This is a genomic window from Streptomyces sp. NPDC088812 (assembly GCF_044750285.1).
In the GTDB taxonomy this organism is placed as follows: Bacteria; Actinomycetota; Actinomycetes; order Streptomycetales; family Streptomycetaceae; genus Streptomyces.
The window spans coordinates 115,081-228,784 of record NZ_JBIVJP010000015.1; the positions used below are offsets into that span (position 1 = coordinate 115,081).

The window sequence follows — 113,704 nt, forward strand, 5'->3', positions numbered from 1 at the left end:
CTGTCTCCAACGGTCTCCCCGCGCGTCAACCGCGCGCTGGGCGGTGCCGACAGCCTATGCGGTACGACGACACCGGTCACCGGCCCTCCACTTCCGTGACCAGCCGTCACCCCGCCGTGACAGCCCGCCCCCGCACGGGCGTGTCGCACCGCCCCAGCTTCCACACCGCCCACGCCATTTGGCACCCTGTGTCCTCCGGGGGGATGCAAGGGAGGGGAAAGACGATCATGAACGCCACGCAAACGGGACCGCACACCAGCCACTCCGGTGACCCCCGCATCGGCTGGAGCCACGACGAGACTCCCCACGCCCCCACCCTCCGCCACCGCCGCGACGGCATACTCCCCGCCATCGCCGCCGCCCTCTCCGTCCGCGGCGCCACCCTCACCGGCACCGCCGCCCGAGGCGACCACCCCCCGGCACTCCACCCCCTCGTCCAGGACTTCCTCGACACCCTCACCAGCAACCAACGCGACCGCTTCACCGGCCGCTGCGCCGAGGCACTCCTCATCTCCCGCCACATCACCGCCGCCGACTCCGCCCGCAGCAGACGCGCGGCCCGCAGACCCATGACCAACGGCGAAGCCCGCAAAACACTCAAACACGCCAAACTCACCGCCCGACGCATCCGCGAGGACGGCGACCCCCTCCACGGCAGCTTCGCCACCCCCTGCCGCGCCTGCACCGCCCTCAGCGCCCACTTCGGCGTCCGCATCGTCGACCCCACCGCAACCGACGCCTGACCCCCACCCCACACCCCCCACACCCCCCACACACACCCACATCACGGCGGCCCCCACGACCCCGACCCCGACCCCAACCCCGACCCCGACCCACGACAGGCTGATGCACCCCGACCGCACCTCCACCACCCGCTTCCCCGTACCCGTCGACGCAGCCCTCCGCGCCGCCGGCTGGCAACCCGGACGCTGGGACATCAAACAAGCCGAGATCTGGGCCGACACCCTCCGCGACCACACCTCCCCCGCCGGCCACCGCCACGCCGTCTTCCCCGCCGCCGTCGAAGCCTGGGCCGAATTCGGCGGCCTCCACATCACCCCCACCGGCCCCGGCCGCCAGCTCGCCCCCGTCAACCTCGACCTCGACCCCCTCCACGGCCTCCACCTCGCCCGCACCCTCGGCGACCTCGGCCGCGCCCTCCACACCGACGTCAGCCCCCTCGGCGCCGAAACCGACAGCCAAGCCCTCCTCGCCATCGACGCCCAAGGCCGCGTCTACGCCCTCGACCACACCGGCGACTGGTACCTCGGCCCCGACATCGACCAAGCCCTCGGCACCCTCGTCTCCGGCATCGAACCCGTCCGCCTCACCGCCGGCTGACCACCCCACCCCCCACCCCACCGCTCTACGCCGCCGGAATCACCGCCGACACCCGAAAACCCCCCGCCTCCGTCGGCCCCGACACAAACACCCCACCCAACCCCACCACCCGCTCCCTCATCCCCACCAACCCGTTCCCCCCCGACGGCAACCCCGCCGACGACGCCGACCCCACCTCCGACGGCGGCTCGTTCTCCACCTGCATCGCGATCTCCGCCACCCGATGCGCCAACCGCACATGCGTCTTCGCCCCCGCCGCATGCTTGTGCACATTCGTCAACGCCTCCTGCACCACCCGGAACGCCGTCTGCTCCACCTCCGGCGCATACGCCCGCACCTCACCCTCCACCGACAACTCCACCACCATCCCCGCAGCCGCCGACTGCCCCACCAACTCCTCCAACTCCGACAGACACGGCCCCTCACCCTCCTCCCCACCCCGCGACACCACCGGCGCCACCACCGCCACCACCCGCCGCGCCCCCTCACCGCTGCGCAACACCCCCAACATCTCCCGCAACTCCGTCAACGCCTGCCGCCCCATGTCCCCCACCAACGCGGCGTTGCGCACCGCCTTCTCCGGATCCTTCCGCGCCACCGCCTGCAACGCCGCCGCATGCACCACCATCAGGCTCACCCGGTGCGCCACCACGTCATGCATCTCCCGAGCGATCCGCGTCCGCTCCTCACTCCGCGCCCACTCGGCCCGCTCCTCCGCCCGCTCGGCCAACAGCTGCAACTCCCGCTCCAGACTGTCCGCCCGCTCCCGCAGACTCTCCATCAACCGCCGCCGCGCCCCCACGTACAACCCCAGCAGCACCGGCGGCGCCGTCAGCCCCAACGACGTCGTGATCGAGGCGAACGGCACGAACCAGTCCCCCAGATCCAGATCCCCCCGCACCATGTCCTGCCGCACCCGCACCAACGTCACGATCAACGTCCCCACCAGCTGCATCCCCGCCAGCGACCCGATGATCCGCCGCGGCAGCTCCGACGCGGCCAGCGTGTACAGCCCCACGATCCCCATCAGGAAGCCCATCTGGGCAGGGGTGATCGCGATCGACACCAGCACCACCGCGACGGGCCACTGCCGGCGCACCAGCAACACGGACCCCGTGAGCAGCCCGAAGACCACCCCCGCCGCCACCGGGATCCCCGCGTCCCGCGCGAACGGAATCCCCTCCACCGCACACTCCGCGGCCGACACCGCCGCCAGCCCGCAGTCGAACACCGCACTGCGCCGCCTGGCCCACCACCACGGCCCTCCCCGAGCCGCCGCGCCCTCTTCCCCCGTCGTGGTCATGCCCCCAGCCTACGGGCGCCGGCCCCGGCTTTTCCGGCGACTTTCCCCGACCCGCCCACACCACACCCCACAACCGAACAACCCCGAAACCCACCGGTATCCCTCGAACAGCTGAACCACGACCGTTCGACCCCGGAACCCCTCATTCCGCCCGGACGCTATGCCCATGGCACATCCCACAGGCAAGTACGCGGACGTCGAAGGGTTACGGGAGCGGGCGGTCGCCCTGCGACGGGCGGGCTACAGCCTTCGGCAGATCCGCGACGAGCTCAAGATCTTCAACAACGACATCCTCAACCAACTGGTGAAGGGGGAGCCGCCACCGGAGTGGACGAAGCGACCGCGCGCAAAGGACGACCTTCGCGCCAAGGCCAGGGAACTGCGCATCCAGGGCTGGACCTACGACCAGATCGAGGCCGAGCTGGGGTGCTCCAGGAGTTCGGTGTCACTGTGGGTGCGGGACCTGCCGCGCCCTGAGCGCCGACGCAGCCGCGACGAGGCGGCGGCGATCGCCAGAAAGGGATGGGAGGCGAAGCTCCGCGTCCGCGACGAGGAACGACAGCGAACCAAGACTGGGGCCGCCGCCAGGATCGGCGCGCTGTCCGACCGGGAGCTGTTCCTCTTGGGCGTCGGTTTGTACTGGGCCGAGGGCAGCAAGGACAAGCCGTACGAACGGCGCGAGGTCGTCACGTTCGTCAACAGCGACCCGGGCATGATCGAGGTCTTTTTGGCCTGGCTGGATCTCCTGGGAGTGGAGCGGGACCGGCTGCGCTTCACCGTCATGATTCACGAGAACGCGGATGTTCCGGCCGCCGAGCGGTACTGGGCCGACCTGGTCGGCGCCGACCGCACAGCGTTCAACAAGACGACACTCAAGAAGCACAACCCCAAGACAGTTCGGAAGAACACCGGAGACTCCTACCGAGGCTGCCTGGTCATCAAAGTCCTGAGAGGAGCCGACTTGTACCGTCGCATTGAGGGCTCCTGGTACGGCATAGTGGTGTCCGTGCGTGAAGCCGATCAACGAAATCGGACATAGCGCGCAATCTTCCCGGATCGTCTAAAGGTAGGACAAACGGTTTTGGTCCGTTGAATGAGGGTTCGAGTCCTTCTCCGGGAGCCCTAGCGCAAGTGGGCCCTGACAGCAACGTCAGGGCCCACTCACATGTCCCCCAAGAAACGCCCCGGTATCCTTCGGATGTCTCCACCCCTACACAGCCGAAGGGCAACTCCGTGAGCGCCATTCGCCCGGCAGCCGTCGTCGTTCTCGCAGCGGGTGAGGGCACCCGCATGAAGTCGGCCACACCGAAGGTCCTGCACGAGATCTGTGGCCGCAGCCTCGTGGGTCATGTGATGGCGGCCGCCCGTGAGTTGAAGCCGGAGAACCTGGTCGTCGTGGTCGGGCACGCGCGGGAGCAGGTCACCGAGCACCTGACCGGGATCGACCCGCAGGTGCGGACCGCGATCCAGGCGGAGCAGCACGGTACCGGGCACGCCGTCCGGATGGGGCTGGAGCAGCTCGGTGGGGGTGTCGAGGGGACGGTCGTGGTCGTCTGCGGTGACACTCCGTTGCTGACGGGTGCGACGCTGGCGGAGCTGGCGGCGACGCACGAGGCGGACGGTAATGCCGTGACGGTGCTGACGGCGGAGGTGCCGGATGCGACGGGGTACGGCCGGATCGTGCGGGACGAGGTGTCCGGTGCGGTGACCGCGATCGTGGAGCACAAGGACGCGACGCCGGCGCAGCGGGCGGTCCGTGAGATCAATTCGGGTGTGTTCGCGTTCGACGGTGTGCTGCTGGCGGAGGCGTTGAAGCAGGTGCGGACGGACAACAGTCAGGGTGAGGAGTATCTGACGGACGTGTTGTCGATCCTGCGTGAGGCGGGTCATCGGGTGGGTGCGTCGTTGGCGGGTGATCATCGTGAGATCGCGGGGATCAACAACCGGGTGCAGTTGGCGGAGGCGCGGCGGATCCTCAATGACCGTCTGTTGACGGCTGCGATGTTGGCCGGTGTGACGGTGGTGGATCCGGCGTCGACGTGGGTTGATGTGACGGTGACGTTCGAGCAGGACGCGGTGGTGCATCCGGGGACGCAGTTGTTGGGGTCGACGCATGTCGGTGAGGGTGCCGAGGTGGGTCCGAACAGCCGGCTGAGGGACACGTCGGTGGGTGCGGGGGCGCGGGTGGACAACACGGTGGCCGATGGTGCGCGGGTGGGGGCGCAGGCGTCGGTGGGTCCGTATGCGTATCTGCGTCCGGGGACGCGTCTGGGGTCGAAGGCGAAGGTGGGGACGTACGTCGAGACGAAGAACGCGTCGATCGGGGAGGGGACGAAGGTTCCGCACCTGTCGTACGTCGGGGACGCGACGATCGGTGAGTACACGAACATCGGTGCGGCGAGTGTGTTCGTGAATTATGACGGGCAGGACAAGCACCACACGACGGTGGGGTCGCACTGTCGTACGGGTTCGGACAACATGTTTGTGGCTCCTGTCACGGTCGGGGATGGTGCGTACACCGCTGCGGGGTCCGTGATCACGAAGGATGTGCCGGCCGGTTCGCTGGCTGTGGCCCGTGGTCAGCAGCGGAATATCGAGGGTTGGGTGGCGCGTAAGCGTCCGGGCAGTGCGGCGGCGAAGGCGGCCGAGGCGGTGTCCGGGCAGGGTGGTGGCGAGGAGTGAGGGGAAACGGTCACGCCGATCTCGGCGTACCGTGATAGGTGCAACCCGCACCCCACCAGCCGAGACGGCCGCGTCGCGCCCAGTGGCGAGGTCTCTCGGCAGCCGGCTGAGAAACCTCTGAGGAGACTGTGCTGTGACCGGGATCAAGACGACCGGCGAGAAGAAGTTGATGTTCTTCTCCGGCCGCGCCCACCCCGAGCTTGCCGAGGAGGTCGCCCACCAGCTGGGTGTCGGGGTCGTCCCGACGAAGGCCTTCGATTTCGCCAATGGTGAGATCTATGTTCGTTATCAGGAGTCCGCTCGTGGTGCGGACTGTTTCCTGATCCAGAGCCACACGGCTCCGATCAACAAGTGGATCATGGAACAGTTGATCATGATCGACGCTCTGAAGCGTGCGTCGGCGCGTTCGATCACGGTGATCGTGCCGTTCTACGGTTATGCGCGGCAGGACAAGAAGCACCGTGGTCGTGAGCCGATCTCGGCACGTCTGATCGCGGACATGATGAAGACGGCGGGTGCGGACCGGATCCTCACCGTCGATCTGCACACGGACCAGATCCAGGGCTTCTTCGACGGTCCGGTGGATCACCTGTTCGCGCTGCCGCTGCTGGCGGACTACGTGGGCAGCAAGGTGGACAAGACCAAGCTGACGGTGGTCTCGCCGGACGCCGGCCGTGTGCGGGTGGCGGACCGCTGGTGCGACCGTCTGGGGGCGCCGCTGGCGATCGTGCACAAGCGGCGTGACAAGGACGTGGCGAACCAGGTGACGGTCCACGAGGTCGTGGGCGAGGTCGAGGGTCGTGTGTGTGTCCTGGTGGACGACATGATCGACACGGGTGGCACGATCTGTGCGGCCGCGGACGCGTTGTTCGCGCACGGTGCGGAGGACGTGATCGTGACGGCGACGCACGGTGTGCTGTCGGGTCCGGCGGCCGATCGTCTGAAGAACTCGAAGGTGAGTGAGTTCGTGTTCACGAACACGCTGCCGACGCCGGGTGAGCTGGAGCTGGACAAGATCACGGTGCTGTCGATCGCGCCGACGATCGCGAGTGCGGTGCGTGAGGTGTTCGAGGACGGTTCGGTGACGAGCCTGTTCGACGAGCAGTGAGCTGACGAGCAGCGAGCTGCCGAACGCTGCGCATGATCGATTCTGCTGACGGTTCCCGCTGATCGATGGATCGATTTCTCTGCGGCCTTCCGCGCCGAGTAGACTGTTCCAGTTGCTCGGCGAGGGAGGCCGTACGTCGTCTTCGGACGGTGGTACGGCGGTCCGTTATCGACGCGCTCTTCGTAGCAGGCCGTTCGTGGCCGGGTGACCACGTCCGTTCCCGAGTTCTACGAGGAGTGATCCATATGTCCGAGGTGAAGATCGCCGCCGAGACGCGCACCGAGTTCGGCAAGGGTGCCGCGCGCCGCGTCCGCCGCGACAACAAGGTCCCGGGTGTTCTGTACGGTCACGGCTCCGAGCCGCTGCACCTGACCCTGCCGGGCCACGACCTGCTGCTGGCGCTGCGTACGCCGAACGTCCTGATCTCCCTGGACATCGACGGCAAGTCCAACGAGCTGGCGATCCCGAAGGCCGTGCAGCGCGACCCGCTGAAGGGCTTCCTGGAGCACGTCGACCTGCTGCTGGTCAAGCGGGGCGAGAAGGTCACGGTCGAGATCCCGGTCCAGACCGAGGGTGAGCTGGCCGCGGGCGGCAACCTGCTCGAGCACGTGCTGAACGCGCTGCCGGTCGAGGCCGAGGCCACGCACATCCCGGAGGCGGTCACCGTGTCCGTGGAGGGGCTGGCGGCCGGTGCCTCGGTCCACGCCAAGGACATCGCGCTGCCGAACGGCGTGACGCTGGCGGTCGACGAGGACGCGGTCGTTCTCCAGGTGCTGGCCGCGCAGGCCGAGGAGGCCACGGAGGGCGAGGCGGCCGAGGGCGCCGAGGTCGCCGAGGCCTGATCCGCACCTTCGTCGTTCTTTCGTCAGCCGCTGTTCCCGTGCGTCGTGTACGGGGGCAGCGGCTGGCGCGTATCAAGGAGGCATGGACGTGACGAGCGACCCCAACGCCCCCTGGCTGATCGTGGGGCTGGGCAATCCGGGGCCGGAGTACGCGATGAACCGGCACAACGTGGGGTTCATGGTGGCCGATCTGCTGGCCGAGCGGGTCGGGGGGAGGTTCAAGCGGGCGAGCAAGGCGCAGGCGCAGGTCGTCGAGGGGCGGATCGGTCCGCCGGGGCCGGCGAACCGGCGGGTGGTCCTGGCGAAGCCGATGTCGTACATGAATCTCTCCGGTGGTCCGGTGAACGCGCTGCGGGACTTCTACAAGGTGCCGGTGGCGAACGTGGTGGCGGTCCATGACGAGCTGGACATCGACTACGGGACGCTGCGGCTGAAGCTGGGGGGCGGGGACAACGGGCACAACGGGCTGAAGTCGATGACGAAGGCGTTCGGTGCGGACTATCACCGGGTGCGGTTCGGGATCGGGCGGCCGCCGGGGCGGATGCAGGTGGCGGACTTCGTGCTGAAGGACTTCGCGTCGGCGGAGCGCAAGGAGCTGGACTGGTTCGTGGACCGGGCGGCGGACGCGGTGGAGTGTCTGGTGATCGAGGGGTTGGAGCGGGCGCAGGGCACGTACAACTCCTGAGGCCGGTTCGTACGGTGGAGGTTGACGGGCCGTTCAGGCATGGCCAATGATCCTCGCCATGCCTGTCACAGCCGCATCGTCCCGTCGGGCGCGGTCGCACCGGGGGTCGTCGCCCAAGGGCCGGGCGCCGTCCCGTAAGGGCCGGGGGCCGGCCCGTCCGGCGTCCCGTCCGGTCTCCCGTCCGGCTTCGCTCGTCGCGCTGCGGTTCGGCCGGCTGGCGGCGATGGGCGCGGTCGCCGTGCTCATCCTGGTCGCGGGGGTGTGGGGGTCGTGGGGGACGGCGCAGCACGTGATGCTGACGAAGGGGCGGGAGCAGGGCACGATCGTGGTGGCCCGGTGCGGTGAGGAGTCGTGTTCGGGGCCGTACACGCCGTTGTCGGCGGGGTCGACGGCGCGGGCGCGGGTGGTGATCGAGAAGTCGGTGGCCGTGCGGAAGGGCCGGACGTACACGGTGGTGGTCAAGCCGGACAGTGACGAGGTGGTGCGGTCGGGTCCGGCGGGGGTGCTGTACGCGTGGGTGCCGCTGGGGGGTGCGCTGCTGCTGGCGTCGGTGGTGGTGGCGGGCGGGCTGGGGCGTTCGCGGGTGGGGTGGGTGCTGGCGGGGTCGGGGGTGGCGTTGTTGTCGGCGGCGTTCCTGGCGGTCTGAGCGCGCGGGGGCGTGGGTGTCCCGGGGTGTGGGGGTGCGGGTACGGCGAAGGGCGCCTCCGGGGTCGTACGGCCTCGGGGGCGCCCTTCGTGCGGGTGGTGCGGGTCAGCCGGTGTTGCGCAGGCCGGCGGCGACGCCGTTGACGGTGAGGAGGAGGGCGCGGGCGAGGAGGGGGTCGGGTTCCTCGCCGGCGGCCGCGGCGTCGCGCTGGCGCTTGAGCAGGGCGACCTGGAGGTAGGAGATGGGGTCCAGGTAGGCGTCGCGGATGGCGAAGGTCTGCTGGAGGACGGGCTGGGCGTCCAGCAGTTCCCGTTCGCCGGTGATCTTCATGACCTCGGCGACGGTGAGCTCGTGTTCGGCCTCGATGGTGTCGAAGACGTGCTTGAGCTCGTCGGGGACGAGGGTGTCGACGTAGTGGCGGGCGATGCGCAGGTCGGTCTTGGCGAGGGTCATCTCGACGTTGGAGATGAAGTTGCGGAAGAAGTGCCACTGTTCGTGCATCTCGTCGAGCACGGTGTCCAGGCCCGCCTCGCGCAGGGCCTTGAGGCCGGAGCCGACGCCGAACCAGCCGGGGACGATCTGGCGGGACTGGGTCCAGCCGAACACCCACGGGATGGCGCGCAGGCCGTCGAGCGAGACGCCGGAGCCGGGGCGGCGGGAGGGCCGGGAGCCCAGGTGCAGGTCGGCGAGCTGGTCCACCGGCGTCGACGCGAGGAAGTACGTCGGCAGGTCCGGGTCCTCGACGAGCCTGCGGTAGGCGGCGTGGGCGGCGTCGCTGGCGACGTCCATGGCGGCGTCCCAGCGGGCGAGGGCTTCGTCGGACTGGCGGGGGGCGGTGTGCAGGGCGGAGGCCTGGAGGGTGGCCGCGACGGTCAGTTCCAGGTTTTCCCTGGCCAGGGACGGGATGAGGTACTTGTCGGAGATGACCTCGCCCTGTTCGGTGACCTTGATCTCGCCTTCGAGGGTGCCCCAGGGCTGGGCGAGGATGGCGTCGTGGGAGGGGCCGCCGCCGCGGCCGACGGTGCCGCCGCGGCCGTGGAAGAGGCGGAGGCGGACGCCGTAGCGGTGGGCGACGTCGCGCAGGCGGCGCTGGGCGCGGTGGATCTCCCACTGGCTGGTGGTGATGCCGCCGAACTTGGAGGAGTCGGAGTAGCCGAGCATGACCTCCTGGACGTCGCCGCGCAGCGCCACCAGGCGGCGGTACGACGGGTCGGAGAGCATGTCCTCCAGGATGGTGTCGGCGGCCTTGAGTTCGTCGGTGGTCTCCAGCAGCGGGACGATGCCGATCTTGGCCCAGCCGGCGTGCAGGTCGACCAGGCCGGCCTCGCGGGCGAGGACGGCGGCGGCGAAGACGTCGTCGGCGCCCTGGCACATGGAGATGATGTAGGACTCGATGACCTCGGGTCCGAAGACCTCCAGGGCGCGCTTGACGGTGAGGAAGACGCCGAGGGTCTTCTCGCCGGCGGCGTCGACGGGGGCCGGGGTGCCGGCCAGCGGCCGTCGTGAGCGCAGTTCCTTGGCGAGGAGCTTGGTGCGGTATTCGCGGGGCATGTCCGCGTACCGCCAGGATTCCTCGCCGAGGCGGTCGAAGAGCTGGCCGAGGGCGTGGTGGTGGGCGTCGGCGTGTTCGCGGACGTCCATGGTGGCGAGCTGGAGGCCGAAGGCGGCGAGGGTGCGGATGGTGCGGTTCATGCGGCCGTCGGCGAAGAGGGCGCCGCGGTGCTCGCGCAGGGAGCTCTGGACGAGGGTGAGGTCCGCCAGGAGTTCGCTGGTGCCGAGGTAGTCGTGGCCGGGCTCGTGGGGGGTGCCGGTGGCGAGGCGCTGCTTGGTGTTCTCGAGCTTCTGCCGGATGCAGGTGGCCTTGAGGCGGTAGGGCTCTTCGGCGTTGAGTCGCTTGTAGCGGGGGCTGATCTCGGGCAGGCGTTCGAGGTCGGCCTTCAGTGACTCCAGGAGTTCCTCCGTCGCGCCGGTGTAGCGGATGGAGTTGGAGAGGAAGCCGCGGAGTTCGTCGATCATCTCCAGGGCGTCGTTGATGCCGTGTTCGTGCTGGAGGATGAGGACGTCCCAGGTGACCTGGGGGGTGACGTTGGGGTTGCCGTCGCGGTCGCCGCCGATCCAGGTGCCGAACGTCAGCGGGCGGGTGTCGTCCGGGAGGGTGACGCCGACGCGTTCGAGTTCGGCGGTGAGGTCCTCCAGGACGTCGCCGACGGCGCCCGCGTGGAGTTCGTCGAGGTAGTAGATGGCGTTGCGGGCCTCGTCGGCGGGTTCGGGGCGGACGACGCGCAGTTCGTCGGTCTGCCAGACGAGGTCGATGTTCTCGGCCAGCCGGGTGTCGTGGCGGCGGCGGTCGGACTCGATGACCGGGGTCTCCAGGAGCGCGGCGATGCGCCGGAGCTTGTTGAGCACCGACCGGCGGGCGGCCTCGGTGGGGTGGGCCGTGAAGACGGGGCGGACGTTGAGGTGGCGGACCGTCTCGCGGATGTGCTCGGGGTCGGCGTCCTTGAGGCGGTCGGCGGTGCGGGCGAGCAGGCCGCCCTCGGCGGCGCGCTTGGCGCGCAGTTCGCGGCCGCGGTGGACCTGCTCGGTGACGTTGGCCAGGTGGAAGTAGGTGGAGAAGGCGCGGACCAGCTTGGCCGCGGTCTCCAGTTCGGTGCCGCGCAGCAGCTCGGCGGCGGCCTCGCCGTCCTCTCGGGTGAGGCGGCGGACCTTCTCTACCAGCTCGAGGAGCTCTGGGCCCTCCTGCCGGACGAGGGTCTCACCGAGGAGGTCACCCAGTCGGCGGATGTCGGCGCGCAGCTCGGTGCTGGTCGTCGTCTGGTCGTCGGCACTGCTCACAGGTGCGGCTCCTTGCAGTGTTGAAGCTCGTCCGGGAGGGAACCCGTCAGGCCGGACCGGGCGGTGCTGCCGCTTACGGTCCGGGCATCGGGGAAGTAAGTCAGAGCGGACCGCGCTGTCCGACCGTCTCCAAGGATAGGTGTCCGTGCGGACGCGCAGGCTGGCGGGCTCTTGCCGCCGGGTTGCGCACTGCGATACTTACGATGCCGTAGGTTACGGAACCGTAGGAAGTTCGGCGCGGTTGCCGTCTCGGCTTCTGCCTCACCGTCCACGACTCCACAGGGGACGCGCATGACCACAAGCTCCGACGTGATCGAAGACCCTTCCACGACGCCCGGCGGCTCCTCCGCGCTCTCCGCCACGCTGGGTGGCGAGCAGAAGCGTTCGATCGAGCAGATCACGCTGCTGCTCTTCATCACCGTCCCGTTCCTGGCCCTGCTGGCGGCGGTGCCGCTGGCGTGGGGGTGGGGGGTGAGCTGGCTGGACCTCGGTCTGCTGGTCTTCTTCTACTTCCTTGGATGCCACGGCATCACGATCGGCTTCCACCGGTATTTCACGCACGGCTCCTTCAAGGCCAGGCGGCCCCTGCGGATCGCGTTGGCGATCATGGGATCGATGGCGGTGGAGGGTCCGGTGGTGCGGTGGGTGGCCGACCACCGCAAGCACCACAGGTTCTCCGACGCGGAGGGCGACCCGCATTCGCCGTGGCGGTTCGGGGAGACGGTGCCGGCGCTGATGAAGGGCCTGTGGTGGGCGCACATCGGCTGGATGTTCGACGAGGAGCAGACGCCGCAGGACAAGTACGCGCCGGATCTGATCAAGGACGGGGCGATCCGGGCGATCTCCCGCCAGTTCGTGCTGTGGACGGCGGTGTCGCTCTCGCTGCCGGCGCTGATCGGCGGGCTGGTGACGATGTCCTGGTGGGGCGCGTTCACCGGGTTCTTCTGGGGCTCGCTGGTGCGGGTGGCGCTGCTGCATCACGTGACGTGGTCGATCAACTCGATCTGTCACGCGGTGGGCAAGCGGCCGTTCAGGTCGCGCGACCGGTCGGGCAACGTGTGGTGGCTGGCGGTCCTGTCGTGCGGTGAGTCCTGGCACAACCTGCACCACGCCGATCCGACGTCGGCGCGGCACGGGGTGGAGCGCTGGCAGCTGGACTCGTCGGCGCGGTTCATCCGCTGGTTCGAGGCGCTCGGCTGGGCCTACGACGTGCGCTGGCCGTCACGCTCGCGTATCGATTCCCGCCGGAACACGGGCGGGGGCGGCTCCCGGCGCCGGAAGGTGACCGCCGACGCGGCATGATGGACGCCGTGGCGACCGACTCCAGCAGTACCCCGAGCAATGAGAAGCCGCGGCGAGCGCGTCGCACCCGGATGACCGGTGCCGAGCGCCGCCAGCAGCTGCTGGAGATCGGTCGCACCCTCTTCGCGGCGAAGGGTTTCGAGGGCACGTCGGTGGAGGAGATCGCGGCGAAGGCCGGGGTGTCCAAGCCGGTGGTGTACGAGCACTTCGGCGGCAAGGAGGGCCTGTACGCGGTGGTCGTGGACCGCGAGATGCGGCGGCTGCTGGACATGGTGACCGGCTCCCTGACCGCCGGGCACCCGCGTGAGCTGTGCGAGCAGGCCGCCTTCGCGCTCCTGGACTACATCGAGGAGTACACGGACGGTTTCCGCATCCTGGTCCGGGACTCCCCGATCCCCCAGTCCACGGGTTCCTTCGCCTCGCTCATCTCGGACATCGCCACACAGGTGGAGGACATCCTGGGGCGCGAGTTCAAGAGCCGCGGCTTCGACCCGAAGCTGGCGCCGCTGTACGCGCAGGCGCTGGTGGGGATGGTGGCCCTGACCGGCCAGTGGTGGCTGGACGTGCGCCGTCCGAAGAAGGCGGAGGTCGCGGCGCACCTGGTGAACCTGGCGTGGCACGGGCTGGACGGCCTGGAGCAGAAGCCTCGGCTGATAGGGCATCGCAAGAGCTGACCCGCGGGAGCTGACACGTGTGAGGGGCCCCGTCCGCTGGACGGGGCCCCTCGCGCATGCGTGCACCCTGTGTGGGTCGCGGTCGCCGCGGATCAGCGCTTGAAGACGTCCTTCGCCTTCTCCTTGGACTGGCGGGCGTCGCCCTTCGCCTGCTCGGCGCGGCCCTCGGCCTCCATCCGCTCGTTGCCCACGGCACGGCCGACCGTTTCCTTGGCCTTGCCCTTGGCCTGCTCCATCTTCGCCTTGGACTTCTGCTCGCCTGCCACTGTCCATCACTCCCAGTCAGGTCTGCGGTCTGTCTCATCACTGCGGGTGACCCGTGGGCCGGGGTTCAAACACCGGGCGGAGACATGGAGGGCGGAGAGGGGGTCATACCGCCTTGCGGGCGACGGCGAACAGGCGGCGGAAGGGCAGGACCGTGCCGTAGGGGTGGCGGGGGTAGGCCGTGCGCAGCAGGTCGCGGTAGTCGGTGACGAAGGCGTCGCGGGCGTCGGGGTCGTCGGCGAGGGCGTCGAGGGCGGGGCGCAGGCCGGTGCCCTTGACCCAGTCGAGGACGGGGTCCTCGCCGGTCAGGACGTGGTGGTACGTCGTCGTCCAGACGTCGGTGGCGCAGCCGAGGCGGGCGAGCCGGTCGAGGTAGACGCCGGGGGCGTGGACGGAGTCCACGGGGCGCAGGGCGTGGCCGACGCGGGCTTTCCAGCGGGGGGAGTCGCCGAGTTCACGCATGAGGGCGTGCAGGGGCGCGTCGAGGTTGTGGGGGACCTGGAAGGCGAAGGTGCCGCCGGGGGCGATGCCGTCGAGCCAGGTGGGGAAGGCGTCGAGGTGGCCGGGGACCCACTGGAGGGCCGCGTTGGAGACGATCAGGTCGTACGTCTCGGACGGTGTCCAGGTGGTGAGGTCGGCGTGCGCGAAGTCGAGGCGTGCGCCCGCGTGGGTCCGGGCGCGGTCGAGCATGCGGGGGGAGTTGTCGTAGCCGGTGACGCGGGCGGTGGACCAGCGGTCGGCGAGGACGGCGGTGAGGTGACCGGGGCCGCAGCCGAGGTCGGCGATGCGGGGCGGGTCGCCGGGCAGGTCGGGGACGTGGGCGAGGAGGTCGGTGAAGGGGCGGGCGCGGTGGCCGGCGTGGCGCAGGTACTGGGCGGGGTCCCAGGAGGGGTTGGGGGTCATGTCCGTCACTTTCCCCCACCAGTTAGCTTGATATCAAGATACTCGACACCAAGAGACTTCATGTCGACACAACCACTACACTGATCGTCATGGAGGACGAGGTCGATCGGCTGGTCGCAGCGTGGCGCCGGGAGCGCCCGGACCTCGACGTGGAGCCGCTGGAAGTGCTCAGCCGGGTGAGCAGGCTGGCCCGGCATCTGGACCGGGCACGCCGTCTGGCGTTCTCCGAGCACCAGTTGGAGCCGTGGGAGTTCGACGTGCTGACGGCCCTCCGCCGGGCGGGGGAGCCGTATCAGCTGTCGCCGGGGCAGTTGCTGACCCAGACGCTGGTCACGTCGGGCACGATGACGAACCGCATCGACCGCCTGGCGAAGAAGGGCCTGGTCGAGCGGCTGCCCGATCCGAGCGACCGGCGCGGTGTGCTGGTGCGCCTCACGGACGACGGCAAGGACCGCGCCGACCAGGCGCTGGCCGGGCTCCTCGACCAGGAGCGGGCGATCCTGGCCGAGCTGTCCCACGCCCAGCGCGGCGAACTGGCCGGGCTGCTGCGCCAGCTGACCGCCCCGTTCGACAACATCCCCGGCTGAAGGTCCGGCGCACGCACTGAGGAACCGGCGCACGGACTGAGGGCCTGGCGCACGGGCTGAGGAACCGGCGCACGGCTGAGGGCCTGACGCACGGGCTGAGGAACCGGCGCACGGCTGAGGGCCTGACGCACGGGCTGAGGAACCGGCGCACGGCTGAGGGCCTGACGCACGGATCACGGCCGGAGACGGGCCCCGGGGACCGCGTGAGATGACCGGAGACCGACCCGGCGGCTCACGCGAGATGACCGGAGAAAGTTCCTGTGGTCCTGCGGCTGTGGCGAGGTGAGCGGGGACGGGCCGACGGCTGTTCGTGAGGTGACCGGGGACCGACCCGGCGGCTCCTGCGAGCCGATCAGGCGCTGTTGGTCTCCTCCTGCCGGATGCGCCCGGCCGGTCCCAGGTCCACGGGACCGACTCCCGCCCGGCGGGCGAGGGCGACGGCGGCCAGGGTGGAGTGCACGCCCAGTTTGCCGAGGACGTTCTGCATGTGGGTGCGGACGGTGTGCGGGGAGAGGAACAGCCGCTCGGCGACGGCCTTCCGTCCCAGGCCCGCGACCATGCAGCGCAGCACCTCCCGCTCGCGCGGGGTGAGGGACTCCACGAGCCGCTCGCTCTCGGTGCGGTGCTTGCGGGCGGCGGTCAGCTCCTTGAGCACGCCCGTGAGCAGGGCGGGCGGCAGGTGCGTCTCCTCGCGCAGCACCCCGCGGATGACGGTGAGCAGCCGCGACAGCGAGCAGTCCTTCGCGACCCAGCCGGACGCCCCGGCCTGTAGGGCGAGGGCGGCGCGGCGCGGGTCGTCCTTCTCGGCGAGGACGACGACCCGGACGTGCGGCTGGGCGCCGCGGACCCCCGCCACGAGCGTGATCCCGTCGACGAGCCCGTCCTCCCCCACCTCCTGCACGGGCACCGCGGACCGTACGCCCGGCAGGTGGCCGCCCAGATCGGCATCGACGAGCAGCACGTCGTAGCGGCGTCCCTCGGCGGCCGCGCGCTCCAGGCTGCGCAGGGCCGCCGGGCCGCTGCCGGCCGCGGAGACGTCGACGTCGGGCTCGGCGGCCAGGGCGGCGGCGAGCGACTCGGCGAAGATACGGTGGTCGTCGACGACCAGAACACGGATGCGAACCACGAAACCCCCTTCCCCAGGCTCCTTCACGGAGCAGGGGATACCCCAGGTCCGGAGAACGACGACCGGCGCGGGCACGACGCCCGCGGGGTGGTGCGATGGCACGGCCGCCGCCGTGCAGACATCGATACCCCCACCGCGGGCGCCGTACCCGACTGTCTCGCCCCCTGATCAGCACCGGCCCCCACCGGTGCTGCTCACAGCGTAGGGCTGTGGGCGACGAGCGGAAGGCAATTCACAGAACTGGCCGCCCTGCGCGTTTATGGTGTGCCGCATGTTTCGTCTTGAGACAGAAGTCGACAGGGCTCGGCGCGATCTTCTCCGTTCACGGCTCCGCGACAGCAACACGGTGGCCTCCCCCGTCCTGCGCGCCCTGCGCGGCACTCCCGCCGAGCGGGAGGTCCCCCTCCACGTCTGGGCGTCGGACCGGTCCGGCGAGCTGGCCGGCGGGCTCGTCGGCCACACCTGGACCGCCTGGCTGCACGTCACCTACCTCTGGGTCGACGAACGCCACCGCGGCACGGGCCTGGGCACCCGCCTGCTCACGGAGGCCGAACGCGTCGCCCGGGACCAGCGGGGCTGCCGCCGGGCACGGCTGGAGACCTGGGACTTCCAGGCCCCGGAGTTCTACCGGCGGCAGGGCTACGAGGTGGTGTGCGTGATCGAGGACTACCCGCCGGGGCACACGGAGTTCACGCTGACGAAGCGGCTGGGGTGAACCGGCCGGACACAGGTTGCCATGGCAAACTTCACTGCCGTCGGACACCGAACGTCCAGGTAACGGGGGAAATACGGTATGGCTTGGGATGAATGGGAAGAGCTGAAGTCGCAGACGGGCAGCGGTGACGCGACGCACATGCGTCTCAACCAGTACCCCGCCGACTCGGGTGGCGGTACGGCCGGGGGCCAGGGCGACCTCGTCGCGTACCAGGACGACCTCGGCGCGGTCGGGCACGAGGCGTTCGTCCTCCACGGCCGGCTGCACGATGACGTGGACATCGCCGGGGCCGGCGCCGACGGCAAGGGCGACGGGTCGACCGCCCAGGCGGCGAGCGCCCTGAAGAGCAGCAACTTCGTGATGGGCGCCGCGCTGGCGACGACCGTGGAGGTCTGGACGACCCAGGTGAAGTCGGTGCTGACGGCCTGCGCGCACATCTCCAACCACCTCGACTACAGCAAGAAGCTGCACGCCCAGAACGACACGACCATCGCGGCCGATCTCTCGGGCCTGTCCGTGTCCCGTCTCAACGAGTACTTCAAGTAACGGGGGGCTGACATGGCTCTGGCTTACACGGACCTGAAGACGGTCGATCTCGGCAAACTCGGGACCGCCGTGTCGGACTGGAAGAACGCCGTCGACAAGCTGACGACCCTGGAGGAGGCCGCCAGGAAGGGCCTCCAGGCCAAGTCGGACACCGCGCGCTGGGCCGGGGCGAACGCCACGGTGACACGCGGCTTCGTCACGAAGACCGTCAAGGAGTTCGCGGATCTCCTGTCGGAGGCGGACAGCATCTACCAGGTGCTCGACGACGCCCACCGGGAACTGGTGGCGCTCCAGAAGAAGGTGAACTCCCTGGAGGACGAGGCGGGCAAGAAGGGCTTCACCGTCCACGACAACGGTGACTGCACGGTCTCGGTCTCCCTGTACATCCCGCCCGGGACCCCGCCCGAGAAGGAGGACGACCCGGCGGCGCGCCAGGAGTACGCGGACGAGATCAGTACGAGTCTCGGCCGCGCGAACGACATCGACCAGTCGGTCAAGCTGGCGCTCAAGCGCAGCCACGGCGACGATCCGTACAACGCGGGCCACGCCTCGTACGAGTCGCTGAACGACGCCCAGGTCGACCGTGCGCTGGAGCTCGCCAAGAAGGGCGAGGACATGACGAACAGCGAGCTCGCGGAGCTGAACCGGCTGGTGAAGTTCAACGGCCAGGACAAGGACGGCGAGTTCGCGACCGAGTTCTACCAGGGACTGGGCGGCCCGGAGAAGGCGCTGGAGTTCTACGGGACCATGGCCCTGGACGGCACCGCGGGCAGCGACAAGGCCCGGCTCGCGCTGACCAAGGACTTCCAACAGAGCATGGGCATGGCCCTGGCCACGGCCACCGACCCGGACAACAAGACGCACCTGTCGTCCAGCTGGGGCGACCAGTTCCGCAAGCTGGGCGCCGAGCGGCTGAACATACCGCGGGCAGGGCTGAACCAGCCGTACGGCTATCAGGTGCTCGGCGGACTCCTGCGCTACGGCGACTACGACACCCGGTTCATCAAACCCATCGCCGAGCACATCGTCCAGCTCCACCACACGCAGCCCAACCTCTTCACGCTGGCCAAGCCCGCCACCGGAGGCATCGACCTCGACTACGGCTACAACCCGTCGGGCAAGGTCGGCGCCGGATACGATCCGCTGACCAGCGTCCTGGAGGCGCTGGGACACAGCCCGGAGGCGTCCAAGGCGTTCTTCTCCGACGAGGACCCGGACGTCTACCGCACCGACGGCACGGTCGACAAGGACGCCACCCTCGGCTACACCTACTTCGACGAACTGACCGACAAGAAGTTCCAGTGGCCGGCCGACAGCCTCGGCGCCGTGAGCAAGCCCCACGGGGTGGACGCGCTCGGGCACGCCCTGGAGTCGGCGACCCTCGGGCACGCCTGGGACGACCCCAACCCGACCCTGCACCGGGACGCCGCCTCGGCCCGCATCATGGAGCAGGTGGTCAGCACCTACGGCACCGATCCCGAGCTCACCAAGCAGCAGGAGATCCTGTCGGACAGCCTGGGCCGCATGGGCTCCGGGTACATCGACGACATCAGCTGGGGCCTGGACAAGAACCGGTCGGACAGCCTGTACGCGCCCCAGGGCGACGCGGACGACCACGCCCGGTTCGGCCGCGACGACACCCGTGGCTTCCTGAGCATCATCGGCGAGTACCCCGACGCCTACGCCGATGTCTCCGCCGCGGACAAGATCTACACCAGCAGCATGCTGGAGGCCCAGGTCGGCGCCGACGGTTCCATCAACGAGGGGCACGCGCGGGAAGCCGTCCGCACCGGTGCCGAGATCCAGGGAATGCTGGACCAGTCCCGGGCCGACCAGGTGGAGGCGGAGGGCCTCAAGGCGGACAAGGAGTACAACGAAGCCCTGGAGAAGCGCAACGGCTGGGTGGAGTTCGGCACCGGTGCCGCGGTGGCGGCGGGCGTCGCCCTGCTGCCCGAGGTGGCGGCGGTCGGCCTGGTCGCCACGGCCGTGCCGATCGTGATGGACACCGGGCAGGGAGCCCTGGAGCAGACCATCGGCGATGTCGTCGGGGACTGGACGGAGTCGAACCAGAAGGACAGCGGCGACGACATCCAGGAGCAGCGCCAGGCGATCTACCGGGCGGGTGAGGCGAACGCCGAGGTCCCCATGGACCACTTCGTCCAGCAGCACCGCATCGACCGGACCGGGGATTTCGGCCAGGACCTCGAGGAGGCGTGGCTGAGCGGTTACGGCACGGGCACGGACCGCGAGAACCAGCAGGGCTACCGGCCCCAGACGGACGACTGAGCGGAACGGCGTGGACACGATGCACAAGCAGAAGCCGGCACTGACCGCACTCGCGGTGTGCGTGCTGGGCGTCGCGCTGACCGGTTGCGGCGGCGGCGAACCGACGGACGGGGCCACCGGCGCGACGGCGTCCGCCACGACGGCGTCCGGGACGTTGTGCGGTGCCGCTCTCACCGAGGCCGCGCGTGATTCCCTGCGCGACCTCGTCGGAGCGGACGGCTACGAGACGCTGGGCTCCGAGGACGGGCCGCAGGAGGCGGCGGACGCCCTCGCGGCGGACGCCACGGCGACCGGCGCCTCCACGGACGACCACGAACTCTGCCGCGCCTACGACGCGTCGGACGGATCGTCCAACGGCACCTCGGTCGCCTACGGCCTGGTCGACGCGGAGCCCGAGAACCCCGCCTCCGTCTTCACCCGGTACCGGATGGGATCGGCGACGGCACTGGCGCGGGCGCGGAACGCCGTGGTGTTCCTCAAGTGCTCCAGCGACCTCTTCAAGGACGGCGAGGAACATCTGATCCAGGGCGAACTCATCAACCGGAGCACCTCGCTCGAGGACACCGAGGCCACCCGCCAGGAGAACCTCACCGTCCTGCACGCGGCATCCCTCGCCGTGGCCCGCGCGCTCGGCTGCGCCGACACCGCCGGCCTCCCGGCGGCGTTCACGGTGACGCGCCAGGACAGCTGACGGCGTTCGGACCGACGACACCGGCCCCGCACGTGTCGTTCGCGTGCGGGGCCGGGGCGGGCCGTGGCCGGCGGGGGGCGTCAGCTCAGGCGTCGTGCGCCCGCCGAAGGGACCGCCTCGAAGACGCGCGGGGCCGTGTGGCCGGCCGTGGCGAAGGCCTCCTGGACGGTTTTGGTGAGCGTGTCGACGTCGGTGGCCTCGGCGAGGACGATGGCCGAGCCGCCGAAGCCGCCGCCGGTCATGCGGGCGCCGAGGGCGCCGGTGGCGAGGGCGGTGTCGACGACGAGGTCGAGTTCCGGGCAGGAGATGCGGAAGTCGTCGCGGAGGGAGGCGTGGCCCTCGGTGAGGACCGGGCCGATCGCCCGGGGGTCGCCCGACTCCAGGAGGGAGACGACCCGCTCGACGCGCTCGTCCTCGGTCACCACGTGGCGGACCAGGCGGCGGACCTCCTCCTCGTCCCCGAGGCGGGCCAGGGCCTGGTCCAGGCCGGCGTAGGGGATGTCCCGGAGGGCGTCGACGCCGAGGAGGGCGGCGCCCTTCTCGCAGCCGGCGCGGCGCTTGCCGTACTCGCCGTCGCTGTGGGCGTGCTTGACCTGGGTGTCGACGACGAGCAGCCGCAGTCCCAGGGCGGCCAGGTCGAGGGGGATCTGCTTCTGGGAGAGGTCGCGGGTGTCGAGGAACAGGGCGTGGCCGGCCTCGCAGCAGGCGGACGCCGTCTGGTCCATGATCCCGGTGGGGGCGCCGACGTAGACGTTCTCGGCGCGCTGGCACAGGCGGGCGAGCTGCCAGCGCTGGAGGCCGAGGTCGTACAGGTCGTTGAGGGCCAGGGCGACGACGACCTCCAGGGCCGCCGACGAGGACAGGCCCGCGCCGGAGGGGACCGTCGAGGTGAGGTGGATGTCGGCGCCGGTGACGGGGTGGCCGGCCTCGCGCAGGGCCCAGACCACGCCCGCCGGGTACGCCGTCCAGTTCCGGTCGGACTCGGGGGTGAGGTCGTCGAGCACCAGCTCGACGACGCCGCCCTCGACGTCCGCCGAGTGCAGGCGCAGCCGGCCGTCGTCGCGGCGGGAGACCGCGGCGGTCGCGGTGTGCGGCAGCGCGAAGGGCATCACGAAGCCGTCGTTGTAGTCGGTGTGCTCGCCGATGAGGTTGACGCGGCCGGGCGCCGACCAGACCCCCTCGGGCTCGGTCCCGTACAGCGCGGCGAAGCCGTCCCGCACGTCCTGCGTCTGCTGTGCCCCCACTACTGCTCCCTTGCGGTCTTCTGCGTGAACTCCCACGCGTCGGCGACGATACCCGCGAGGTCCGCGCGGGACGGGTTCCAGCCGAGGCGCTCGCGGGCGGTGGCCGCCGAGGCGACCAGGACCGCCGGGTCGCCGCCGCGGCGCGGGGCCACGACCTCGGGGATCGGGTGGCCGGTGACCTGGCGGACGGTCTCGATGACCTCGCGGACGGAGAAGCCGTTGCCGTTGCCGAGGTTGCAGATGAGGTGCTCGCCGGGGGTGGCCGCGTCGACGGCGAGCAGGTGGGCCTCGGCGAGGTCGGCGACGTGAATGTAGTCGCGGATGCAGGTGCCGTCGGGGGTCGGGTAGTCGTCACCGAAGACGGAGATGGCCTCGCGGCGGCCCTGCGCGACCTGGAGGACCAGGGGGATGAGGTGCGACTCGGGGTCGTGGCGCTCGCCGTACGCTCCGTAGGCGCCGGCCACGTTGAAGTAGCGCAGGGAGACGGCGCCGAGCCCGTGAGCGGCGGCCTCGCCGGTGATCATGTGGTCGACGGCGAGCTTGGAGGCGCCGTAGGGGGAGGTCGGCGCGGTGGGGTCGGTCTCGGTGATCGGGGTGCTGACGGGCTCGCCGTAGGTGGCGGCGGTCGACGAGAAGACCAGCTTGCGCACGCCCGCCTCGCGCAGGGCGCCGAGGAGGGCCATGGTGCCGCCGACGTTGTTGTCCCAGTACTTCTCCGGCTTCACGACCGACTCGCCGACCTGCGAGAACGCGGCGAAGTGGAGGACGGCGTCGAAGGAGGGGTCGAGCCACTTGGCGGCGTCGCGGATGTCGCCCTCGACGAAGGAGGCGCCGGCCGGGACGCCCGCGCGGAAGCCGGTGGACAGGTTGTCGAGGACGACGACCTCGTGCCCCGCCTCCAGCAGGTGCTGGGCGACCACGCTGCCGACGTACCCCGCGCCGCCCGTGACCAAGTACTTGCCGCTCATGAACTCGCTACCTCTCGCAGTCGCTCGGCCGCGCGCTCCGGCGGCACGTCGTTGATGAACACGCTCATGCCGGATTCGGAACCCGCGAGGAACTTCAGCTTGCCGGAGGTGCGGCGGATGGTGAAAAGCTCGAGGTGCAGCGCGAAGTCGTCACGGTTGACGCCGTCGAACTCCTCCAGCTGGCCGAACGGCGCCTGGTGCCAGGCGGCGATGTACGGCGTCGGAGGCTCCCCCTCGCCGAAGATCCGGTCGAAGCGCTTCAAGAGTTCCAGGTAGACCTGGGGGAACTCTGTGCGCGCCGCCTCGTCGAGGCCGAGCAGGTCGGGGACGCGGCGCTTGGGGTAGAGGTGCACCTCGTACGGCCAGTGCGCGGCGTACGGCACGAAGGCCACCCAGTGTTCACCCTCCAGGACGACCCGCTCGTCGGCGAGCTCACGCTCCAGGACGGCGTCGAAGAGGTTCTCCCCGCCGGTGGCGTCCTTGTGGGCGGCCACCTGGCGCAGCATCAGGGCGGTGCGGGGCGTGGTGAAGGGGTAGGCGTAGACCTGCCCGTGAGGATGACCCAGCGTGACGCCGATCTCGGCGCCGCGGTTCTCGAAGCAGAAGATCTGATCCACGGAGGGCAGATGCGACAGCTCGGACGTCCGGTCCGTCCACGCGTCGAGCACCAGCCGTGCCTGCTCCTCGGTGAGGTCGGCGAAGGAGGCGTTGTGGTCGGAGGTGAAGCAGACGACCTCGCAGCGCCCGGAGTCGCCGGCCAGGGAGGGGAAACGGTTCTCGAAGACGACCACGTCGTACGTGGAGTCCGGGATCTCGCTGAGCCGCTCGCCCTGGGAGGGGCACAGGGGGCACTCGTCGGCCGGCGGGTGGTAGGTGCGCCCCTGCCGGTGCGAGGCGATCGCCACCGAGTCGCCGAGGAGCGGGTCCCGGCGTACCTCCGAAGTGGTGACCGTGCGCTCCAGCGGGCGGCGGTCCACCGCGTCGCGCACCGCGTCGTCGCGCAGGTCGTAGTAGATGAGCTCACGACCGTCGGCCAAGCGGGTCGAGGTCTTCTTCACCGCGACTCTCCATCCCTGCCGCAAGCAGCAGTACCAGCAAATCATCAAACAGAACCAAACACATAAAACCATAAACCCCCACGCGCGTCACCACCACAACCAAACAGAGACCCCAAGCGAAGTGAGCAGCGCATGCGAACCCCCACGTACCTCGCGGCTGAGCTACGGCTTCCGACCAACTGGCTCGACTACACGATCCTCGGCATCTACTTCGTGGTCGTCCTGGGCATCGGCTTCGCCGCCCGCCGCTCGGTGAAGACCAGCCTCGATTTCTTCCTCTCCGGCCGCTCCCTGCCCGCGTGGATCACGGGCCTCGCCTTCGTCTCGGCGAACCTGGCGGCGACGGAGATCCTCGGCATGGCGGCGAACAGCGCGCAGTACGGCGCGTACACCGTCCACTGGTACTGGATCGGCGCCATCCCGGCCATGGTGTTCCTGGGGCTGGTGATGATGCCGTTCTACTACGGCTCGAAGGTCCGTTCGGTGCCCGAGTTCCTGCTGCTGCGCTTCGACCGGGGGGCGCACCTGCTGAGTTCGCTTCTGTTCGCCTTCGCCGCGGTCCTGATCTCGGGTGTGAACCTGTACGCGCTCGCGATCGTCGTGGAGGCGCTGCTGGGCTGGCCGCAGTGGGTGGCGATCGTGGTCGCGGGCTTCTTCGTCCTGGCGTACATCACGCTGGGCGGCCTGTCCTCGGCGATCTACAACGAGGTGCTCCAGTTCTTCGTGATCCTGGCGGCCCTGATCCCGCTGTCGGTGCTGGGCCTGAAGAGGGTGGGCGGCTGGGACGGCCTGTCGGACGCGCTGACGAAGGCCCACGGCGACAACTTCGTCACCGCCTGGGGCGGCACCGGCATCGGCAGTGACAACCCGCTGGGCGCGAACTGGCTGACGATCGTGCTGGGCCTCGGCTTCGTGCTGTCGTTCGGCTACTGGACGACGAACTTCGCCGAGGTGCAGCGCGCACTGTCCGCCCGCAACCTCTCGGCGGCCCAGCGCACCCCGCTGATCGCCGCGTTCCCGAAGATCTTCATCGTCTTCCTGGTGATGATCCCGGGCCTGGTGGCGGCGGTCCTGGTCCCGTCGATCGGCACGGCCGACTCGGACCTCCAGTACAACGACGCGATCCCGTACCTGATGGAGCAGCTGCTGCCGAACGGCGTGCTCGGCATCGCCGTGACGGGTCTGCTGGCGGCGTTCATGGCGGGCATGGCGGCGAACGTGTCGTCCTTCAACACCGTCTTCACCACCGACATCTGGGCGAAGTACGTGGTGATCGGCCGGGAGGACGACTACTACGTCCGCTTCGGCCGGCTGATCACGGCGATCGGCGTGGTGGCGTCGATCGGCACGGCGTTCCTGGCGTCGTCGTTCTCGAACATCATGAGCTACCTCCAGACGCTGTTCTCCTTCTTCAACGTGCCGATGTTCGTCGTCTTCATCGTCGGCATGTTCTGGAAGCGGGCGTCGATGAAATCCGGCTTCTGGGGGCTGCTGGCGGGCACCACGGCCGCGATGGTCAACTACTTCGTCTTCTACAAGCAGGGCATCCTCTCCCTCCCCACCGACCAGGGCGCCAACTTCGTCTCGGCGATCGCCGGCTTCGCGGCGGGCGCGGTGGTCATGTTCGCGGTGTCCCTGTTCACCGCCCCCAAGCCGGAGGAGGAGCTCCGGGGCCTGGTCTACGGCACCGTCTCCCCCGGCATGGCCGAGCCGCCCGCGCCGGGCGACGAGGCCTGGTACCGCAAACCGGCCCTGCTGGGCTGGGGCGCGATCGTCCTGGCCGCCGCCTGCTACATCCCGTTCTCGCTCTGAGCCCGCACGCGACACCGATCGCGGGAGGATGGAAAGACCATGTCTGAGCACTTCGAACCCGACGAGCACGCGGCGGCGGCCGAGCGGCTGCGGCACGCGGGCTACTCCGATGCGGACGTCCAGCGCGAGGTCATCGAGCTGGAGGAGAAGTCCGCGACCGCGGCCCGCATCTTCGACCTGCGCCGCATCATCGGCGGCCTGTTCGTCGTCTACGGCGTCATCGTCACGATCGTGGGCCTGACGGACGACGACGAGGCCATCGCCAAGGCCCAGGGCATCAACATCAACCTGTGGACGGGCCTGGGCATGCTGCTGCTGGGCCTGTTCTTCCTGGCGTGGCTGAAACTGCGCCCGGCGGCCCATCCGACGCCGTCGCTGCCGCCGGAGGCGGTGTCGCCGGAGGGTGAGCCGCGGCGGGGCGTTTAGCGGGGCGTCGGGGGGCGTACGGGGACGGGGGCGTACGGGGCCGGATCCGCCGGGGGTGGCGGGTCGGGCCCCGTACCGCTGTCCCCTACGGGTGTCCGGTGCGACTGCCCCTTACCGCAACGGGGGACAGCCCCGGGATCCGTGCTTCCGGATCCCGGGGCTGTGTTGGAACTCAGTGCTTAGAGCAGGTCCAGCAGGCTGTCGCCGCCGTTGGCGTTCAGGTTGCCGCTGGTGGAGTTGTCGCCGATGCTGCAGGACTGCTGCAGGGTCGGCTTCTCCGAGCTGAAGCCGAGGATGTTGACGTTCACGTTGTTCAGCGCGTTCACGAGGCCGCTCGAGCTGGTGTCGTTGTTGACCTCAGCGTAGTTGACGCACTGCTTGGTGGCGCCGTCCGACTTCGTGTCCTTCGTGTCCGAGCGGTAGCCGCTGTCCGTGGTGGAGCGGTGACCGTCGGCGGCGGAGGCGACTCCCGCGCCGACCATGGTGAGGCTGCCGATCATGGCGGCCGCGAGAGCAGCCTTGCCAAGCTTGCGCATTGCATCCCTTTCTTCGACTGAGTGTTCCGTATCGTCCCGTAACGAAGCGTTACAGGGCGTTACGAATATGCACCGTATGTTACGATTGCACCTTTTGCACCTCACCACGCCGACTCATTCCCGGCAACCACGGACGCGCCACCCGGGGGGACCCGCGCACGGGAAACCCAAGAGGCGCGGCAGGACGTGGGCACACCGGAAGAGGCCGCTGCGCGGAGTGCCCCGCAGCCGCTCTGAACTGCGACGACGACAGAGAAGTGGGGGACGGGCGGGGCCGTCGGCGAGGCCGGCGTCGGCGACGGGATCGAACGTGCGCTCGACAGCGCACTCGCCGCCGAAGGTGTGAAACACGCTGAGGGCCATCCGGGAAATGGGCGGGGCGCGTCGCCGGTGAGACCGGGAGGTCGCGACGGACCGGGCCGGATGTGGGGGGCCGCGAGCGGCGAGAGCCAGGGGACCAGAGGAGGCGAGAGTCCCCGGCGGGATGGGCTACGGGGGGAAGGCCCCGGCGGCATGGAACACGGGGCGAAGGCCCCGGGGGATGCGGGCCGTAGACGGCGAAGGTGCGGAGCAAGGGGCTCGGCGCCGCCTACGGAGCGGGCGTCAGGGCCGGGCGGGGATCAGGCGGCAGGCCCTTCGTCGAACAGCTCCCGCGCGTCGGCGACCTGGTAGGAGCGGTCGAGCCAGGTACCCAGCTCGTCGACGTCGGTGGAGGACAGGACGCGCTCCCTGACGGAGTCGGGGACATCGATCTGCCGCCACTGGAGGTTGCGCAGGATGATCTCTGCCCGTTCGTGGGCTCGGCCTTCCTCGCGACCCTCCTCTCGGCCTTCCTCGCGGACTTCCTCCGCGAGCGGGTGCCGCCAGAAGTACTGCACCGCCGTCATGAAATCCCTCCACATCTGCCGGGCCTGGGGATCCGCCAGGCACGAGTCGACGAACTGTACGAAGACCGCGGCGCTGTCCGCGTCAACGGGCTACGCGGTGGCCAGGGTGAGGTGGGCCGCCGGGCGAGGTGGCAGCGGAGCTGCCCCTTTTCCCAGCGGCCTCCTCCCGGACCCGTCGTGCGACGTTAATCGCAACGGGCTCTCCAGTGACTGCCGTGAGCTGCGGTTTCGCGTCCAACGTGGATGCCGTCGTGGCAGGTTGAGCAGACCACGAGTGTCTTGCGTCGTTTCCTGGCCATGAGGGCTGCCCAGTTGGGTTGTTCCTGCCCGAGCCGGTCGAGGTCTGCGAGCTTGCGGATCTGGTGGACCTGGATCTTTTCGGTCCGTCCGCAGAGTTCGCAGAAGCCTGCCAGCAGCCGCCTGGTCAACTCGCGTTGACGAGGGAGGCTTTGGGCGGGGTCGCGGTCCTTCAGGACTGCGGACTTCTGCCGTTTGAGTGGAATGCCACCGAACTGTGCGGTCAGCGGTTTCCTGCTCGGGGCACGGGTGATGCTGGCCTGGAGACACTTGCGAGGCCCGGCCGGGGTGTCGATGGTGACCTTGTACTTGCGGGCCATCTTCGACATGGTCGAGCGATGCTTGTTCGCCAGGGAGCACAGCAGCGAGGGACTGCATTACCCAGTGCAACCGGCTCAGTCGGAAGACGTCACCGGCGAGCAGGTAGTACTGAACGATTCCGCGGTACCTGGCACCGTAGATGCTGACGATGGTGTAGTCGTCGTAGTTGAGCATCGAGGTCTGCCGTGCGGGTTTTCCGCGTTTCAGGTACGGGGCGCATTTGGCCTTGATCACATCCTTCGGAACGCACAGTGCAACGGTGCCGTTGACCGACCGGCGTTGGCGCCTACGGCCTGAGCGTCGTTCTGCCCTGCTGTCGTTCTTGTGGATCGTGATCTCGTATCCGAGGAATCTCGCCCTGCCGGTTCCAGCGTGAGTGATCAGCGTTTTCTCCTGTGACAGTTCCAGCTTGAGATCGTCTCGCAGGAACTGAGTCAGGCGCTGTTTGATTTCCTCGGCTTCGGCCTTCGGTCCGGTGAACCCGATGAGGGTGTCGTCGGCGTATCTCACATAGCGTAGGCGGCGGTATCCCGGGTCGGACATGTCCTGGCTCGGGAGGCTGTGCTGCCGCTTGCGCAGAGCGCGCACTTCGGCGCGGTCTCCGCGCCTGCGTGCCCGCTGGATAGCCGCTTCAACCTCGCGGTACTCAGGGTTCCTCGCCCTTGGCTTTCCACGAGTGTATTCCGGCATGAGGACTGTTTCGACGAAGGTGTCCAGCTTGTGCAGGTAGATATTGGACAGGATGGGCGAGAGTACCCCGCCCTGTGGTGTGCCACTGAGTGTGGCGTTCCAGGTCCAGTCCTCCAGGTATCCGGCTCGGAGCATGTTCTGCACGAGTCGCAGGAACCGGTTGTCGTGGATTCTTTCACCCAGGATTCCGAGCATCACCTGATGGTCAAGCGAGTCGAAACACTGGGAGATGTCACCCTCGATGAACCAGGTTGTCCCTGTCCACACCACTGCCACTTGGCGTAGTGCCGAGTGGCAGCCCCGGTCGGGACGGAAGCCGTGGGAGTGGTCGGAGAACTGCGGCTCGTAGTACGCCTCCAGCAGGAGGCGCATCACTTCGCCAACCAGTTTGTCCGTCCATGACGGCAGGCCCAGCGGTCTCCTCTTCCCGTTCTTTTTCGGGATGTAGGTCCGCTGCACCGGCTCGAATCGAAAACGCTCGTGACGTAGCGCATCAATGATGCGTTCAATCTTGTCCTACCCTTGCAACCGGCTCGCGTAATCTGACGCCCGAACGAGTAGTTCCAGAGAGGCAGTTACGCGGATGACCATGCGGAACCAGCCCACCGCGCGACAGGTTCGCCTGGGTGCCGAGCTGCGCAAACTACGGGAGGCTGCGGGCAAGCCGGCCAAAGAGGTGGCCTCGCTCCTCGGATCGAGTTCGGCGCACATGAGCCAGATCGAGGCAGGAAGTTCCGCAATCAGCGAGGAACGACTACGGAGGCTGGCGGCTCACTGCGCTTGCACGAACGAGGCGTTGATCGCGGCGCTCGTGGCCATGGCGACCGAGCGCACGCGGGGCTGGTGGGACGAGTACCGAGGTGTGCTGCCCCAGGTGAACTTGGACGTGGCCGAGGCGGAACACCATGCGACATCGCTGCGCGAGATCGTCATCAATTACGTTCCTGGACTACTTCAGACCCCTGACTATGCCCGGGCGGTCTTCAGTTACATGCGTCCGGAACTTCCCGAGAGTGAACTGGCGCCACGGGTGGAACACCGAATGCGTCGGCGCGCGATCATCGATCGCGACGATCCCACGCCGTACGAAACGATCGTCCACGAGTTCGCCCTGCGCGTCCGCGTGGCCGACCGCAACACCGCACTCACTCAACTCAAGCGCGTCCTGGAGGAGATCGAACGGGGCCACGCCACAGTTCGCGTCATCCCCATCGACCAGGACGGGTTCGCGGGCGCCGACGCTTCCATGATGTTCATGGGTGGTCCGCTACCCCAACTGGACACAGCGCTTCGTGATGATCCCACCGGAACCGTGTTCATTGACGCAGAGGCACAGTTGCATCAGCTCCGAACACTCTTCCGTAGAGTAGAGAAGGCATCGCTGCAACCGGCGGCGTCCCGGGACTTCATCCACCGCATGACCAAGGAGCTGTGAGCCGCGCCATGAATCACGCCTTGCAGTGGCAGAAGTCGACGTTCTCCGGTGGAGGCGAAGGCAACACCTGCGTCGAACTCGCCGCTTCCACCGGCACGCTCCACCTCCGCGAGAGCGACACCGCCGCCACCCACCTCTCCACCACACCGACCGCCCTCGCCCACCTCCTCGCGGGCATACGCGCGGGCAGCACCCATCGCCCCTTCTCAGCGGGTTGATTCAACTGCCCTGCCCCAGGCTGGAGAGAGCTGTGGAGCAGCCCATGAACCGCACCCTGCACTGGCAGAAGTCGACGTTCTCCGGCGGCGGCGAAGGCAACGACTGCGTCGAACTCGCCACCTCCCCCACCACAATCCACCTCCGCGAGAGCGACACCCCCACCACCCACCTCACCACCACCCCGACCACCCTCGCCCACCTCCTCGCGGGCATACACGCGGACAGCACCCGGCGTCAGGACTGAAGGCCGGCGCGGCACCGTCTCCTCACACGGAGACCCGTACGGGCAACGCCTCTTTCCTTCCGTACGCCAGGACCTTCGCCAGCACTTCACGGAAGCGGGCTACACCCTCCGCCGGGGCGTCGAGCACCACCTCGATCTCGGAGTCCTCCAGGCGGGGGCCGGGGGCTCCTCTGGCGGCTTCAGGCACATCCGGGCCTCACCGGAGGCGTACTCGGCGAGGGCCACCGTGGCGGTGACACCCTCGCCGGACGCCTCCCGTACAACCGTGAACGCCGACCTCTCCCACCACCGAGCCGCTCAAGGCTGCCACCACTGCCGGCGGGGGACATCCGAACCGACTTCACTCATGGCCGGAGTGCTACGACTCCGGCCCCGCGGCCGTGTGGTGGGTGCTGTGCGGGAGTGGGCCCGCGCGGTCCAGGAGGCCTGTGCGGGCCGCCAGGGCCGCCGCTTCCAGCCGGGAGCCGACGCCCAGCTTCATCAGGACGCGTTGGACGTGGGTGCGGGCGGTGGAGGGGGCGATGCCCATGCCGGCCGCGATCAGGCGGGTGTCCTCGCCGTCGGCGACCCGGACGAGGACCTCCACCTCGCGCGGGGTGAGCATCTGGAGCAGGCGCTGGCCCTCGTCGTCGGGCTGGGCGGCCGGGTTCAGCAGTTCGCCGAAGGCTCCCTGGAGGAGTTGGGGTGCGACGGCCGCCTCACCCGCCCGCGCCTTCATGATGGCCCGCTCCACGCCCTCGATGCGCTCGTCGTGCCGGACGTATCCCGAGGCGCCGGCCGCGAAGGCCGCCGCGATGCCGCGCGGGTTGGGGACCGGGCCCAGCACCAGGACGGCGACCTGGGGCCGGTCCCGCTTGATCCGGACGACCGGGTCGAACATCCCCGGCTCGGCCGGGGTCGCCGTCCCGAGCAGGCACACCTCCGGTGCACGGGCGATCACCAGGTCCGCTGCGCCCGCGGCGGGCGCGGCGGCGGCGAGCACCCGGTGCCCGCGCAGTTTCAGCGCCGAGGCGAGCGCCTCGGCGAGCAGTCGGTGGTCGTCGACCACCATGAGTCGCACTCCCATCGAGCAACCCCCCAGTCCCCCCTTGGATGCCCACACGGACAGTCAGGCACGGCCGGTCACGAGCACGTGCGCGCGCTGCGGCACACGTGCAGACAGACAAAAGGTGCCCCCCGGCACCTCGTCCTTCATGCCCCCGGAAGCTACACGCTTGTTCGACGTCGCGCTCCCCCTACCGGCGAGAAGTGCCCCGGATCGCCGAAATTCCTCTCATTCGAGGGTGTTGAGCGGTACGTGCACGGCCCCGTCCCTGAGCAGGGACGGGGCCGTGGGGGGTGCCGGTGCGATGATCAGCCGATCAGCTGTCGGTGCCGTACGCCAGCGCCAGGTACTCCTCCTCGTCCGAGGAGGTGTCGTCCGCGTACACGTTGGACATGTACAGGCGCCCCTGGGAGTAGATGAACTCGGTGTACTCGGGCAGCATGCCGGCCTCGGCCTCCCGCTCGGCCTCCGTCGACGGGTTCTGCATCAGCTTCGTCTGCTGGAACGAGCTGCCGTCGATGCTGATGACCTGCCCGCCCTCGTCGTACGGCTGCCGCTTGTACGCGATGAGGTTGGTGCCGTCCATGCGCAGCGGGAACAGTTCGTAGTCGTCGCCGGCGTCGGCGCGCTGGCCGGTCTGCTTGCCGGTGGTCAGGTCGAAGGCGACGATCTCGTTGGTCTGGCTGTAGTCGCCGGAGCCGTCGTGCTCCTCGGTCGGCAGGTAGAGGCGGTCGGTGCCGACCGCGATGCCCGTGCAGTGCTCGATCCTGGTGATGCCGTCGCAGCGGGCGGCGAACTGGTCGCCGGGGGCGGAGATGCGGGTGATCAGCTTGCCGGTCTTGTTGTCGACGGAGAAGAAGTCCGAGATGCCGCTGCCGTCCTGGGCGCTGTCGCCGACGTCGGCGGCGATGACCAGCGGGTCGGTGGAGACGACGCTCGCGTACTCGATGCCGGTCGACATCTTGTACTCGGAGAGCACCTTCCCGGAGGTCGGGTCGATGGTCTGGATGTGCAGGGTCCGCGCGTCGTAGTCACCGCACTTGCGGACCGCGACCAGCTTGGGGCCACCGCCGTAGCCGGCGTCGTAGCAGGTGTCGGCCGACTTGGGCGCCCACAGGGCCTTGCCGGTGTCGATGTCGAAGGCCGCGCCGCCCTCGGTCGCGCCGAGCGCCACCGTGTGCGCGCTGACCGTGACGTTGTCGAACGTGACCGGGTAGTCGCCGGACGAGACCGTCTTCGTCCACAGCTGCTTGCCCGCGGCGAGGTCGATCGCCGCGACCTGCGTGCAGCCGGCCGAGGAGTCCTTGGCGGGCATCTTCGGCTGGAAGACGACCGCCGTCCTGTCGTCCTCGGTGGCGTACTTGCTGGCCTCGCACACCGGGCCGGGCAGCTTGATCGTCCACAGCTTGGTGCCCTTGTCCGGGTCGTAGCCGACGATCTCGGCGACGCCCGACTTCACGTACGCCTTGTCGGTCAGCCAGGAGCCGGACACGACGACGCTGTCGTCCTCGGCGACCGTGGGCGACGGGATCTTGAAGAGGAGCTGGGCGTCGGGGTCGGTGGGCGCCTTCTCGGTGCCTCCCTCGGACGTGCCGCCGGTGCCGCCCTTGTCGTCGCCGCCGGTCGTGCCGCCGGAGCTGGCGGTGTCGTCCTTCTTGCCGCTGTCCCCCGACGTGGAGTACCAGACGCCGCCGCCGACGATCAGCGCTATCGCGACGACCGCGGCGACGATGATGGCCAGCTGGGCGTTGACCTTGCGGCCGCCCGGCTGGGGGTGCATCGGCATCGTGGGCGGCTGCCCGGCGTAACCGCCCGGGTAGCCCGGCTGGCCCGGCTGCGGGTAGCCCGCCTGCGGCTGCATGGGCACGGTGGGCTGACCGGGGTAGCCGTAGCCGGGCTGCTGGCCGTACGCCGCCTGCTGGCCGTACGGGTTCGGCTGGCCCTGCGGAGCCGGCTGGCCCGGGTAGCCGTAGCCCGGCCCGGTGGGGGGCTGCGGCGGTCCCGCGGGCGGGGCCGTCTGCGGGTAGCCGTAGCCGGGGCCGGTGGGGGGCTGGGGCGGTCCGGCGGGCGGGGCCGTCTGCGGGTAGCCGTAGCCGGGGCCGGTGGGGGGCTGCGGCGGTCCCGCGGGCGGGGCCGACTGCGGATAGCCGTAGCCCGGGCCGGTGGGGGGCTGCGGCGGTCCCGCGGGCGGGGCCGACTGCGGATAGCCGTAGCCGGGGCCCGTCGGCGGCTGGGGCGGGGTCGGGATCGGGGGCTGGGGTGCCTGCGGCGCCTGGGCGTTCGGCGGGGCCGGGGAGGCCGGAGGCATCTGGGCGGCCATGGCGGCCTGGTGCGGCATCGGGCCGCCCGGCGCCTTGTCGAGCTGCGGGCCCTCGGGCGGGGCCGGGGGCGCCGGCGGTGGCGGGGTCTGCGGTGCGCCGAAACCGGGCGGCGGGGCGTCCTGCGGAGCGGCCGACGGCTGCGGCGGGGACTGCGGCGGCTGCTGCTGCGGGGGCCGGTCCTGGGGTGTGCCCTGCGGGGGCTGGTGCGGCGGCGGGGGCGGCGGCTGGGTCATGGTGTGGGTACCTCGGAAAGAACGCTCGGGACGACGGGGCGCGGGGCACGGGGCCCGCGACGGCGGCCGACGGGAGGACGGGAAAAACGGGGGTGGGACGGGGAGTCAGCCTTACTTGCCGTAGGCGAGCATCAGCTTCTCCTTCGTGTCGTCACTGCCCGTCAGCCGGGTGGCGGAGAGGTAGAACCGCCCGTCGACCCAGGCGACGTCCCGCTGGGAGAAGCCGTCCTCGAGGTCGATCGTGCTCTCGGGCATCTGGAGCAGCGTCGTCGGTGTGTGCGCGGAGCCGGCCGTCGGGATCGACACGACCCGCCCGGCCGCGTCCCACGACGGCTGGACGTAGGCGACGAGGTTGCCGCCCTCGATCCGCACCGGCAGCATCGACTCCTCCAGCGGGGACTTCACCCGCCACTTCTCCTTGCCGGTGGCGAGGTCGATGGCGACGATCTCGTTGGCGCCGCTGGTCGCGTCCGTCGGCAGGTAGAGGGTGTTCGCGTCGGCCGCCGTGCCCTTGCAGCCGGTCAGGTCGCGCTGGAGGATGGACCAGCCGCAGTCCGGCTGGAAGTCCTCGTCGAAGGTGATCTGCGACCGGAACGTGCCGTCCGCCTTGAGCACCGCGATGTTCCAGGCGTTGTCGTCCGAGTTGGTGCTGTAGACGACCAGCGGGTCGACGGAGTACGTCCGCTCGACCTGCCAGCCCTTGTCGAAGGCCTGGGTCCACTTGACCTTGCCGGTCGCCGGGTCCAGTTCCTGCACCTCGTCGTGCTCATCGGTGCCGGACGCGTCGCAGGACGCCACCGAGATCAGCTTGGCGCCGCCCGCGAAGGCGCTGGGGAAGCAGGCGTCGCCGTACTTCTTCTTCTCCCACGTCGGCTTCCCGGTGCGCACGTCGTACGCCTGGCCGGACTGGGAGCGTCCCACCATCAGGGTGTTGCCGGTGAGCGACAGTTCGATGGTGAGGGCGCTGTCGAACAGGTCGCCGTCCTCGACGACGGCCGTCCAGCCCTTGGCGCCGGTGGTGAGGTCGATCTGCTGGAGCTGGTTGCACTTGGCGCGGTCGCTGGTGCCGCTCATGTACGCCACGACGACCTTGTCGTCGGCCGTCTTCTCGGGGGTGACCGCGCAGATCTGCTGGGGGAGCGTGACGGTGTCCCAGGTGGGCCTGCCGTCACCGACGTTGTAGGCGACGACCTCCTTGTAGGCGGCCTTCACCGCCGCCTTGGAGGTGATCCACATGCCCGGGGCGTCGGCACCGTCGGAGGGCGCGTCGGGCGCCTCCTTGTACCAGAGCACCTCGGCCTCGCCGGACTTGCGGTCGGCGTTGAAGTCCTGTGTGTCCTCGCCGCCGTCGCCGCTGCCGTCGCCGGGGTTGACCGGGCTGCCGCTCGCCGTGGCCTTGCCGTCGTCGCTCTGCTGGGCGACCGGCTTCTTGTCCTCGTCGTCACCGCCGCTCGTGACCGCGAACACCGTCCCGCCGATCACCAGCAGCGCCGCGACCGCCGCGCCGACGACCAGGGCGGGCCTGCCCTTGAAGGGGCCGCGCGGGCCGGACGGCGGCGTGCCGGGGCCGGGGGCGCCGGGGAACTGGGTTCCGGGCGGGGGCGGGTAGCCGTAGCCGGGCTGCTGTCCGTAGGGCGCGGTGGGCTGTCCGTACGGGCCCGGCTGCGAGGGCTGTCCGTAGGGACCGGGCTGCGACGGCTGTCCGTACGGACCGGGCTGCGAAGGCTGTCCGTACGGTCCCGGTGCGGGCGGGGGCGCGGCCGGGGCGCCGTAGGGGCCGGGCTGCGGGTGGCCGTACCCCGGCTGCGGGCCCTGCGGGGGCTGCGGCGGCTGGGGCGGCGGTTGCTGCGGTGCTCCGAAACCGCCCGGCTGCGGCGGCTGGTCGGGCGGCTGAGTCATCAGCGTGTTCCCCCTCGTTCACTGATTTTTAGCCACGCCCTGAGGTTCGTGTCGGACCCAGAGTCGTTCTCAAAAAGTTCTCAGACGGCTCTTTCTATCACCCGGTACCGACAGCGCAGGGGGCCGTATCGGCGCCTGTTCCCAAGGGAGCACCGGCCCGTGATGCCGTCGTTATGCGCCTTCACGCCCTCTTCACGCGGCGCACGCGCTGCCCTCGTGCGCGGGGTGGGGGAACGGACGAGGGCGCACGGGGGAGACGATCGCGCCGGGGACAGGGGCGCGCAAGGGAACGGTTCACGCCGGGGACGAAGGCGCGCGGGTGAGCGATTCGCGCCAGGGGAGCGTGAGGGGGGCGGGTTGAGGTGCGGGCGGCCGCAGGTGCACACGGCCGCCGGTGCGGGCGGCCGCCGGTGCGGGCGGCCGCCGGTGCGGGCGGCCGCCCGTGGGGGTTACACGTCCTCGGCCAGCTCCAGCCAGCGCAGCTCCAGTTCCTCGCGCTCGCCCGCCAGCTCGCGCAGTCGGGCGTCGAGTTCGGCGACCTTCGCGAAGTCGGTGGCGTTGTCGGCGATCTGGGCGTGGAGCTTGGTCTCCCTCTCGGAGATCTTGTCCAACTGCCGTTCGATCTTCTGGAGTTCCTTCTTGGCGGCGCGCTGGTCGGCGGCGCTCTTCTCGGCGGCGGGCTTCTGGGCGGCGGCCGGGACGGGGGCCGCGGCGGCGGCCGCCTCCTCCATGCGGTGGCGCCGTTCCAGGTACTCGTCGATGCCGCGCGGCAGCATCCGCAGGGTGGCGTCGCCGAGGAGGGCGAAGACGCGGTCCGTGGTGCGCTCGACGAAGAACCGGTCGTGGGAGATGACGATCATCGAGCCGGGCCAGCCGTCGAGGACGTCCTCGAGCTGGGTGAGGGTCTCGATGTCGAGGTCGTTGGTGGGCTCGTCGAGGAAGAGGACGTTGGGCTCGTCCATCAGCAGGCGCAGCAGCTGGAGGCGGCGGCGCTCACCGCCGGACAGGTCGCCGACCGGCGTCCACTGCTTCTCCTTGCCGAAGCCGAACGTCTCGCACAGCTGCCCGGCGGTCATCTCGCGCCCCTTGCCGAGGTCGACGCGCTCACGGACCCGCTGGACGGCCTCCAGAACCCGCCAGGTCGGGTCGAGTTCGGCGACCTCCTGGGAGAGGTAGGCGAGCTTGACGGTCCGGCCCACGGCGATCCGCCCGCCGGCCGGCTGGGCCTCGCCCTCGGTCCGCGCCGCTTCGGCCATCGCCCGCAGCAGCGAGGTCTTCCCGGCGCCGTTGACGCCGACGAGGCCGATGCGGTCGCCGGGGCCGAGGTGCCAGGTGACGTGCTTCAGCAGCACCTTGGGCCCGGCCTGGACGGTGACGTCCTCCAGGTCGAAGACGGTCCTGCCGAGCCGGGAGGACGCGAACTTCATCAGCTCGCTGCTGTCCCGGGGCGGTGGCACGTCCGCGATCAGCTCGTTGGCGGCCTCGACGCGGAAGCGGGGCTTGGAGGTGCGGGCGGGGGCGCCGCGGCGCAGCCAGGCGAGCTCCTTGCGGACGAGGTTCTGCCGCTTGGTCTCCTCCGTCGCCGCGATCCGTTCGCGCTCCGCGCGGGCGAAGACGTAGTCGGAGTAGCCGCCCTCGTACTCGTGGACGACGCCGCGCTGGACGTCCCACATGCGGGTGCAGACCTGGTCGAGGAACCAGCGGTCGTGCGTGACGCAGACGAGCGCGGACCGGCGCTCGCGCAGGTGCTGCGCGAGCCAGGCGATGCCCTCGACGTCGAGGTGGTTGGTGGGCTCGTCGAGGACGATCAGGTCCTGTTCCTCGATGAGCAGCTTGGCGAGCGCGATACGGCGGCGCTCACCGCCGGAGAGGGGTCCGATGACGGTGTCGAGGCCCTGGGGGAAGCCGGGCAGGTCCAGGCCGCCGAAGAGGCCGGTGAGGACGTCCCTGATCTTGGCGTTGCCGGCCCACTCGTGGTCGGCGAGGTCCCGGATGACCTCGTGGCGGACGGTGGCCGCCGGGTCGAGGGAGTCGTGCTGGGTCAGCACGCCGAGCCGCAGGCCCCCGGAGTGGGTGACGCGCCCGGTGTCGGCCTCCTCCAGTTTGGCGAGCATCCGGATCAGGGTGGTCTTGCCGTCGCCGTTGCGGCCCACCACGCCGATGCGGTCCCCTTCGGAGACGCCGAGGGAGACGCCGTCGAGCAGGGCACGGGTGCCGTACACCTTGCTGACGTTCTCGACATTGACCAGATTGACGGCCATTTCTCTCCTGCCCGGGGGGATCGTCAGCCTCCCAGCGTAATGCGCGCCGGTCGGTGGCCGGTCCCCCCGTCGGGTCAGTGCCGCTCGCGCAGGACCGTCGCGCCGGGCGCCGGTCCCGTCGCCGTGCGCACGGTCCGGCAGGTCCCGGAGGCGCGCAGCGCCCCGGCGACGGCCGCCGCGGCGGCCGTGTCGCGGACGAGGAACGCGGTGGTCGGGCCCGAGCCGGAGACGAGCGCGGCGAGCGCGCCCGCCGCGCGCCCGGCGGCGAGGGTGTCGGCGAGCTCGGGGAAGAGCGAGAGGGCGGCGGGCTGGAGGTCGTTGGAGACGGCGGCGGCGAGCGCGTCGGGGTCGCCGTCGGCGAGGGCGTCGAGAACGTCCGGCGAGGCGACGGGTTCGGGGATGTCGCGGCCCTCGGCGAGCCGGTCGAACTCCCGGAACACGGCCGGCGTCGACAGCCCCCGCGCGGCCAGGGCGAACACCCAGTGGAAGGTGCCGCCGGTGTCCAGGGCGGTGAGCTTCTCGCCGCGCCCGGTGCCGAGGGCGGCGCCGCCGACCAGGCTGAAGGGGACGTCGCTGCCGAGTCCGGCGCAGATGTCGAGGAGTTCGTCGCGGGTCGCGCGCGTGCCCCACAGCGCGTCGCAGGCGAGGAGGGCGGCCGCGCCGTCCGCGCTGCCGCCCGCCATCCCGCCCGCGACGGGGATGTCCTTGGCGATGTGCAGGTGCACGTCGGGGGTGCGGCCGTACCGCTCGGCGAGCGCGATCGCCGCGCGCGCGGCGAGGTTGGTGCGGTCCAGGGGGACCTGGCCGGCGTCCGGCCCCTCGCAGGTGACGCGCAGCGCGTCGGCCGGGGTGGCGGTGACCTCGTCGTACAGGCCGACCGCGAGGAACACGTTCGCCAGGTCGTGGAAGCCGTCGGGGCGGGCGGCGCCCACCCCGAGCTGGACGTTGACCTTGGCGGGCACGCGCACGGTGACGCTCACGCGGACTCCTCCACCCGGTGCTCGGCGATGCGCGCGAACTCCTCGACGGTCAGCGACTCGCCGCGCGCCTGGGGGGAGACCCCGGCGGCGACGAGGGCCGCCTCGGCCGCGGCGGCGGAACCGGCCCAGCCGGCGAGCGCGGCGCGCAGCGTCTTGCGGCGCTGGGCGAAGGCGGCGTCGACGACGGCGAAGACCTCGGCCCTCGACGCCGCGGTCTTGACCGGTTCGGTCCGGCGGACCAGGGAGACGAGCCCGCTGTCGACGTTCGGCGCGGGCCAGAAGACGTTGCGTCCGATGGCACCGGCGCGCTTGACGTCGGCGTACCAGTTGGCCTTGACGGACGGCACGCCGTACACCTTGTTGCCGGGTGCGGCGGCGAGCCGGTCGGCGACCTCCGACTGGACCATGACCAGGGTGCGCTCGATGCTCGGGAAGGTGGCGAGCATGTGCAGCAGCACGGGCACGGCGACGTTGTACGGCAGGTTGGCCACCAGCGCGGTCGGGGGCGGGCCCGGCAGTCCGGTCACGTGCATCGCGTCGGAGTGCACCAGCGCGAACCGCTCCGCGCGCTCCGGCATGCGCGCCGCGATCGTCGCGGGCAGCGCGCCGGCCAGCACGTCGTCGATCTCGACGGCCGTGACCCGGTCGGCGACCTCCAGCAGCGCGAGCGTCAGGGAGCCGAGCCCCGGCCCGACCTCCACGACCACGTCGTCGGGCCGTACCTCCGCGGTGCGGACGATACGGCGGACCGTGTTCGCGTCGATCACGAAGTTCTGGCCGCGCTGCTTGGTGGGCCGCACGCCGAGGACGGCCGCCAGTTCGCGGATGTCGGCGGGGCCCAGGAGGGCGTCGGGGGTGGGGCTGCTCACGGGACAAGGGTACGGGGGTGCACCGGGCGCGGTTGCCCGGTACCGGGGGCGCGGGTGGGGCGCGGGGCCCGGCGCCCACGGTGGGGCGCGGTTGCCCGGTACCGGGGGCGCGGGTGGGGCGCGGGGCCCGGCGCTCCGGGGGCGCGGGTCCTGGCGCTCACGGGGTGGCGTGGGTGGGGCGCGGGTCCGGGCGTTGGCGGGGGGGCGTGAGTGGGGCCCGGGTCCGGGCGTTCACGGGGGGGGCGTGAGTGGGGCCCGGGTCCGGGCGTTCGCAGGGGGGCGTGAGTGGGGCCCGGGTCCGGGCGTTCGCAGGGGCGCGTGGGCAGGGCGCGGGGGCAGGGCGCGGGGGCAGGGCGCGGGGGCAGGGCGCGGGGGCAGGGCGCGGGGGCAGGGCGCGGGCGGTGCTGCCGCGCCCGTCCGCGCCGCCCGGCGGGCCGCACGACGGCCCGCGGCTGCGGCACGAGCGCCCGCGGCCGCGCCGCTCAGTCCTTCAGCCGTGCCCCGCAGTGCGGCCAGGGGCTCGACCCCCGCCGCGTGTACAGCTTCTTCGCCCGCGACGTCTGCTCCTCCGCCGGGGCGTCCTGGGGCCGGCCGCTGCCGCCGAGGAGCCGCCAGGTGTGCGCGTCGAACTGGTACAGCCCGCCGTACGTGCCGGACGGGTCCACCGCGTCGGGGCGGCCGCCGGACTCGCAGTCCGCGAGGGACCGCCAGTCCAGGTCGTCGGCTCCCCGCACGGAGCGCGGCAGCGGCTTGGTGCCCACCTTCACCACCTGGGCGCGCGGCTCGCGCACGATCTCGGTCCGGATCCGCCGCGACTTCTGCCGGACGCCGTTGACGGTGCGCACGGAGTACGTGATGCGGCGCAGACCCGGCTGTCCGGCACGTTCCACGACCTCCGTGCCCCGGAACAGCGAGGGGTCCTCGGCCCGCCGCACCTGGAAGGGGATCGCCTCCTCCCGCACCTCCTGGGAGCCGGTGATGCGCAGCACGGTGACGGTCTGTCCGTCGCGCGGGAAGCTGGCGGGCGGGACGGAGGTGGTGTCCTGGCCGCGCAGGGTGATCCCGGCCTCCTGGACCGCCTCGCGCACGGTCGCCGCGTTGGTGCGGACGGTGCGGGCACGGCCGTCGGCCATGATCGTCAGGGCGCGCTCGGTCCGTACGTCCAGTGCGAGGCCGCCCCGCCCGATGCGCTGGTAGCGCGGGGCGGAGAGGTACGCGCCCTCGGCGCGCACGCCGAGTTGTCCGAGCGCCTCCTGTACCGTGCGCGCCGTCGTCCACACCTCGCGCCGGTGTCCGTCGAGGGTGAGCCGGACGGGGCGGCCGTAGTGCACCGCGATCTCGTCGCCGCTGGTGAGCTCCGTGCCGGGGGCGGGCGCCACCACGTCGTGCGTCCCGAACGCCACGCCCTCCTGGGCGAGCAGTTCGGTCACGTCGTCGGCGAACGTGTGCAGGGTGCGCGACCGGCCGTCGACGGTCAGCTCGATCGCCTTGTCCTTGGCGACGAAGGCGGCGGTGCCGCCGGCGAGGAAGGCGACGACCAGCGCCTGCGGCAGCAGGCGGCGCATGGCGGAGTCCGGGCGCTCGGCGTAGCGCGCCCTGCGCCGGCGCGCGGCCCGCCGCCCCGTCCCGGTGCGCGCGGGCACCCCCGTCCCGGCCGGGCTCGCCCCGGCCGGGCCGTCCGACCCGGGTGGGGACACCGGCTCGGGCGTCGTCTCGTAGGCGGGGTGGTAGGTGTCCCCGTACGGCCCCGGCGCCACGTACACGCCGTAGGCCACCGTCTCCGCGCTGTACAGGCCGGGGAGCTGCACGGTGGGCGGAGACCCGTACTCGGCGGGTCCGTACACCCCGAGCGGGCCGTACGCCTCGCCGGGCCCGTACCCCTCGCCGGAGCCGTACGGTCCGTACGGTCCGTACGGCTCCGGCGGAACGTACGGCTCCACCGGGACGTACGGCTCCACCGGGGTGTACGGCCCGCTCGGGGCGTACGGGCCCTGCGGCGCGCAGGGCTCCGGGGGCCCCGGGTCGTACGGCTCGAACGTCTGGTACTGCGAGTTGCTCACGCCGACGCGCTCCAGGGGCCGGAGGGGGTCCAGAGGGGTCCGGATCGGGCCCCCAGAACCTAGCGGAGCGATCGTCACTCTCCAAAGCGGCGCGGCTACTCGGCGTTCAGTAGGCGAAGGCGCGGGCGGTGTTGGCGGCGAGGGCGGTCGCCATGGCGTCCTCGTCGATGCCGCGGACGGCGGCCATGGCGCGGACCGTGACGGGGACGAGGTACGGGGCGTTGGGCCGGCCCCGGTAGGGCGCCGGGGTGAGGAAGGGGGCGTCGGTCTCCACGAGGACGAGGTCCAGCGGGGCGACGGCGAGGGCGTCGCGCAGGTTCTGGGCGTTCTTGAAGGTGACGTTGCCGGCGAAGGACATGAAGTACCCGGCGCGGGCGCAGATCTCCGCCATCTCGGCGTCGCCGGAGTAGCAGTGGAAGACGGTGCGCTCGGGCGCGCTCTCCTCCTTCAGGATGCGCAGGACGTCGGCGTGGGCGTCGCGGTCGTGGATGACGAGGGCCTTGCCGTGCCGCTTGGCGATCTCGATGTGGGCGCGGAACGACGACTCCTGCGCCTCCTTGCCCTCGGGGCCGGTGCGGAAGTAGTCCAGTCCCGTCTCTCCGACGCCCTTGACGTGCGGGAGCGCGGCCAGGCGGTCGATCTCGGCGAGCGCCTCGTCGAGCGCCGCCGCGCCCCCGGCCGCACGCTCGCCCTGCCGCGACCAACCGTCGGGGTCTCCGTGCACGATGCGCGGGGCCTCGTTGGGGTGCAGGGCGACGGCCGCGTGGACGGCGTCGTAGCGGGCCGCCGTCTCGGCCGCCCACCGTGAGCCGCGGACGTCGCAGCCGACCTGGACGACCGTCGTCACGCCGACCGACGCGGCTTTCGCGAGCCCCTCCTCCACCGTGCCGGACTGCATGTCGAGGTGGGTGTGGGAGTCGGCGACCGGCACCCCGAGTGGGGCCGGGAGCGGCGGCGCCGCGTTCTTGTCGGCGTTCGAAGGCATGTCCCGATCCTACGGAAGGGGGCGGGGACGGGGCCGCGGCCGTCCGCCTCCGGCCGCCGGCCGCCGGCCGGTTCAGCCGGCCCGGTGCTGGAAGGGGTGCAGCAGGTCGGACAGGTGCCAGTGGTGCTCGCGGCGCGGCCGGCGCGCGTACCGGTCGTCCCGGCCGTCCTCCCGGCCGTTCACGCGACCGTCCTCCGAGCCGTTCGAGCGGCCGGCCGCCCGGCCGTCCGCGCGGCCGCCGCTCCCGGTGGCGGGTTCCGGCGCCTCCACCGGCCCGGCCGGGGGCGTGCGGTGGGGGCGGCGGGCGGCGCTGAGCACCGAGGCGACCTGCCCGGCCCGCATGATGCGCACGAGGTGCCCGTCGCAGTTGAGGCAGGCGGGCCGGCTCAGCGGGGACGGCACGGTCCGGCCGTCCGCGACGTAGAGGACGAACTCGTGTCCGTCGGCGTCCGTGTGGTGCTCTATCTCGTACGACTGCTCCCAGGCGTGCCCGCAGCGCATGCAGGCGAAGGAGTACGACTCGTGCACGACGGGGATCGCCGCGGCGCGCAGGTGGCCGGTCTGCCCTGTGATCTCACTCATGCCAGCTCCCGTTGTCCGCTGGGCAGACGCCCCGGGCGCGGGGATTCCCCCCGGAATCCCGTTCGGGGGCGTGGGACGGGTGCGTCCCTGGCGTCCAGTGGACTCCTCCGCCGGTGCGGGCGCAGCAGGCCTGTCGAGTGTTGGGAGTGATTTGGGCGGCGCTTGCCGAAATGGTGCGGCGGACGGCCTGTGGGCTTTGCCTTGCACGCCAGCCCTTTGCCCCTGCATGGGGCGTGCGCTCAGAGGACGCGCGCCCCGCTCAGACGACGCGTCCTCCCTGCTCAGCGGCGTGCGGGCACCGGCGTACCGATCAGGGCGTCCGCTCGGAGTGCTTCGCGGCCACCACCGCGTCGAACACCTCCCGCTTGGGCAGCCCCGCCTCCGTCGCCACCGCGGCGATGGCCTCCTTGCGGCGTTCGCCGGCCTCCTCGCGGAGCCGGACCCGCCGCACCAGTTCCGCCGCGTCGAGCTCCTCGGGCCCGCGCTCGGGCGCACCGGAGACGACGACGGTGATCTCGCCGCGCACGCCCTCGGCCGCCCACGCGGCCAGCTCGGCCAGCGGCCCGCGCCGGACCTCCTCGTACGTCTTGGTCAGCTCGCGGCAGACGGCGGCGCGCCGCTCCCCGCCGAACACCTCGGCCATCGCGGCGAGGGTGTCGTCCAGCCGGTGCGGGGCCTCGAAGTAGACGAGGGTGCGGCGCTCCTCGGCCACGTCCCTCAGCCGCGACAGCCGCTCCCCCGCCTTCCGCGGCAGGAACCCCTCGAAGCAGAAGCGGTCGACGGGCAGCCCGGACAAAGCGAGGGCGGTGAGCACGGCGGACGGGCCCGGTACGGCGGTGACCCGGACGTCCCGCTCGACGGCGGCGGCGACCAGCCGGTACCCGGGGTCGGAGACGGACGGCATGCCCGCGTCGGTGACGAGCAGCACGCGCGCGCCGCCGAGCAGCTCCTCCACCAGTTCGGGCGTGCGGGCGGACTCGTTGCCCTCGAAGTACGACACCACGCGCCCCTTGGGCGTCACGCCGAGCGCCTGCGTCAGCCGGCGCAGCCGGCGGGTGTCCTCGGCGGCGACGACGTCGGCGGCGGCCAGCTCCTCGGCGAGCCGGGGCGGGGCGTCCGCGATGTCCCCGATGGGGGTTCCTGCAAGGACCAGGGTTCCGGGTGCGACTGTCACGTTTCCAGTCTCGCAGGGGGTGAGACACGGAAATCCCACAGAAGGGTTCCCTACGATGGCGCGGTGACCAGTACCGCGTCCTCCACGGACTCCACGGACTCCACGGGCCACCGGCAGCAGGCCCCGGCACCGCAGGACCAGGCGCCGCAGGCCCAGGCATCGCAGGACCATGCGCCGCAGGACCAGCGGCCGTCGTGGCGGCAGCGGCTGCGCCGCTTCGGATACGCGGCGGAGCCGGGCGGCGACGTCCGGGAGCGGCTGGTGCCGCCGTTCGCCGAGCCGAGCCCGCGCCTGTGGGAGGCGCTGGGGATGCCCCCCACGGCGGTGGAGCGCGTGCTGCGCTGGTCGGGCTGGGGCGGTCCGCTGCTGGTCACGCTGGTGGCGGGCGTGCTGCGGTTCTGGAACCTGGGCAGCCCGAAGGCTGTGATATTCGACGAGACGTACTACGCCAAGGACGCCTGGGCGCTCGTCCACCGCGGCTTCGAGGTCAACTGGGACAAGAACGCCAACGACCTCATCCTCTCCTCGGGCGGCCATGTCACCGTCCCGGCGGACGCGGCGTACGTGGTGCATCCGCCGGTCGGCAAGTTCGTCATCGGGCTGGGCGAGCTGCTCTTCGGGTTCGATCCGTTCGGCTGGCGGTTCATGACGGCGCTGCTGGGCACGTTGTCCGTGCTCATGCTGTGCCGCATCGGGCGCCGGCTGTTCCGTTCGACGTTCCTGGGCTGTCTGGCGGGCGCGCTGATGGCCGTCGACGGGCTGCACTTCGTGATGAGCCGCACCTCGCTGCTGGACGGGGTGCTGATGTTCTTCGTGCTGGCGACGTTCGGCTGTCTGCTGATCGACCGCGACAAGGCGCGCGAGCGGCTCGCGGCCGCGCTGCCGCCGGACGCCGACGGGCACCACCGGCCGGACGCGCACCTCGCCGAGACGACCCGTCTGGGCCTGCGCCCGTGGCGCTGGGCGGCCGGTGTGATGCTGGGCCTGGCGATCGGCACCAAGTGGAACGGCCTGTACATCATGGTCGCGTTCTGCCTGATGGCGGTCCTGTGGGACGTCTCCTCGCGCCGGGTGGCCGGAGCCCGCCGCCCCTACCGGGCGGTGCTGCGGCGCGACACGGGGCTGGCGTTCCTGGCCACGGTGCCGGTCGCGCTGGTGACGTACCTGGTGTCGTGGACGGGCTGGATCCTCTCCCCCGACGACGGCTCGGGCGGCTACTACCGCAACTGGGCGGCCACCGACGGCAAGGGCGGCAGCTGGACGTGGCTGTTCCCCGACTGGCTGCGCAGCCTGTGGCACTACGAGCACGAGGTGTACGAGTTCCACACCCACCTGACGTCCCCGCACACCTACCAGTCGAACCCGTGGAGCTGGATCGTCCTGGGCCGCCCGGTCTCGTACTTCTACGAGTCCCCGGCGCCCGGCGTGGACGGCTGCCCGTCGGACGCGGGCGAGAAGTGCGCGCGGGAGGTCCTGGCGATCGGTACGCCCGTGCTGTGGTGGGCGGCCTGCTTCGCGATCGCGTTCGTCCTGTGGCGGTGGCTGTTCCGCCGCGACTGGCGGGCCGGGGCGATCGCCTGCGGGATCGCGGCCGGCTACCTGCCGTGGTTCCTGTACCAGGAGCGCACGATCTTCCTCTTCTACGCCGTGGTCTTCCTGCCGTTCCTGTGCCTGGCGGTGGCGATGATGACCGGGGCGATCGTCGGACGTCCGGGGTCGAGCGACACCCGGCGGGTGGTGGGCGCGACGGCGGCGGGCGTGCTGGTGCTGCTGATCGCGTGGAACTTCATCTACTTCTGGCCGCTGTACACCGGCCAGGCGATCCCGATCGACTCCTGGCGTTCACGGATGTGGCTGGATACCTGGGTCTGATTCCGTCACCTGATGGCCCGGTTGTCCCCATGAACTGATCTCCGTTCGGACAAGTTCCGGAAACGCCCGTCACAGAGGCCCCCGGCCCCGCTTACAGTGCGAACACAGGAAGCTTTTTCGAACGCGTTCAGTTCGCCGCCGAAAAGGTTCTCGGGGACAACGGGGATGCCGGGGAGGGTGCGGGGCATGCACAAGGGGGCCAAGGCGGCGATCGTCGGCTCGGTGCTGGCCGTGATGGTGGGCGGGGCCGGGTACGGCACGTACAACTTCGTGAGCGCGCTGGACGGGGGCGGCGGGACGGGGGGCGGCGGGCCGGCGGCCGTGCGGAGCGGGCCGCCGAGCGGGTCCGAGGTGAAGGACACCACCGCCGCGTTCTTCGCGGCCTGGGAGCAGGGCGACGCGGCGACCGCGGCGTCGTACACCAACAACGCCGAGATGGCGGAGCCGCTGCTGACCTCGTACGCGGAGGCCGCGCACATCACCGGCGTGACGATCACCCCGGGTACGGCGAGCGGGGACACCGTGCCGTTCGGGGTGAAGGCGACGGTGTCGTACGGGGGGAAGTCGAAGCCGCTGGCGTACACGAGCCGGCTGACGGTGGTGCGGGGGCTCACCACCGGGCGGGCGCTGGTGGACTGGCAGCCGTCGGTGGTGCACCCGAAGCTGGCGGCGATGGACGACACGCTCGTCACGGGCGAGTCGCAGGCGCCGGCGATCGAGGCCGTGGACCGCGACGGCAAGGTCCTGACGAAGGAGGACTACCCCTCGCTCGGGGCGATCCTGGACGAGCTGCGCTCCAAGTACGGCGACCGGGCGGGCGGGACGGCCGGCATCGAGCTGGCGGTCCGGCACGCCGGCACGGGGGTCGCCGACACCCCGCTGCTGACCCTCGCCGAGGGCAAGGCGGGCAAGGTGCCCACCACGCTCAGCGCACGGGTGCAGGCCGCCGCCGAGAAGGCGGTGCAGAAGTACCCCGAGTCCTCGGTGGTGGCCGTCCAGCCCAGCACCGGTGACGTCCTGGCGGTCGCCAACCACCGGGCGGACGGCTTCAACGCCGCCTTCCAGGGCACCGTGGCCCCCGGCTCCACCATGAAGATCGTCAGCGCCGCCACGCTCATCGACAACGGCCTGACCACGGCGGACGGACCGGCGCCCTGCCCCGACGAGGCGATGTCGGAGGGGCAGACCTTCCACAACATCGACGGTATGGACCCGGACGAGGGCGCGACCCTCGCGGAGAGCTTCGCGCGCTCCTGCAACACGGCGTTCGTCAAGTTCGCCGACGAGGTCGAGGTCGACTCGCTGACCCAGGAGACGCAGAACCGTTTCGGGCTCGGGCGCAACGACTGGAAGACCGGGATCGCCTCCTTCGACGGCCGGGTCCCGGCGTCCGGCGGCCCGGACACCGCGGCCAACCTGATCGGCCAGGGCCAGGTCCAGATGAACCCGCTGAACATGGCGTCGGTGACGGCGACCGCGATGACGGGGGTCTTCCGCCAGCCGGTGATCGTGCCGCAGAGCCTCGACGACCGCGAGATCGCCCGCGCGGACGGGCTGCGGGCCGGGACGGTGCAGCAGCTGCGCTCGATGATGAACCGCACCGCGACCAGCGGCACCGCGGCCGAGGTGATGGCCGGCCTGAGCGGCCGGATCGGCGCGAAGACCGGCTCCGCCGAGGTCGACGGCCAGGCCCGGTCCGACAGCTGGTTCACCGGCTACCGCGACGACGTCGCCGCCGCGGCCATGACCCAGGACGGCGGCCACGGCGTCGACGCCTCCGGCCCGATCGTCGCGGCCGTCCTGAAGGCCGGCGGCTGAACGGACGGCGTGGGTGCGGCCGACCCCGGGTGCCCGGCCGCACCGAGCACTCCGAGTCGGCCGTGTGCAGGACCCGGGGTCGCCCGCACCGAGCACCCGGGGGCGACGGCCACCCGAGGGACACGTGGTCGGCCGTACGAAGGACCCGGGTCGCCCGCACCCGGCACCCGGGGTCGGCCGTACCGAGTACCTGGGGTCGGCCGCCCGAGGGACAGTGGGCGGCCACCCGAGGGACAGTGGGCGGCCGCACGTAGGCCGGGTGGCTGACGTCACACGTGACGTCACTCCACAGGAGGGGACTCTAGGCTGGTCGCCGTCGTTGGGTGGGTGAGGGTCGGTTCGGGCAACCGGCGGGGACAGTGGGGCGAGGCGGCCCCGGGGATCGCGGAGGAACGCAGGCAGTGGGCAAGAGAAGGCGCGTCGCCGAGCGACGGAACAAGCGGCCCGCGATGGTCGCCGGCATGATCGCCGTCGTCGTCGGCGGCGCCGGTCTCGGGGCCTACGCGCTGTACGGCGGCGGGGCGGCGGCCGAGGACGGACCGACGACGACCGCCGCGAAGAAGCCGCAGGTGAAGACCGGCCCGCTGTCGGCCAAGGAGGTCACCACCGCGGCGCAGACGTTCCTCACGGCCTGGCAGCAGGGCAAGGTCGCGCAGGCGGCCGCCGCCACCGACGACCCGACGGCCGCCACCGCCCTGCTCACCGGCTACACGAAGGACGCCCACGTCACCGGCGTCACCCTCACGGCGGGCGCCCGCTCGGGCGACGAGATCCCCTTCTCCGTGAAGGGCACGGTCAGCTACAAGAAGACCGCGAAGCCGCTGGCGTACAGCAGCGCGCTGACCGTCGTGCGGCGGACGTCGGACGGCGAGCCGCTGGTCGACTGGCACGCGTCGGTGGTCCACCCCGATCTCGCCGACGGGGACACCCTGGTGACCGGCGAGGCGGGCGACCCGCCGGTCACGGCGCTCGACCGGGACGGCGGCGAGCTGACCGCCGCGAAGTACCCGTCGCTGGGCACCGTCCTGGACGGACTGCGCGAGAAGTACGGCAAGAAGGCCGGCGGCACGGCCGGCGTCGAACTGCGCGTGGTCCGCGGCAAGGCGTCGAAGGCGAAGAAGGCCTCCGACAAGACGCTTCTGGAGCTCAGCGAGGGCACGCCGGGCACGATCGAGACGACGTTGAGCCCGACCCTCCAGGCCGCCGCGGAGAAGCAGGTGGCGAGCCGTTCGCGCGCCTCGGTCGTCCTCATGCGGGCCTCCACGGGTGAGATCCTCGCCGTCGCCAACAGCAACCCGAACTTCAACACGGCCTTCCAGGGCTCCCTGGCGCCCGGCTCCACGATGAAGGTCATCACGGCGTCGCTGCTGATCGAGAAGGGGCTGGCGTCGGCGGACGAGGCGCACCCCTGCCCCAAGTACTTCACCTACGGCGGCTGGAAGTTCCAGAACGACGACGAGTTCAGCATCGACGGCGGCACCTTCAAGGCGAGCTTCGCGCGCTCCTGCAACACCGCCTTCATCAGCCAGGCCGGCGAGCTGGACGACGACAGCCTGACGAAGCAGGCGCAGCAGGTCTTCGGCCTGTCGATGAACAACTGGGCGATCGGCGTGCCCACGTTCGACGGCTCGGTGCCCGTGCAGTCGAAGGCGCAGAAGGCCGCCTCGCTGATCGGGCAGGGCGGCGTGCGGATGAACCCGCTGAACATGGCGTCGGTCTCCGCGACGGTCAGGTCGGGCACCTTCCACCAGCCGTACCTGGTGGCCCCCTCGGTCGACGACCGCACCCTGGCCACCGCCTCGCGCACGATGTCGTCGTCGACGCTGTCGCAGTTGCGGGAGCTGATGAACTACACCGCCGCCTACGGCACGGCCGCCGAGGCGATGTCCGGGCTCGGCCCGGACTACGGCGCGAAGACCGGCTCGGCGGAGGTCGACAACCAGGAGAAGCCCAACGGCTGGTTCACCGCCTACCGCGGCGACCTCGCGGCGGCGGGCGTCGTGCAGGCCGGCGGCCACGGCGGCGACACCGCCGGACCGATCGTGGCGGCCCTGCTGAAGGCGGGCGGCTGACGGCCGCTGCCGAAGGCGGGCGGCTGACGGCCGGTCGCCTTCAGCAGCGGCCGTCAGGGTTCGTGATCAATACGCCTGGCGGCTGTCCGGGCTCAACGGCCGCCGACCGGCTGGGCCGTGGCCGTGTACGTGCGGCGCAGGAAGCGGAGCAGGGTCCTGGACTCGAACTGGACCACCGAGACGCCCTGCGTGGAGTGGAACTCGACCACGGCCTGGACGCGGCCACACGGCCACACGCGGACCTCTCCGCTGCCCACGGGGGCGCGCAGGCCCTGTTCGAGGAGAGCGCGGGCGACGGTCCACTCACGTCGGTCCGGCAGGCCGACCCGGACGGAACGGGGGTCCTCGTCGGGGTCGTAGCGCAGGACCACGGGGACGGCGGCCTGCTCCTCCTCGATCAGGTCGGCGTCGGTGACGATGTGGGCTCGCGCGTACTGTTCGACTGCAGACATCGACCGGCCCCTTCACCCTGAGTGACCTGTGCGGAGGCTGTGCGTCCACCGCCCCTCCAATGTCGCACATTTCCCGGGACGCGCCCGCCGGCGCCGGAATATCTCACATGTGCGATACGCATATCAGTGCGCCGGTCAGATAAACGAGTCACTCGCTCTTGCAACCCGTTCGCATCAAGCCAGTATCATCGAACGGTGCACGTACCTGACGGATTCATCAACGCCCCCACCTCGGCCGTGACCGGGGTCGTCGCCGCGGGCGCCATCGCCGTGAGCCTGCGCGGTGCGCGCCGTGAGCTCGACGAGCGGACCGCGCCGCTGGCCGGCCTGGTGGCCGCGTTCATCTTCGCCGTGCAGATGCTGAACTTCCCCGTCGCGGCGGGCACCAGCGGTCATCTGCTCGGCGGCGCGCTCGCCGCGATACTCGTGGGCCCCTACACAGGGGTCCTGTGCGTGTCCGTGGTCCTGCTGATGCAGGGCATCCTCTTCGCCGACGGCGGGCTGACCGCGCTCGGCGTGAACATCACCGACATGGCGATCGTGACGACGGTGGTGGCGTACGCCGTCTTCCGGGGCCTGGTGAAGGTGCTGCCGCGCGGCCGGGGCGCGATCACCGCCGCGTCCTTCGTCGCCGCGCTGCTCTCCGTACCGGCCGCCGCCCTCGCCTTCACCCTCCTCTACTGGATCGGCGGCACCACCGACATCGCGATCGGCAAGGTGGCCACCGCGATGATCGGCGTGCACGTGCTGATCGGCATCGGCGAGGCCGTGATCACCGCGCTGACGGTCGGCGCCGTCGTCGCCGTACGCCCGGACCTGGTGCACGGGGCGCGCGGGCTGGGGCAGAAGCTCCAGCTGCGGGTGAACGGCGAACTCGTGGACGTGCCCGACGCGGAGGAGGCGCCCGCGGCGCCCGCTCCGGCGCGCACCTCCCGGCGCACGCTGTGGGTGTCCGGTCTGGTCACCTCCCTCGTGCTGGCCGGTTTCGTCAGCTTCTACGCGTCCGCGAACCCCGACGGCCTGGAGAAGGTCGCCGCCGACCAGGGCATCGACCAGAAGGTCGAGGAGCACTCCGCCGCCGACTCCCCGCTCGCCGACTACGGCGTGAAGGACGTCGACGACGCCCGCCTGTCCGGGGGGCTGGCCGGCGTGATCGGCGTCGGGGTGACCGTCGTCGCGGGCAGCGCCGTGTTCTGGGTGGTGCGCAGGCGCCACACCGCGGACACCACCCCCACCAGCACGGAAAGCGTCTGAGATGGGTGCGGGGCACGCGCACCGGCTCTACCGGCACGCACACTCGCCCGTGCACGCCCTGCCGCCGCACACCAAGCTCGCCGCCGCCCTCGCCTTCGTGGTGGTCGTGGTGTCGACACCGCGGGAGGCGGTGTGGGCGTTCGGCCTGTACGCGCTCCTGCTCGCCGTGGTGGCGTTCCGCGCGCGCGTGCCGGCCGGTTTCCTGCTGAGGCGGCTGCTGGTGGAGGTGCCGTTCGTCGCGTTCGCGGTGCTCATGCCGTTCGTGGCGGAGGGCGAGCGGGTGGACGTCCTGGGTCTGTCGCTCAGCGTCAACGGCCTGTGGGGGGCCTGGAACGTGCTCGCCAAGGGCACCCTGGGCGTCGCCGCGTCGGTGCTGCTGGCCGCCACCACCGAACTGCGCGAACTCCTCCTCGGCCTGCAACGGCTGAAGCTGCCGCCCCTGCTGGTGCAGATCGCGTCCTTCATGATCCGCTACGGCGACGTCATCACCGACGAGATGCGGCGCATGCGGATCGCGCGGGAGTCGCGCGGGTTCGAGGCGCGGGGCGTACGGCACTGGGGGGTGCTCGCGAAGTCGGCGGGCGCCCTGTTCATCCGTTCCTACGAGCGGGGGGAGCGTGTGCACCTGGCGATGGTCAGCCGCGGGTACGCCGGGAGCATGCCGGTGATCGACGAGGTGACCGCCTCGCGCGCGCAGTGGTCGTACGCGCTGACCCTGCCGTTCGCCGCCCTCGTCGTGTGCGTGGTGGGATGGGCCCTGTGACTGCTGCTGCGACTCCCCCGCCCTCGCTGGAAGTGGCCGGGCTGGCCTTCGCCTATCCCGACGGCCACCAGGCCCTGTTCGGCGTGGACTTCTCCGTCGCGCGCGGCGAGCGGGTGGCGCTGCTCGGCCCGAACGGCGCCGGCAAGACGACCCTCGTGCTCCACCTCAACGGCATCCTCACCGGCGGCACCGGCACGGTGACCGTCGCCGGGCTGGCGGTCGGCAAGCGGCACATGGCCGAGATCCGGCGCAAGGTCGGCATCGTCTTCCAGGACCCGGACGACCAGCTGTTCATGCCGACGGTCCGGGAGGACGTCGCGTTCGGCCCGGCGGCGGCCGGGCTCAAGGGCGCCGAGCTGGAGGAGCGCGTGGACCGGGCGCTCGCGCGGGTCGGCATGTCCGGCTTCAAGGACCGCCCGCCGCACCACCTGTCCTTCGGCCAGCGCCGCCGGGTCGCCGTCGCGACGGTCCTGGCGATGGAGCCGGAGATCCTCGTCCTGGACGAGCCGTCCTCCAACCTGGACCCCGCCTCGCGCCGGGAGCTCGCCGACATCCTGCGTTCCCTGGACGTCACCGTCCTCATGGTCACGCACGACCTGCCGTACGCCCTGGAACTGTGCCCGCGATCGCTGATCCTCAGCGAGGGCGTGATCGCGGCGGACGGCCCGACCGGCGGGCTGCTCTCCGACGAGGACCTGATGCGCGCCCACCGTCTGGAGCTGCCGTTCGGGTTCGACCCGCGGTCCGTGACGACGGGCGCATGACGGCCCCGGGCCCCTAGGACACCTAGGGGCCCTAGGACACCCCGGACGCGGTGGACCCTGCGCCCTGGGCCCTCCGTCACGCCGGCCGTCGACGTGACGCTCCTCTCGCCCGGCCGGGTCCAGGAATCGCCGGCCCCCGGCGAGCGTTGGCCCCGGCGGACAGACGGGTCGAGAACGGACGGGACGTGCGGGCGTGGTCGTGAACGGTGCGGTGGCCGAGGGCTTCGAGCCGGTCAGGGAGGCGTTCGTACGGAACTTCGAGGCGCTCGGCGACCGGGGCGCGGCGGTGGCCGTCTACCGGGACGGGCGGCGGGTCGTCGACCTGTGGGGCGGCAGCCGGGACGTGACCGGCGGGGCGCCCTGGGAGCGGGGCACCGCGCAGGTCGTGCGGTCCGCGACGAAGGGCGTCGCCGCCGCCGTGCTGCTGTTGCTGTGGCAGCGGGGCGAGCTGGACCTCGACGCGCCCGTGGGGTCGTACTGGCCCGAGTACAAGGCGGCGGGCAAGGAGCGGACCCTCGTGCGGGACCTGCTCGCGCACCGGGCGGGCGTGCCCGTCCTGGACCGGCCGCTGACGCCCGCCGAGGCCGCCGACCCGGAGCGCGGCGCGGCCGCGGTCGCGGCCCAGGCGCCGGTGTGGGAGCCGGGCACGGACCACGGGTACCACGCGCAGACGTACAGCTGGCTGACGGGCGAGCTGGTGCGGCGGGTGACCGGACGGGCGATCGGCGCGTGGATCGCCGACGAGATCGCCGGGCCGGCCGGCGCCGACCTCTGGCTCGGGCTGCCGGCGGAGCGGGCCGCGCGCGTGGGACGCGTCGGGCAGGTCGAGGCCCCCGCACAGGCGGGGGCGCTGCGGACCCGGCCCAAGCGGGCCGTCGCCGACGCCTACGCCGACCCCGCCTCCCTCACCCGCCGCGCCTTCGCCGCGATCACCCCGGCGCCCGACGAGAACGACCCCGCCTACCGGGCCGCCGCGCTGCCCGCCTCCAACGGCATCGCCACCGCGGACGGCCTGGCCCGCTTCTACGCCTCGCTGATCGGCGAGCCGGAGGGCGGCACCCGGCTCTTCACGCCGGAGACGGCGGAGGCGGCGCGCACGGAGCGTTCGGCGGGCCCCGACCGCGTCCTGGTCGTCGGCACCCGCTTCGGCCTCGGCTACATGCTGCACGGCGCCGCGTCCCCGCTGCTGTCCCCCGCTTCCTTCGGCCACCCCGGCCGCGGCGGCGCGCTCGGCTTCGCCGACCCCGAGTCGGGCATCGCCTTCGGGTACGTCACCAACGGGTTCCGGTCGAGCGTGACGGCGGACGCGCGGGCGCAGGCGCTGGTGCGGGCGGTGCGGGACGTGCTGCTGCAGCACGGCTGACGGCGGCCGCGGCCGCGCGAGCGTGGGCGTGCCGTGGGCGTGGGCGTGCCGTGGGCGTGCTGTGGGCGTGCTGTGGGCGGCCCGCCCCTTCCGTCCGGCGGGGCGCGGGCCGCCCGGTACGGCTCACACGTGGATCGGGTGGGACGTACGGCCCGACGCGTCGTCGATCTCCGTGTGGGCCTTGGTCAAGAGCTGCATGGCCAGCTCGTTCAGGGCGCGGGCGCCCGCGATCTCCTCGCCGACCCGGGGCTGGTTGGTGTCGACGTTGTGACGGCTGGCGTGCCCCTGGGACCGGACCTCGCTTCCGTCCGGCAGCCGCACCATCGCGACCGCGCGCGTGTGCTGGTCGTCCTCCTGGAACTCCATGTCGACGTGCCAGCCCACCGTGGTCTTCATCATCAGGATCACCTCCGGAACATCTGCTTCCAGGGTGCGCCTCCCGGCGGTCCGCCGCACCCACGCGGCTCAGCCCGGCAGCGGGGTGCCCTCCGGTACGGCGATCCGGAACTCCTCCTCCAGCACGCGCCGCACCTCCGCCTCCCCGGTGAGCTCCCGCTCGGTGACGGTGCCGTCGGCGCGGGTCTCGGTGAGGCGGGTGCCGGCGAGGAGGAGGTGGCGGCCGGCGGTGACGCGCTGGGCGTAGGGGCGCCGGCTGAACGGGGAGCGCGGGCTGGTGGCGACGTACCAGTTGGCCACCTCGAAGTCGGGTCGCTCGAAGGGGTCGAGGGTGAAGACGTACTGCGGCCGTGCCGTCTCTCCGTCCTCCCCGTACGTCTCCAGCACCCATCGCTCCAGCGGCCCGCGATGCGGGGCGTGGACCAGCCGGTGCCGACGGCCGGCGGCGTCGAAGGCGGTGTCCGGAACCAGGGGCACCGGTTGGAGGAGTGCGCCGGGGGCGCCGAAGCCGACGTCGGCGAGGTAGGGCTGCGGGTCGCCGGGGGCCTCCACGAGGAGCGCCATGTGCGTGCGCGGCCGGTCCTCGAACCGTTCCGCGCCGACGACCACCCGCGCCCCCAGCCGGGTCACGGTGAACCCCAGCGCCTCCAGGACGCCCGCGAACAGGGTGTTGTGCTCGTAGCAGTAGCCGCCGCGCCCGCCGCGCACGAGCTTGGCGACCAGGTCGGGGGTGGCGAGGGAGGGGGCGGTCCCGCGGACGGGGTCGAGGTTCTCGAACGGTATGGAGTGGGCGTGCGCCAGATGGACACCCCGCAGCGTGCCCACGTCGGCCCGCCGCTCCCCCTCCCAGCCGATCCGGCGGAAGTAGGCGTCGAGGTCGTCGGGGGTGAGCTGCGTCGTGTCGGGCATGACGTCACGGTAGCCAGGGGCGTCTCGGTGGCGTCGCCGGGGCCGGTCGCGTGGCCGGTGCCGGGGGCGTCGCCGGAGCCGCCCGGGGTATCGGGCGGATCGCCGTTACGGGGCATTCCTCCGTCCGGCAGCCGTTAATCTGCCCGTCTGACGCCACATCACCGAGCCGGGGGGATCTTTTCATGCCGCAGGAGCCGTGGGCGGGCCTGTCCGAGGCCATCAGCGCCATCCGGGGCGAGCTGGAGCAGGCCATGCGCGACGGGCACGGGCACACGATCCAGTTCCGCACCGGGCCGGTGGAGATGGAGTTCGCCGTGGACGTCAGGAAGGACGGCCAGGCCGGTGCGAAGGTGTCCATCCTGCCGTGGAGCGCGAGCGCCGAGGCGAAGGCGGGGTACGCGGCGGGCACCACGTCCCGTCTGAAGATCACCTTGCAGCCGGTCGACGAGCACGGCCAGGACCAGAACATCGGCGCCCGGAGCCCGCAGCGGCCTCAGTGACGCGTCGGGCGGCGGCCGCCGGGTGAGGTGCGGTGCGGTGGAACGGGGGTTCACACGTGAACGTGGAGAGGGTGATGGAGGTCTGGGACCCGGGGGGCGGGATCGCCGGGACCGGCTACCTCGTCACGGACGGCTTGGTCCTGACCGCGTACCACAACGTCCGGCACGCCGGATCCGGCTCCGGGCGCGCGGTGGAGGTACGGCGGCTCGCCCTGCACGGGCAGCAGCCGACGGCGTGGCTGGCGGCGCAGGTGCTGTGGCCGGAGCAGCCGCCCGGCATCGACCAGGACCCGCACACCGACGCCGCCCTGCTGCTGATCACCGACCCGGCGTGGCGGCCTCCCGCCGCCGCGGCACCGGTGCGCTGGGGGCGCCTGCCCGTCCCCGGTGGCGCGCGGACGCGGGTGGCGTGCGTCGCGGTGGGATTCCCGGAGGCCGAGCACCGGGACGGCCATCGCGACACCAAGCAGATCGGCGGACACATCGAGACCCTGAGCGGCCTGAAGTCCGGCCTGATCACCGCCCACGTCGACGAGGTCGCCACGCCCCGCGCGACGGGTGGGCCGTCGTCCTGGTCAGGGGCGTCCGGTGCCGCCCTGTTCTGCGGTGACCTGCTGACCGGGGTCCTGACCACCGACCGCGCGCGGAACTACCCCGGCGACCAGCTCATCGCCGTACCCCTGACCACGCTGGCCGCGCGCCCCGGCTTCACCGCCACCGTCAAGGCCGCGGGCAACTCCCTGGCCCTGGAGGACGTCACCAGGACCACCACCGGTGATCGCCCCACAGCCGGCCCGTACGACGTGGACGCCCCCCTGGGCCTGCACAACCTGCCCGACCTGCCGTCCCCGGTCTTCGTCGGCCGGCAGGACGCGCTCACCGCACTCGCCTCCGCGATGGAGCAGGACTCCAAGGCGATCACGCAGACCGTCCAGGGCCTGGGCGGCGTCGGCAAGACCACCCTGGCCCTCCACTACGCCCACGCCCACCGGGACGCCTATCAACTGGTGTGGTGGGTCCGCGCCGACACCCCCGAACAGATCGCCACCGACCTCGCCGGTCTGACGACCCGTATCCACGGCGGAGCCACCGGCCGCACCACCGCCGAGGACGCGGAGTGGGCCGTCGGGTGGCTCCAGACCCACCCCGGCTGGCTCCTCGTCCTCGACAACGCCGACACCCCCGACGCCACCCGTCACCTGCTCGGCCAGCTCCACCACGTGGGCCGCCACCTGATCACCAGCCGCTTCGCCAACGGCTGGCCCACCACCCCCCTCGCCCTCCCCCTCCTCACCCCCGCCGCGTCCCTCGCCCTGCTCACCCGCCTCACCGGCCTGACCGACCCCGACAACCAGCACCACGCCCGCCTGCTGGCAGAGGAACTCGGCCACCTCCCCCTCGCCCTCGAACAGGCCGGCGCGTTCATCGCCGAGAGCCGCATCCCCGTCAGCGGCTACCGGGACCTGCTCCGCCGGTACCCGGCGGAGACCACCAGCGCCGCCGCGACGGACGGCGACCCGCAACGCACGATGGCCCGCATCTGGCGCATCACCCTCGACGCCCTCCACCGCACCACCCCCCTGGCCGTCGACATCCTGCGCACGGCCGCCTGGTACGCCCCCGACGCCATCCCGCGCGGCCTGCTCGCCCCACTGGCCGCCAACCCCGTCGACCACGCCCAGGCCCTCGGCCGACTCGCCGCCTACGGCATGATCACGCTGGACGCCGACACCTTCAGCGTCCACCGCCTCGTCCAGACCGTCGCCCGCACCCCCGACACCACCCCTACAGGCGATCCCGACCCCCATCGCGCCCATGACGCCATCACCGCCGCTCACCGCAACGCCACCACCCTCCTGTGCATCGCGCTTCCCGAAGACCCGGAAAGAAACGTGGCCGGATGGCCCGCCTGGCGCGCCTTGCTCCCCCACGCCGAGGCCCTCCTCTCCGCCGCCGACCCCGCCGACGACGGTGACGAGACCGATCTGCTCCTCACCTTCTCCGCCGCGTACCTGAAGGGCCAGGGCCGGATTCCCCTGGCCCTCACCTATCTGGAACGCTCCCTGGCCATCGCCGTCCGCCTCCACGGCCCCGACGATCCCTCCACCCTCACCTCCCGCAACAACCTCGCGAGCGCCTACGACTCGGCAGGGGACTTCCGCCAGGCCCTCCCCCTGTACGAGCGGACTCTCACCGACAGCGTGCGGGTGCTGGGTGAGGACCACCCCGACACCCTCATCTCCCGCAACAACCTCGCGGGCGCCTACGACTCGGTGGGGGACTTCCGCCTGGCCATCCCCCTGTACGAGCGGACCCTCGACGACCGGCAGCGCATCCTCGGCGAAGAGCACCCCGACACCCTCACCTCCCGCAACAACCTCGCGCACGCCTACACGGCAGCAGGCAATCCCGAACGTGCCCTTCCCCTGTACGAGCGGACCCTCGACGACCGGCAGCGCATCCTCGGCGAGGACCACCCCGACACCCTCACCTCCCGCAACAACCTCGCGAGCGCCTACCGCAGCTCCGGCGACCTCGAACGTGCCCTTCCCCTGTTCGAACGGGCCCTCTCCGACCACGTGCGCATCATGGGCGAGGAGCATCCCGACACCCTCACTTCCCGCAGCAACGTCGCGAACGCCTACGCGGTGGCAGGGAATCCCGAACGCGCGGTCAGCCTGCACGAGCGGACCCTCGACGACCGGCAGCGCATCCTCGGCGAGGACCACCCCGACACCCTCACCTCCCGCAACAACCTCGCGGGCGCCTACCGGGAGTCCGGCGACCTCGAACGTGCCCTTCCCCTGTTCGAACGGGCCCTCTCCGACTACGTGCGGGTCATGGGCGAGGACCACCCCTTGGCCCTCACGTGCCGCAGCAACCTCGCGACCGTCTGCCAGGCTGCGGGCGACCTCGAACGCGCCGTCCTCCTGTACGAAGAGACCCTCGCCGGCCGGCTGCGCGTGCTGGGCGAGGACCACCCCTCCACGCTCGCCTCCCGCGCTGCCCTCGCGCGCGCGAGATCCAGCAGCGCCTGAACCGGTGGCCCGGCGAGCGGGAGCGAATCTCACCCCGCGTGCAGCATCAGCCCGATACCCAGGACGAGAAGCCCCGCTGCGGCGATACGCGGCGCGCCGCGCCGACGAGCGGCGCGGACCCGCGCGCGATCGGGTACGCCTGCCCGAAGTCCCCCAGCCGGAACGATCGCATCAGCAGCGCGTAGTACGCGATGTGGATCGCGGCCGAGCAGAGGAGGTACGGCCATGCCGCCACCGCCGGTACACGTGTGAACGGCAGCAGGGCGAGGCCGATGAGGAGGCCGCCGCCCGAGATGAGGGCGAAGCCGGTGAGCTTGTCGGTGATGCGGTGGGCGATCGCGTTCCACGCGGCGTGCGTGACGGCGGCGAGCAGGACCGCCGCCGTCACCAGTGGGGTCACGCGGTGCGCTCGCGCACGTCCACGAGCGTCGCGCCGGCGCGTTCGGCCAGCTCCGCGGGGGCCATGGGGAACACGGTGTGCGGAGTGCCCGCAGCGGCCCAGACCACGTCGTGCGCCAGGAGGCCGCGGTCCGCGAGGACACGGGTACGGGTGCGGTGGCCGAAGGGCGGCACGCCCCCGATCGCGTACCCGGTCGTCTCCCGTACGACGGCGGCGTCGGCCCGCGTCACCTTCTCGGCGCCGAGCTCCTTCCGTACGAGGTCGACATCGACCCGCGAGGCCCCGTCCATCAGCACCAGCACCGGCACCCCGTCAGCCGCGAAGACCAGCGACTTGCAGATCTGGCTCAGGTCGCACCCGATCGCGGCGGCCGCTTCGGCGGCGGTACGCGTCGCGTCCGGGAAGCGGCGGATGCGGGGAATCAGATCGCCGAGGCCGAGGGCGTCCAGGGCTTCGGCGAAACGGGGGTGGGCTTCGGTCGTCGTCATGCGCGGCACGGTAGCCGTGCGTACATGGGACATGCGACCCGGTTATCCGTGGGCGGTGGCGTGCCGGAGGAAGTCCCTCCAGGTGGCGGGCGCGACGGCGAGTATGCCGTGGGCGGGCTTCTTGGAGTCGCGGATGTGGATGGTGGCGGGGGTGATCGCAACTTCGACGCAGTCATTGCCGTTGCTGCTGTCGCTGTAGCTGCTCTTGAACCAGTGGAGTTCCGCGTTGCTCATAGTCTCCCCAGCGCTTGCTCGATGAAGGTCAGGGATTCCCCTGGCGTGAGCGCCTGAGCCCGGATGATGCCATACCGCAGGTCCAGGACCCGGAGCTGCCTCGGGTCCCCGACCGGACGGCCTCCGAAGTCACCGTCGGTCCGCCCCACCGCCGATCCATCGCTGAATTTCAGCACTTGAATCCGGCCTCCTGTCCCGGGGTGATTCGCACGGTTGGTGGGCATGACCTGGAGTTCCACGAACGGCAATTGGGCCACAGCCAGCATGTGTTCGAGCTGTCGACGCAGGACCATTGTGTCCCCGACCGGCCGCTCCAGCGTCACCTGTTCCTGGACGAAGCTGAGTTCCGGCGCTGGCGACCGCTCGAAGAGCGACTTACGGGCCATCCGTGCCGCGACCATCCGCTCCAACTCATCCGGCGAGTAGGCGGGACGCCAGGTCGAAAGCAGCGCCCTCATGTACTCCTCGGTTTGCAGCAGCCCATGGATGTTGTGGTTGCCGTACATCAGCAGCTCCACCGCCCTCCCCTCCAGGTCCGCCAACTCCCGCACTTTTTTGGGATACCTGGCCTTGCTCATGTCTTCCATGAACTCTTTCAGCGCCCCCCGCGCCTCCATCACCTCGTCCGCCTTGGCCAGAAACTCCGGCCTGGGGATCCTCACCCCCCGCTCGATCTTGCGGATCATGTCCTCGCCATACCGGAGGGTCTTGGCCAAGTCGGCGACCCTCATCCCCGCCGCCTCCCGGTGCAGCCTCAGCAGGCGCCCCACGGCCTCCACGACTGGTGCGATCTCATCTCCTGGCTGGACGTCCCAACCCACATCGTCCGCGCTCTCGTTCACGCTCACCCACCTCCAACGCGCAGCCGTACCCGGACGACACCGAGACAGCTGAGACAGCACAGGACGGAGCTGGGACAGTCCCGCTACGTACAGGCATCGCCACTCACTCAAGTAAGCCCGATCCGCCACGCTGAGTCACATGAATCACGAGACGCGTGCCCCTGAAATGGATCTCGCCTCCCCCTCCTGCCACTTCACCGTCCTCCTGTCCCCCACCCCCCGCGCCGCCCGCCTGGCCCGCCTGCTGACGACGGAGCAGCTCCGCCAGTGGGGGCTGCCGTTGGACACCGCGCCGCAGATCGTGGCCGAGCTGGCGACCAACGCGGCGACGCACGGACGGGTCCCCGGACGGGACTTCCGCCTGGCGCTCCACGTCGTCGCGGACACCCTCCGCATCGAGGTCACGGACGCCCGGGGCGACCGGCTCCCCCGGCCGGGCCGCCCGGACGGGGACGCGGAGGGCGGCCGGGGGCTGCTCCTCGTGGACGCCCTCGCGCACCGCTGGGGCGTCGTACCGGGACCGCTGCCGCGCAAGACGGTGTGGGCGGAGGTGAGAGTGGGGGGCGCCGGGGCGGGACATGCGTGAGCGGCGCGCCCGGCCCGAGAGGTGGGCCGAACGCGCCGCCGTCCGTGCAGTCCGTCAGTGGCGGTCTCCGCCGTGGTGACGGTCTCCGTCGTGGTGACGGTCTCCGTCGTGGTGACGGCCCCCGTCGTGGTGACGGCCCCCGTCGTGACGGCCCCCGTGGTGGCGGTCACCGTCCTGACGGTCCCGGTCCCACGACACCTCGTCCACCACGCGGTCACGCTCGTTGCGCAGCGTCACGGTGTCGGAGTCGTTGTCCCAGACGTGGCGGACGCGGTCCTGGTACAGGTCGGTGCGGGTGTCGCGGCCCTCGCCGGTGTGGACGCGGACGGTGGCGCGGGCGGCGAGGCGGTAGCGGTCGAAGGTGTAGGTGTCGCCGTCCTCGTCGGACAGGGTCCAGCCGTCGAGGTTCACCTCGCGGCGGGTGGTGTTGGTGAGTTCCACCCACTCCTTGTTGAGGGAGCGGTTGGCGCGGGTGTCGTGGCCCGGCGCGTCGTACTGCACGTCGCTGATCTCCACCTTCGGCCGGTCGGCGCGCGGCTGGCCGGCGGCGGACGCCGGGACCGCCACGGCGGCGATCACGGCGGCGGCCGCGAGCGAGGCGGCGGCCAGTCGACGGGCGGGGACGGGGGAAACGGACACGGGATCTCCTCGGGGGGTGGGATGTCGACCGGGTTCGACCCCGGCACCGGCATCCGACCACCGGACGCACCCGGAACACCCGATCCACACCTCCCGTTACAGATCGTTCACATATCGGTGACACTCGCCTGTAATGTCCATCTATGCAGTGAATGCCCCGAAGCCTCTGCTCAGCAGCCCCGCCCGGCCCCGCCGCGACCACCCCCTCGCCCGAACGTGGGTGACAGCCGGCGCCGGACGGAGAAGCCGGACATGAAGAAGCCGGTGAGGGCGCCCCGTCCCCACGGACCCTCACCGGCGGTCTTCATGTCGCCCGATGCGCTATGCCCGGGCGAGCTCCCGGTCGGCGTCGTCGTGGGCGCGCAGGCCCTCGCCCTCGACGTCGACGTTGGGCAGGGCGCGGTCCAGCCACTTCGGCAGCCACCAGGCCTTCTTGCCGAGGAGGGCGAGGACGGCGGGCACGATGGCCATGCGGACGACGAAGGCGTCGAAGAAGACGGCGATCGCGAGACCGAAGCCGATCATCTTGACCATCGACTCGGAGGAGCCGATGAAGCCGGCGAACACCGCCATCATGATGACCGCGGCGGCGGTGACGACCCGCGCGCCGTGCCGGAAGCCGGTCACCACGGCCTGGCCGGGGGTCTCGCCGTGGACGTACGCCTCGCGCATGCGGGTCACGAGGAAGACCTCGTAGTCCATCGCGAGTCCGAAGACCACGCCGACCATGAAGATCGGCATCATCGACATGACCGGGCCGGTCTCCTCGACGCCCAGCAGGCCCGCGAACCAGCCCCACTGGAAGACCGCGACGACGGCGCCGAGGGCCGCCATGACGGAGAGCAGGAAGCCGAGGGCCGCCTTCAGCGGGACGAGGATCGAGCGGAAGACCACGATGAGCAGGAGGAAGGCCAGGCCGACCACCAGCACGAGGTACGGGACGAGGGCGTCGTTGAGCTTCTGGGAGACGTCGATGTTCATCGCCGTCGAGCCGGTGACCAGGATTTCCGCGTCCGTGGCGGCCTTGATGTCGGTGCCCCTGTCGCGGATGGCGTGGACCAGGTCCTCGGTGGTGACGGAGGACGGCTTGGCGTCGGGGATGACCGTGATGGTCGCCGTGTCGCCGGCCTCGTTGGGGGTGGCCGGGGTGACGGTGACGACGTTCTTCAGGCCCTTGATCTCGTCGCCGACGTCGGAGAACACGGCCTGCGGGTCGTCGCTGCCCTGGGCGTCGACGACGACCATCAGCGGGCCGTTGAAGCCGGCGCCGAAGCCCTCGGAGAGGAGGTCGTAGGCGCGGCGCTGGGTGGTGGAGGTGGGCTGGGAGCCGTCGTCGCCCAGGCCCAGCTCCAGCGAGGACACCGGGACGGCCGCCGCACCGAGGCCGATCACGCCCAGGAGGAGGACGGCGACCGGGCGGCGGACGACGAAGCTCGCCCAGCGGGTGCCCATGTTGGGCTTGGCCGCCTTCTCGGCGGACTGGGCGCGGCCGCCGCCGAGGAGCCTGCCCTTCTCGCCGGCCGGGCGCACCTTGCGGCCCGCGTAGCCGAGGAGGGCGGGGATCAGGGTGAGGGCGATCAGGACGGCGATGGCCACCGTGCCCGCCGCCGCGACGCCCATCTTCGTCAGCATCGGGATGTTGACGACGGAGAGGCCGACGAGGGCGATGACGACGGTCAGGCCGGCGAAGACGACCGCGGAGCCGGCGGTGCCGGCGGCGCGGCCGGCCGCCTCCTCGCGGGCGCGGCCCTCGGCCAGCTCGGCGCGGTAGCGGGAGACGATGAACAGGGCGTAGTCGATGCCGACGGCGAGGCCGATCATCATCGCCAGGGTGGAGGTGGTGGAGCCGAGGTCCAGGGTGCTGGCGAGCGCGGTGATCGCGGAGACGCCGATGCCGACGCCGATGAGCGCGGTCAGCAGGGGCATGCCCGCCGAGATCAGCGAGCCGAAGGTGATGACGAGGACGACGGCGGCGACGGCGATGCCGATGACCTCGGTGGCGCCGGTCTCGGGCGTCGTCTGGAGCGCGTCACCGCCGATCTCGACGGTCAGGCCCGCGTCCCGGGCGCCCTCGGCGGCGTCCTCCAGCGCCTCGCGGGAGGAGTCCTCCAGCTCCATGCCGGAGACCTTGTAGCTCACGGAGGCGTAGGCGATCGTGCCGTCCTCGCTGACGGCCTTGGCCTGGAAGGGGTCGGTGACGGAGGCGACCTCGGAGCCGTCGGACAGCTCCTTGACGGTCTTCTCGACGGTGGCCTTGTGGGCGGCGTCCGTCATCTTCTCGCCGTCGGGGGCCTTGAAGACGACCCGGGCGGTGGCGCCGTCGGCGCTCATCCCGGGGAAGCGCTGTTCCAGCAGGTCGAAGGCTTTCTGCGCTTCGGTGCCGGGGATGGAGAAGGAGGTGTTGCCGGCGGCGGGCGCGGAGGCGGCGCCGACGCCGGCGAGCGTCAGCAGCGCCACCCAGATCAGGGCGACGAAGTGCCGTCGCCGGAAGGCGAGTCGGCCCAGCTTGTAGAGGAACGTGGCCACGGAGGCGTACTCCCGGTCATGTCGTGGGGTGTGGGGGCCAGGGCCATGGTTGCGGCACGGGCCCCGAGGGCAGGGGTGACCAACCCGGCGTGGAGGCAGGGGTGATCGGCCCGACGACGTGAGCGGTGGCGTCAGGAAGGGCGGACCGCGGGGACGGTCAGCAGTAAGGGGTCAGGAGGAGACGGGCACGCCGAGTGCGGGGAGGACCACGGCGTCGATGTACGCGGTGAGGAAGGCCTGGGTCGGCGGCTGGTCGTCGAGCAGGGCCCGGGTGGCGAAGCCGCCGACCATCATGTGCAGCAGGAAGTCCAGCGCGGGGCAGTCGGGGCGGACCTCGCCCCGGTCGACGGCCCGCCGGATCACCTGGTGGAATCCGGACAGCTCCGGGTCGATGAGCTGGGTCCGGAACGCCTGGCGCAGGTCGGGGTTGTTGTGCATCGCCATGGCGATGCCCCGCATCAGCGCCGAGTTCTGCTCGATGGTGCAGTCGTCCTCCAGCCGCAGCAGGGCGTGCAGGTCGCCCCGGAGCGAGCCGGTGTCGATCTCGTCACCGCGATCGGGCTTGCTGTGTCTGATGGCCCTCGCGACCAGCTCGGCCTTGCCGCCCCACTGGCGGTAGAGCGTGGCCTTGCTGGACCGGGTGCGGGCGGCGACGGCGTCCATGGTGAGGGCGTCGTAGCCGACCTCGCGGAGCAGGTCGAGCACGGCCGCGTACAACTCGGCCTCGCGCTCGGGGGTGATCCGACTGCGACGCGGGGTGGCGACCTCAGTCATGGTGATCCCTCCGGCTCCAGCACTGTCCTGTGATGCGTACACCATGAAGATACCCTGAGGGAAAGCGAAACGAAACGGTTTCGTACGTGTGCTGGCTCACGTCCGTGAAGGACACATAAGTTGCCCGGCCCCTTTGACAGGAAAAGCATGGGTAGGTGACCTATCTGCGCCTGCCGCACCTCAGCGGTGACCTGCTGTGCTTCGTGTCCGAGGACGACCTCTGGCTCGCCCCGCTCGACGGCCCCGGCCGCGCCTGGCGGCTCACCGTCGACCGCGCCAAGGCCGGCCACCCCCGTTTCTCGCCCGACGGCCGCCACATCGCCTACACGAGCTGGCGCGGCCTGGTCCCCGAGATCCACCTGGTGCCGGTGGACGGCGGACCGGGGCGGCGGCTGACGTACTGGGGCAGCCCGGACACCCAGGTGTGCGGCTGGACACCCCCCGACCAGGACGGCAACGCCGACATCCTCGCCGTCGCCTCCCACGGCGAGCCCTTCTCCCACTTCACCTGGGCCCACAAGATCTCCCCCGACGGCGACCCCGGCCGCCGCCTCCCCTGGGGCCCCGCCTCCGACATCCAGGTCGCCGACCTCGACGGCGAACGGCGGACCCTGCTCCTCACCGGCACCCCGCCGCACGAACCGGCCGCCTGGAAGCGCTACCGCGGCGGCGCCACCGGCCGGCTCTGGCTGCACGGGCAACGGCTGCTCCCCGACCTCGGCGGCCACCTCCACTCCCCCCTGTTCGTCGGCGGCCGGATCGCGTTCCTCTCCGACCACGAGGGCACCGGCAACCTCTACTCCTGCGCCCACGACGGCTCCGACCTGCGCCGGCACACCGACCACGACGCCTTCTACGCCCGGCACGCCTCCAGCGACGGCACGCGGGTGGTGTACCAGTGCGCCGGTGACCTGTGGATCGTCGAGGACCTGTCCGAGGGCGCCGAGCCGCGCCGGCTCGACGTACGGCTGAGCGGGCCACGCGCCGGACGCCGGCCGTACCAGATCCCGGCCGCCCTCCACGTGGACGGCATCTCGGTGGACGAGACCGGGCGGGCCAGCGCCGTCGTCGTCCGCGGCAGCCTGTACTGGCTGACGCACCGGGACGGCCCCGCCCGGACCATCACCGACACCCCCGGAGTACGGGTGCGGCTGCCGGAGATGCTCGGCCCGGCCGGCCAGGTCGCCTACGTCACGGACGCCGAGGGCGAGGACGCCGTCGAGATCGCCTCCCTGCCGCGCGCCACCGGCGACCGCGAGCCGCGGCGGCTGGCCTCCGGGGAGCTCGGGCGGGTGCTGGAGCTGGTGGCCGACCCGGAGGGCGAGCGGCTCGCGATCGCCTCGCACGACGGACGGCTGCTGCTGCTCGACGCGAGCGAGGGCTCCAACGGAGAGGTGACGGAGCTGATCCGCTCGATCAACGGGCCCGTGCGGGACCTGGCGTTCTCCCCCGACGGCACCTGGCTGACCTGGTCCCATCCCGGGATCGGACGGACCCTGCGGCAGATCAAGATGGCCCGGATCTCCGGACTCGGCACCGGCGACCGGCTGATCGTCGACGTCACCAACGGCCGGTTCGAGGACGAGAACCCCGTCTTCACCCGGGACGGCCGCTACCTCGCCTTCCTCTCCTGGCGCGGCTTCGACCCCGTCTACGACGTGCACACCGGGGACCTGTCGTTCCCGCTGGGCTGCCGGCCCTACCTGGTGCCCCTGTCCTCCGCGACACCCTCCCCCTTCGCGCTGAACCCCGAGGGGCGGCCCGCCGCCGGGGGGCTGGACCCGCTGGAGGACGACGAGGGCGCCGACGGCGCGGTGACCGTCGAGGTCGAGGGGCTGGCGAGCCGGGTGACACCGTTCCCGGTCGCCGCCTCCAAGTACTCGGCGCTGTGCCCGGTCGCGGGCGGCGGCCTGGTCTGGCTGCGCTGGCCGATCTCCGGCGCGCTCGGCGAGACCTTCGTCAACCCGGACGACACCAGCGGGCGCCCGACCCTGGAGCACTTCAACATCAGCAAGGCGAAAAAGTCCGAACTCGTCGGCCACCTCGACCTCTTCGCGGTCAGCGGGGACGGCAGCCGGCTCGTCGTCGTCGACGAGGGCGACCTGCGGGCCGTGCCCTCCACCGAGTCCGGCGACCTCGACTCCACCGTCTGGATCGACCTGCGCCGCATCATGCACGAGGCCGACCCCGGCGCCGAGTGGCGGCAGGCGTACGCGGAGGCCGGCCGGCTGATCCGCGCCTACTTCTGGGACCCCGGGATGTGCGGGATCGACTGGGACGCGGTGCTGGAGCAGTACCGGCCGCTGGTCGACCGGGTCGCCACCCCCGACGAGTTCGCGGACCTGCTGCGGGAGGTGCTCGGCGAACTGGGCACCTCGCACGCCTACGTCACCCCCGCCCGCCGCAACGAGGGCCCGCTCCACTACCAGCGCCGGCAGGGCCTGCTCGGCGCCAACTTCGTCCACCGGGACGGCGGCTGGACCGTCAAACGGATCCTGCCCGGCGACTCCTCCGACTCCAAGGCGCGTTCGCCGCTGGCCGGCACCGGCATCCGGGAGGGGGCGGTGCTCACCCACGTGGACGGGCGGCCGGTGGACCCGGTGGCCGGGCCCTACCCGCTCCTCGCCCAGGCCGGCGGGACCACGGTCGAGCTCACCTTCACCCCGGCGGAGGGCGAGGCGGGCCGGGCACGCCGCGTCGCCGTCGTCCCCCTCGTCGACGAACGGCCGCTGCGCTACCAGGACTGGGTCGCCAAACGCCGCGCCGTGGTCCGCGAGCTGAGCGGCGGACAGTGCGGCTACCTGCACATCCCCGACATGGGCGGCTCCGGCTGGGCCCAGTTCAACCGCGACCTGCGCATGGAGGTCTCCCGGCCCGCGCTGATCGTGGACGTGCGCGGCAACGCCGGCGGGCACATCAGCGAACTCGTCGTGGAGAAGCTGACCCGCCGGATCCTCGGCTGGGACCTCACCCGGGACGCCCAGCCGGTGTCGTACGCCTCCAACGCGCCCCGGGGACCGGTCGTCGCGCTCGCCGACGAGGCCACCTCGTCCGACGGCGACATGATCACCGCTGCCTTCAAGCTGCTGAAGCTCGGCCCGGTCGTCGGCCAGCGCACCTGGGGCGGCGTCGTCGGCATGACCGGACGGCACCGGCTCGGCGACGGCACCGTCATCACCGTCCCCATGAACGCCGCCTGGTTCGACGCCTACGGCTGGTCCGTGGAGAACCACGGCGTCGCCCCCGACGTGGAGGCGTTGCGCACCCCCCTGGACTGGGCGGAGGGCCGCTACGCCCAACTCGACGACGCGGTACGCCTCGCCCTCGACCTGCTCCGCAACGAGCCCCCGGCCTCCCCACCGGACCACTCGAACGTCCCGAACCGCTCCCGCCCCAAACTCCCACCGCGCAGCTGACGCCCCCGGGGTGCCCTGGGCACTGATCGGCATGCGGCAGGACAACTCCCTCAGGGGCGCGGGGCCGTGTCGACATGCGGCTCCGCCGCGTGGGCGCGACCAGCCCCCACCGGGCCCGCACCCGGTGGTGGACCGCAAGCCCCTCGCAGAAGACGGGTGCCCTCCCGGCAAACCGGAAGGGCACCCACATTCACCGGCTGAGCCGAGCCCGACTACACGTCGTACTCGGCGTCCAGCCGATCCTCGTCCTCGCGCTCACGCCGCATCCGCTCCTGCTCGCTCTCCGGCCGCATCCGCTCGTGCTCGGGCCGGCCGGCGCGCTCCTGCTCGGGCCGGCCACCACGCCCGGGCTCGGGCCGCTCACCACGTTCCGGACGGCGGCCGCGCTGCTGGGCCTGGCCCTGGGCCTGCTGGGCCTGCCCCTTGGCCTGCCCCGCCTTCTGCTTGGCCTGGTCCTGGAACTGCTCGGCCTGGTCCTGGAACTTGTCCTTGATACCCATGTGGGTTCACTCCCCTTGAGGGTGAGGGAATCGGCCCTTGATCGGGCCTCGACCAGATTCACACGCAGGGAGGAACGGCGCATTTCGATCAACTACGCTGCGTAGCGCGGGCTTCCTCGTCCGCCGCCCCACCTGCGCCGACGAGCCCCGTGCGCATCCCTTGCAGCCTCGGCGCGAACCGCCTCATCTCCCGCTGCCCCACCGTCCCGATGAGCGCCGGGAGATACCCGCGCACCCCCTGCATCCCGCGCAGCCACCACTGCCCGTACACATGGGCGGCGCGCCGCTCGATCCCGGCGACGAGCCGGTCCACGGCCGGCCCCAGCGGGTACGTCTTGTTGGACGGCCACGGCAGCCGCTGCCTCAACTCCCGCATCACATCGTCCTGATCGGCGCCGCGCACCATGTCGGTGTCGGTCCACGACAGGTAACCGATGCCGACGCGTACGCCCTGGTGGCCGACCTCGGCGCGCAGGCTGTGCGCGTACGCCTCCACGCCCGACTTGGACGCGCAGTACGCGGTCATCATCGGCGCCGGCGTGATCGCCGCGAGCGAGGCGATCTGGAACAGGTAGCCGCGGCTCTGCCTCAGCAGCGGCAGGAAGGCGCGGGCGGTGACGGCCGAGCCCACGAGGTTGACCTCGATGACCCGGCGCCAGGACTGCGGGTCGGAGTCGGCGAACGGACCGCCGGTGGCGACGCCCGCGTTGGCGACCACGACGTCCACCCTGCCGAAGCGGTCCTTCACCTCCTGGGCGACCCGGCTCATCGCCTCGTGGTCGGTGACGTCGGCGTACCAGTGGGCGCCGTCGCCGTGCAGCCGCTCCGCGACCTGCTTGAGGGCGTCCGGCTCCAGGCCGACCAGCGCGATCCGCGCGCCGCGCGCGGAGAGCTTGCGGGCGAGGAGTTCGCCGACGCCACGGGCCGCGCCGGTGACGACGACGACCTTTCCTTCGAGGCTGACCCTGCTCATGCGCCCTCCTTGAGCTGCGGTGCGTGGGTGGTGACGAGGTCCCGGATCGTCGCGGTCACCAGGTCGGGTGCCTCGACCGGGGTCATGTGACCGATGCCGGGCAGTTCTCTCAGGCCGGCGCAGTCCGGGAGCGCGTCGGCGATCCGGCGGGCGTGCACCGGCGGGGTCAGCCGGTCGGCCGTGCCCACGATCACCGCCGTCGGCACCTTCAACTCCCGTACGGCGTGGTCGAGATCGAGCAGGCTGAGGACGTGCGACCAGGAGTGGCGCACGGCGCGCGGACAGGCGTGCACGATCCGGGCGCACGCGTCGACCGTGTGCGGGGCCGAACCGGCGCCCATCGTGGCGTACTTGAGGATCCGGCGGGCGACGGGGGTGACCGGGCCGAGCGGTGCCCGCGACCCGAGGACGCGACCGGTCAGCCAGGTCCGCAGCCGGCCGGGCCGCAGCGGCAGCACGGTCGACTCGGCCACCAGCCGCGAACTGCCCGTGCTGCACAGCAGGGCGGCCGCCGCGTGCTCCCGGAAGGCGGGCCGGCCGGAAGCGGCCATGATCGTCATGCCGCCCATCGAGTGTCCGGCGACGACCGCCTTCTCGCCGGGGGCGAGCGTGGCGGTGAGAACGGCTTCGAGGTCGTCGGCGAGGGCGTCGGTGCTGCACGCCGGGCTCGCCGGGGTGCGGCCGTGGCCGCGCTGGTCGTAGACGACGACCTTGTGATCGGCGGCCAGCGCCTCGACCTGGGCCGCCCAGAAGGCGGTCGAGCAGGTCCAGCCGTGGGCGAGGACGACGGCGGGCGCGGCGTCGGGGCCGTGGACCTGCACGTGCAGCGAGGCGCCGTCGGCGGAGACGGCGGTCAGCTCCCTCGGGGCGCCGACGCCCGCGGGGCGGCCCGCGCCCGCGTCACGGCGGGTGCCCGTACGTCGACCCGCGCCCGCGTCACGACGGGCACCCGTGCCTGTCTCGTGGCGGGCACCCGCGCCTGTCTCGTGGCGGGCACCCGCGCCTGTCTCGTGGCGGGCACCCGCGCCTGTCTCGTGGCGGGCGCTCATGCCGTGACCTCCGCCTTCTGCACGGCGGGCGTGCGCAGGACCTCGTACTCGGCGAGGTCGACCCGCCGCGTCTCCCGGCGGAACTCGGCCGTCGTGCCCGGCCAGATGGTGGTGTTGCGGCCGTTCGCGTCGAGGTACCAGCTGGTGCAGCCGCCCGTGTTCCAGACGGTGCGCTTCATCCGCTCCTGGACGCGGTGGTTCCAGGCCCGCACGGCGCCGGGACGGGCGTCGAGGGCGGCGCGGCCTCCGAGGACGTTCAGCTGGCGGAGGTAGTCGGCCAGGTAGTTCAGCTGGGACTCGATCATGAGGATCATCGAGGAGTTCCCGAGGCCGGTGTTGGGGCCGATGATCGACAGCCAGTTGGGGAAGCCGGCCGCACAGGCGCCGCGCAGGGCCTCCATGCCGTCCTTCCAGGACTCCGCGAGGGTCCGCCCGTCGGCGCCGACGACCCGCTCGGCGATCGGCATGTCGGTGACGTGGAAGCCGGTGCCGAAGACGATCACGTCGGCCTCGGCCTCGCTGCCGTCGGCGGCGACGAGGGTGGAGCCGCGGACCTCGCGCAGCCCGCTCGCGACGACGTCCACGTTCGGGCGGGTGAGCGCCGGATAGTACGTGCTCGACAGCAGGATCCGCTTGCAGCCGATGCGGTAGTCCGGGGTGAGCTTGGCGCGCAGGACCGGGTCCTTGACGGCACGGGCCATGTTCCGCTTGGCGAGCTGCTCGACGAAGCCGAGTTCGTTCGGGTGCTTGGTGAAGGCCTGCACCTGGAGTTCACGGATGCCCCACAGCAGGCCGCGGCGGACCTGCGTGGTGACCGGCAGCCGCTGGTGCAGCCAGCGCTCGGCCCGGCTGATGGGCCGGTCCATGCGGGGCATCACCCAGGGCGGGGTGCGCTGGAAGAGGGTGAGCCGGCCGACCTCCGGCTGGATGGCGGGCACGATCTGGATGGCCGAGGCGCCCGTGCCGACCACGGCGACGCGCCGGCCGGCGAGGTCGTGGTCGTGGTCCCAGCGGGCCGAGTGGAAGACCTTGCCGGGGAAGGAGTCCAGGCCCGGGATGTCCGGGATCTTCGGGTCGGACAGCGGCCCGGTCGCGGAGACGACGACGTCGGCACTCAGCGCCCCGCTCGCCGTCTCGATGTCCCAGCACAGCCGCTCCGCGTTCCAGGTCATGCGCATGACCTCGGAGTCGAGGCGGAGGTGGGGGCGCAGGCCGAAGGTGTCGGCGACGTGCTCCAGGTAGGCGCGGATGTGCTCCTGGCCGGAGAAGGTGCGCGGCCAGTCGGGGTGGGGCGCGAAGGAGAAGGAGTACAGGTGCGAGGGCACGTCGCAGGCGCACCCCGGGTAGCTGTTGTCCCGCCAGGTGCCGCCGACGCTGCCGGCGCGTTCGAGGACGACGAAGTCGGTGATCCCCTCACGCCGCAGCCGTACCGCGGCCCCCAGTCCACCGAACCCCGACCCGATCACCGCCACCCGCACGTGCTCGTGCTCGCGCTCGTGCTCGGTCATCCCGACGCCTCCCTGCTCCGCGACCCTGCGGATCTGCCGATCTGTCCACGCTGCTGCCGCCGCTGACGCGACTCTGCCAGTGAACACTGGCGCAATGGGAGCGTAGAGCAGCCCCGTACTGATGGGTAGGGGGCATGCGGAGGAAAGTTACCGTCGGTACGTCATAGGCTTCCGGCGTGGCGGACAAGCGGGAATACCGGACGGAGGAGCTGGCCGAGGCGGCCGGCATCACGGTGCGCACCCTGCGCTTCTACCGTGAACGGGGCCTGCTCGCACCACCCCGACGCGAGGGCCGCATCGCCTGGTACGACGACCACCACCTCGCCCGTCTGCGCACGGTCGCCGCCCTGCTGGAGCGCGGCCACACCCTCACCGGCATAGCGGAACTCGCCGAGGCCTTCGACCACGGCCGGGACGTCGCCGACCTGCTCGGCGTCGGCACGCCCACCGAGGAGGAGCCGGTCCGCCTCACCCCCGAGGAACTCGCCGCCCGCTTCGAAGGCCAGGTCACCCCCGAGAACCTCGCCGCCGCCCTCGACCTCGGCTACCTGGGCACCGACGGCGACGAGATCGTCCACATCAGCCGCCGCCTGCTGGACGTCTCCACCGCCCTGGTCCGCGAGGGCATCCCCCTCGCCGACGTCCTGTCCGCCGGCGCCCGCGTCCGCGCCCACGCCGACGCCCTCGCCGACCTCTTCGCCGACCTGGTCCTCCGCCACGCCGCCGAGGACGACCTGCCCCGTCTGCGCCCGCTGGCCCGCAGCGTGGTGGAGGCGGAACTGTCCCTGGCGCTGGACCGCAGACTCGGGCACGGCCGCGAGGGCCAAGAGCCCCTGCCGCAGGATCAGAGGTCGTAGACGACGGTCACCGGCGCGTGGTCCGACCAGCGCTCGGCGTGCGTGGCCGCCCGCTCGACGAAGCCCTTGACGGCCTTGGCCGCGAGGCCGGGCGTGGAGACGTGGTAGTCGATTCTCCATCCTGAGTCGTTGTCGAACGCGCGTCCGCGGTACGACCACCAGGTGTACGGACCGTCCGTGTCCGGGTGCAGGGCGCGGACCACGTCCACGTAGCCGCCCTCCTCCGGCGTGAGCACCCGCGTCAGCCACGCGCGCTCCTCGGGCAGGAAGCCGGAGTTCTTCTGGTTGGCGCGCCAGTTCTTCAGGTCGGCCTGCTGGTGGGCGATGTTCCAGTCGCCGCAGACCAGGACCTCGCGGCCGTCGGCGGCGGCGCGTTCGCGCAGCTCCTTGAGGTGGGCGAGGAACTCGGACATGAAGCGGACCTTCTCGTCCTGGCGGTCGGTGCCGACCTCGCCGGAGGGGAGGTAGAGGGAGGCGACCGTGACACCGGGGAGGTCGGCCTCGACGTAGCGGCCGGAGGTGTCGAACTCCGACGAGCCGAAGCCGATCCGGACCGCGTCCGGCTCACGGCGGCTGTAGAGGGAGACACCGGCGCGGCCCTTGGCGGCGGCGGGGGCGTGCGTGACATGCCAGCCCTCGGGAGCGCGGACCGCCTCGGGCAGCTGCTGCGGCTCGGCGCGCACCTCCTGGAGGCACAGCACATCGGCGGAGGTCCCGGCGAGCCACTCCACGAAGCCCTTCTTCGCGGCGGCGCGCAACCCATTCACGTTCACGGAGGTCACGGTCAGCACCCGGGCACGATACCTGCACACTGGACGAGGTCCAGTTTTTGTCCACCACCCACCAACCTGCATGGATGTACCGTGAGTCGCATGTCTATACGTCGTGTCTCCTTCGACCACCCCGACGCCGTCAAGCTGAACGACGAGGTCCAGGCCGAGTACCACGAGCGGTACGGCGACGGCGGCGACGCCACGGTCCTGGAGCCGACCGATTTCCATCCGCCCCGGGGCGTGTACTTCATCGCGTACGACGAGCGGGAGCGGCCCGTCGCCACCGGCGGCTGGCGCAGCCAGGACGAGAACGACGAGGGCAACCAGGACGGGGACGCCGAACTCAAGCGGATGTTCGTGATCAGGGAGATGCGCGGCCGGGGGCTGGCCCGGCGGATCCTCACCGCGCTGGAGGAGGACGCGGCGGCCGCGGGGCGCCGGCGGATGGTGCTGGAGACCGGCACCGAGCAGCCGGAGGCCATCGCGCTGTACACGACCAGCGGCTACGAGCCGTGCACCAAGTTCGGCTACTACCGCTTCCACGAGTCGAGCCGCTGCTACGCCAAGCCCCTCGCCCCGGCCGTGACGCCTAACTCCTGAGGTACGCCAGGACCGCGAGGACCCTGCGGTGGGTGTCCTCCGCAGGGGGCAGGTCGAGCTTGGTGAGGATGCCGCCGATGTGCTTGCCCACGGCCGCCTCCGAGACGACCAGCGCCCTCGCTATCGCGCCGTTGGACTTCCCCTCCGCGACCAGCGCCAGGACCTCCCGTTCGCGCGGGGTGAGCCGGGACAGCGGGTCGCGGCGGCGGCTGAGGAGCCGGCGGACCACCTCCGGGTCGACCACCGTGCCGCCGGACGCCACCTCGGCGAGCGCGTCCACGAACTCCTCGACCTGGCCGACGCGGTCCTTGAGCAGGTAGCCGACGCCGGTGCCGTCCCCGGAGTCCAGGAGCTCGGCGGCGTAGGCGCGCTGCACGTACTGGCTGAGGACGAGGACGGGCAGACCGGGGCGGTCGGCGCGCAGGCGGACCGCCGCGTGCAGGCCCTCGTCCTGGAAGGCGGGCGGCATGCGGACGTCGGTGACGACGACGTCGATGCCGGGGGCGTGCCGGTCGACCGCCGCCAGCAGGGCGCCCGCGTCCCCGACCGCCGCGACGACCCGGTGACCGAAGCGCGCGAGCAGTGCCGTCAGGCCGTCGCGCAGCAGGACGCTGTCCTCGGCGAGGACTACGCGCAGGCCCTTCTCCCCGCCGGTCCGGGGTGCGTCGGGCCCCTGCCCTCCGGGTCCGTGCCCTCCGGGTCCGTGCCCTCCGTGCCCTTCGGACCCGTGTCCTTCGGGTCCGTGCCGTTCGGGTCCGTGTCCTTCGGGTCCGTGCCGTTCGGGTCCGTGTCCTTCGGGTCCGTGCCGTTCGGGTCCGTGCCGTTCGGGTCCGTGCCGTTCGGGTCCGTGCCGTTCGGGTCCGTGCCGTTCGGGTCCGCGTCCTTCAGGCCGGGCTCCGTCGTCGGCTCGGGGTCCGTCAGGCCAGTGTCCGTGAGACCGGTGTCCGTCGGCTCGGTGTCCGTCGGGCCGGTGTCCGTCGGCTCGCAAGGGATCTCCACACGCAGCAGGGTCGGTCCGCCCGGCGGGCTGGTCAGCGACAGTCTTCCATCGAGCACCGACACCCGGTCGGCGAGTCCGGTGAGGCCGGTGCCGCGCGTGGCGTCGGCGCCGCCCCGGCCGTCGTCGGCCAGCTCCAGGACGAGCCGGCCGTCCCGGTGCTCCCCGTGCAGTCGTACGCGGCTCGCCCCGCTGTGCCGGGCCACGTTGGCGAGCGCCTCGCGGACCACGAAGTAGGCGGCGCTCTCGACGGGGTCGGGGAGGCGGCACGCGAGGTCGAACTCGACGTCCACGGGGACGGGCGAGCGGTCGGAGGCGTCGGCCACGGCGGCTTCGAGTCCGTAGTCGGCGAGGACCTTCGGATGGATGCCGTGGATCAGCTCCCGCAGTTCGGCCAGGGCCGCGCCGGCCTCCTCGTGGGCCCTGGCGAGCTGGGCGGCGAGAGGGCCGCCGGGCGGGGCGTCGAGGCGGGCCAGGCCGAGGGTCATGGTCAGAGCGACGAGGCGTTGCTGGGCGCCGTCGTGCAGGTCGCGTTCGATGCGGCGGCGTTCGGTCTCGAAGGCGTCGACGAGGCGGGCGCGGGAGCGGGTGAGTTCGACGACCCGGGCGGCCGGGTCGCCGCCGCGCGGGGCGAGGAGCAGCCGGGTGAGGGCGGCCCGTGCGGCGGCCGCGGCGCCGAGGACGTACGCCCCGGCGGCCAGCAGCAGCACGCCGAGGGCGGCCGCGAGGAAGGCGGTCGGCCCGTCGGTGACCATCCACACCTTGAGCACCTTCGTCTCACGGCCCTCGCCGACCGTCGCCAGCAGGACCGGCGTCGCGGTCAGCGACAGGGGCAGGGCCGCGGCCACCGTGAGCAGGAGGGCCTCGGCCGGCCAGAGCAGGCACGCGGTGAGCAGGGTGTGGCCGAGGGCGTGCCAGGTGGCGCGTTCACGCAGGCGGGTGGTGAGCCAGCTGCGCAGCCCGGGTTCGGGGGGCTCGGTGTGCGGGCCGGGGGCGTCGTCCCCGTCCACCAGTCGCAGACGGCGGCGTTCCAGTGCGGCCACGGGCAGTCCGGCGAGGGCGAGGGCGGCGAGAAGGGGCAGTCCGACCAGGGCGACCGCCAGGACCCCGCCCACGGCCACCCACATCACCAGGCCCACCAGCACCGCCGCCCCGGCCACCGCGCCGGTCAGCAGGTAGGCGGCGGCCCGCCAGGGCCACGGCGACAGCAGGTAGCGCGGGTGGGAGAGGGCCTGCCGGACGGAGGCGGGTGCGGTTCGGGGGGCCATGCGGATCACCGTAGAAGCCGGGGGCGGGGGGGCCATGCGGATCACCGTAGAAGCCGGGGGCGGGGCGGGCCATCCGTTCAGGGCGAGGTCCGGGGGTATGCCTGGCCCTACCCCGACTCTCGCCCCTGCCCCAGCGACCCGGACCGTCGGCCCGCGGTTGGCTGGCCCCACCGACACCGAACCCGGGGGTACCGACCGAGATGACCGAGCCAGCACTCCGACTGACCGCCGTCCGCCGCCGCTACGGAACGAAGGACGCCCGGGTGACCGCGCTCGACGACGTCACCCTCGCGCTGCCGTGCGGCTCCTTCACCGCCGTCATGGGACCGTCGGGGTCGGGCAAGTCGACGCTGTTGCAGTGTGCCGCGGGACTGGACCGGCCCGACTCGGGGTCGGTGCGGATCGGCGGGACCGAGCTGACCGGGCTGAGCGAGCGGCGGCTGACGCTGTTGCGGCGGCAGCGGGTCGGGTTCGTGTTCCAGGCGTTCAACCTGCTGCCGGCGCTGACCGCCGAGCAGAACGTGGCCCTGCCCCTGCGGCTGGCCGGCCGGCGCCCGGCGAAGGCGCGGGTGCGGGAGGCCCTGCGGCAGGTCGGGCTCGCCGACCGGGCCCGCCACCGGCCGGCCGAGCTGTCCGGCGGGCAGCAGCAGCGGGTCGCGCTGGCCCGCGCGCTGATCACCCGGCCCGAGGTGCTGTTCGGTGACGAGCCGACCGGTGCGCTCGACTCGGCGACCGGCCGCGAGGTGCTGTCCCTGCTGCGCGGCATGGTCGACACGGAGGGCCGGACGGTGGTGATGGTCACCCACGACCCGGTCGCCGCGTCGTACGCGGACCGGGTGGTGTTCCTGGTCGACGGCCGTGTGCACGGCGACCTCACCGGGGCGGACGCGGAGTCGGTCGCGGCGCGGATGGCGGGGCTGGAACGCGGACGCCCGGAGATCGGACGCCCGGAGATCGGACGCCCGGAGATCGGACGCTCGGCCACCGGCCGCCCGGCCGCGCACCACCTGAGCGCGGGTCACCTGAGTCCCGCTCACCTGAGTGCCGCTCAGCCAAGGGCCGCTCAGCCAAGGGCCGCTCGGGCGGCGTCGGTCCGGACGGAGGATGCCCCGTGCTGAGTGTCGCGGTGCGTACGCTGCGCGCCCGGTGGGCCGCGTTCGTCGGGAGTGTCGTCGCCCTCGCGGTGGGGGTGGGGCTGCTCGTCGTGATGGGGCAGGCGTTGGCGGCGGCCGCTCAGGCGCCGGTGCGGGCGCCGGAGCGGTTCGCGGCGGCGCCGGTGGTGGTGAAGGGGCAGGACACGGTCCGCGTGGCGACGCCGACCGGGGTGCGGACGGGCCGGCTGGCGCACCCGCGGTCGGTGCCCGCCCCGGTCGTCGCCGCGTTGCGGGCGCTCGGGCCGGTCACCGAGGACCGGTCCTTCCCGGTGCGGGTGACGGGCGGCCCCGGCACGCTGGTCGGCCATCCCTGGTCGACGGCGCGTTTCGCCCCGTACGAGCTGAGCGCGGGGCGGGCGCCCCGGGCGGACGGCGAGGTCGTGATCAGCGGTGACTGGGCCGGTGTGGGCGACCGGCTGGGCGACGGGGCCGTGGTGGTGGGGAGGGTCCGGGCGCTCGGGTTCGAGAACGCCGTGTTCTACACGGACGCCCGGGCCGCTCGACTGGCGCCGGAGTCACCGCAGTTGGTGGTGCGGGCGGACCCCGCCGCCGTACGGGCCGTCGTCGCCGGCTCCGGGGCGCGGGTGCTCACCGGGGACGACCGGCGGCTGGCCGACGCCGCTCCGGAGCGGGACGGGGAGGCCCTCACCGCGCTGAACGCCCTGTTCGGGACGGCGGGCGGGGTGACCGCGTTCGTGTCGGTGTTCGTCGTGGCCTCCGCCTTCGCCTTCGCGGTCGAGCGGCGGCGCCGGGAGTTCGGGCTGCTGCGCACGGCGGGTGCCACCCCGGGCCAGGTGCGCCGGACGGTGCTCGCGGAGGCGTCGCTGGTCGGCGTGGCCGCCTCGGCGGCGGGCTGCGCGCTCGGCGGGTACGCGGCGCCGCTGCTGGGCGACGTCGTCGTCGACGGCGGGCTCGCGCCGGACTGGTACGCGATCGGCGGCCGTGTCTGGCCGTACCCCGTCGCCTTCCTCACCGGTGTGGTGGTGGCCCTGTCCGGCGCGGCCGTGGCGTCCTGGCGGGCCGGGCGGACCGCGCCGGCGCAGGCGTTGCGGGAGGCGTCCGTGGACGGGCGGACACTGCCGTGGGGGCGGCGGGTGTGCGGGGCGGCGCTGCTGGTCACGGCCCTCGCGACCCTGGCGTACGCGCTGGCCACGGACCCGGGGGACCTGCTGCACCGCAAGACGTACGTCAGCCGTCCCATGCTGCTCATCACGGCGGTCGCGCTGCTCGCGCCGGTGCTGGTACGGCCGTTGGTGCCGCGGCTGCCGGGCACGACCGGGCTGCTGGTGCGGGCGAACGCCGTCGCCGGGGTCCGGCGCACCGCCGCCGTCGCGGCGCCCGTCCTGGTGACGGTGGCCCTCGCGGGCTCGCTGCTGGGCACCACGGCCACGCTGGACGAGGCGCGGGCGGCGGAGGCCGGGGAACGGACGCGGGCGGACTTCGTGGTCACCCCGGCCGACGGGACCTCCCTGGACGGCACGGCACTCGACCGGCTGCGGCGGGTGCCGGACGCGGTCGTGTCGGCGTCCTCCGGGACCGCCGTCCACACCCTGGAGGACGGGGTCGCGCTGGTGCGGTCCGAGGCGCGGGCGGTGGAGCCGGCGCTGCTCGCCGGGACCGTACGGCTGCCGGTGACGGCCGGGCGGGTCGCGGACCTCGACGACGGATCGATCGTGGTGAACGAGGAGTGGGCCGAGCACCGGGTGGGGCGGCGGGTGCGGGTGTGGCTGGGCGACGGAACGGCGAGGACGCTGCGGATCGTCGCCGTCCTGGCCACCGGGACCGGGGACAACGGGGTGTACGTCAGCGCGGCGAACGCGGGCGGGGCCGGGGTGGACCGGGTCGACGTGCGGGTGCGTGCGGGCGGCGACGCGGCGCGGGTCGCGGCCGGGCTGCGGGCGGTGGACGGGGTGCGGGTGGCGAGCCGGGCGCAGTGGGTGGCGGCCGCCCGCCCGGAGAGCGACCGGACGGCCCGGCTCGGGGTGCTGCTCGTGCTGGGCATCGCGCTCCTCTACACCGGCCTCTCCGTCGCCAACACCCTCGTCATGGCCTGCGCCGAGCGGGCCCGCGAGGTGGCGGCGCTGCGGCTGGCCGGGGCGACCGGCGGGCAGGTGCTGTGGTTCGCGGCGGCCGAGGCGCTGGCCGTCGTCGTGGTGGGCGCGCTGCTGGGGCTGCTGGTGACGCTCGTCGGCCTGGCCGGGACGGGCGGTGCGCTGGGGCTGCTGTCGGCGCCGGTGACGGTCGTGGTGCCGTGGGCGGCGCTGGGGTGGGCGGCGGGGGCGTGTGCGGTCCTGGCGGTCGTCTCCGTGGTGGTGCCGACGGCGTTCGCCCTGCGGCGCCCGGCCCGAACGCCCACCTGAGGCTCGCCGCACCGGGATCGGCCGGGGCCCCGCCCCACGCCTCCCGAAACGGCCGTACCCCCACCGCGACTTCCGCACCGGCACCCCCCGCACCGGGGCGCCTGCCGACGAAGGCACCTACCGACGGAGGGAGGAAACCGGCATGGCAAAGGGCCCGTTCCTATTTCCAGGAACGGGCCCCTATGCTGCGTGGACCTGAGGGGATTTGAACCCCTGGCCCCCTCGATGCGAACGAGGTGCGCTACCGGACTGCGCCACAGGCCCTTGCAACGAGTGGAACTCTAGCACCCCGATCGGGCTGCTCGGAAATCCGCTCCCGGGCCCGACCAGCGGCCCCGCCGCAGCGGAGGTCACTCGTTGGCGGCCCGGGGCCGGTCGCCGTCCTCGTACTGGTCGAACAGCGGCGTACGGCCCCGCTCGCGGGAGCGGCGGGCGGAGGCGGCGCGGCGCGCGTCGCTGCGTTCGTCGCCGTCGGCCCTGACCGCGTCCCCGGGCTCCCCGGCCGGGTCGGCGCCCGCGTCGGCGTCCCGTGCCCCGTCCGCCGTCTCGTGCTCCGGTGCCACGGCGCTGGAGCGGGCGGAGCTCCACGCGTCGGGCGCCCCGAGGTCGACCCCGGCCGTGGCCCGTGGCGCGACCGGCGCGGTCACGTACGTCGGCAGCGGGACGGGTACCGGGTCCCAGCTCTCGCCGTGGCCCGGCCGCCGCTGCCGTTCGCGCTGCTGGTCCACCCACTCCGCGTGGTCGGTCTGCTCGACGAGCGCCCTGCGGTCGGCGGCGAGCGCCAGCAGTCCCGGGTCGGTCTCCGGTTCGGGGACCTCGTGCGGCTCCTCTGCGGCGGCGTCGAGGACGCCGTCGGCCGACGTGGGGGCGCCGGCGGGGGTCCGGCGGCGCGGCTGGCGCTCCCGCAGCCGCTGCGCGGCGGCCTCGGCCTGCTTGCGGTCCATCTGGAAGGCGAAGCGGCGGCGCTCCTGGGAGCGCAGGTACGCGATGTACGCGCTGAGCAGGACGGCGGGCACGCCCGGTGCCCACAGGAACGCGAGCCCGCCGACGGCGGCGACGATCGCGCCCAGTGTGAACGCGAGGAAGAGCACCACCGTGGTGCGCCTGCGGCGCGCGAGCACCTTCGTGCGCTGGGCGCGTGCGGCGGCCGCCTTCGCGGACGCAGGCGTGGGGGCGGAGGGTGGAGCGGGGGTGGCCGCGGGCGCCGGCGCGGAGGGCGCGCGCCGGGCGTCGGGCACGCGGGAGTGCGCGGGCGCGGCGGCCGGCTCGTGGGCGGCCTTGGGCGCCGGTTCGCGCATCGATTCCCGGCCCGGCTCGCGGACCGGTTCCCTGCCCGGCTCGCGGACTGATGCGCGTCCCGGTTCGTGCGCTGATTCCCGCACCGGTTCGTGCGTCGGCTCCGGGCGCTCCCGGTCACGCTCCCGTTCCCGGTCACGCTCCCGTTCCTGGACCGTCGCCGTGGCCTGGGGGCGGGTCGGAGGCATGGCGAAGGCCCGGACGTCCACCGAGTCGGTGAGGACGTCCGGCGCGTCGGCGTCGGGCTCCCCCTCCTCGGCGGAGCGCGCCCGCAGGTCCTTGGCGTACCGGCGCTCCATCCCCGCCCGTCCGGACAGCAGCCGGATGGCGGTGCTGAAGCGTTCCGTCGGACGGGCCTCGTTCAGCTCGTCCTGCCTACGGAGCCACATCGGCACCAAGTAGGCGGCCCAGGCCCCGACAATGACTGCGTAGATGAGGCCGCTGCTGCTCACGTCTCACACCGTAGAGGGGTTTGCGTGAGGCCATCCGCCAATTGGGCCGGTGTGTCGCACGATCTGGCTGATATTTCGAGCTTTTTTTGCGACTGGTCCGATCAGCGGGTGGCGCGAACCGGGAATTCCGCAACCTCGGAACGCCTACGGACGGTCAGCTCTCCGTCATTATCGAACGTTTATTCAATTAATCGGTCCGCTGTGATGACCGGGGGTGTTCTGCGGGTCGCGCGGAGCGTTCCGGGAGCGCGTGTGCCGCCAGCGGCTCAGCAGGCCCTCGGGCACTTCCTCCGCCGTGAGCGCGAAGACGAGGTGGTCGCGCCAGGCCCCGTCGATGTGGAGATAACGCGGCCGCAGTCCCTCCTCACGGAATCCGAGTTTCTCCACGACCCGTCGGCTCGGCCCGTTCTCGGGCCGAATGCAGACCTCGATGCGGTGCAGGCCGACGCTCCGGAAACAGTGGTCCACGGCGAGCGCCACGGCCGTCGGCATCACCCCGCGGCCGGCCACGGCCTCGTCCACCCAGTAGCCGACGTGTCCGGAGCACATGGAGCCCCAGGTGATCCCGGCGACCGTCAACTGCCCCACCAGCCGCCCCTGGTACTCGATGACGAACGGCAGCATGCGGCCCGCGTTCGCCTCGGCGCGCAGGTGCCGGACCATCTGTCGGTAGGTGGGCCGGTGCGCGATCGGCCCGCTCGGCGCGGGCGGCGGGATGGTGGCCTCCCAGGGGCGCAGCCAGTCCCGGTTGCGCCGGTTGACCTCGCGCCACGCCCGCTGGTCGCGCAGCTTTATCGGCCGCAGGACGACATCGCCCTCCGCGAGTTCGACGGGCCAGGACGGGCTGTTCAGCTCGCACCCCCAGAACTGGCGCCGGGTCTGCGGTGGTCACCGCCGCGAAGCTGGTCGACAGCGTGCCCCAGCAGGGGCTCCAGGACGGCCAGCCCGTCCTTCACCCCGCCGGTCGAACCCGGCAGGTTGACGATCAGGGTGCGGCCCGCCACCCCGGCCAGGCCCCGGGAGAGCACCGCGGTCGGCACCTTCTCCCGGCCGAACGCCCGGATGGCCTCGGCGATGCCCGGCACCTCGTGGTCGATCACCCGGCGGGTGGCCTCCGGGGTGCGGTCGGTCGGCGAGACGCCGGTGCCGCCGGTGGTGACGACGACGTCGTACCCGTCGGCCACGGCGGCCCGCAGGGCGGCCTCGACGGGGTCCCCGTCCGGCACGACGCGGGGACCGTCGACCGCGAACCCGAAGCGCGCCAGCCCGTCGGCGATCAGCGGGCCGCCGCTGTCCTCGTAGACACCGGCGGCGGCCCGGTTGGAGGCCGTCACGACCAGCGCGCGGTACGGTGCTCCGCCTCCCGAGGCGTCCTTCGTCATGACCGGCTCCAGTCGCCCGACTTGCCGCCCGCCTTCTCCTCGACGCGCACGTCCGTGATGACCGCCTTCTTGTCGACCGCCTTCACCATGTCGATCACGGTGAGCGCGGCGACGGAGACCGCGGTGAGCGCCTCCATCTCGACGCCCGTGCGGTCCGTCGTCTTCACCGTGGCGCTGATCTCCACGGCGTCGTCCGCGACCGACAGGTCCAGTTTCACACCGGACACCGCCAAGGGGTGGCACAGCGGAATCAGGTCGGGGGTGCGTTTGGCGCCCATGATGCCCGCGATCCGCGCGGTCGCCAGGGCGTCGCCCTTGGGGACCCCCTCGCCGCGCAGCAGCTCGACCACGCGGGGCGAGACGAGGACGCGTCCGCTGGCGCGCGCGGTGCGCGCGGTCACGTCCTTGCCGGATACGTCGACCATGCGGGCCGCGCCCGCCTCGTCGATGTGCGTCAGTCGGTCCTGCCTGCTCATGCCTGCTCGCGCTCCCGGTCCGGGCCCGGCGCGGTGGGGCGCTCGGGCCTGTTGTGCGCGACACGGTACCCCCAAGCGGAGGCGTCGAGCGGACCAGGCCCGTCCCGCGGACGGGCGGTCGCGGGCACGGACACGCGCGGGGGCGGACGCACACGGGGGGCAGACGCACACGGGGGGCAGACGCATACGGGGCCGGGCCTGGAACGCGGCGCGGGCACGGACACTCGCGGGGCGAGGCCGGGCACGCGCGCGGGGGCGAGGGCGAGGCCGGGCACGCGCGCGGGGGCGAGGGCGAGGCCGGGCACGCGCGCGGGGGCGAGGGCGGGGCCGGGCACGCGCGGCTCAGCCGAGCAGGACGACCTCGACCTCGGTGCCCGGCTCGACGGACTCCACGTCCTCGGGGACGACGACCAGCGCGTCGGCGTGCGCGAGGGCGGCGACCAGGTGCGATCCGGAGCCGCCGACCGGGCGGACGGTGCCGTCGGCGTACCGGGCGCGCAGGAACTGTCTGCGCCCCTTCGGCGAGGTCAGCGCCCTGTCCGCGGCGAGCGTCGCGCGCGTGGTGGGCCGGTGGACGTCGTCCAGCCCCATCATGGTGCGGATCGCGGGCCGTACGAACAGCTCGAAGGAGACGTACGACGACACGGGGTTGCCGGGCAGCGCCAGCAGCGGGGTGTGGTCGGGGCCGATGGAGCCGAAGCCCTGGGGCTTGCCGGGCTGCATGGCCAGCTTGCGGAACTCGATGCCGCTGCCCGCCTCGTCCTCGTCTCCGACGTGCGACAGCGCTTCCTTGACGACGTCGTAGGCGCCGACGCTGACGCCGCCCGTGGTGACGACCAGGTCGGCGCGGACCAACTGGTCCTCGATGGTGGAGCGCAGGGTGTCGGCGTCGTCGGCGACCGCGCCGACCCGGTAGGCGAGGGCGCCGGCGTCCCGCGCGGCCGCGGTGAGGGCGAAGCTGTTGGAGTCGTAGATCTGGCCGCTGCCCAGTTCCTCGCCGGGCTGGACGAGCTCGCTGCCGGTGGACAGCACGACCACGCGCGGGCGGGGACGGACCCGGACCGTGCCACGGCCGATGGCGGCGAGCAGGGCGATCTGCGGGGGCCCGAGGACGGTGCCCGCCTCCAGGGCACGGTCCCCGGCCTTCACGTCGCTGCCCTGCGCGCGTACGTGCGCGCGGGCCTCGGCGGGGCGGTACACGCGGACCTGGCCCGTGGCCTGGTCGGGGGCGAGGCTGCGGGCGCGCATCCCGTCCACGGGGCCCTCGCCGAGACCGCCGTCGGTCCACTCCACGGGGACGACGGTCTCGGCGCCCTTCGGCAGGGGGGCGCCGGTCATGATCCGGGCGGCCTGTCCGGGCCCCACGTGGAGCAGGTCGGCCGCCTGGCCCGCCGCGACGTCCCCGACGACCTCCAGGGCCGCCGGGAACTCCTCGCTCGCGCCCGCGACGTCCGCGACCCGCACCGCATAGCCGTCCATGGAGCTGTTGTCGAAGGGCGGCAACGAGACCGGCACCGTGACGTCCTCGACCAGGACACAGCCCTGGGCGTCGGGCAGTTGCAGCTCGATGGGCTCCAGGGGGCGGACGGTGGCGAGGATGTCCTCCAGGTGCTCGTCCACCGACCACAGGTGGTCCTGGCCGACGGGGCGGGGCGCGGCGGTGCTCAACGTTGCTGCATCTCCTCGGTGACGTAACGGCGAAGCCAGGACCGGAAGTCCGGACCCAGGTCTTCACGTTCGCACGCGAGTCTGACAATGGCACGCAGATAGTCGCCGCGGTCGCCGGTGTCGTAGCGGCGGCCCTTGAAGCAGACGCCGTGCACCGGGCCGCCGACCTTCTCGTCCTGCGCGAGCTGCTGGAGGGCGTCGGTGAGCTGGATCTCGCCGCCCCGGCCGGGCTCGGTCTGGCGCAGGACCCCGAAGACGGCCGGGTCGAGGACGTAGCGTCCGATGATGGCGTAGTTCGACGGGGCGTCCGCCGGGTCCGGCTTCTCCACCAGCCCGGTCACCTTGACCACGTCACCGTCGGGGGTGCTCTCCACGGCCGCGCAGCCGTAGAGGTGGATCTGCTCGGGGGCGACCTCCATGAGCGCGACGACGCTGCCACCGTGCTGCTCCTGGACCTCGATCATCCGCCGCAGCAGGGGGTCGCGCGGGTCGATCAGGTCGTCGCCCAGCAGGACGGCGAACGGCTCCTGCCCGACGTGCGGGGCCGCGCACAGGACCGCGTGGCCGAGGCCCCTGGGGTCGCCCTGACGCACGTAGTGCATGGTCGCGAGGTCGCTGGACTGCTGGACCTTGGCGAGTCGCTGGGCGTCGCCCTTCTTCTCCAGCGCCGACTCGAGTTCGTAGTTGCGGTCGAAGTGGTCCTCGAGGGGGCGCTTGTTGCGACCCGTGACCATGAGGACGTCGTCGAGTCCGGCGGAGACGGCCTCCTCGACCACGTACTGGATCGCGGGCTTGTCCACGACCGGCAGCATCTCCTTGGGAGTGGCCTTGGTCGCCGGCAGGAAGCGGGTGCCGAGTCCGGCCGCTGGGATGACAGCCTTGCTGATCCTGGGGTGCGACTGAGTCATGTCGGAACCTTATCCGGTGCGTTTGAGAGGAATCTGTAGCTCCTGTTAACTCATGATCATATGAGCGGATTGGAATGGTGCGGGAGCGACACATGAGCCATCTCAAAGACGGACCAGAGTCTGACAAACATATGTTGCGGAGAGAGCTCCTCGCAGTGAGAAACAGATTGACGACCGATGACGTGCGCGAGGCGGCCGCCGGCCTGGCCGAGCACGCCATGGAGCTGCCGGAGTTGGCCCGCGCGCGGACGGTGGCGGCCTACGTCTCTGTGGGGAGCGAGCCCGGAACGCTCGCGCTGCTGGACGCGCTGCACGCCCGGGGCGTGCGCGTCCTGCTCCCTGCGCTGCTGCCCGACAACGACCTCGACTGGGGCGCCTACGCCGGTGAGGGCTCCCTCGCGCGGGTGCAGCACGGCGGGCGGATGGCCCTCTTCGAACCCGTCGGTGAGCGTCTGGGGCCCGACGCCGTGGCGGACGCCGACGTGGTGCTGCTGCCGGGTCTCGCGGTCGACGGGCGCGGCATGCGCCTGGGGCGCGGCGGCGGCTCGTACGACCGGGTGCTGGCGCGGCTGGAAAACGCCGGTGCCCGTGCCGCCCGGGTGGTGCTCCTGTACGACACCGAGGTCGTCGGGCACGTCCCCGAGGAGGCGCACGACCGTCCGGTGCACGCCGTGGTGACGCCCTCGGGGGTGCGCCGCCTCACCTGATCCCCGCATCACCTGAACGCCACCCGTCCCGGCGGGACCGCGCGGGGACACGGGAAGGGCCCCTCCACGCGCGCGTGGAGGGGCCCTTCCCGATCGATCAGTGACCGATGAGCGACCGATCGGCGACCGGTCAGCCGTGGCTCACGGCTTGAGGACCAGGGTGTCGCTGGTGCTCTTGTCGACCGCCTTCGCCGAGAAGGACCAGTCGAGCAGTTCACCGTTGGCCCATTTGTCCGTCTGGTCGGTGTAGTGGGCGCTGAACGCGTGCCCGGAGGCACCGGTGAGGTTGATCCACTTCGACTTGTCCAGGTCGGCGAGGTTGACCACCATCCGCATCGACGGCACCCACACGACGTCGTAGCCGCCGGCGGCGTTCCAGCCGGTGGCGTCGACCGCCGCCTCGCCGCCGCCGAGCTTCCACGGCCCCCGGTTGAGGATGTACTGGAGGAAGCCGGGGCCGCTGGTGCCCAGGGTCTGGTTCTTCAGGAACAGGCGGTGCAGCCGGCCCCAGCTCCAGGTGTCGATGTCCTTGCCGAGCTTGGCGGTCAGCTCCCAGCGGGCGTCGATCATGGCCCGCGCGAACAGGTCGTCGCGGTTGCTGTCGGCGCCGGGCCGGGTGCCCGACTCGGACGTCGTCCACCAGTCGCTGTCCTGCTTCTCCATGAGGTTGCTCACCACCTCGAACCAGCGGTCGCCGCCGTCCGGCTGCGCCTGGTCTCCCTCGCGCTGACCGCACTCGCGGACCTTGCCGGTCTCGTCCACGGGCCCGGTGGTGTTGACCGGCTCGACCCACAGGCACTGGCCCTCGACCCTCAGCTCCTTGGGCAGCTTGTTGCCGAAGGCCAGCTCGAGGATGTTGCGCCACACCGCGTTGAAGTAGGCGGCCGCGGCCGAGTCGGCGTCCTGGGTGTAGTCCCAGCCGCGCAGCAGGTCCTGCGCCTCGCGGACGTCCGGGTCGTCCAGGTTGATCGCCAGCAGCGGCTTGACCAGCAGCCGCGCGATCTGGTTGTCGCTGTCCAGCTGCATCTGGCGCATGTCGTCCGTGGAGATCTTGCCGCCGCCCTTGATCTTCAGCTTGATCAGGTCGGTGATGCGCTGGCTGCGGGTGCCGTAGCCCCAGTCCGTGGTGAGCGTGTACGGGTAGTCGTCCGGGTCGACCACGGCCTGGTTGGCGGTGACGATGTAGCCGCGCTCGGGGTCGTACTCGTAGGGCAGCTCGTCGAAGTCGATGTAGCCGGTCCACTTGTACGAGGAGTCCCAGCCCGGGGACGGGATCGAGCCGTCCTGGCCCTTGGCCCGCGTGGGGATCTTGCCGGGCAGCTGGTAGCCGATGTGGTCGTCGGTGTCCGCGTAGACCAGGTTCTGCGACGGCACGTCGAAGTCCTCGGCGGCGGCGCGGAAGTCGTCCCAGTCGGCCGCCTTGTTCATCTCGAAGACGGCGTCCATGGTCTTGCCCGCCTCCAGGGCGGTCCACTTCAGCGCCACGGCGTAGCCGTCACCGCGGTCGGGGGCGGCCTCGTCGTCGTCGACGGTCGCCTTCTTGCCGACCTTGACGAGTTCGTCGTCGCGGTCGGAGAGCAGCGGCATCCCGTCGGCGGTCTGCCGGACGACGATCTTCTTGGAGGTACCGCCGGCGACCTTGATGGTCTCCTCGCGGGTGGTGAAGGGCCGCACCTTGTCGTCGTAGACGTAGCCGTCGCCGGAGAGCTTCTCCAGGTAGAGGTCGGTGACGTCGACGCCGGAGTTGGTCATGCCCCAGGAGATGTCCTGGTTGTGGCCGATTATCACGCCGGGCATGCCCGCGAAGGTGTAGCCGGTGACGTCGTACTGACAGGTGCTGGAGACGGTGCGGCAGTGCAGGCCCATCTGGTACCAGACGGACGGCAGGGACGCCGACAGGTGCGGGTCGTTGGCCAGCAGCGGCTTGCCGGTGATCGTGTGCTTCCCGCCGACGACCCAGGAGTTCGAGCCGATGCCGTTGCCGTTCACGCCGACGGCCTCGGGCAGGTCGTCCAGGACGTCGTAGAGGCCCGAGAGCTGGCTCTGCAGGGCCGAGCCCTCGGTGTCCGTGGAGGTGCCCGAGGACGTGTCCGTGGAGGTGTCCGAAGCGGTCGAGGCGTCCGACGTGCCGGAGGTGCCGGAGGTGTCGCCCGTGGCGTCCTCGGTGGCGTCCTGCGTCCCGTCCGTGGAGGAGTCGTCGGAGCCGCTGCTCCCGCTCTGCTCGAACGCGCCGGTCAGTTCGTCGTACTGGCCCTCCTGGACGATCGCCTGGTTGCGGTCGTACGGGTACTCCGGGTACAGCTCGGCGATCTGCTGCGGGCCCAGCCTGCTGGTCAGCAGGGCGCGGTCGATCTCGTCCTGCATGTTGCCGCGCAGGTCCCAGGCCATCGCCTTCAGCCAGGAGACGGAGTCGACCGGCGTCCACTGCGCGGGCTTGTAGTCGTTGGTGAACCCGAGGGCCACGTACTCCAGGGAGATGTCCTCGGCGCCCTTGCCCGCGAGGTAGGCGTTGACCCCCTTGGCGTACGCCTGGAGGTACTTCTTGGTGGAGGCCGACAGCTTCTTCTCGTACTCCTCCTCGGCGACCCGGTCCCAGCCGAGGGTGCGCAGGAAGGCGTCGTTGTCGACCTGGCTCTTGCCGAACATCTCCGACAGGCGCCCGGACGTCATGTGCCGGCGCACGTCCATCTCGTAGAACCGGTCCTGCGCCTGGACGTAGCCCTGCGCCATGAACAGGTCCTCGTCGGAGGACGCGTAGATCTGCGGGATGCCGTAGCCGTCCCGCTTCACGTCGACCGGCCCGGAGAGGCCGTCGAGCGTGATCGAACCGGTGGTCTGCGGGAAGGATGCGCGCACGGTACTGATGGACCAGTAGCCGCCGTAGGCGATGCCGCCGATGAGGGCCAGCACCAGCACGAGCACGATAAGACGGGCTTTGCGCCCCTTCTTCCTGCCTGACTTGCCGGGCTTGTCACCCGTTGTGGCGGTGGTGTTGGGGGGCATCGCTGTCCTTGCTGTCCTAACGCGAGCGGCAGGTCGGGCTGTGACTATGAATGAACGCTGGAGCAACCATAGGCGCAGGGGTCCGCGCCACTTGACGCGGAGTCGGCAACGGGGACGGAAGAGCGTTCGATCACACCCCGGCCAGCGTCAAGAAATCGTCAAGAGTTAGGTAAGGTAACGAAGTAGTTGGGCCCGGAGCGCGCCGCTTCGTGTCCGATGGACCTGTGCATCACCCGCGCGTGCCGCGCGCCAGGAAAGGGAACCGCCGCTGACTGTCCACCACCTCAACCAGCTCCTGCTCGTCTGCTCAGTCGTCCTGCTCGTCGCCGTCGCCGCGGTCCGGATCTCCTCGCGCAGCGGGCTCCCCAGCCTGCTCGTGTACCTGGGCATCGGCGTCTTCATGGGCCAGGACGGCGTCGGCAACATCCACTTCGACAACGCCGAACTCACCCAGATCATCGGCTACGCGGCCCTGGTCGTGATCCTCGCCGAGGGCGGTCTGGGCACGGCGTGGAAGGAGGTGAGACCGGCTCTCACGGCCGCTTCCGCGCTGGCGCTCGTCGGCGTCGCGGTGAGCGTCGGGGTCACGGCGGCGGGCGCGCACTACCTGACCGGGCTGGAGTGGCGGCAGGCGCTCATCATCGGGGCGGTGGTGTCCTCGACGGACGCGGCGGCGGTCTTCTCCGTCCTGCGCCGGATCCCGCTGCCCACGCGCGTGACGGGCATGCTGGAGGCCGAGTCGGGCTTCAACGACGCCCCGGTGGTCATCCTGGTCGTGGCCTTCTCCGCCGCGGGCCCCGTGGAGCACTGGTACGTGCTGGTCGGCGAGATAGCGCTGGAACTGCTCATCGGCGCCGCCATCGGCCTCGCCGTGGGCTGGGCGGGCTCCTGGGGCCTGCGCCACGTCGCCCTGCCCGCCTCCGGCCTCTACCCGATCGCCGTCATGGCGATCGCGGTCACGGCCTACGCGGCGGGCGCGCTGGCGCACGGCAGCGGCTTCCTGGGCGTGTACCTCGCGTCGATGGTCATGGGCAACGCCAAGCTGCCGCACTGGCCCGCCACGCGCGGCTTCGCCGAGGGGCTCGGCTGGATCGCCCAGATCGGCATGTTCGTCATCCTCGGCCTGCTGGTCACCCCGCACGAGCTGGGCGACGACGTGTGGCCGGCGCTCGTCATCGGCCTGGTGCTGACCATGGTGGCGCGCCCGCTGAGCGTGGTGCTGTGCCTCACGCCGTTCCGGGTGCCGTGGCAGGAGCAGACGCTGATGTCCTGGGCCGGGCTGCGCGGGGCCGTGCCGATCATCCTGGCCACCATCCCCATGGTGGAGGGCGTCGACGCCAGCCGCCGCATCTTCAACATCGTCTTCGTCCTGGTCGTCGTCTACACCCTGGTCCAGGGACCGACCCTGCCCTGGCTGGCCCGCAAGCTGCACCTGGGCGAGGAGGCCGAGGCGGCCGACCTCGGCATCGAGTCGGCACCCCTGGAACGGCTGCGCGGACACCTGCTGTCCGTGGTGATCCCCAAGGGTTCCCGGATGCACGGCGTCGAGGTCAACGAGCTGCGGCTGCCCGCCGGGGCCGCCGTCACCCTCGTCGTGCGCGACGGCACCTCGTTCGTGCCGCTGCCGACGACGGTGCTGCGGCGCGGCGACGAACTCCTCGTCGTCGCCACCGACCCCGTCCGGGACGCGGCCGAACGCCGCCTGCGCGCGGTCGGACACGGCGGCAAGCTGGCCGGCTGGCTGGGGACGGGCGGCGGCAAGCGGTGAGCGGCCGCCGGTGAGCGCCGGTATCGGTGACCGGCCGCCGGTGAGCGCCGATGACCGGTGAGCGGCGAGGGGCGCGCGGGCCGGCAGCGGGTGCCTACAGGGGCAGGGGGCATGGAGCATGGGACATGGGGCGTTACGTGCAGGTTTCCTACCGTTCACACCCCCCTGATTCGGAGGCGAAGGCCGTCACGGTGCTCGTCTTCACAGGTATGACGGACAGTGATCCCTGTACGATGAAGGCGCACCTTGATCGAACCAACTCTGCCTGACGCAGAGCTGGCGCGACCGTATGGCGGCCGGGACGCTACCCGCAGTGGGCGCCGGTATCTACCGCGTACGCGCAAGAGGACAGCTCTCGGCGCCCCCCGCACGGGCGCGCTACCAGGCGGCAGAAAGGCACGGGCCGTGGCGACCACGGTCACCTCCGAGCCGTCGAAGCACTCGCCGGCCTCCGCCCGCCCGGGAAAGCGCCCGGAAAAGCGTCCGGGAGGCCGCCCCGGATACGGACAGCTGCTGCGCACGCCCGGCGCCTGGACGTTCCTGCTCCCCGGCTTCGCGGCACGCCAGCCGTTCGCGATGCTCACCCTCTCCATCGTGCTGCTCGTGCAGCACACCACCGGCTCGTACGGCGCCGCGGGCGCCGCCGCGGCCGTCACCGGCGTCTCCATGGCGCTGTGCGCGCCGTACGGCGGCCGCCTCGCCGACCGTTACGGGCAGCGCGCGGTCCTGATCCCCGGCGTCCTCGTGCACGCCCTGTCGGGGCTGACCCTCACGGCCCTCGCCCTGGCCCACGCGCCGCTGTGGGCGCTGTTCGCCGCGGCCGTGCCCACGGGCGCCTCGGTCCCGCAGATCGGCCCCATGGTGCGCGCCCGCTGGGGCGCGAAGCTGAAGGGCTCGCCCCTGATGACCACCGCGGCGGCCTTCGAGTCCGTCACGGACGAGTTCACCTTCGTCGTCGGTCCGCTGCTGGCGACCGCCCTGTGCACCGCCGTGAACCCGGCCGCCGGCCTGGTGACCGAGGCCTCGCTGACCCTGCTCGGCGGTCTGCTGTTCGCGGCCGGCAAAAACACCCGGCCTCCGGCCGCCGCCGACGGGCACGCGCGCGTGGAGCACCCCTCCGCCCTGCGGGTCCCCGGCGTGCGCGTGCTGGCCGTGACCTTCCTCGGCATCGGTTCCGTCTTCGGCGGCATGCAGGTGTCGCTGGCCGCGTTCACCGAGTCGATCGGCGAGCCCGGCCTGAACGGCGCCCTGTACGGCACGTTCGCCGCCGGCAACATGCTCTCCGGCCTGGTCTGCGGCGCCGTCGCCTGGAAGGCCGCCCCGCACCACCGCCTCGTCGTCGGCTACGCCGCGCTGGCCCTGACCGCCTCCGGGCTGTGGGCCGCGCACTCGGTGCTCGTCCTGGCCGGCCTCGGCTTCCTGGTCGGCATGTGCATCGCGCCCGCGCTGATCACCGGCTACACGCTGGTCGAGGGCCTGGTCCCGGCCGGGGCGCGCACCGAGGCGTTCACCTGGCTGACCGGCGCGGTGGCGCTCGGCCAGGCGGCGGCCGTCACGGTCGCCGGACAGCTGGAGGACCGCTTCCGGGCCGGTGCCGGGTTCCTGGTGCCGATGGGCGGCACCGTACTGGCCCTGGCCACCCTCGCGGCCCTGCGCTCCCGGCTCGTGGCGCACTCCGGGGGCCGTACCGTCGCACGTGGCGTCGGTCACCGCGTGCCGGTGGCAGTGGACTGACGCTCGGGAATACGTCAGTATGGATCGTCGTTAGCACTCATCGAGTGAGAGTGCCAGGAGGAAGACAGTGCCGACGTACCAGTACCAGTGCACCGAGTGCGGCGAGGGCCTCGAGGCGGTGCAGAAGTTCACCGACGACGCCCTGACCGAGTGCCCCAACTGCGGTGGCCGCCTCAAGAAGGTGTTCTCCGCCGTCGGCATCGTCTTCAAGGGCTCGGGCTTCTACCGCAACGACAGCCGCGGCTCCTCGTCGAGCAGCTCGCCGGCGTCGTCCAAGTCGTCGTCCTCGGCCTCGTCCGACGCGAAGTCGTCGTCCTCGGACGCGAAGTCGTCCTCGTCCTCCTCGGACTCCAAGTCGACGAGCGCCGGCACGTCCGCCGGGACCTCCGCCGCCTAGGCGCCGCCACACTTCGTCACCGGGACCCGGCCGTCGTACGACGACGGCCGGGTCCTCGGCGTTCCCGCAGCCGGGGACAGCGCGTGTTCGATTCCGGCTACTGTGCTGGTCATGGTGAACGCAGAGATCGGCGTAATCGGCGGTTCGGGCTTCTACTCGTTCCTCGACGACGTGACCGAGATCCAGGTCGAGACCCCCTACGGACCGCCCAGCGACTCCCTCTTCCTCGGCGAGATCGCCGGCCGGCGGGTCGCCTTCCTGCCCCGGCACGGACGCGGCCACCATCTGCCGCCCCATCGGATCAACTACCGGGCCAACCTGTGGGCCCTGCGCTCGGTCGGCGTGCGCCAGGTCCTCGGCCCCTGCGCCGTGGGCGGGCTGCGCCCCGAGTACGGTCCCGGCACGCTGCTCGTCCCCGACCAGCTGGCCGACCGCACGAAGTCACGGGTGGGAACGTACTTCGACGGGCTGCCGCTGCCCGACGGCTCGCTGCCCAACGTGGTCCACGTGTCGCTGGCCGACCCGTACTGCCCCGCCGGGCGCTCGGCGGCGCTGAAGGCGGCACGCGGGCGGGACTGGGAGCCCGTGGACGGCGGGACGCTCGTCGTGATCGAGGGACCGCGGTTCTCGACCCGCGCCGAATCACTGTGGCACCAGGCCCAGGGCTGGTCCGTGGTGGGCATGACGGGCCATCCGGAGGCCGCGCTCGCCCGTGAACTGGAGCTCTGCTACACGTCGTTGAACCTGGTCACCGACCTGGACGCGGGCGCCGAGACCGGCGAGGGCGTCTCCCACGAGGAAGTGTTGCAGGTGTTCGCGGCGAACGTGGACCGGCTGCGGGGCGTCCTGTTCGACGCGGTGGCCGCACTGCCCGCCACGGACGAACGGGACTGCCTGTGCGCGAACGCCCTGGGCGGGATGGATCCGGGGTTCCCGCTGCCGTAGCGCCGGGGGGAGGGGGACGGAACTCCTCGTTCGGGTGAGGGAGTTTTCCACAGTCCGCCGGTGGTCCACCGTCTCCGGCGGGCGGCGCGGCGAGGGTCCATCGTGGTGCGCGAGCCGATACCGATCCCTCGGCCGATTCCTCGTCGCAGGTGGTGACCCGACCATGTCCCTCTCCTCCGCTTCCTCCTTTTTCGCCTCCGCTTCGTGCCCGCCGGGCGCGGAGGCCCCCGCCACGTGCGAGGTGCCGCGGTTCGCCCCCGTGCGCGTCCGCGGCGGGCGGTACCGGCTGCGGAGGATCGCCGGCAGCCGCCGGCGCGCCCTGGCGCTCGGCCTCGCCGTCACCGCCGCAGCGCTCGTGGCGGCGGTCCCGGGAGACGCCCACGACCGGGCGCGCGGGCACCCGGACCGGGACGCACCCGCCCGCGCACGGTCGGCGACGGGCGTCCCCCGGTCGTCGACGGCCGGTGCACGGTCGGCGACGGGCGTCCCCCGGTCGTCGACGGCCGGTGCACGACCGTCGGCGGACGGTCCCGTACGGCGTCGGCCCGCCGACGAGGTCGTCGAGGCGCCGGTGCGGATCGCCGACGCGGCCACCGTTCGGCTGCTGCGCCCCGGTGACCGGGTCGACGTCATCGCCGCCGAGCGGACGGCGACGGGCGGCGGGGCCCGGGGGGAGGCTCGGGCGGAGGCCCGGGTGATCGCGCGCAGGGTGCTCGTGACGAGGGTGCCGGAGCCGGACGTCGTCGACGGCTCAGTGGCCGGTGCCGGTGCAGTCGACGGAGGCGGAGGCGGAGGCGGTAGCGGTGGCGGTGCGCTGGTCGTGCTGTCGGTTCCCCGGCCGACCGCGGCACGCCTGGTGGGTGCGGGGACGACGGCCGACCTGGCGGTGACGCTGTGGTGAAACCAGTCGTGCGTGTTCTGTGCGGATCTCTGTCAAGTCCGTCCTTCGAGCGACCTCATGGGACAGGTCCGCGATCGTCTGACGTAGGTTGCGGAGCTGTTTGTTTCACAACCCGTTCATGCGAGGAGTGTCCCCGAGGTGACCGAGAACAAGAAGGGTCCCAGCGTCTGGCAGGGCTTCAAGGCCTTCCTGATGCGTGGGAACGTCGTCGATCTGGCAGTCGCGGTCGTGATCGGCGCGGCCTTCACGAACATCGTCAACTCGGTGGTGAAGGGGATCATCAACCCGTTCGTCGGCGCGTTCGGCACCAAGAACCTGGACAGCTACAGCTCCTGCCTCAAGGGCCCCTGCACCGGCACGGGGGATGCGGCGACGGGCGTGCGCATCCTGTGGGGCTCCGTCCTGGGCGCCACGCTCACCTTCCTGATCACCGCCGCGGTTGTCTACTTCCTGATGGTGCTGCCCATGGCGAAGTACCTGGCCCGGCAGGAAGCGCGCAGGAAGGCCAGGGAGGGCACGCACGAGGTCATCGAGGTGACCGAACTCGAGGTGCTCAAGGAGATCCGCGACGCGCTGGTCGCGCAGCGGGGCTCGGGGCACAACCAGCCGTAGGGCTCGGGGCGCAGCCGGCCGCCACTGCCCGGCCGGGAGTCCGACCGCAGGGCCGGTCAGGCGTTCGGTCGGGTGTTCGGTCCGAGGCCCGGTGGTGGGGACGGCGGTGGGCGCGATGGGCGCGGCTTCAGAGGTGGTGGGGCGGCTTCTCGTCGAGGAAGCGCCTGAGGTCGGCCGCGCTGTCCCCTCCGCCTGCCGGACGCTCGCCCCACCCGCGGTCCGTGTCGTCCGAGGACTGCTGGTCCAGCGGGTCGTCGAAGACCAGCGCGGCCTTCGGCCCGTGCGGCTCGCGCGGCACCCTTGGCTCCTGCGGCTCCTGCGGCTCAGCGGCGGGGGGCGTACTCATGCCTCAAGAGTACGGCCCCGAAGGCGCCCGGCACGGGGCCGGCCCGGCCGGGGCCCGGTCCCCGCACCCGTCGGCCGCGATCGGCTGCCGCGCACCGTCTGACCTGGCAACTCCGTGCGCCCTCCGACAAGAATTACCCCCGGTTGTCTGCTCTGCTGGGACCCATGACGACCAGCTCTCCACCACCGGCATCCCCCTCCGGGCCGCCCCACCACACCAGACCCGTGCGCAGGCTGACCGCGCGCGGGCGCGCCGAAGCCCACCGGGTCGCCTCGCCACTCGAGCTGTTCTTCGACCTCTGCTTCGTCGTGGCGGTGGCCCAGGCGGGCGTGGGACTGGTGCACGCGATCGCGGAGTCCCACACGGGCGAGGGCATCGCCGACTACGCGATGATGTTCTTCGCCATCTGGTGGGCCTGGATGAACTTCACCTGGTTCGCCTCGGCCTACGACAACGACGACGTCCTGTACCGGATCGTCACCCTGATCCAGATCGCCGGCGTGCTCGTCCTCGCGGCGGGCGTGTCCCAGGCGTTCGACGACCACGACTTCCTGGCCGTCTGGCTGGGCTACGTCATCATGCGGCTCGCCATGACCGCGCAGTGGCTGCGCGTCGCGGTGTCCGGCGAGGGCCCGGAGCGGACCATGGCGCTGCGGTACGCCGGTGGCGTGGTCCTCTGCCAGATCGGCTGGCTGGGGCTGTTGCTGCTGCCCGAGGCCGGCCGACCCTGGCTGTTCCTGGCGATGGCCGTACTGGAGATGTGCGTGCCGCTGTACGCCGAGAAGAACCATCAGACGGCCTGGCACCCGCACCACATCGCGGAGCGCTACGGACTCTTCACGATCATCGTGCTCGGCGAGACGATCGCCGCGGCCACGGTCGCCGTGAAGTCGGGCATCGACGAGAGCCCGGCGCTCAACGAGCTGCTGCCCATCGCCGCGGGCGGCCTGCTGATCATCTTCGCCGCCTGGTGGATCTACTTCGTGGTGCCGATCCACGGCCATCTGCGCTCCAGCAGGGAGGCGTTCGTGTGGGGCTACGGCCACTACGTCGTCTTCGCCTCGGCGGCCGCGATCGGCGCGGGCCTGGAGGTGGCGGTCGAGCAGGCGGTCGGCACGGCGCACATCCCGACGCTGGCCGCTTCGTCCGCGGTGACCCTGCCGACGGCGCTCTACCTGCTCACCGTGTGGGCGCTGCACGCGCGCCACTTCAAGGTGGGTCTCGCCCAGCAGCTCGTCCTGCCGATCACCGCGCTCCTCGTCATCTGCTGCACCTTCCTCGGCGAGTGGGCGGTCCTCGCGGCCGGCCTGGTGTCGGCGCTGGCCGTGGCGGTCGGCACCGTGCTGACGGCGCGCCGGGCGGCGCGCGGCAGCGCGCGGCGGGGCGCGTCCCCGGCTTCGGGCGCGGCGGTGTGACACCACCCGCCGAACGCGGCCCGCCGGTCGGGCGACGCCTCCGTCCGCGGGAGGGACCGCCCCGGCAGCTCGGCGAGACTGCTGCCATGACAGTTGACGCTCTGACGGACGTCCCCGGCCTGCGGGTGGGTCACGCGACACGCACCGGCGACGGTTGGCTCACCGGCACCACGGTCGTCCTCGCACCCGAGGGCGGGGCCGTCGCCGCCGTGGACGTGCGGGGCGGCGGCCCCGGCACGAAGGAGACCGACGCCCTCGACCCGCGCAACGTGGTGCAGCGGGTCGACGCGATCGTGCTGACCGGCGGCAGCGCCTACGGGCTCGACGCGGCGTCCGGGGTGATGGCCTGGCTGGAGGAGCGGGGCCGCGGAGTACCCGTCGGGCCGGACCCCGCGCACGTCGTGCCCGTGGTGCCCGCCGCCTGCGTCTTCGACCTGGGGCGCGGCGGCGACTTCCGGGCCCGCCCGGACGCCGCCACCGGGCGGGCCGCGGTCGAGGCCGCCGCGGCGAGCGAGCCCGGCGCGGTCGTGCCGGAGGGATGCGTGGGCGCCGGCACGGGCGCCGCGGTCGGGGAGCTGAAGGGCGGGGTCGGCACCGCCGGTGTCGTTCTCGACTCGGGGATCACCGTGGCCGCGCTGGTGGTGGCCAACGCGCTGGGGTCTGCCATGGACCCCGAAACGGGGGTGCTGTACGGGGAACTGTTCCAGGGGCGGGGGCGGGTGGAGTACCCGGAGGCGCGCGTGCACGCCTCCGCGCGACGGCGCCTCGCGGAGAGCGCGGCGAAGAACGCCCCCACTCCCCTCAACACGACGCTGGCGGTGGTCGCCACCGACGCCGTCCTGACGAAGGCCCAGGCGCAGAAGCTGGCGGGCACGGCACACGACGGCATCGCGCGCGCGGTGCGGCCGGTGCACCTGCTGAACGACGGGGACACGGTCTTCGCGCTGGCCACGGGTGCACGCCCGCTCGTCCCCGAGCATCCGCTCGCGCTGAACGACGTCCTCGCGGCCGGCGCGGACGTGGTGACCCGGGCGATCGTGCGGGCGGTGAGGTCGGCACAGTCGGTGCAGGCGGCAGGGGGGATGTGGCTGGGCTACGACGAGTTGTACGGGAAGCGGACACGGGAACGGGAACGGGAACGGTAGCGGGTCACTGATCCTGCCGGGCGGAGCGTGGTGGGCGTGGGCGTGGGCGTGGGCGTGGGGCGAGTGGATCGCGGGGGGGCGCATCCTGCCGGACCGCGCCCCCGTTTCCGGCGGAACTCGCCTCTGACCGGCGCTTTCTGACAGATCATCGGGCGGTTCGGGAACTTATCGCGCGGCTCCGGCGTTTTCCCGGCGTACGTTTTCTCGGTTCCCGGACATGATGTCCGGCCGAGGGGCTACGGTATGCACCCACAAGGTGACATGCAGCAACGCCGGGAGAAACCTTGAGCGTTCCGTACGAGACGGCAGCGCACGAACCAGCCGAGTCGCCCGAGACTCCGGAGGAGCACCTCGCGCGGCTCCTCGGTCGCGCCCTGAACTCGTTCGAGCTGCCCGACGACACGATAAGGCGGCTCGACTGCGCGCTCGCGCACGACAGCTCGCTGCACTCCGCGCACCACAGCGCGGGGCTGCACCGCGAGACGTACCGGCACACCTGGCTGCTGGCCGACGGCTCCGCGCTCACGCTGTGGGAACTCGTCCACAACCCCGAGCCGGGCAGCGAGCCGCAGCACGAGGTGTACGTCGACGAGGAGGAGGTACTGGCCGCCACGGCGCGGCTTCCGCTGCAGCCGGACACGCCCGAGTTCGAGCTGCCGGTGTTGGTGCAGCTGCCGCCGGTCCCCGCGCCCCGGCATGTGTACGTGCCGGACGATTCCGCGGACCACGCGCGCCGTCTGCTGCGCCGGGCGGAGAACACCGACCGGCCCGGCGCGGATACCGCCGCGCTGCTGAGGACGGCGTTCGCCCACCAGATCACGCAGGCCTTCGGGCGCCCCTGCCGCGCCGGGCGGATCGGTCTGGGCTTCGCGCTCTACGAGCACGCGTTCCTGCTCCACGACGGCCGGGAGATGTCCCTGTGGGAGGTCGAGCACACGGCGACGCCCGACGGGCGGCACATGTGCGAGGTGTACCCGTCGGAGGCGGCCGCACGGGAGGCGATGGAGCGGCGGGCGGCACAGGTCTCCTGACCCGCGCGACCTCACGTCCCTGCCTGGGCGCCCGGGTCACTGCCTGGGCGCCTGGGTCACTGCCCGGGCGCCTGGGTCACTGCCCGGGCGCCCGGGGTGCCACTCGCGCGCTCGCCGGCGCGCCGACGAGCGCGGCCGATACGGACGCCGACGCTCAGTCTCCGTTGTCGAGTCGTCGTACGAGGTCCGTGAAGGCGGCCTGCTCCGCCGGGGTCAGCGGCACGGCTTCCGAGGGCGGTCCGATCCGGTCCTGGCCCGGGAGGGCGGGGAGGGACCGGGGGGTCCCGGGGGCGTCCTGCCGTGCGGGACGCTCACCGAAGGCCGGACGCAGATCGGTCACCCGAGCCTCCCTGCCTTCCCGAGTCTCCCCCGCCTCTCCTGCCTCCCCGGCCTCTCCTGCTTCCCGAGGGGCCGAGGCGTGCGCTTCCGCGCGCCGTGAGCGCCCCCCTGAACGGCGTACGGCCTTCCCCGAGCCCGGCACGCCCGTGCCACGGCCGCCGCGGCGCAGGACGCGGGCCAGGCCGGCCAACCCTGCGGCGCAGGCCAGAACGAGAACGGCCGCGCGCGCCGGCCGGGGCATCGAGGGGTTCTCGGGCATGCCGAACAGTAGACCTCAAGATCCGGATATTCGGCTCCGACCGTGATGTATCTCGCAGGTGGCGCAGGTCGCACCAATGCCGCAGAGAGCGACGAGCGGCCGGTCGCAACCCCGTCCTTCGGGGGCTGCGACCGGCCGCTCCGGCGGCGGGCGCCCGCTACGCCGCCACCGGCTGCTTCTGCCCCGCCGCCGGGCCGGCCGGGCGGCTCTCCGTGCCGGGGGGCGCAGCGTCGGCGACCGGCTTGCGCAGGCCCTTGAGGAGGACGACCAGCGCCGCCGTCACACACACGCCCGCCGCGATCGCCACCAGGTAGAGCAGCGGGTTGCCGATCAGCGGGACCACGAAGATGCCGCCGTGCGGGGCGCGCAGGGTCGCGCCGAAGGCCATCGACAGGGCGCCGGTGACCGCGCCGCCCACCATCGAGGCGGGGATCACGCGGATCGGGTCGGCCGCGGCGAACGGGATCGCACCCTCGGAGATGAAGGAGGCGCCCAGGACCCAGGCGGCCTTGCCGTTCTCACGCTCGGTGCGGGTGAAGAGCTTGCCGCGCACGGTGGTGGCGAGGGCCATCGCCAGCGGCGGGACCATGCCGGCCGCCATGACCGCGGCCATGACCTTCATCGCGGAGTCGCTCGGGTCGGCGACGGCGATGCCGGCGGTGGCGAAGGCGTAGGCGACCTTGTTGACGGGGCCGCCGAGGTCGAAGCACATCATCAGGCCGAGCAGGGCGCCGAGGAGGACGGCGTTGGCGCCGGTGAGCCCGGCCAGCCAGTCGGTCATGGCCTTCTGCGCCGCGGCGATGGGCTTGCCGATGACCACGAACATCAGGAAGCCGACGATCGCCGAGGAGATCAGCGGGATCACCACCACCGGCATGATGCCGCGCAGCACCGGCGGGATGCTGATCCGCTGGATCGCCATCACCACCGCTCCGGCGATCAGACCGGCCGCCAGACCGCCGAGGAAGCCGGCGTTGACGGTGAGCGAGATCGCGCCGCCGACGAAGCCGGGCACCAGACCGGGCCGGTCGGCCATGCCGTAGGCGATGTACCCGGCCAGCACCGGGACGAGGAAGCCGAAGGCGACGCCGCCGATCTGGAAGAGCAGGGCGCCCCAGCTGTCGGCCTGCGTCCACACGAAGTGGTCCATGACGGACGGCGCCTCGTTGATGTCGTAGCCGCCGATCGCGAAGCCCAGGGCGATGAGGAGACCGCCGGCGGCGACGAACGGGACCATGTAGCTGACGCCGGACATCAGCCACTTGCGGAGCTTGGTGCCGTAGCCCTCGGTGGAGTCGCCGGTCCGTTCGACCGGGGTGCCCGCGCCTACGGGAGCGCCCGACGTCACGTCGCCGCGCTCGGCCTTGCCGCGCACCTCGGCGAGGAGTTCGGCGGGGCGGTTGATGCCGGCCTTCACCCCGACGTCGACGGTGGGCTTCCCGGCGAAGCGGTCCTTGTCGCGTACGGGGACGTCATGGGCGAAGATCACGCCGTCCGCCGCCTCGATGACGGCCGGGTCGAGCCGGGCGAAGCCCGCCGAACCCTGGGTCTCGACGGCCACTTCGACGCCCGCCTCGCGCCCGGCGTTCTCCAGGGACTCGGCCGCCATGTAGGTGTGCGCGATGCCGGTCGGGCAGGAGGTGACGGCGACTACACGGAAGGGACGCCCCTCGCCTTCGGCTCCCCCGGCAGGCGCCGCGGGCGTGGCAGACGCCGCGGGCGTGGCGGGAGTGGCGGGCGTGGCGGGAGTGGCGGGAGCGGTCTCCGTGGCCGAGGTGGTGGCCGTGGCCGAGGTGGTGGCCGTGGCCGAGGTGGTGCCCGTGGCGCCGTCGGCGGAGGCCGCCACCGGCGGCGCCACGGAGTCGGTGGGGGCCGCGGAGCCCGCCGGCCGCGGGGAGTCCGCGCCTTCCGAGGGCGCGGTGTCCGCGGCGGTCCGGCCGGCTTCGGCAGGGGTCCCGGCGGCAGCGGGGACCTCGTCGCCGCGGATCAGCGCGGCCGCGGCCGCCGTGTCGTCCACGGCCCGCAGTGCGTCGGTGAACTCGGCGTTCATCAGTTGCCGGGCGAGTGACGACAGGATCGTCAGGTGGGCGTCGTCGGCGCCGGCGGGAGCGGCGATCAGGAAGATCAGGTCGGCGGGGCCGTCCGGGGCGCCGAAGTCGACGCCCGCGGCGCTGCGCCCGAAGGCGAGCGTCGGCTCGGTGACGTGGGCGCTGCGGCAGTGCGGAATGCCGATGCCGCCGTCGAGGCCGGTCGGCATCTGCGCCTCGCGGGCTGCCACGTCGGCGAGGAAGCCGTCCAGGTCGGTCACCCGGCCCCGGGCCAGCATGCGCTCCGCGAGGGACCGCGCCGCCGCTTCCTTGGTGTCGGCGGACAGGTCGAGGTCGACCAGATCCGCGGTGATCATGTCACTCATCGCGGGCTCCTTCGCACGCGTATCGCCCGGAGTGTGGGGTGGGCGGGGGAGGGAGAGGGGACGGGGGTGCAGCGGGGGGCTGCCGGAGCGGTGGGATCGGGATCGGGATCAGGGGAGGTGGTCAGCGCGCCGGGGAGCACGGGGGCGACAGGAAGTACCGGGGTCACGGGGAGTACGGGGTGTTCGGGGCGCGCGAGGGGTGTCATCACGCCGGCTCCTTCAGTTCGCGGTCCACCGGGACGCGGTCGGTGACGGTCACCGCGGCCGGGTCCAGGTCGGCCGGGGTCGGCATCACGCTGCCGGGCAGCTGGACGGCGGCCGCGCCGTGCGCGACGGCGGAGGCCAGGGCCTCGGGGCCGCTGCCACCGGCGACGAGGAACCCGGCGAGGGAGGCGTCGCCCGCCCCCACGTTGCTGCGGACGGTGTCGACGCGTGCGGAGGCGAACCACGTACCGGCGTCCGACACGAGGAGCTGTCCGTCGGCGCCCAGGCTCGCGAGCACGGCACGCGCGCCCATGCCGCGCAGTTCCTCGGCCGCCTTCACCGCGTCGCCCAGGGTCGTCAGGGGGCGCCCGACCGCCTCGGCGAGTTCCTCGGCGTTCGGCTTCACGACGTCGGGCCGCTCGGGCAGTGCCTCCAGCAGCGCACGCCCCGAGGTGTCCAGTGCGATGCGTGCGCCCCCGGCGTGCGCCCGCGCGACCACATCGGCGTACCAGGACGGTGCGAGCCCGCGCGGGAGGCTGCCGCAGCACGCGATCCAGTCCGCGTCGCGCGACTGCTCGCGCACCGTCTCCAGCAGCAGTTCCTGCTCGGCGGCGGTCAGTTCCGGACCCGGCGCGTTGATCTTCGTGAGGACGCCGTCGGGTTCGGCGAGGGCGATGTTCGAGCGGGTGGCTCCGGCGACCGGCACCGGCGCGACCTCGATGCCCTGGGCGTCGAGCAGGTCGGCGACGAGCGCGCCCGGCGCACCGCCCAGGGGCAGGACGGCGACCGTGCGCCGCCCCGCCGCGGCGACGGCACGCGAGACGTTGACGCCCTTGCCGCCGGGGTCCATCCGTTCGCCGCCGGCACGGATGACCTCGCCGCGTTCCAGCGACGGGACCTCGTAGGTGCGGTCGAGGGAGGGGTTGGGGGTGACGGTGAGGATCATGCGCGTACTACTTCCGTGCCGCCGCGCTCGATGGCGGCCGCGTCGTCGGGGCTCAGCCCGCTGTCGGTGATCAGCAGGTCCACGTCGCTCAGGTCGCCGAAGCGGGCGAAGTGTTCCTGGCCGTGCTTGGCGGAGTCGGCGAGCAGCACCACACGGCGGGCGGCGGCCATCGCCGCGCGCTTGACCGCGGCCTCGGCGAGGTCGGGGGTGGTCAGTCCGTGTCCGGTGGAGAACCCGTTGGCCGCGACGAAGAGGACGTCGGCGCGGATCTCGCCGTAGGCACGCAGCGCCCAGGCGTCCACGGCGGCACGGGTGCGGTGGCGTACCCGCCCCCCGACGAGATGGAGCTGCATGCCGGGGTGGTCGGCCAGGCGGGCGGCGATGGGCAGGGAGTGCGTGACGGCGGTGAGCGAGGCCTCCAGGGGGATCGCGGCGGCGAGCCGGGCGACCGTCGTTCCGGCGTCGAGGATCAGCGTGCCCTCGGTCGGCAGCTCGGTGAGGGCCGCCTTGGCGATGCGGTCCTTCTCGTCGGCGGAGGTGCTCTCGCGTTCGGTGAGGTCCGGCTCGAAGTCGAGGCGTCCGACCGGTATGGCCCCGCCGTGCACCCGCCGGACGAGTCCGGCGCGGTCGAGAGCCTTCAGGTCGCGGCGGATGGTCTCCGCCGTGACCTGGAACTCCTCGGCCAGCGACAGGACGTCCACCCGGCCGCCGTCACGGGCGAGCCGCAGGATCTCCTGCTGCCGCTCCGGTGCGTACATGTCCGTTCGCCTCCGACTTCCGCCCGGTCGATGTCCGTCCGGGCATCCGGCCCCCCTTCGACCGGCATCCAACCTGTCCGACTTGTCAGGCTTTACGCCTGAACCTGCGGTTTCTCCTCAGAGACTACGCGTGCGTGTCCGAGAAGTAAACAGGTTCGGGCCCCATTCGGACATGAACGGACTTACAGTCCCGAGTCCGGGGCCGCAGACCCAGACGCGGGGGCGCCGGTCCGGTACGGCGGGCCGCGCGCCGACGCCGGGCTCCGGTGGAGGTCACGCCCTCGCGCCTGGAAACGCGATAGGTCAGAACACGTCCTAGTGGTGCGGCATCCTCGACCGCATGACGACGGACACTCCAGCACGGCTGCTGCAGCTCCTCTCCCTGCTCCAGACACCGCGCGAATGGCCCGGCGGCGAACTCGCCGACCGGCTCGGGGTGTCGCGCCGCACGGTCCGCCGGGACATCGACCGCCTGCGCGAGCTGGGCTATCCCGTGCAGGCGAGCAAGGGCTCGGACGGCGGGTACCGGCTGGTCGCGGGCAAGGCCCTGCCTCCGCTCGCCCTCGACGACGAGGAGGCGGTGGCGATCGCGGTCGGCCTGCGGGCGGGCGCCGGGCACGCGCTGGAGGGCGTCGACGAGGCGTCAGTGCGCGCGCTGGCGAAACTGGAACAGGTGCTGCCGTCCCGGCTGCGGCACCGGGTCTCCACCCTTCAGGCCGCGACCACTCCCCTGACCAGCGGGGACGGACCGAGCATCGCGCCCGAGACGCTGACCGTGATGGCGTCGACGGTGGCCGGGCGGGAGCGGCTGCGGTTCGCCTACCGTGCGAAGGACGGCACCCGGTCCCGCCGGCTGACCGAGCCGTACCGCCTGGTGTCCACGGGACGGCGGTGGTACCTCGTCGCCTACGACCTCGAACGGCAGGACTGGCGGACGTTCCGCGTCGACCGGGTGAGCGAGCCCTTCGCCACCGGAGCCCGTTTCGCACCGCGGGAGGTCCCGGAGGGGGACGCGGCGGAATACCTGCGGCACTCCATCCGACGGCACCAGGAGACGTACGAGTTCGAGGTCGCGTTCGCGGCACCGGCGGAGGTCGTGGCGGGACGTCTGCCCAGATGGCTCGGGCAGGCGGTGACGGCGGAGGACGGCGGGGGCGGCTGTTCGCTGCGCGGGGCCACCGGTGACCCGGTGGAGTGGCTGGCGGCGCGGCTGACGATGGTGGGCTGCGAGTTCTCGGTCCGCGCGCCGGATGAGCTGGTGGAGTGCGTACGGGCGTGGGGCGAGCGCCTGACGAGAGCGGCGGCGGGTGGCACACCGGCCACATCACCGGCCGCATCACCGGCCACACCACCGGCCACGCTCCTTGCCACGCCGGTCACGCCGGTCACCCCGGTCACGCCGAGCCCTGGCTCCCCTTGAGCCTCACTCCACCCCTCAGCCCTCACCCCTCACCCCCCTCCCCCTCCCCTCCCTCCCCTCCCTCCCACCGAACCCCCCGCAGCGCCGCCAGGTTGCGCAACGCCAGTTCCGCCGGCCCTTCCGGGCCGTCCGCCGGGCCGTCCGTCATGGCCCAGCTCTCCACGGCGACCCTGACGGCCGCGCTCGCGACCGCGGCGGTGAAGCGCCGGTGGGGGGTGGTGAAGGCGTCGGCAACGCTGTCGTTCCGGTGCGGACGCGAGGCACGCTCGGCCAGGACCTCCGCGAGCGCCCCTTCCGACACATGGCACACCTCGGCCCAGACCTTGCCCAGGGCCGGGCTGCTCGTCGCCAGGCGGATCAGGGTGCGGACCCACTCCCAGGAGGCCGCCGAGACACCGGCGCCGGGCGTCAGCGTGTGCCGTACGGCGTGTTCCAGGGCCGTCGGCAGCGGCAGGTCCGCCGGCGCCTCGCGCACCGCCTCCGTCCAGCGTTGGGCACCCGCCGCGTAGAGGGGGGCGACGGACTCCTCCTTGGTCGCGAAGTACCGGTAGAAGGTGCGCGGGGCGACACCGGCGGCCTGTGCGATGTCCTCCGCACGGGTGGCTTTCAGGCCTCGGCTCACGAACAGGCCGGCGGCTGCCCGGGCGATCTCCAGCCGGGTCGCCGCCTTGCGCCGCTCGGTCAGCGAGCCGGGCGCCGGGGAAGTTCCGCGGACCGATCCGGCGGACGTGCCGAGCATGGTCCCGGAGACAGCGGCGGGGACAGCGGCGGGGATGGTTCCGGTGATTCTTCCGGGGAGGGGCGGCGGTGCGGGGGTGGAGCTGGTCACCTCGGCAGGCTATGCCCATGTGACACAATCTGCCATCCGGGCGGGCCACCCCGGGGTTCAGGTACGGGGTGCCCCGTCCCTTCGACATGCCTACGGATGGAGCCGGGCCCCGGCGCCAGGGGGGATGGGCGCCGAAGCCCGGCTCGGGGAGAGTCCCGGCGCCGGGGGGAGTGCGTCGGGACTTGGCTCAGGGGCGAGCGCAGGGTCGACCGGAGTGGCTCGGGGTGGGACGGGGCGGTTGCCGGCGAGGGCGGACCGTCGAGGGAACCGGCTTTCTCTCACGAGGGCTGCGAGGTCCGGTCCGATGTCCGACTGCACCGAATCCGAACTCTCGTGCCATGGAGTTTTGTTCCCTCGCCGGGGCGGTTGAAGCGGCGTTGTACCGCCATCTTTGCGCGCACTTTCGCCACCCGGCGTACGCCGGTGGCATGGGCGCTGGCCCTCTGCGGCCCCTGCCCGCGCACGCCGGGCCCCTGCCCACGCGTCCCCGACCCATGCTCGACCGCGCCGTCGGCCCATGCCTGCCCACGCATCCCGGCACCGGCGCATCCCTGCACCCGCGCGTCCCCGGCACCCGCGCGTCCCCGGCACCGGCGCATCCCGGCACCCGCGCGTCCCCGGCACCTGCGCACCCCCGGCAGGGGCCGCCATACGCCCCGCGTCCGCCGGTACGCCGCTCGCCCGCCTCCTAGGCCGCCGCCTCGAATCCGGTGTCCCGGGCCAGCTTCTTCAGCTCCAGCAGGGCGTGCTTCTCGATCTGCCGGATGCGCTCACGGGTGAGGCCGTGCTCCTTGCCGACCTCGGTCAGCGTGCGTTCACGGCCGTCCTCGATGCCGTACCGCATCTTGATGATCGAGGCGGTGCGGGGGTCCAGCCGGTCGATCAGGCCGTCCAGTTCCTCGCTGCGCAGCAGCGTGAGGACGGACTGTTCGGGGGAGACCGCGGAGGTGTCCTCGAGCAGGTCGCCGAACTGGGTCTCGCCCTCGTCGTCGACCGACATGTTGAGGGAGACCGGGTCACGGGCCCAGTCGAGCACGTCGATGACGCGCTCCGGCGTGGAGCCGAGCTCGGCGGCGATCTCGGCGGGCTCCGGCTCGCGGCCGTGTTCACGGTTGAACTCGCGCTGGACGCGGCGGATACGGCCGAGCTCCTCCACCAGGTGGACGGGCAGCCGGATCGTGCGCGACTGGTCGGCTATGGAGCGGGTGATCGCCTGGCGGATCCACCACGTGGCGTACGTGGAGAACTTGAAGCCCTTGCAATAGTCGAACTTCTCGACCGCGCGGACCAGGCCGGCGTTGCCCTCCTGGATCAGGTCGAGCAGGGGCAGGCCGCTGCGCGGGTAACGGCGCGCGACCGCCACGACCAGGCGGAGGTTGGAACGGATGAAGACGTCCTTGGCGCGCTCCCCCTCGGCGACGAGCGCCTCGAGCTCCTCGCGGGAGGCGTCCGCCGTGGACTCCTCGTATCCGTCGAGAACCTGCCGCGCGAACACACCCGCCTCGATGATCTGCGACAGCTCGACTTCCTTGGCGGCGTCGAGCAGTGGCGTGCGCGCGATCTCGTCGAGGTACATGCCGACCAGATCGCGGTCGGCGATCTCGCCGCCGTGGACGCGAGCGCTGCTTGCCGCGTCGGCCGTCTCGCCGGTGGCGGACTTACGACGGGCGACGGCACGGGTTGCCATGCGTGCTCCCTTGCGATGGTGGGGTCAGCGGGTGGTCCGTGGACACCGGGCCCTTACTCGGATCCTCCCGGGACTGTCAACCGGGACTCTCCTCGGGTGCCCTGCATCCGATGGAAACAACGACTGGAATCAGGACAGAATTCCCAACCCGCCCCTCATTTTTTCTGATCTTGCAGTACCCTGTCGGGCCGCCCGAGGGGAGTCACGATGCCACCGGAACCCACAGAGGTGCAGGTCAGGCCAGGAGTCGAGGGAGACCTCGAAGCCCTCACCGACCTCTACAACCACTACGTCCGTGAGACGCCCATCACATTCGACACCACGCCGTTCACTCCGGCGGAGCGCCGCCCCTGGCTGCTCTCCCACCCTGAAGACGGCCCGCACCGACTGATGGTTGCCACGCAGGGGCCATCCGAAGGCGATGCACAGCGAATCCTGGGGTACGCCACATCCAGCCCTCACCGCCCGAAGCCCGCCTACACGACGTCGGTGGAGGTGACGGTGTACGTCGCCCCGGACGCGGGAGGCCGCGGCGTCGGCACACTGCTGTACGAGGCGCTGTTCGCCGCCTTGTCCGGGCAGGACCTGCACCGCGCCTACGCGGGCATCGCCCAGCCGAACGAGGCGTCGACACGGCTGCACGAGCGTTTCGGGTTCCGGTACGTCGGCACGTACCGCGAGGTGGGCCGCAAGTTCGGCCGCTTCTGGGACGTGGCCTGGTACGAGAAGGAACTCTGAGGCGTACGGGAGTGGCGCCGACACCGGCGCAGGTGCCGGTACTGATACCAGTACCGGCACCTGCGCCGCCGCCCCGCCTCAGCCGAACTGCACCGACCGCTTCGCCATCCCGAGCCAGAACCCGTCGATCACCGACTTCTGCGCGTCCAGTTCGCCGGCGACCTCCGCCGCACCCATGGTGACGAAGAGGGGGGCGAAGTGCTCGGTGCGCGGGTGGGCGTACCGGCCCGCGGGGGCCTTGTGCAGGAAGTCCAGCAGGGCGTCCCAGTCGCGGGCCTCCAGGGCGCGGTGGCCCCAGTCGTCGAACTCCGACGACCAGCTCGGCACTCCCGGTCCGGTGTGCCGCAGCGCGGCCAGGTTGTGGGTGAAGAAGCCGGAGCCGACGATCAGCACGCCCTCGTCGCGCAGGGGTGCCAGCCTGCGGCCGATGTCCATGAGCCGCACCGGGTCCAGGGTCGGCATGGAGATCTGCAGGACGGGGATGTCGGCGGCGGGGAACATCTCGACGAGCGGGACGTAGGCCCCGTGGTCGAGTCCGCGGTCGGGGATGTCCTGGACGGGGGTGCCGGGGGCGTGCAGCAGCTTGCGTACGGACTCGGCGAGCGCGGGCGCGCCGGGGGCCTCGTACCTGACCCGGTAGTAGTGCTCGGGGAAGCCCCAGAAGTCGTAGACCAGGGGGACGGTCTCGACGGCGCCGAGGGCGAGCGGGGCCTCCTCCCAGTGGGCGGAGACGATCAGGATCGCCGTGGGGCGGGGCAGGCCGGCGGACCAGGCGGCGAGCTGGCCGGGCCAGACCGGGTCGTCCGCGAGGGGCGGGGCGCCGTGGCTGAGGTACAGGGCGGGCATGCGTTCGCGGGGGAGGTCGTTCTGCGGGACGGCAGGGTGGCCCGGTGCGGCGGCGGACATGGCGACGGCTCCCTCCGAGGGCGGGACGGCGGCCCTCGCACCCCTCACTGCTTGAACTCTAAAGCTCCTTGACGCTTCCCACTCTAGGCGCCACTTGTTTAAATTTCAAGGACAAAGGCCGTAGAGTGGAGCCCATGACGAAGGCAGCCGCACCCGCCGACGAGCCCCAGTGGCTCACCGCAGAGGAGCAGCGCATCTGGCGCTCGTACCTGCACGCCACGTACCTCCTCGAGGACCAGCTGGACCGCCAGCTCCAGCGGGACGCGGGCATGCCCCACGTCTACTACGGGCTCCTCGTCAAGCTCGCCGAGTCCCCCCGCCGCCGCCTGCGCATGACGGAACTGGCCAGGGACGCCAAGATCACCCGCTCCCGTCTCTCCCACGCCGTCGCCCGGCTGGAGAAGAACGGCTGGGTGAGGCGCGAGGACTGTCCCTCCGACAAGCGCGGCCAGTTCGCCGTCCTCACCGACCAGGGCATGGAGACGCTGAGGAGCGCCGCCCCGGGCCATGTCGCCGCCGTACGCAACGCCCTGTTCGACCGGCTCACCCCCGAACAGCAGAAGTCCCTCGGCGAGATCATGGAGATCGTCGCCGAGGGACTCCAGCCCGACGAAGCGGGCGCGGACCTGCCCTGGCTCCGCTAGGGCCTGTCGTCGAACCCGTCGTTCGGATCAGGTCGCAGGGGCCCGACGGCGCCCTGCGCTGCCGGGCCGCCGCGCGGACTCAGTGGGCGACCACCGGCACCGGTACGGCGTCCTCGGCGCCCTCGCCGTCCCGCGCGCCCGGGCCGCT

99 protein-coding genes, 2 tRNA genes and 4 pseudogenes (1 of these 105 cut by a window edge) are annotated in these 113,704 nt (G+C 72.1%); 49 read left to right on the top strand and 56 right to left on the bottom strand.

Features of this window, described 5'->3' with window-relative positions; all coding sequences use genetic code 11:
- Positions 1-227 precede the first annotated feature (227 nt).
- Positions 228-743: a YwqJ-related putative deaminase gene (locus ACIP67_RS25525; RefSeq protein ID WP_401694946.1), complete on the top strand. Its 516-nt coding sequence runs from the start codon at positions 228-230 to the stop codon at positions 741-743.
- Between the two features lie 103 nt (positions 744-846).
- Entirely contained in the window at positions 847-1,341 is a 495-nt protein-coding gene (locus ACIP67_RS25530; protein ID WP_401694948.1) for an SUKH-3 domain-containing protein, read from the top strand.
- A gap of 25 nt (positions 1,342-1,366) precedes the next feature.
- Here ACIP67_RS25530 and ACIP67_RS25535 read toward each other — a convergent pair whose 3' ends face one another.
- The gene (locus ACIP67_RS25535; protein WP_401694950.1) at positions 1,367-2,644 is read right to left on the bottom strand and encodes a sensor histidine kinase; all 1,278 of its coding nucleotides are present in this window, start codon (positions 2,642-2,644) and stop codon (positions 1,367-1,369) included.
- 166 nt (positions 2,645-2,810) lie between these two features.
- Here ACIP67_RS25535 and ACIP67_RS25540 point away from each other — a divergent pair, with 166 nt between their 5' ends.
- The 7 genes from ACIP67_RS25540 to ACIP67_RS25570 all read left to right on the top strand — a co-directional run bounded on the left by ACIP67_RS25540 (position 2,811) and on the right by ACIP67_RS25570 (position 8,607).
- On the top strand, positions 2,811-3,683 hold the full coding sequence (locus ACIP67_RS25540) for a hypothetical protein (RefSeq protein WP_401694952.1): 873 nt from the start codon (positions 2,811-2,813) through the stop codon (positions 3,681-3,683).
- Positions 3,684-3,693: 10 nt separating this feature from the next.
- Positions 3,694-3,764, top strand: a tRNA-Gln gene (locus ACIP67_RS25545).
- A 113-nt stretch (positions 3,765-3,877) separates the two neighbouring features.
- Entirely contained in the window at positions 3,878-5,326 is a 1,449-nt protein-coding gene (gene glmU, locus ACIP67_RS25550) for a bifunctional UDP-N-acetylglucosamine diphosphorylase/glucosamine-1-phosphate N-acetyltransferase GlmU (RefSeq protein WP_401694954.1), read from the top strand.
- 133 nt (positions 5,327-5,459) lie between these two features.
- The gene (locus tag ACIP67_RS25555) at positions 5,460-6,434 is read left to right on the top strand and encodes a ribose-phosphate diphosphokinase (protein ID WP_401694956.1); all 975 of its coding nucleotides are present in this window, start codon (positions 5,460-5,462) and stop codon (positions 6,432-6,434) included.
- A 245-nt stretch (positions 6,435-6,679) separates the two neighbouring features.
- Complete coding sequence (locus tag ACIP67_RS25560; protein WP_401694958.1) at positions 6,680-7,276, top strand: 50S ribosomal protein L25/general stress protein Ctc; 597 nt, start codon at positions 6,680-6,682, stop codon at positions 7,274-7,276.
- A gap of 82 nt (positions 7,277-7,358) precedes the next feature.
- Positions 7,359-7,961, top strand: a complete 603-nt coding sequence (gene pth / locus ACIP67_RS25565; protein ID WP_401694960.1) for an aminoacyl-tRNA hydrolase — start codon at positions 7,359-7,361, stop codon at positions 7,959-7,961.
- A 58-nt stretch (positions 7,962-8,019) separates the two neighbouring features.
- Complete coding sequence (locus tag ACIP67_RS25570) at positions 8,020-8,607, top strand: hypothetical protein (protein ID WP_401694962.1); 588 nt, start codon at positions 8,020-8,022, stop codon at positions 8,605-8,607.
- Positions 8,608-8,712: 105 nt separating this feature from the next.
- Here ACIP67_RS25570 and ppc read toward each other — a convergent pair whose 3' ends face one another.
- On the bottom strand, positions 8,713-11,442 hold the full coding sequence (ppc, locus tag ACIP67_RS25575; protein ID WP_401694964.1) for a phosphoenolpyruvate carboxylase: 2,730 nt from the start codon (positions 11,440-11,442) through the stop codon (positions 8,713-8,715).
- A 291-nt stretch (positions 11,443-11,733) separates the two neighbouring features.
- Here ppc and ACIP67_RS25580 point away from each other — a divergent pair, with 291 nt between their 5' ends.
- Positions 11,734-12,744, top strand: coding sequence for an acyl-CoA desaturase (locus ACIP67_RS25580; RefSeq protein ID WP_401694966.1), 1,011 nt, complete (start codon positions 11,734-11,736; stop codon positions 12,742-12,744).
- Positions 12,741-13,418, top strand: a complete 678-nt coding sequence (locus ACIP67_RS25585) for a TetR family transcriptional regulator (RefSeq protein ID WP_385067550.1) — start codon at positions 12,741-12,743, stop codon at positions 13,416-13,418. Before ACIP67_RS25580 ends, ACIP67_RS25585 begins: the two co-directional genes overlap by 4 nt.
- A 92-nt stretch (positions 13,419-13,510) precedes the next feature.
- Here ACIP67_RS25585 and ACIP67_RS25590 read toward each other — a convergent pair whose 3' ends face one another.
- The gene (locus ACIP67_RS25590; RefSeq protein WP_352247780.1) at positions 13,511-13,684 is read right to left on the bottom strand and encodes a CsbD family protein; all 174 of its coding nucleotides are present in this window, start codon (positions 13,682-13,684) and stop codon (positions 13,511-13,513) included.
- Positions 13,685-13,787: 103 nt separating this feature from the next.
- Positions 13,788-14,585 carry a trans-aconitate 2-methyltransferase gene (locus ACIP67_RS25595; RefSeq protein WP_401694969.1) on the bottom strand — a complete coding sequence of 266 codons (798 nt, stop codon included), beginning with the start codon at positions 14,583-14,585 and terminating at the stop codon, positions 13,788-13,790.
- Positions 14,586-14,674: 89 nt separating this feature from the next.
- On the opposite strand from ACIP67_RS25595, the gene ACIP67_RS25600 reads away from it, so the two are divergent.
- Complete coding sequence (locus ACIP67_RS25600) at positions 14,675-15,172, top strand: MarR family winged helix-turn-helix transcriptional regulator (protein WP_388752150.1); 498 nt, start codon at positions 14,675-14,677, stop codon at positions 15,170-15,172.
- A 352-nt stretch (positions 15,173-15,524) separates the two neighbouring features.
- Here ACIP67_RS25600 and ACIP67_RS25605 read toward each other — a convergent pair whose 3' ends face one another.
- Complete coding sequence (locus ACIP67_RS25605; protein ID WP_389522237.1) at positions 15,525-16,298, bottom strand: LuxR C-terminal-related transcriptional regulator; 774 nt, start codon at positions 16,296-16,298, stop codon at positions 15,525-15,527.
- A 259-nt stretch (positions 16,299-16,557) separates the two neighbouring features.
- Between ACIP67_RS25605 and ACIP67_RS25610 the strand changes: the two genes are divergently transcribed.
- The 4 genes from ACIP67_RS25610 to ACIP67_RS25625 all read left to right on the top strand — a co-directional run bounded on the left by ACIP67_RS25610 (position 16,558) and on the right by ACIP67_RS25625 (position 20,536).
- Positions 16,558-17,013 carry a GNAT family N-acetyltransferase gene (locus tag ACIP67_RS25610; protein ID WP_401694972.1) on the top strand — a complete coding sequence of 152 codons (456 nt, stop codon included), beginning with the start codon at positions 16,558-16,560 and terminating at the stop codon, positions 17,011-17,013.
- A 78-nt stretch (positions 17,014-17,091) separates the two neighbouring features.
- A complete protein-coding gene (locus tag ACIP67_RS25615; protein WP_401694974.1) occupies positions 17,092-17,559 on the top strand; it encodes a hypothetical protein in 468 nt (155 codons plus the stop codon).
- 12 nt (positions 17,560-17,571) lie between these two features.
- Positions 17,572-19,845, top strand: coding sequence for a hypothetical protein (locus ACIP67_RS25620; RefSeq protein ID WP_401694976.1), 2,274 nt, complete (start codon positions 17,572-17,574; stop codon positions 19,843-19,845).
- Positions 19,846-19,855: 10 nt separating this feature from the next.
- The gene (locus tag ACIP67_RS25625; RefSeq protein ID WP_401694978.1) at positions 19,856-20,536 is read left to right on the top strand and encodes a hypothetical protein; all 681 of its coding nucleotides are present in this window, start codon (positions 19,856-19,858) and stop codon (positions 20,534-20,536) included.
- 80 nt (positions 20,537-20,616) lie between these two features.
- On the opposite strand, the gene galK is transcribed toward ACIP67_RS25625, so the two are convergent.
- The 3 genes from galK to galT are packed head-to-tail and all read right to left on the bottom strand — an operon-like array spanning position 20,617 to position 23,806.
- On the bottom strand, positions 20,617-21,780 hold the full coding sequence (gene galK / locus ACIP67_RS25630; RefSeq protein WP_401694980.1) for a galactokinase: 1,164 nt from the start codon (positions 21,778-21,780) through the stop codon (positions 20,617-20,619).
- The gene (gene galE / locus ACIP67_RS25635) at positions 21,780-22,748 is read right to left on the bottom strand and encodes a UDP-glucose 4-epimerase GalE (RefSeq protein WP_401694982.1); all 969 of its coding nucleotides are present in this window, start codon (positions 22,746-22,748) and stop codon (positions 21,780-21,782) included. Before galE ends, galK begins: the two co-directional genes overlap by 1 nt.
- Positions 22,745-23,806 carry a galactose-1-phosphate uridylyltransferase gene (galT, locus tag ACIP67_RS25640; RefSeq protein WP_401694984.1) on the bottom strand — a complete coding sequence of 354 codons (1,062 nt, stop codon included), beginning with the start codon at positions 23,804-23,806 and terminating at the stop codon, positions 22,745-22,747. The genes galE and galT overlap by 4 nt, the downstream gene beginning before the upstream one ends.
- Before the next feature lie 132 nt (positions 23,807-23,938).
- Here galT and ACIP67_RS25645 point away from each other — a divergent pair, with 132 nt between their 5' ends.
- Both ACIP67_RS25645 and ACIP67_RS25650 read left to right on the top strand, forming a co-directional pair.
- Entirely contained in the window at positions 23,939-25,618 is a 1,680-nt protein-coding gene (locus ACIP67_RS25645; protein WP_401694986.1) for a sodium:solute symporter family protein, read from the top strand.
- 39 nt (positions 25,619-25,657) lie between these two features.
- The gene (locus tag ACIP67_RS25650) at positions 25,658-26,044 is read left to right on the top strand and encodes a hypothetical protein (protein ID WP_401694988.1); all 387 of its coding nucleotides are present in this window, start codon (positions 25,658-25,660) and stop codon (positions 26,042-26,044) included.
- Between the two features lie 179 nt (positions 26,045-26,223).
- On the opposite strand, the gene ACIP67_RS25655 is transcribed toward ACIP67_RS25650, so the two are convergent.
- The 3 genes and pseudogenes from ACIP67_RS25655 to ACIP67_RS25665 all read right to left on the bottom strand — a co-directional run.
- The gene (locus tag ACIP67_RS25655; protein WP_401694990.1) at positions 26,224-26,580 is read right to left on the bottom strand and encodes a hypothetical protein; all 357 of its coding nucleotides are present in this window, start codon (positions 26,578-26,580) and stop codon (positions 26,224-26,226) included.
- Between the two features lie 620 nt (positions 26,581-27,200).
- Positions 27,201-27,467, bottom strand: a complete 267-nt coding sequence (locus ACIP67_RS25660) for a hypothetical protein (RefSeq protein WP_401694992.1) — start codon at positions 27,465-27,467, stop codon at positions 27,201-27,203.
- A gap of 185 nt (positions 27,468-27,652) precedes the next feature.
- Positions 27,653-29,288: pseudogene (locus ACIP67_RS25665) on the bottom strand (reverse transcriptase domain-containing protein); the annotation flags it as partial.
- 70 nt (positions 29,289-29,358) lie between these two features.
- Between ACIP67_RS25665 and ACIP67_RS25670 the strand changes: the two are divergent.
- From ACIP67_RS25670 to ACIP67_RS25680, 3 genes are read left to right on the top strand one after another with little or no spacing between them, the layout of a single operon-like run.
- Positions 29,359-30,210 carry a helix-turn-helix domain-containing protein gene (locus ACIP67_RS25670; protein WP_401694994.1) on the top strand — a complete coding sequence of 284 codons (852 nt, stop codon included), beginning with the start codon at positions 29,359-29,361 and terminating at the stop codon, positions 30,208-30,210.
- An 8-nt stretch (positions 30,211-30,218) separates the two neighbouring features.
- Positions 30,219-30,428 (top strand): DUF397 domain-containing protein, encoded by a 210-nt coding sequence (locus ACIP67_RS25675; protein WP_401694996.1) that lies wholly within the window; start codon positions 30,219-30,221, stop codon positions 30,426-30,428.
- Between the two features lie 44 nt (positions 30,429-30,472).
- Positions 30,473-30,673, top strand: coding sequence for a DUF397 domain-containing protein (locus ACIP67_RS25680; protein ID WP_401694998.1), 201 nt, complete (start codon positions 30,473-30,475; stop codon positions 30,671-30,673).
- A 22-nt stretch (positions 30,674-30,695) separates the two neighbouring features.
- On the opposite strand, the gene ACIP67_RS25685 is transcribed toward ACIP67_RS25680, so the two are convergent.
- The 11 genes from ACIP67_RS25685 to rsmI form a co-directional block, all read right to left on the bottom strand.
- Complete coding sequence (locus ACIP67_RS25685) at positions 30,696-30,860, bottom strand: hypothetical protein (protein WP_401695000.1); 165 nt, start codon at positions 30,858-30,860, stop codon at positions 30,696-30,698.
- A gap of 171 nt (positions 30,861-31,031) precedes the next feature.
- Positions 31,032-31,739: a LuxR C-terminal-related transcriptional regulator gene (locus ACIP67_RS25690; protein ID WP_401695003.1), complete on the bottom strand. Its 708-nt coding sequence runs from the start codon at positions 31,737-31,739 to the stop codon at positions 31,032-31,034.
- A 295-nt stretch (positions 31,740-32,034) separates the two neighbouring features.
- Positions 32,035-34,272: a PQQ-binding-like beta-propeller repeat protein gene (locus ACIP67_RS25695; RefSeq protein WP_401695005.1), complete on the bottom strand. Its 2,238-nt coding sequence runs from the start codon at positions 34,270-34,272 to the stop codon at positions 32,035-32,037.
- Positions 34,273-34,383: 111 nt separating this feature from the next.
- Positions 34,384-36,171, bottom strand: a complete 1,788-nt coding sequence (locus tag ACIP67_RS25700; RefSeq protein ID WP_401695007.1) for a PQQ-binding-like beta-propeller repeat protein — start codon at positions 36,169-36,171, stop codon at positions 34,384-34,386.
- A 449-nt stretch (positions 36,172-36,620) separates the two neighbouring features.
- On the bottom strand, positions 36,621-38,432 hold the full coding sequence (locus ACIP67_RS25705; RefSeq protein ID WP_401695009.1) for an ABC-F family ATP-binding cassette domain-containing protein: 1,812 nt from the start codon (positions 38,430-38,432) through the stop codon (positions 36,621-36,623).
- A 74-nt stretch (positions 38,433-38,506) separates the two neighbouring features.
- On the bottom strand, positions 38,507-39,412 hold the full coding sequence (locus ACIP67_RS25710; RefSeq protein ID WP_401695011.1) for a 4-(cytidine 5'-diphospho)-2-C-methyl-D-erythritol kinase: 906 nt from the start codon (positions 39,410-39,412) through the stop codon (positions 38,507-38,509).
- Positions 39,409-40,281 carry a 16S rRNA (adenine(1518)-N(6)/adenine(1519)-N(6))-dimethyltransferase RsmA gene (gene rsmA, locus ACIP67_RS25715; RefSeq protein ID WP_401695013.1) on the bottom strand — a complete coding sequence of 291 codons (873 nt, stop codon included), beginning with the start codon at positions 40,279-40,281 and terminating at the stop codon, positions 39,409-39,411. The genes ACIP67_RS25710 and rsmA overlap by 4 nt, the downstream gene beginning before the upstream one ends.
- Positions 40,282-40,763: 482 nt before the next feature.
- Positions 40,764-42,341 carry a ubiquitin-like domain-containing protein gene (locus ACIP67_RS25720; RefSeq protein WP_401695015.1) on the bottom strand — a complete coding sequence of 526 codons (1,578 nt, stop codon included), beginning with the start codon at positions 42,339-42,341 and terminating at the stop codon, positions 40,764-40,766.
- Between the two features lie 106 nt (positions 42,342-42,447).
- Positions 42,448-43,326 (bottom strand): TatD family hydrolase, encoded by an 879-nt coding sequence (locus ACIP67_RS25725; RefSeq protein ID WP_401695017.1) that lies wholly within the window; start codon positions 43,324-43,326, stop codon positions 42,448-42,450.
- Positions 43,327-43,398: 72 nt separating this feature from the next.
- Positions 43,399-43,908: a hypothetical protein gene (locus ACIP67_RS25730; protein ID WP_401695019.1), complete on the bottom strand. Its 510-nt coding sequence runs from the start codon at positions 43,906-43,908 to the stop codon at positions 43,399-43,401.
- A gap of 310 nt (positions 43,909-44,218) precedes the next feature.
- Positions 44,219-45,082 carry a 16S rRNA (cytidine(1402)-2'-O)-methyltransferase gene (gene rsmI / locus ACIP67_RS25735; RefSeq protein ID WP_401695021.1) on the bottom strand — a complete coding sequence of 288 codons (864 nt, stop codon included), beginning with the start codon at positions 45,080-45,082 and terminating at the stop codon, positions 44,219-44,221.
- 63 nt (positions 45,083-45,145) lie between these two features.
- Between rsmI and ACIP67_RS25740 the strand changes: the two genes are divergently transcribed.
- The 3 genes from ACIP67_RS25740 (at position 45,146) to ACIP67_RS25750 (ending at position 50,844) form a co-directional block, all read left to right on the top strand.
- The gene (locus ACIP67_RS25740; RefSeq protein WP_401695023.1) at positions 45,146-46,954 is read left to right on the top strand and encodes a dolichyl-phosphate-mannose--protein mannosyltransferase; all 1,809 of its coding nucleotides are present in this window, start codon (positions 45,146-45,148) and stop codon (positions 46,952-46,954) included.
- A gap of 186 nt (positions 46,955-47,140) precedes the next feature.
- Complete coding sequence (locus ACIP67_RS25745; protein WP_401695025.1) at positions 47,141-48,772, top strand: penicillin-binding transpeptidase domain-containing protein; 1,632 nt, start codon at positions 47,141-47,143, stop codon at positions 48,770-48,772.
- 401 nt (positions 48,773-49,173) lie between these two features.
- The gene (locus ACIP67_RS25750; protein ID WP_401695027.1) at positions 49,174-50,844 is read left to right on the top strand and encodes a penicillin-binding transpeptidase domain-containing protein; all 1,671 of its coding nucleotides are present in this window, start codon (positions 49,174-49,176) and stop codon (positions 50,842-50,844) included.
- A gap of 92 nt (positions 50,845-50,936) precedes the next feature.
- Here the strand turns inward: ACIP67_RS25750 and ACIP67_RS25755 are convergent, their stop codons facing one another.
- Positions 50,937-51,296, bottom strand: coding sequence for an SsgA family sporulation/cell division regulator (locus ACIP67_RS25755; protein WP_401695029.1), 360 nt, complete (start codon positions 51,294-51,296; stop codon positions 50,937-50,939).
- 195 nt (positions 51,297-51,491) lie between these two features.
- Here ACIP67_RS25755 and ACIP67_RS25760 point away from each other — a divergent pair, with 195 nt between their 5' ends.
- From ACIP67_RS25760 to ACIP67_RS25775, 4 genes are all read left to right on the top strand, one after another.
- Entirely contained in the window at positions 51,492-52,550 is a 1,059-nt protein-coding gene (locus ACIP67_RS25760) for an energy-coupling factor ABC transporter permease (RefSeq protein WP_401695032.1), read from the top strand.
- Between the two features lies 1 nt (position 52,551).
- A complete protein-coding gene (gene cbiQ / locus ACIP67_RS25765) occupies positions 52,552-53,313 on the top strand; it encodes a cobalt ECF transporter T component CbiQ (RefSeq protein WP_401695034.1) in 762 nt (253 codons plus the stop codon).
- The gene (locus tag ACIP67_RS25770) at positions 53,301-54,077 is read left to right on the top strand and encodes an energy-coupling factor ABC transporter ATP-binding protein (protein WP_401695036.1); all 777 of its coding nucleotides are present in this window, start codon (positions 53,301-53,303) and stop codon (positions 54,075-54,077) included. The genes cbiQ and ACIP67_RS25770 overlap by 13 nt, the downstream gene beginning before the upstream one ends.
- 193 nt (positions 54,078-54,270) lie before the next feature.
- Positions 54,271-55,440 (top strand): serine hydrolase domain-containing protein, encoded by a 1,170-nt coding sequence (locus tag ACIP67_RS25775; protein ID WP_401695038.1) that lies wholly within the window; start codon positions 54,271-54,273, stop codon positions 55,438-55,440.
- 123 nt (positions 55,441-55,563) lie between these two features.
- Here the strand turns inward: ACIP67_RS25775 and ACIP67_RS25780 are convergent, their stop codons facing one another.
- A complete protein-coding gene (locus ACIP67_RS25780; protein ID WP_401695041.1) occupies positions 55,564-55,839 on the bottom strand; it encodes a DUF1876 domain-containing protein in 276 nt (91 codons plus the stop codon).
- 66 nt (positions 55,840-55,905) lie between these two features.
- Positions 55,906-56,745 carry an arylamine N-acetyltransferase gene (locus ACIP67_RS25785; protein WP_401695044.1) on the bottom strand — a complete coding sequence of 280 codons (840 nt, stop codon included), beginning with the start codon at positions 56,743-56,745 and terminating at the stop codon, positions 55,906-55,908.
- A gap of 182 nt (positions 56,746-56,927) precedes the next feature.
- Between ACIP67_RS25785 and ACIP67_RS25790 the strand changes: the two genes are divergently transcribed.
- Positions 56,928-57,245, top strand: coding sequence for a trypco2 family protein (locus ACIP67_RS25790; RefSeq protein WP_401695046.1), 318 nt, complete (start codon positions 56,928-56,930; stop codon positions 57,243-57,245).
- Between the two features lie 74 nt (positions 57,246-57,319).
- Positions 57,320-60,283 (top strand): FxSxx-COOH system tetratricopeptide repeat protein, encoded by a 2,964-nt coding sequence (gene fxsT, locus ACIP67_RS25795; protein ID WP_401695048.1) that lies wholly within the window; start codon positions 57,320-57,322, stop codon positions 60,281-60,283.
- Positions 60,284-60,386: 103 nt separating this feature from the next.
- On the opposite strand, the pseudogene ACIP67_RS25800 reads toward fxsT, so the two are convergent.
- The 4 genes and pseudogenes from ACIP67_RS25800 to ACIP67_RS25815 all read right to left on the bottom strand — a co-directional run.
- A pseudogene (locus ACIP67_RS25800) lies at positions 60,387-60,683 on the bottom strand (EamA family transporter); the annotation flags it as partial.
- Entirely contained in the window at positions 60,680-61,171 is a 492-nt protein-coding gene (locus ACIP67_RS25805; RefSeq protein ID WP_401695050.1) for a YbaK/EbsC family protein, read from the bottom strand. The gene ACIP67_RS25805 and the pseudogene ACIP67_RS25800, both read right to left, overlap by 4 nt.
- A gap of 42 nt (positions 61,172-61,213) precedes the next feature.
- Positions 61,214-61,405, bottom strand: coding sequence for a DUF397 domain-containing protein (locus ACIP67_RS25810; RefSeq protein ID WP_401695052.1), 192 nt, complete (start codon positions 61,403-61,405; stop codon positions 61,214-61,216).
- Positions 61,402-62,247: a Scr1 family TA system antitoxin-like transcriptional regulator gene (locus ACIP67_RS25815; protein ID WP_401695054.1), complete on the bottom strand. Its 846-nt coding sequence runs from the start codon at positions 62,245-62,247 to the stop codon at positions 61,402-61,404. The genes ACIP67_RS25810 and ACIP67_RS25815 overlap by 4 nt, the downstream gene beginning before the upstream one ends.
- Positions 62,248-62,386: 139 nt before the next feature.
- Between ACIP67_RS25815 and ACIP67_RS25820 the strand changes: the two genes are divergently transcribed.
- The gene (locus ACIP67_RS25820; RefSeq protein WP_401695056.1) at positions 62,387-62,833 is read left to right on the top strand and encodes an ATP-binding protein; all 447 of its coding nucleotides are present in this window, start codon (positions 62,387-62,389) and stop codon (positions 62,831-62,833) included.
- 54 nt (positions 62,834-62,887) lie between these two features.
- Here the strand turns inward: ACIP67_RS25820 and ACIP67_RS25825 are convergent, their stop codons facing one another.
- The 3 genes from ACIP67_RS25825 to ACIP67_RS25835 form a co-directional block, all read right to left on the bottom strand.
- The gene (locus ACIP67_RS25825; RefSeq protein WP_401695058.1) at positions 62,888-63,472 is read right to left on the bottom strand and encodes a lamin tail domain-containing protein; all 585 of its coding nucleotides are present in this window, start codon (positions 63,470-63,472) and stop codon (positions 62,888-62,890) included.
- A 321-nt stretch (positions 63,473-63,793) separates the two neighbouring features.
- Positions 63,794-65,998, bottom strand: a complete 2,205-nt coding sequence (locus ACIP67_RS25830; protein WP_401695060.1) for an MMPL family transporter — start codon at positions 65,996-65,998, stop codon at positions 63,794-63,796.
- 171 nt (positions 65,999-66,169) lie between these two features.
- Positions 66,170-66,772: a TetR/AcrR family transcriptional regulator gene (locus tag ACIP67_RS25835; protein ID WP_401695062.1), complete on the bottom strand. Its 603-nt coding sequence runs from the start codon at positions 66,770-66,772 to the stop codon at positions 66,170-66,172.
- 155 nt (positions 66,773-66,927) lie between these two features.
- On the opposite strand from ACIP67_RS25835, the gene ACIP67_RS25840 reads away from it, so the two are divergent.
- On the top strand, positions 66,928-70,188 hold the full coding sequence (locus tag ACIP67_RS25840) for a S41 family peptidase (protein WP_401695065.1): 3,261 nt from the start codon (positions 66,928-66,930) through the stop codon (positions 70,186-70,188).
- A gap of 212 nt (positions 70,189-70,400) precedes the next feature.
- Here the strand turns inward: ACIP67_RS25840 and ACIP67_RS25845 are convergent, their stop codons facing one another.
- The 4 genes from ACIP67_RS25845 to ACIP67_RS25860 form a co-directional block, all read right to left on the bottom strand.
- Positions 70,401-70,688, bottom strand: coding sequence for a hypothetical protein (locus ACIP67_RS25845; RefSeq protein WP_401695067.1), 288 nt, complete (start codon positions 70,686-70,688; stop codon positions 70,401-70,403).
- Positions 70,689-70,776: 88 nt separating this feature from the next.
- A complete protein-coding gene (locus ACIP67_RS25850) occupies positions 70,777-71,661 on the bottom strand; it encodes an SDR family oxidoreductase (RefSeq protein WP_401695070.1) in 885 nt (294 codons plus the stop codon).
- Positions 71,658-72,710 carry an alpha/beta fold hydrolase gene (locus ACIP67_RS25855; protein WP_401695072.1) on the bottom strand — a complete coding sequence of 351 codons (1,053 nt, stop codon included), beginning with the start codon at positions 72,708-72,710 and terminating at the stop codon, positions 71,658-71,660. The genes ACIP67_RS25850 and ACIP67_RS25855 overlap by 4 nt, the downstream gene beginning before the upstream one ends.
- Positions 72,707-74,218, bottom strand: a complete 1,512-nt coding sequence (locus ACIP67_RS25860) for a flavin-containing monooxygenase (protein ID WP_401695073.1) — start codon at positions 74,216-74,218, stop codon at positions 72,707-72,709. The genes ACIP67_RS25855 and ACIP67_RS25860 overlap by 4 nt, the downstream gene beginning before the upstream one ends.
- 176 nt (positions 74,219-74,394) lie before the next feature.
- Between ACIP67_RS25860 and ACIP67_RS25865 the strand changes: the two genes are divergently transcribed.
- Positions 74,395-75,075: a MerR family transcriptional regulator gene (locus tag ACIP67_RS25865; RefSeq protein ID WP_401695074.1), complete on the top strand. Its 681-nt coding sequence runs from the start codon at positions 74,395-74,397 to the stop codon at positions 75,073-75,075.
- On the opposite strand, the gene ACIP67_RS25870 is transcribed toward ACIP67_RS25865, so the two are convergent.
- Positions 75,063-75,866 (bottom strand): exodeoxyribonuclease III, encoded by an 804-nt coding sequence (locus tag ACIP67_RS25870; protein WP_401695075.1) that lies wholly within the window; start codon positions 75,864-75,866, stop codon positions 75,063-75,065. The two genes, ACIP67_RS25865 and ACIP67_RS25870, sit on opposite strands and share 13 nt — an antisense overlap.
- 81 nt (positions 75,867-75,947) lie before the next feature.
- Here ACIP67_RS25870 and ACIP67_RS25875 point away from each other — a divergent pair, with 81 nt between their 5' ends.
- Positions 75,948-76,448, top strand: coding sequence for a GNAT family N-acetyltransferase (locus tag ACIP67_RS25875; RefSeq protein WP_401695077.1), 501 nt, complete (start codon positions 75,948-75,950; stop codon positions 76,446-76,448).
- On the opposite strand, the gene ACIP67_RS25880 is transcribed toward ACIP67_RS25875, so the two are convergent.
- Positions 76,438-77,085, bottom strand: coding sequence for a response regulator (locus ACIP67_RS25880; protein ID WP_401695149.1), 648 nt, complete (start codon positions 77,083-77,085; stop codon positions 76,438-76,440). The genes ACIP67_RS25875 and ACIP67_RS25880 overlap by 11 nt on opposite strands.
- Before the next feature lie 335 nt (positions 77,086-77,420).
- Positions 77,421-78,713, bottom strand: a pseudogene (locus tag ACIP67_RS25885) (sensor histidine kinase); the annotation flags it as partial.
- Positions 78,714-78,913: 200 nt separating this feature from the next.
- On the opposite strand from ACIP67_RS25885, the pseudogene ACIP67_RS25890 reads away from it, so the two are divergent.
- Positions 78,914-79,636, top strand: a pseudogene (locus tag ACIP67_RS25890) (ABC transporter ATP-binding protein); the annotation flags it as partial.
- Between the two features lie 188 nt (positions 79,637-79,824).
- Positions 79,825-82,227, top strand: coding sequence for an ABC transporter permease (locus ACIP67_RS25895; RefSeq protein ID WP_401695078.1), 2,403 nt, complete (start codon positions 79,825-79,827; stop codon positions 82,225-82,227).
- 190 nt (positions 82,228-82,417) lie between these two features.
- Here the strand turns inward: ACIP67_RS25895 and ACIP67_RS25900 are convergent.
- The 7 genes from ACIP67_RS25900 to galU all read right to left on the bottom strand — a co-directional run bounded on the left by ACIP67_RS25900 (position 82,418) and on the right by galU (position 88,409).
- Positions 82,418-82,491: transfer RNA gene (locus ACIP67_RS25900), tRNA-Ala, on the bottom strand.
- Positions 82,492-82,577: 86 nt separating this feature from the next.
- On the bottom strand, positions 82,578-83,975 hold the full coding sequence (gene glpR / locus ACIP67_RS25905) for a gephyrin-like molybdotransferase receptor GlpR (protein ID WP_401695079.1): 1,398 nt from the start codon (positions 83,973-83,975) through the stop codon (positions 82,578-82,580).
- Between the two features lie 183 nt (positions 83,976-84,158).
- Positions 84,159-84,827 carry a GNAT family N-acetyltransferase gene (locus tag ACIP67_RS25910; protein ID WP_401695151.1) on the bottom strand — a complete coding sequence of 223 codons (669 nt, stop codon included), beginning with the start codon at positions 84,825-84,827 and terminating at the stop codon, positions 84,159-84,161.
- Positions 84,824-85,357, bottom strand: coding sequence for a molybdenum cofactor biosynthesis protein B (locus tag ACIP67_RS25915; RefSeq protein ID WP_401695080.1), 534 nt, complete (start codon positions 85,355-85,357; stop codon positions 84,824-84,826). Before ACIP67_RS25915 ends, ACIP67_RS25910 begins: the two co-directional genes overlap by 4 nt.
- On the bottom strand, positions 85,354-85,833 hold the full coding sequence (moaC, locus tag ACIP67_RS25920; RefSeq protein ID WP_401695083.1) for a cyclic pyranopterin monophosphate synthase MoaC: 480 nt from the start codon (positions 85,831-85,833) through the stop codon (positions 85,354-85,356). The genes ACIP67_RS25915 and moaC overlap by 4 nt, the downstream gene beginning before the upstream one ends.
- 342 nt (positions 85,834-86,175) lie before the next feature.
- Positions 86,176-87,501: a gephyrin-like molybdotransferase Glp gene (gene glp, locus ACIP67_RS25925; RefSeq protein ID WP_401695084.1), complete on the bottom strand. Its 1,326-nt coding sequence runs from the start codon at positions 87,499-87,501 to the stop codon at positions 86,176-86,178.
- Positions 87,498-88,409, bottom strand: a complete 912-nt coding sequence (gene galU / locus ACIP67_RS25930; protein ID WP_401695085.1) for a UTP--glucose-1-phosphate uridylyltransferase GalU — start codon at positions 88,407-88,409, stop codon at positions 87,498-87,500. Before galU ends, glp begins: the two co-directional genes overlap by 4 nt.
- Positions 88,410-88,501: 92 nt before the next feature.
- Here galU and ACIP67_RS25935 point away from each other — a divergent pair, with 92 nt between their 5' ends.
- Complete coding sequence (locus tag ACIP67_RS25935; protein WP_401695088.1) at positions 88,502-89,116, top strand: 5-formyltetrahydrofolate cyclo-ligase; 615 nt, start codon at positions 88,502-88,504, stop codon at positions 89,114-89,116.
- Positions 89,117-89,257: 141 nt separating this feature from the next.
- Here the strand turns inward: ACIP67_RS25935 and ACIP67_RS25940 are convergent, their stop codons facing one another.
- A complete protein-coding gene (locus tag ACIP67_RS25940; protein WP_401695089.1) occupies positions 89,258-92,119 on the bottom strand; it encodes a penicillin acylase family protein in 2,862 nt (953 codons plus the stop codon).
- Positions 92,120-92,387: 268 nt separating this feature from the next.
- Between ACIP67_RS25940 and ACIP67_RS25945 the strand changes: the two genes are divergently transcribed.
- From ACIP67_RS25945 to ACIP67_RS25970, 6 genes are all read left to right on the top strand, one after another.
- Entirely contained in the window at positions 92,388-93,887 is a 1,500-nt protein-coding gene (locus ACIP67_RS25945; protein ID WP_401695152.1) for a potassium/proton antiporter, read from the top strand.
- Positions 93,888-94,292: 405 nt separating this feature from the next.
- Complete coding sequence (locus ACIP67_RS25950) at positions 94,293-95,621, top strand: MFS transporter (RefSeq protein ID WP_401695091.1); 1,329 nt, start codon at positions 94,293-94,295, stop codon at positions 95,619-95,621.
- Between the two features lie 67 nt (positions 95,622-95,688).
- Positions 95,689-96,018: an FmdB family zinc ribbon protein gene (locus tag ACIP67_RS25955; protein WP_401695093.1), complete on the top strand. Its 330-nt coding sequence runs from the start codon at positions 95,689-95,691 to the stop codon at positions 96,016-96,018.
- A 111-nt stretch (positions 96,019-96,129) separates the two neighbouring features.
- The gene (locus ACIP67_RS25960; protein ID WP_401695094.1) at positions 96,130-96,963 is read left to right on the top strand and encodes an S-methyl-5'-thioadenosine phosphorylase; all 834 of its coding nucleotides are present in this window, start codon (positions 96,130-96,132) and stop codon (positions 96,961-96,963) included.
- Between the two features lie 163 nt (positions 96,964-97,126).
- The gene (locus ACIP67_RS25965) at positions 97,127-97,864 is read left to right on the top strand and encodes a hypothetical protein (protein ID WP_401695096.1); all 738 of its coding nucleotides are present in this window, start codon (positions 97,127-97,129) and stop codon (positions 97,862-97,864) included.
- 192 nt (positions 97,865-98,056) lie between these two features.
- Complete coding sequence (locus ACIP67_RS25970) at positions 98,057-98,476, top strand: MscL family protein (RefSeq protein ID WP_401695154.1); 420 nt, start codon at positions 98,057-98,059, stop codon at positions 98,474-98,476.
- 127 nt (positions 98,477-98,603) lie between these two features.
- Here the strand turns inward: ACIP67_RS25970 and ACIP67_RS25975 are convergent, their stop codons facing one another.
- Positions 98,604-98,822: a hypothetical protein gene (locus ACIP67_RS25975; protein WP_401695097.1), complete on the bottom strand. Its 219-nt coding sequence runs from the start codon at positions 98,820-98,822 to the stop codon at positions 98,604-98,606.
- A gap of 164 nt (positions 98,823-98,986) precedes the next feature.
- Between ACIP67_RS25975 and ACIP67_RS25980 the strand changes: the two genes are divergently transcribed.
- From ACIP67_RS25980 to ACIP67_RS25990, 3 genes are all read left to right on the top strand, one after another.
- Positions 98,987-100,237 (top strand): low temperature requirement protein A, encoded by a 1,251-nt coding sequence (locus tag ACIP67_RS25980; RefSeq protein WP_401695098.1) that lies wholly within the window; start codon positions 98,987-98,989, stop codon positions 100,235-100,237.
- An 86-nt stretch (positions 100,238-100,323) separates the two neighbouring features.
- Positions 100,324-101,382: a P1 family peptidase gene (locus tag ACIP67_RS25985; protein ID WP_401695100.1), complete on the top strand. Its 1,059-nt coding sequence runs from the start codon at positions 100,324-100,326 to the stop codon at positions 101,380-101,382.
- Between the two features lie 284 nt (positions 101,383-101,666).
- Complete coding sequence (locus tag ACIP67_RS25990; RefSeq protein ID WP_401695102.1) at positions 101,667-102,413, top strand: DUF6227 family protein; 747 nt, start codon at positions 101,667-101,669, stop codon at positions 102,411-102,413.
- A 154-nt stretch (positions 102,414-102,567) separates the two neighbouring features.
- Here the strand turns inward: ACIP67_RS25990 and ACIP67_RS25995 are convergent, their stop codons facing one another.
- From ACIP67_RS25995 to ACIP67_RS26010, 4 genes are all read right to left on the bottom strand, one after another.
- On the bottom strand, positions 102,568-102,753 hold the full coding sequence (locus tag ACIP67_RS25995; RefSeq protein WP_401695104.1) for a hypothetical protein: 186 nt from the start codon (positions 102,751-102,753) through the stop codon (positions 102,568-102,570).
- Between the two features lie 415 nt (positions 102,754-103,168).
- On the bottom strand, positions 103,169-105,424 hold the full coding sequence (locus ACIP67_RS26000) for a fructose-specific PTS transporter subunit EIIC (protein ID WP_401695106.1): 2,256 nt from the start codon (positions 105,422-105,424) through the stop codon (positions 103,169-103,171).
- A gap of 205 nt (positions 105,425-105,629) precedes the next feature.
- A complete protein-coding gene (gene pfkB / locus ACIP67_RS26005) occupies positions 105,630-106,574 on the bottom strand; it encodes a 1-phosphofructokinase (protein ID WP_401695108.1) in 945 nt (314 codons plus the stop codon).
- Positions 106,571-107,332, bottom strand: a complete 762-nt coding sequence (locus tag ACIP67_RS26010) for a DeoR/GlpR family DNA-binding transcription regulator (protein ID WP_401695109.1) — start codon at positions 107,330-107,332, stop codon at positions 106,571-106,573. Before ACIP67_RS26010 ends, pfkB begins: the two co-directional genes overlap by 4 nt.
- Positions 107,333-107,672: 340 nt before the next feature.
- Here ACIP67_RS26010 and ACIP67_RS26015 point away from each other — a divergent pair, with 340 nt between their 5' ends.
- Positions 107,673-108,752: a helix-turn-helix transcriptional regulator gene (locus tag ACIP67_RS26015; RefSeq protein ID WP_401695111.1), complete on the top strand. Its 1,080-nt coding sequence runs from the start codon at positions 107,673-107,675 to the stop codon at positions 108,750-108,752.
- A 22-nt stretch (positions 108,753-108,774) separates the two neighbouring features.
- Here the strand turns inward: ACIP67_RS26015 and ACIP67_RS26020 are convergent, their stop codons facing one another.
- Together ACIP67_RS26020 and ACIP67_RS26025 are read right to left on the bottom strand one after the other, a co-directional pair.
- A complete protein-coding gene (locus ACIP67_RS26020; RefSeq protein ID WP_401695155.1) occupies positions 108,775-109,407 on the bottom strand; it encodes a TetR/AcrR family transcriptional regulator in 633 nt (210 codons plus the stop codon).
- Between the two features lie 862 nt (positions 109,408-110,269).
- Positions 110,270-111,268 carry an RNA polymerase sigma factor RpoD/SigA gene (locus ACIP67_RS26025; protein WP_401695113.1) on the bottom strand — a complete coding sequence of 333 codons (999 nt, stop codon included), beginning with the start codon at positions 111,266-111,268 and terminating at the stop codon, positions 110,270-110,272.
- 207 nt (positions 111,269-111,475) lie between these two features.
- On the opposite strand from ACIP67_RS26025, the gene ACIP67_RS26030 reads away from it, so the two are divergent.
- Positions 111,476-112,006, top strand: coding sequence for a GNAT family N-acetyltransferase (locus ACIP67_RS26030; RefSeq protein WP_401695116.1), 531 nt, complete (start codon positions 111,476-111,478; stop codon positions 112,004-112,006).
- Between the two features lie 78 nt (positions 112,007-112,084).
- Here ACIP67_RS26030 and ACIP67_RS26035 read toward each other — a convergent pair whose 3' ends face one another.
- A complete protein-coding gene (locus ACIP67_RS26035) occupies positions 112,085-112,912 on the bottom strand; it encodes a dioxygenase (RefSeq protein WP_401695118.1) in 828 nt (275 codons plus the stop codon).
- A 134-nt stretch (positions 112,913-113,046) separates the two neighbouring features.
- Between ACIP67_RS26035 and ACIP67_RS26040 the strand changes: the two genes are divergently transcribed.
- Positions 113,047-113,556 carry a MarR family winged helix-turn-helix transcriptional regulator gene (locus ACIP67_RS26040; RefSeq protein ID WP_385077760.1) on the top strand — a complete coding sequence of 170 codons (510 nt, stop codon included), beginning with the start codon at positions 113,047-113,049 and terminating at the stop codon, positions 113,554-113,556.
- A gap of 79 nt (positions 113,557-113,635) precedes the next feature.
- On the opposite strand, the gene ACIP67_RS26045 is transcribed toward ACIP67_RS26040, so the two are convergent.
- A protein-coding gene (locus tag ACIP67_RS26045) for an MFS transporter (protein ID WP_401695119.1) crosses the window boundary here: on the bottom strand, positions 113,636-113,704 show its final stretch. The gene runs 1,488 nt beyond the window's last position; the window shows 69 of its 1,557 coding nt (coding positions 1,489-1,557); its start codon lies beyond the right edge, outside the window — the gene reads right to left on this strand; its stop codon occupies positions 113,636-113,638.

Excerpts from the sequence above, each read along its gene's own strand:
- ACIP67_RS25845 (WP_401695067.1), bottom strand. The coding sequence starts at position 70,688 with ATGGGTATCAAGGACAAGTTCCAGGACCAGGCCGAGCAGTTCCAGGAC.
- ACIP67_RS25680 (WP_401694998.1), top strand. The coding sequence starts at position 30,473 with ATGAACCGCACCCTGCACTGGCAGAAGTCGACGTTCTCCGGCGGCGGC.
- ACIP67_RS25960 (WP_401695094.1), top strand. The coding sequence starts at position 96,130 with ATGGTGAACGCAGAGATCGGCGTAATCGGCGGTTCGGGCTTCTACTCG.
- ACIP67_RS25655 (WP_401694990.1), bottom strand. The coding sequence starts at position 26,580 with ATGCGCAAGCTTGGCAAGGCTGCTCTCGCGGCCGCCATGATCGGCAGC.
- ACIP67_RS25985 (WP_401695100.1), top strand. The coding sequence starts at position 100,324 with ATGACAGTTGACGCTCTGACGGACGTCCCCGGCCTGCGGGTGGGTCAC.
- ACIP67_RS25570 (WP_401694962.1), top strand. The coding sequence starts at position 8,020 with ATGCCTGTCACAGCCGCATCGTCCCGTCGGGCGCGGTCGCACCGGGGG.
- fxsT (WP_401695048.1), top strand. The coding sequence starts at position 57,320 with ATGGAGGTCTGGGACCCGGGGGGCGGGATCGCCGGGACCGGCTACCTC.
- ACIP67_RS26015 (WP_401695111.1), top strand. The coding sequence starts at position 107,673 with ATGACGACGGACACTCCAGCACGGCTGCTGCAGCTCCTCTCCCTGCTC.
- ACIP67_RS25755 (WP_401695029.1), bottom strand. The coding sequence starts at position 51,296 with ATGTCTGCAGTCGAACAGTACGCGCGAGCCCACATCGTCACCGACGCC.
- ACIP67_RS25975 (WP_401695097.1), bottom strand. The coding sequence starts at position 98,822 with ATGAGTACGCCCCCCGCCGCTGAGCCGCAGGAGCCGCAGGAGCCAAGG.
- galE (WP_401694982.1), bottom strand. The coding sequence starts at position 22,748 with ATGAGCGGCAAGTACTTGGTCACGGGCGGCGCGGGGTACGTCGGCAGC.
- ACIP67_RS25935 (WP_401695088.1), top strand. The coding sequence starts at position 88,502 with ATGAGCCATCTCAAAGACGGACCAGAGTCTGACAAACATATGTTGCGG.
- ACIP67_RS25690 (WP_401695003.1), bottom strand. The coding sequence starts at position 31,739 with ATGGGAGTGCGACTCATGGTGGTCGACGACCACCGACTGCTCGCCGAG.
- ACIP67_RS26030 (WP_401695116.1), top strand. The coding sequence starts at position 111,476 with ATGCCACCGGAACCCACAGAGGTGCAGGTCAGGCCAGGAGTCGAGGGA.
- ACIP67_RS25620 (WP_401694976.1), top strand. The coding sequence starts at position 17,572 with ATGGCTCTGGCTTACACGGACCTGAAGACGGTCGATCTCGGCAAACTC.
- ACIP67_RS25780 (WP_401695041.1), bottom strand. The coding sequence starts at position 55,839 with ATGATGAAGACCACGGTGGGCTGGCACGTCGACATGGAGTTCCAGGAG.
- ACIP67_RS25730 (WP_401695019.1), bottom strand. The coding sequence starts at position 43,908 with ATGAGTGAGATCACAGGGCAGACCGGCCACCTGCGCGCCGCGGCGATC.
- cbiQ (WP_401695034.1), top strand. The coding sequence starts at position 52,552 with ATGGGTGCGGGGCACGCGCACCGGCTCTACCGGCACGCACACTCGCCC.
- pfkB (WP_401695108.1), bottom strand. The coding sequence starts at position 106,574 with ATGATCCTCACCGTCACCCCCAACCCCTCCCTCGACCGCACCTACGAG.
- pth (WP_401694960.1), top strand. The coding sequence starts at position 7,359 with ATGGACGTGACGAGCGACCCCAACGCCCCCTGGCTGATCGTGGGGCTG.
- ACIP67_RS25705 (WP_401695009.1), bottom strand. The coding sequence starts at position 38,432 with ATGGCCGTCAATCTGGTCAATGTCGAGAACGTCAGCAAGGTGTACGGC.
- ACIP67_RS25650 (WP_401694988.1), top strand. The coding sequence starts at position 25,658 with ATGTCTGAGCACTTCGAACCCGACGAGCACGCGGCGGCGGCCGAGCGG.
- ACIP67_RS25530 (WP_401694948.1), top strand. The coding sequence starts at position 847 with ATGCACCCCGACCGCACCTCCACCACCCGCTTCCCCGTACCCGTCGAC.
- ACIP67_RS25675 (WP_401694996.1), top strand. The coding sequence starts at position 30,219 with ATGAATCACGCCTTGCAGTGGCAGAAGTCGACGTTCTCCGGTGGAGGC.
- ACIP67_RS25970 (WP_401695154.1), top strand. The coding sequence starts at position 98,057 with ATGCGTGGGAACGTCGTCGATCTGGCAGTCGCGGTCGTGATCGGCGCG.
- ACIP67_RS25535 (WP_401694950.1), bottom strand. The coding sequence starts at position 2,644 with ATGACCACGACGGGGGAAGAGGGCGCGGCGGCTCGGGGAGGGCCGTGG.
- ACIP67_RS25980 (WP_401695098.1), top strand. The coding sequence starts at position 98,987 with ATGACGACCAGCTCTCCACCACCGGCATCCCCCTCCGGGCCGCCCCAC.
- ACIP67_RS25855 (WP_401695072.1), bottom strand. The coding sequence starts at position 72,710 with ATGAGCGCCCGCCACGAGACAGGCGCGGGTGCCCGCCACGAGACAGGC.
- ACIP67_RS26040 (WP_385077760.1), top strand. The coding sequence starts at position 113,047 with ATGACGAAGGCAGCCGCACCCGCCGACGAGCCCCAGTGGCTCACCGCA.
- ACIP67_RS25745 (WP_401695025.1), top strand. The coding sequence starts at position 47,141 with ATGCACAAGGGGGCCAAGGCGGCGATCGTCGGCTCGGTGCTGGCCGTG.
- ACIP67_RS25835 (WP_401695062.1), bottom strand. The coding sequence starts at position 66,772 with ATGACTGAGGTCGCCACCCCGCGTCGCAGTCGGATCACCCCCGAGCGC.
- ACIP67_RS25645 (WP_401694986.1), top strand. The coding sequence starts at position 23,939 with ATGCGAACCCCCACGTACCTCGCGGCTGAGCTACGGCTTCCGACCAAC.
- ACIP67_RS25915 (WP_401695080.1), bottom strand. The coding sequence starts at position 85,357 with ATGACGAAGGACGCCTCGGGAGGCGGAGCACCGTACCGCGCGCTGGTC.
- ACIP67_RS26025 (WP_401695113.1), bottom strand. The coding sequence starts at position 111,268 with ATGGCAACCCGTGCCGTCGCCCGTCGTAAGTCCGCCACCGGCGAGACG.
- ACIP67_RS25525 (WP_401694946.1), top strand. The coding sequence starts at position 228 with ATGAACGCCACGCAAACGGGACCGCACACCAGCCACTCCGGTGACCCC.
- galU (WP_401695085.1), bottom strand. The coding sequence starts at position 88,409 with ATGACTCAGTCGCACCCCAGGATCAGCAAGGCTGTCATCCCAGCGGCC.
- ACIP67_RS26000 (WP_401695106.1), bottom strand. The coding sequence starts at position 105,424 with ATGAGTGACATGATCACCGCGGATCTGGTCGACCTCGACCTGTCCGCC.
- ACIP67_RS26010 (WP_401695109.1), bottom strand. The coding sequence starts at position 107,332 with ATGTACGCACCGGAGCGGCAGCAGGAGATCCTGCGGCTCGCCCGTGAC.
- ACIP67_RS25820 (WP_401695056.1), top strand. The coding sequence starts at position 62,387 with ATGAATCACGAGACGCGTGCCCCTGAAATGGATCTCGCCTCCCCCTCC.
- ACIP67_RS25785 (WP_401695044.1), bottom strand. The coding sequence starts at position 56,745 with ATGCCCGACACGACGCAGCTCACCCCCGACGACCTCGACGCCTACTTC.
- ACIP67_RS25770 (WP_401695036.1), top strand. The coding sequence starts at position 53,301 with ATGGGCCCTGTGACTGCTGCTGCGACTCCCCCGCCCTCGCTGGAAGTG.
- moaC (WP_401695083.1), bottom strand. The coding sequence starts at position 85,833 with ATGAGCAGGCAGGACCGACTGACGCACATCGACGAGGCGGGCGCGGCC.
- ACIP67_RS25725 (WP_401695017.1), bottom strand. The coding sequence starts at position 43,326 with ATGCCTTCGAACGCCGACAAGAACGCGGCGCCGCCGCTCCCGGCCCCA.
- ACIP67_RS25965 (WP_401695096.1), top strand. The coding sequence starts at position 97,127 with ATGTCCCTCTCCTCCGCTTCCTCCTTTTTCGCCTCCGCTTCGTGCCCG.
- ACIP67_RS26035 (WP_401695118.1), bottom strand. The coding sequence starts at position 112,912 with ATGTCCGCCGCCGCACCGGGCCACCCTGCCGTCCCGCAGAACGACCTC.
- ACIP67_RS25860 (WP_401695073.1), bottom strand. The coding sequence starts at position 74,218 with ATGACCGAGCACGAGCGCGAGCACGAGCACGTGCGGGTGGCGGTGATC.
- ACIP67_RS25600 (WP_388752150.1), top strand. The coding sequence starts at position 14,675 with ATGGAGGACGAGGTCGATCGGCTGGTCGCAGCGTGGCGCCGGGAGCGC.
- ACIP67_RS25560 (WP_401694958.1), top strand. The coding sequence starts at position 6,680 with ATGTCCGAGGTGAAGATCGCCGCCGAGACGCGCACCGAGTTCGGCAAG.
- ACIP67_RS25940 (WP_401695089.1), bottom strand. The coding sequence starts at position 92,119 with ATGCCCCCCAACACCACCGCCACAACGGGTGACAAGCCCGGCAAGTCA.
- ACIP67_RS25790 (WP_401695046.1), top strand. The coding sequence starts at position 56,928 with ATGCCGCAGGAGCCGTGGGCGGGCCTGTCCGAGGCCATCAGCGCCATC.
- ACIP67_RS25805 (WP_401695050.1), bottom strand. The coding sequence starts at position 61,171 with ATGACGACGACCGAAGCCCACCCCCGTTTCGCCGAAGCCCTGGACGCC.
- ACIP67_RS25580 (WP_401694966.1), top strand. The coding sequence starts at position 11,734 with ATGACCACAAGCTCCGACGTGATCGAAGACCCTTCCACGACGCCCGGC.
- ACIP67_RS25595 (WP_401694969.1), bottom strand. The coding sequence starts at position 14,585 with ATGACCCCCAACCCCTCCTGGGACCCCGCCCAGTACCTGCGCCACGCC.
- ACIP67_RS25700 (WP_401695007.1), bottom strand. The coding sequence starts at position 36,171 with ATGACTCAGCCGCCCGACCAGCCGCCGCAGCCGGGCGGTTTCGGAGCA.
- ACIP67_RS25615 (WP_401694974.1), top strand. The coding sequence starts at position 17,092 with ATGGCTTGGGATGAATGGGAAGAGCTGAAGTCGCAGACGGGCAGCGGT.
- ACIP67_RS25850 (WP_401695070.1), bottom strand. The coding sequence starts at position 71,661 with ATGAGCAGGGTCAGCCTCGAAGGAAAGGTCGTCGTCGTCACCGGCGCG.
- ACIP67_RS25610 (WP_401694972.1), top strand. The coding sequence starts at position 16,558 with ATGGTGTGCCGCATGTTTCGTCTTGAGACAGAAGTCGACAGGGCTCGG.
- ACIP67_RS25810 (WP_401695052.1), bottom strand. The coding sequence starts at position 61,405 with ATGAGCAACGCGGAACTCCACTGGTTCAAGAGCAGCTACAGCGACAGC.
- ACIP67_RS25875 (WP_401695077.1), top strand. The coding sequence starts at position 75,948 with ATGTCTATACGTCGTGTCTCCTTCGACCACCCCGACGCCGTCAAGCTG.
- ACIP67_RS25540 (WP_401694952.1), top strand. The coding sequence starts at position 2,811 with ATGGCACATCCCACAGGCAAGTACGCGGACGTCGAAGGGTTACGGGAG.
- ACIP67_RS25695 (WP_401695005.1), bottom strand. The coding sequence starts at position 34,272 with ATGACCCAGCCGCCGCCCCCGCCGCCGCACCAGCCCCCGCAGGGCACA.
- ACIP67_RS25670 (WP_401694994.1), top strand. The coding sequence starts at position 29,359 with ATGACCATGCGGAACCAGCCCACCGCGCGACAGGTTCGCCTGGGTGCC.
- ACIP67_RS25660 (WP_401694992.1), bottom strand. The coding sequence starts at position 27,467 with ATGACGGCGGTGCAGTACTTCTGGCGGCACCCGCTCGCGGAGGAAGTC.
- ACIP67_RS25585 (WP_385067550.1), top strand. The coding sequence starts at position 12,741 with ATGATGGACGCCGTGGCGACCGACTCCAGCAGTACCCCGAGCAATGAG.